This is a genomic window from Bifidobacterium simiarum (assembly GCF_002802905.1).
In the GTDB taxonomy this organism is placed as follows: domain Bacteria; phylum Actinomycetota; class Actinomycetes; order Actinomycetales; family Bifidobacteriaceae; genus Galliscardovia; species Galliscardovia simiarum.
On sequence record NZ_PEBK01000002.1, the window covers coordinates 115,344 to 230,686 of the forward strand.

Genomic DNA, 115,343 nt, shown 5'->3' on the forward strand with positions numbered 1-115,343 from the left:
CGAACCAGCCTTCGCGGATGTAGCGACCGGCGATCTGCACGCGCAGACGCTCGCCCTTATGCCAGACTCGGCTGGAGGGAACGATGGCGATGTCGACCGGAACGATCTCGCCATTCTTGAGCTTCTCCTCGCTTTCGTTGGCCAGCACCGGGATATGGCGCTTGGAAAGCTTCTCGTCGAGCTTGCGTCGGGAGACACGGCACTTGCCCCATGCGCCCGGATGCGGCTCGTCCAGCGTGTACCACGGAATCCATTCGCCATCGGCGGAGGCCTTCTGGATGTTGACGAACATGTCCATGTCGTCGTAGCCATCGCAGGAGACGAACAGGTGCAGGTTGATGTAGCCGGTGATCTCGGTGTCCTCATCGAAGACGTAGTCGAATTCCAGCTGGCCGGAATCCGGATCGTACGAAGCCTTGGAGGCATCGGCGACCGGGGCGTCCTTCAGGGTCACGGAGGCGGGGTCGAAGTAGAGCTTGCGGTACTCGGTGCGCTGCAGCGGGAAGGTCTTCTCCGCGCGGCGGTCCTGATAATCGCAGTCGTAGGCGTCCATCACGTCGAGGCGGACGCGCGGGGTCATCTCCCAGCCGTTGTGAATGTCCTTGAGGTAGCGGTCGTAGAAGCGCTTAAGGTCCTCGAGATTCTCCGGCTGGTAGGTGTCCGGCCATTCGAAGTCGCGATGGGCACGCATCCACTTGAGGCGGGACTTGCAACGACGCCATGCGTTGAATGAGCCGGGAAGGTGGAAGTGGCTCCAGCCCGCGGTCTGGTAGACGGGGATACGCACCTTGGAGAAGTCGGGCATCTTATCGCGCCAGTAGGCGTTCTCGAACGGGTACATACGGGCCATGGCCACCTGATCGTCAGTGCCGTTGGGGCCGGTGACCTGGGCAGCGATGAACTCGTTGAAGCTCAGCGCGGGGATGCCACCCTCGAACAGGCTCTCACGGTACAGGTCGGTGGTGGACTCCCACGGGGCGATGCAGGCCAGATGCGGCGGCTGCTCGGCGGCGATGCCCCACTGGTGCATGGCCACGCCGGAGTTGCCGGACATGCCGACCTTGCCGTTGCACCATTCGCGTGCGGCGAGCCACTCGACGAAATCGTAGCCGTCTTCACGGTCCTGATGGGTGAACATGTGTACGTTGCCTTCGGAATGACCTGCGCCACGCACGTCCACGTTGGCCACGGCGTAGCCCTGATGGCACCAGTACAGCGGATCGGGGGATTCGAACTTGGCGCAGTTGGAGACGGTCTTCGGGGGAACGCCCATGATCTGCCATTCGCTCATACCGTCGCCGGGGCGCTTGCCAAACCAACTCCACGAGACGATCGCGGGGATCTTCTCCTCGGTCACCGGACGGTAGATATCGCAGTAGATCTTGGTGCCGTCACGCATGACGACCTCCTGATCCTGCTCACAGATGATGCCGGGCGCGGCCTCGTAGGTGCGCTGGTTGAACGGCGGACAGAATCCTTGACCCATGCGGGCCATCGGATCCTCGGAATTGGCGAGGTCCACCTCCTCCTGATCGGCGACGGGCTGACGCGAGACGCGGTAGCAGACCTTCATCTTCTCGCCCTGGAATTCCTCCTCCAGCAGGTAGAAGATTCCGCCCTTGGAATCCTTGTAGATCGGGACGTCGTCGTTGACGTTCGCGTTTTCACCGGTCTTGGTGATGAAGTCGGAAAGCTTGCCGTCTACCTTCTCCCAATCCTCGGGAATGATCGGCTCAACCATAATGTGCTCCTTTGCTATGTTGTGAGGTTGCGCGTACTGATGGGGTTTCGTCCGGACTGCGGTCCGTTACATGTCCAGCAGTTCGACGACGTAGTCGGCGGCGTCGCCAAACGTCTCCTTGCGTCGGAAGGTCATGTACGGCACCTCGGCGTCGAATTCATCCTCCAGATACGTGGTCAGCTGTGAGTACTGCACGGACTTGAGCTGCAGGTCCTTGAAGGAGGTGTCCTCGGAGAACTCGGAGGCGTCCTTGCCAGTAAGAGATGCCACACGGGTGCGGATAGCGTCCAGTACCTCATTGCGTTCGTCAGCCATGATGATTCCTTTCCCTATGATGATTAGAGGATTTGCTTGTACAACAGCCCAAGGCAATTTGGTCTTCATCCTTGTGGACTCTTGCTGCCTTGTGGTTTATAGATTAAGGATTTTGCATAGTTTTGTCGCCAAAAATCGATGTGCGTCGGCATGAACTTCATGGGTAAAAACACCGATTAATTGTGCATTTGCACAATACATGATCTAGTCTGATTACAGAACGGAGGCCAGCATCCCCCTCCGTAAACCGACGAGAAAGGCCTCGTACGCCCCATGCACCTGCGAACCATACTGACGGAACTCGATGTCTCCGAACACCTCACCTCGAATGACGCGCTGCTCAGCCGGGATTTCGTCTGTCTGCCGGCCGACGCCGACTCCCCCGAACCCAGCGACGCCGACCACACGGTACTGCTCACCCGGCTCACGGACCTGTCCCATCATGTTGGAGCCCGACACCATTCCGCGATCATCGCCCTGACCGATCAGCCACTGAACCGCGATCAGGACGTTCCTCCGAAAACCACGATCTGCCGTTCCGCACTGCCGTTCAAGGTGGCCCGACAGCGATTCGACCGGCTCGCCCACCTTGCTCCGTCGCTCGACTCCGCCAAGGCACGGCTGTTCGACTCGTTCCAGCGCACCTACAACATCCAGCAATTCGCCCGGGAGGCATATGACGTGATCGGCAATCCGCTGATCGTCACCGATACCGGCAATCGCATCATCGCCACGGCTGGAGATTTCCCCGCCAACCGCCCCGATATCTCCGAACAGCTGAACAAGGGCTACGTGTCTCAATCGGTACATCAGGCGATGCTCGACAACAACATCATCGAAGAGGCCCGCCGCAACCGGTCCGCCACGATTTCGCTGAATACCACGTACGATCAGGAATGGGTGACATCGATCATCTACTACAAGAACCTAGAGATGGGCCGCTTCGACGTGCTGGCCCTCTCACGGAACTTCGGCGCCTACGATCTGGAACTCGTGGAATACGCCGGCGCACTGTCCGGCATCCTGCTCGATCGCATGAACCCCGTATCGTCACAGACCATCTCCAGCGCGGCCATTCTGGAGGATGTGATGAACAACCGATTCATTCACGAATCCGAAGCCATCGAGCGTCTTTCCAACGCCGGATTCGCACCGTCCCCGGCGTACGCCCTCATCATGATCCAGGGCAATCAGAGCTTTGCCACACCTAACTACAACTCCCATATCGGCAGCATTCTTCACACGGTCTTCCCCGAAAGCGTCTGGCTGGTGTACAACGGCTATTTCTTTCTGCTATTGCCGCTCAAACCCAGCGCTTCTGATGGATACGAGTACTACGACATCCTGCATGAGCGTGTGTTGCATGACGGAGTGTTCGCACAGGCACTGCGCAATAATTCACTGCGAGCCTACGTCAGCGATCCGTTCCATCAGATCCTCGAATGCAGGGAACAACTGTATGTGTGCCGCATGCTCAGCCGGGTGATCTTCGACGACGAGCCTATCAGCTTCGCCAAACGTCATCGCGGACATATCATGGCCTACCATTACTCCATTCGGCACGACATCTCCGTGCTGCTCGACAAACGCATCCTGAGGATGTATCAGTACGACAAGCGACGGCACACCTCCTACATCGATACGCTGACCGCTCATCTGCGATTCCCCGGCAATGCCACCAAGGCCGCAGAAAGCCTCAACGTACACCGGAACACATACTTCTACCGTCTGCGCAAATTACAGGAACTCTTCCACATCAATCTCGACGACGGCAAGGATCTGATCGACGTGGCGGTGACGCTTGACATCACCGAACACTTCCCCACAATTTCCAATACCGCACCGAAGATCAATCCTCTGCCGATGGATGATCAACCGCGGAATGGGGGGGGGGGCGAGTAAACCTGCTATCGGAGCCGGAGACAGAGACGCTGTCTGAATGGACAGGATGGAAACCGATCTGACCGGCACCCGATCAGAAGATCGCAAAGACTTGTTTAGCCAAGAAAATCCACGACGGCGGTAGACATCACCAGATCGCCGTCATAGGAAACCGAGACTTCACACGATCTTACGCCGCCCAGTGCGGCAGCCAGATCATCGGCAAGCGAAGCGGTTGGCCAATCGCGCACGAGCTCCACACGAATGTCACGGAACGACAAGGAACGGCCCAGTTGGGCTTCCAACACGACCCTGCGGGTATCATCGATGCGCAGAGTCTTGTACACGGATTCCTTGATCGAAAAGACCTTCGCATAATATCGACGAACGTCATCGGCGCGATCTGCCGCAGCGATCTCATCGATCGTAAACGTTCTACGGATGAACGGATCGGAGTCGTCCAGCGTAATGCCGTCCAAACGGCTCATATTCATAAGGTCGCACCCGATTCGCATGGTTACACCTCTTCTTCCATATCTACCGGCCACCTCATCCGTCCGGCAGAGCCGTACACCTTCCCCTCAAGGGGAAGGCAACGCCATCCGCTCTGTCTGCTTAACTACGGAAGTCTCTACCGTCCGCACACCGGACCGCCGAACCACCGGCATTACGCACGTCGTTTGCCATAGTAGCCCGATACACTGAGGATCATGGTCGATTCTCAGCCCCAACCCGTTCAGCCTTCACAGCCCCAGCCCCGCTCCCGCTCCGACTCACCGCTCGTCTCCGTCATCGTGCCGGTGTACAACGCGCAGCGGTTCCTGCCCTACTGCGTCGACTCGATCCTGCGCCAGTCCTACGCGAATCTGGAGATCATTCTGGTGGACGACGGCGCCACCGACGACTCCCCCGCGATCTGCGACGACTACGCGGCCAGGGACAGCCGCATCGTCGTGATCCATCAGCCCAACGGCGGCATCGCCAAGGCGCAGAACGCCGGGCTCGACGCCGCACACGGCCGCTACCTCGCCTTCGCGGACAACGACGACATCCTCGACTCGCGCAACATCGAGATCCTGCTGCATGCGCTCGAATCCACCGGCGCGAGCATGAGCAAGGGCCGCTGGAGCCAGTTCGGCGTCTCCCGGCTGGACGAGGTGGCCGATCTGGCCCGCCTCGGCGCGGCCGACCCCGAAACCGTGACGGTGTTCCGCAATCCGCTGCGCGCGTATCAGAGCGTGTTCTGCAAGAGCCTGCGATTGCTGCTCGACGCGATGGGCCGGCACGGCGAGGCCCGGTATTTCAACGAGGCGAACTGGTGCCGCCTGTACCGGCGCGAGCTGTGGGACGGCGTGCGGTTCCCCGAGGGCATGTACGCGCAGGACGTGATGGTGGCCGGCGAACTGTATTCGCGCATGGACAAGGTGGCCGACGTGAATGCGGTGCTGTATCACTGGCTGCAGTCCGGCGAATCGGTGACGCATTCGCAGCGCAGTCTCGGCTTCTACCACGACAACGTGCTGGCAGGTCTGACGAATTTCGATCACGCGATGGCGAACGGCGTGACCCCGGCGCGCAGCTACTACACGATGACCGAGCAGCTGCGCGAGGCGGAGCAGGCGTACGGCCGCGGAGACGCAGCCGGATCCGACGCCGACACCCGTCTGCTGGCTGACGACCGCGCTCAGGTTCGCAAGGCCATCAGGCGGCTGACGGTGTGTCAGCGTCTGCGGTGCCGCGTGCTGGCCGCGGCCCGATATGCGGAGAAGCTGGTCTACGACCGGCGGATCAAATCCATGCGGTAGCTGGTCGGTCACCGACGCCCGGCTCGACCCCGCAGAAAGACCGCTCCCGCACCGACCGCCACCAGCAGCAGGCAGGTGCCGAAGGCCCACGCCACGTCGCTGCCCGTGCGGGACAGGGCCGACGCCCCGCCCGACTGGTTCGCGCTGCCGGACGCATCAGTCTCCACTTCCGTCCGGTTCGGGGACGGGGTCGGGGTGATCTCGATGCTCTCGTATCCCCCGTTCGCACCGGACGCCGACGAAGTCTGACCGTTCGACGAGCCGTCCGATCCGGACTGGCCCGACTGACCGATCTGCCCGTTCGCCCCGCCCTGACCGGACTGACCGGACTGCGACTGTCCGTCGGAGGTCCCGCCCTGATTGCCGGAAGAGGTATTGTCCGACGTATTGCCGGACTGACTTCCGTCGCCGAGATCACGGGTCACCGCGGCGATCGCATTGACCAGACCGGCGCCGCGATACTCCTTGCCATCGTCCGGCTTGACCAGATGGTCGTAAAAGTAGCCGGCCTGCTTCTTCAGCAGCGCGGTGATCTGATCGACCGTGTACGTCGGATGCTCGGCGCGCAACAGCGACACCACACCGGTCACCAAGGGGGTAGACAGTGACGTTCCGCTCAGGTAGGCGTAGCCGGACGAATCAGCGTACGGATACCATGAGGGCACGGTCGAGTAGATTCCTGAACCGGGGGCCGTCACAGTGATCGAAGTCTTGCCGTAGTTGGAGTAGGAGGCTCGAGTCAAGGTCTGTACATCGGCCGCGTCTACAGGATCGGAGGCGGAGACGACGATCACTCCGGGCAGCATCGACGGCATCTGGATCTCACCGGACGACGGGGGGTTATCCAGATCGGTGTCGTGGTTGTGCGCGGCGGCCACGATGGTGACGTTGCTGGACTGCGCGTAGGCGACGGCCCGCTTGGTCACCTCGACGGAGGCCGTCTGCGTCGCGTCCCCGGGGTTCCACCACGAGCCCCACGAGGTCATGCCGTAACTGTTGTTGGCCACGGCGAAATGATGGTCGGCGGCCCAGACCAGACCGCAGACCGCATATTCGGGGTAGACCCAGTCGTAGTCGTTGGTCACGCGCACCGAGGCCAGACGAGCCTTCGGGTTCACGCCGTCGATGCCGATGCCGTTATGGGCGGCGGCGATCAGACCGGCCACATGCGTGCCGTGCGCGTACACGGTCTGCCAGTCGTCGTACTGCGTGGCGGGGGCAGTGGAGGTGGGCGCGCCGGCCGACTTCTGGTCGGCGATGCCGTTGACCTGGCAGCTCACCGAAAGGTCGGGGTCCACCTGTCCCTTGAGATCGGCATGGGTGGTGTCGATGCCGCTGTCGAGCACGCCGACCGTGACCTTGAAGCGGTCGGCGTTGGTGTTGCCGACGGTGGTGTTCTCGATGGTTTCGACGGCCTTGTCGGCGCCGATCGCCCGCTGCGCCCAATTCTGGTCGGAGGCTTCCGCTGCCCCCTGGACGGCGGAGGAGCCGCCGGATGACTGGGAAGCAGTGGACTGACTGTTGGTGGATTGGGTGGATTGGGTGGACTGGGCGGACTGGGCGGACTGGACGGCCGATGACTGGCTGGCCGATTCGACCGCGAGACTGTGGCCGGAAACGTCCTGGGTGACGCGATTGCCGTCCTGATTCTGCTTGTTTCCCCGCAGGGAGTAGGCCTGCACCGACACGTTCTCCTCGCCGGTCACCGGGGTGCGGCGGGTCGGTCCCACAGAGTCGAGCGCGATGCCGGCGGCCTTGGCCTTGGCGGCGAAGTGTTTGGCGAACGAGCCGTCCGTGGACTGGACGAACAGGGAGCCGAACTGATCGTAACGGGTCAGCACGGTGGCGCCCAGCGATTCGGCGAGATCGGCGGCCGGCTTGGTGCTGACGGACTGGGACTGCTGGACGGCCCCGGAGTTTGACGCTGACTGGGACTGTGCTGTCGACTGGGACTGTGGCACGGTCAGGTTGATGACGTAGTTGCGGGGGGAATCGTCCTCATACGAGGGAGATACCGTCGGCGACGACTGGGAGGACGACGAAGTAACGTCCGATGCTTTGACGGAGATCGAGGATACGGGCTGGACGCCGGACGCGGCGGATGAGGAACCGGCGGCTAAGGAACCGGCTGCTGCGGAATCCGTGGCGATGCCCGCCGAGGCCGAACCGGTGAGGCCTGCGACTGCGGACTTCCCTGACCCCTCAGATGATGTGGCGACGGATGCGCCGGATCTCTGCGCAGAGGTCGCCGATCGGCGGTTCGGATCGGTGCTCGTCGTTGCCGACCGTGCTGCCTGACTGGGCTGTGCCGACTGACTGGGCTGTGCCGACTGAGCAGATTGTGCCGAACGGTCCGACTGTGTTGAATGGTCAGACGGTGACTGAGACTGCGATGATGCGGTCTGCCGGGAGGACTGCGAATCCCGCGCGGACGAGGAAGCATTCGACGATGCGGAAGAGGCCGTTGCGATCTGCGACGACGAGGCCGGCAGCGCAGTGACGACCGGATTCGCAGTGGCAACCGGCTGCGCGGCTACGGCGAACGAACCCGGTATGGCGATCACGCCGACGCCCATGGCCGTCGCTACGATCGTGGTCACCAGTCTTCGAGCCAAACCTCGCATATGTGCCTTCCCCTTCCCGTCTGTTGCCAGCATACCCGCTGCACTGTTCACACCGAGAAAAACTTTCGCACCTCCACACACCATTTGGATTCCGTCGAAACCGGCGGCGGGCGATGGCTCAATGACATTTGGCCGGAGAGCCGGTTTTTGGCAAATCCAAGCTTGAAGAGACCATATTCGATGCCTTCAAACTTGGTCTTGCCAAAAACCGTAAGGAGGAAGGTCTAAATCCCTCCGCAGCTGATGGACCACAATGAGACGACCCCGCCAAAGCGGGGCCGCAGGTTGCTGGCTTCGGGCCGCCAGTAATGACGGCCTTCCGCAGAAGCCTGATTGAAGGCAGTGCCTTCAATTACAGGCTTCTCCAGGCGACGCCTTCGCCCTTCCAGCCGGCGCGCTGCACGGCCACGTACTCGCCGTAGCTGGTGGTGTACACGTGTTCGCCGCTGTGACGGTTGTACAGACGGTACACCTTGGTGCCGGCGTTCGGATTCACCGTCCACGCGGTGCCTTCGCCCCTCCAGCCGAGGCGCACGAGCATGTCGTGCTCGGCCTTGTTCATCGTCCAGTTGTGGTTGCCGTTGTTGCGGTTGTACTCGCGGTACACCGGGGAGCCGATGCGGGCAGCGTTGAACGAGACGCCCTCGTCACGCCAGCCAAGGCGCACGAGCATGTTCTTCTCGGAGGCGTTCGTGGTGTAGTGGTGCAGACCGGAACGACGGTTGTACACGCGGTACACCGGCACCTTGGTCACCGCCAGATCGGAGACGGTCACGTTGTAGTTCAGCGGCGGGATCGTGCCGTAGATGTCCGAAGCCACCTGCAGGTAGTACGTGCCGGCGCCCAGACTCAGCGTGGCGGACTTGCCGGTCTGGTTGAGGTACCACTGGCAGAGGCCCACCTGCGCGAGGTTCGAGCGGTACAGTCGGGCGGTCCACTTGCTCAGATCCCTGCTGTCGTATCGCTGGGAATGGAACGCCAACTCCACCTTGGTGGTCTTGGTCAGCGTGAACCGGTACCAGTCCTGCTCGCCGTTACCGGTGTTCGCCCACGAGGAGGCGTTCGTGGTACGGCCAAGGGTCAGCACGTCGGCGGCGGCGCGGCTGTTGTTCCATTCGGTCTCCCAGTTGGCGTTGACGCTGTAGCTCACCTTGAACGTGGTGGTGGCGCTGCCCCTCGAGAACGTAGCGAACTTGAGGTAATAGGTGCCGGGGGCGAGGCCCTGCTGACCGAGGGAGGTCTTGCTGCGATCGGCGATCGGATCCTTGGAGATCACCCGGTTGGCGCTGTCGATCAGCTCCGGCGAGCTGAATCGGTCGGTGGAATTCGCCAGCGGCGAGTACGTGACGTTCACCACGCCCTGCTTCGGCACCGAGAACTTGTACCAGTAGTCGGGCGAGTACTGGCCGTCGTTGCGCTTGATCGTGTAGGTCTTGTTCACCGCCACGGCAGCGGCATGGGCCTTGCTGAGGTTGGTCGCCGCGGAGGCACCGCCGGCAACCTGCTCATCCTGCTGGGTCTGGGCGGACTGGGTCTGTGCCTGCTCGGTCTGTGCCTGCTCGGTCTGTGCCGGAGCCGACTCGGACGGCGCGGCCTCGGCGGCCGACGCGAACGACACCGGAATAATCATGCTGGCCGAAGCAAGGGCCGCAATGCCCAGCTTCCCCCATCGACCAAACATATGCTGACGCTTCATCAGAACCTTCTTTCTTCATCTCACCCGATATCCGCTGCGGGCAACGCCCCTATCTTCCCACGTCCTCTCCCCTACCCGACGTCAATCCCGATACTTGGCCAGCCCGATCACGACACGCCGATCGGAGTGGCCGATCGTGAACGGTCAGGCCAAATTACCGTCTTCGTGAACGGTTCGGCCAACTCCCCGCGAACGGTCAGGCCAAGTATCAGATCCCAGACCAGATACGATCGGGGATGACCGAACACGACCAGATACACCCGATATACGAAAAAACGGTGGTCCGACACCGTGTGATGTCGGACCACCGTAATGAGATGACCGGCGAAGGCCCCGGCCCTCAGCCCTCAGCCCTTACCGCTCGGAGCGGTTGATGGCGGAGATGATGGCCTTCAGCGAGCTCGTGGTGATCGAGGAGTCGATGCCGACGCCCCAGATCACGCGGGTCTCCGGCTTGTCGCCGATCTCGCACTCCACGTAGGAGGCGGCCATGGCGTCGGTGCCGGCGGTCATGGCGTGCTCCACGTAGTCCATCACGGACACGTCAATGCCCAGCGCGCTGATCGCGTTGAGGAACGCGGCGATCGGACCGTTGCCGATGCCGGACAGCTGACGCTCCACCGGCTCGGAGTCCTTATCGGTGCCGCGATCCAGCACGGTGGCCTTGAGCACGGTGTCGGAACCGTCCTCACCGGAGGAGACCGAAACCTTGAGGAGCTTGAGGCGACCCCACTGCTCCAGCGTCTCGTCGTTGGTGTCGCCCACGACCTTGCCGGCCTCGGTCACGCCGCCGGACTCCACGGGCAGGTACTCGTCCTTGAACAGGCGCCAGATGTCCTCGTCCTTGACTTCCTTCTTGGTGTCGTCGGCGTACTTCTGCACGATCTTGTCGAACTCGATCTGCAGACGCTTCGGCAGGTCGAGATTATGGTTGGTCTTCAGCAGGTAGGCCATGCCGCCCTTGCCGGACTGCGAGTTCACGCGGATGATCGCCTCGTAGGAGCGGCCGATGTCCTTCGGGTCGATCGGCAGGTACGGCACCAGCCACACGAACTTGCTCAGGTCGGCGCCGGCGCGGTCGGCGGCCATCTGACGGGCCTCGAGACCCTTCTTGATGGCGTCCTGATGCGAACCGGAGAACGCGGTGAACACGAAGTTGCCGGCGTACGGGTGGCGCTCGGAGATCTTGATCTGGTTGCAGTATTCGACCGTCTTGCGGATCTCCGGCACGTTGGAGAAGTCGATCTGCGGGTCCACGCCCTGCGTGAGCAGGTTCAGGCCCAGCGTGACGAGATCGACGTTGCCGGTGCGCTCGCCGTTGCCGAGCAGGCAGCCCTCGACGCGGTCGGCGCCAGCCAGCACGCCCAGCTCGGTGGCGGCCACGCCCATGCCCTCGTCGTTGTGCGGGTGGAGGGAGAGCACGATCGCGTCGCGGTTCTTCAGATGGGTGGAGACGTACTCCACCTCGTCGGCGAACACGTTCGGCGTGGTCATTTCCACGGTGGCCGGCAGGTTGATGATCATCGGGTGGTCGACGGTCGGCTTGATCACGTCGATCACCGCGTTGCACACCTCGACGGCGTACTCCGGCTCGGTGCCGGTGAACGATTCGGGGCTGTACTCGTAGTAGAGGTCGATGCCCTCGGCCTCGCCTTCGAGATCCTTGCACAGTTCGGCGGCGTCGGTGGCGAGCTTCTTGATCTCGGCGCGGTTCTTGCGGAACACGACCTCGCGCTGCAGCACGGAAACCGAGTTGTAGAAGTGGACGATCGCGCGCTTGGCGCCCTTGAGCGCCTCGTAGGTGCGGCGGATCAGGTGCTCGCGGCACTGGGTGAGCACCACGATGGTCACGTCATCGGGGATGAGCTCACGCTCGATGAGCATGCGGATGAAGTCGAAGTCGGTTTCCGAAGCGGACGGGAAGCCCACCTCGATCTCCTTGTAGCCCATGGAGACGAGCAGGTTCCAGAAGCGCAGCTTGCGCTCGGAGTCCATCGGGTTGACCAGCGCCTGGTTGCCGTCTCGAAGATCGACGGAACACCAGCGCGGGGCGCGCTTGAAGGTCTTGTTCGGCCAGGTGCGCTCAGGGAAGCTGAACGGCACCTGAAGGTCGTAGGCCGCGTACTTGTTGTACGGCATCTTGCTCGGCTTCTGCGGGGAGCCGATGAATCGTGCGGGAGGCAGCAGCGGGTCGTTGTTCCCTCCGTTGGATGCCGCAGCCGCAGCTGCAAGATCGAATACCGAATCGACGTCGGGGTTGTGATCCTGGCCCATACTTCCTCCTTTTCCATACAGTCTGCGCACGCGGATTGTCTCGGTTCGCGCAGGTCGGCGCAGTTCGCGCCCATATCGTATTCCTCAGTCCCGGCAGGCCACGGATCGCGGCCATCAGGGGCAACTCCCACAGTTTACAAGCCGGTAACAACAGAAACACCCCGACGGTCAAAACCCGTCGGGGGCTGTATAGTCGTGAGGCTCCGGAGCACAATCAGGGAAGGAATATCATGCCGGAACATCATGATGACAATATCATCAAGGATATTGAACCCATGGCAACAGTCAGTCTGGAGGATCTGATCGCCCGAGCCATGCAAGAGGGCTTTACCGTGGAATCGCTATGCCTGATCGCAGGAATCACCGATCAGGCAACAATTCACCGTTTGGAGACCTTGGATTTCTCAGGTCTCGATCAGGAAACCCTTAATCGAATCAACTATGTACTGTCAGAACTGTACATGCATGACTTCGATAGTGAGCTCTATCTCATCGACATAGTCGAAACACTGCACACCATGTTCCGCATCCCTGTCGAAGCTATCGCAGCATACACGGGATTTACCACGAAACAATTGGAATCACCTTCCGCAATGTCGCATGAAGCTGGTAACAATTCCCATTCTGTAATCAAGTTGCTCAACTTGTTCACCACCGCAGTCCGAGAAAAACTCCACTAGGATTCCTAGCGCTACCTTTTACGTTGGCCTTAGCGGTCACTGCGGCATCAGGTATTTCTACAACTCCTTCAGAAACGCGATCAAGGGGCGAGTAAAGGCCATAAGGGGCAATACCGGATATCTGTCCGGAAAACTCAAGGTAATCGGTTACACCCCTTGTACAGTCAATCAGCATTTTGTCGTATGAGACCATACCGACCAACAACAGAAACACCCCGACGGCCAAAACCCGTTTGATGCGCGACAGTCAATCGCTCGTCCGACGGAAGAGGCCGCGTCTTTGCCTTCCCCTTTGAAGGGGAAGGTGGCCGGCGAAGCCGGACAGATGAGGTGGGATGAGATGCTGCTTCGCCCCTGTCTATCGCTCACACGATGCGGCGGTGGGCGGCCCAGCGGGCGAGTTCGCCGCGGTTGGAAAGCTGGAGCTTGCGTAGCACCTTGGAGACGTGGGTCTCCACGGTCTTGATGGAGATGAACAGTTCGGCGGCCACCTCCTTGTACGAGTAGCCGCGGGCGATGAGTCGCATCACCTCCTGTTCGCGGGGACTGAGCACATCGATGTCGATGTCGTCGTCCAGATCACCGTCGAGATCGGGGGCGGCATCCGGCGCCGCAACGGTCGGGACCGGGGCCGGAGCCGCAGCCGGCCGCGCCGGTCCGAGTGCATTGAGCACGAACCCGGCCAGCTTGGGGCTGAACACCGCGTAACCGTCCGCCACCTGTCGGATCGACGCCACCAGATCGTCGGCGGTGATGGTCTTGGTCACGTAGCCGCGGGCTCCGGCACGAATCACCGCGCCCACATCCACCGGGGCGTCGGAAACCGACAGGGCCAGATACAGCGTGCGCGGCGCCGCGGCCACGCTGCGCAGGATGATCTCCGAGCCGCCGCCGCCTTCGCCGCCCGGCACATGCACGTCGAGCAGCACCACGTCGGGCTGGGTGTCGGCGATCATCGCCACGGCACCCTCGACGTCGCCGGCCTGGCCGACGATCTCAAAATCGGGAGCCACCGCGTTCAACGTACTGATCACGCCCGCCCGAAACAGGTCATGATCGTCCACCACGCCGATGCGCACCGTTTTCTTCGCTGTATCCGCCATCATCACACTTCCCCATTATGCCCGTATCCGGTCAAAACCCGAGTTGTGAGGCTTTGATCCGCGATCCGACCATTCACGCCCACGGAAAATCAACGTTTTCAGCACCTCGAAACGCCGTTTCGCCGAACCCAAGCCTCACAACTCGCCATTTAGTTGCCATGTAGTCGACTTTCAGTCTCCCATCGGCTGGGTCAGGCGCACTTCAGTGCCCCAACCGGGCCGGGAGACGATCTGTGCAGTGCCTCCGGCGCGTTTCATGCGCCCCAGTATCGATTCCCGGACGCCGAGATGCCCTGCCGGCAGCCGGTTCGCGTCGAATCCGCCGCCATGATCGCGGACGAACACCTGCAACCGACCGCCGCTCACCTCCATATAGACGGCGATCGGAGGAGCGCCATGCTTGGCCGCATTGGTCATGGATTCGGCGGCCGCGTCGAGCAGCGAGGCGAAATCCGGACGATACGGGCACTCTCCCACGGTCACCACTTCGATCGGCTGCTCGTAGGAATCCTCCACCTGGGCGGCCACCCGCTTGAGCACGCGGGAGAACGGTTCGGCGGTCTGGCCACCGACCGAGGCGGACGAAGGCGCGGCAGTGCGTGACGCTGCTGATTGCGACGCCGCGGGTCTCGGATCCACCGATTGGGATACCCCCGATTGCGACGCCGCCGGCCGCGACTCAGCGACGTTCACCCCCGCCGATCTTAGACCACCGGATTCCTCCCGGTCCTCCGCCAAACCGGCACCGCCCGGCTGACGCGAATGCGCCACGGCCTCCGGATCGCCATACAGCCACTCGCGCAGATCACGTTCCTGCGAGCGGGCCAGCGCCGCCACCTTCTTCGGATCGTTGGCCTGCAGCTGGATCAGCGCCAGGGTCTGCAGCACCGAATCATGCAATCGGGAGGCGATGTCGGCACGAAGCTCCTCGCGGGCGGTCCGAGCCCGCTGCATGCCCAGATCGGACACCAGACTGATCCACCATGGCGCGACGATCAGCCCCACCGTCACCAGCATGACCAGTCCGGCGAGCGCGCCGATGAGCAGCACGCCGATGCTGGAAAACAGCGAGAACATCACGAGCACGCCGAACAGCGTCAGCCCGATGCTGCAGGCGGTGAGCACAAAGGTCGACCGGCTGGTATGCACTTCGGGATGCAGTCGGTCGTCCATGATGAAGCTCATCAGGGTCCATCCGATCGTCACGCCGACGAAGACCATGGCCATGCCGAGCACCAGTTCCTCGGGCAGTCCCATGATCGACCCCCATATGGCCAGTCCGATGGCCAGCACGCAGACCAATCCGACGACCGTGCCCGCGGCGGCCGGCCTGACGGCTCGTCCCCGCTGGGCCTGTTGGGCGCGGCTGGCGGCGTCGACCAGCGAATCCAAGGTGGTGCGACGCAGCGGGGAGTCGAATGCGGGCGCGCTCCCCGCGCTCCCCCGATCGCCGCCGGTCCCCGCCTTCCCCGCAATCGGCTCGGACGCCGGATCAGACGTCGGCTCACCGTACGGCATATTCGGCGTATGCGGCGTATGCGTCATCATGTCTCCCTTCGTTGCCTCCACCCTAGCAACCGGAACCGGGTCCGACTCGGGGATTAGGGGACACCCAGACACGAATCAGGGTTCTTTCAGGGTGTTCCCCCATAGCGACGAAAGGCCGATTGCGGTGGAATGGAATCATCAGGAAACACACGTCCCGCCGGCCGACCCCGTGATCATGACGATCCGCAACGAGCATCGCGATCACGGCCACGGCATCCCCGCGGCACGTATAGCACGTATAGGAAAGGAAGACGTACGATGACGAGCACTTCAGGCGGCCCGCAGTATCAGGGCCCGCAAAACCCGTATACGCCACAGTCCGGCAACCCCGGCCAGCCCTACCGGCAGCCGTCCCAGCCGCAACGCCCGGCGCTCGGGTCCGAATTCTTTAATTGGATCCGCTCGCTGAACTTCTACCGCAGCACCGACCGCTGGGTGGGCGGTGTCTCCGGCGCGATCGCCAACCGCATCGGCTGGGATCCGCTGATCATCCGCATCATCTGGTTCGCGTTCTTCTGCGCGGCCGGCTTCGGCGCCCTGCTCTATGGTCTGGCCTGGATGCTGCTGCCCGACGAGCGTGACGGCACGATCCTGCTGGAGGAGGCCATCACCCACGGCCGGTTTCCGGCGGCGTTCTGGCTGTCGGCGCTGATGATGCTGATCGGATGCCCGGGCAGCGTGTTCGCCGTGCCGTTCATCTCGATCCCGGTGTTCATCGCACTGATCGTGGCGGCGATCATTCTGTATAACCGCGATCAGAACCGGCGCAACGCCACGAACCCCGGTAACCCCGGTCAGTCGGGGTTCGGCGGCCCCGGCAATCCCGGCGACCCCCGCCAGCCCTACGGCCCGAGTGCCCCGAACGGCCCGCAATCCGCCGCTTCACAACCCAACCAGCCGACCGGAACCGGAACGCAGCCCAACCAGCCCGGCAACGGCCAGCCCGGCCAGCCCTACAACCCGTTCCGCACCCAGACGCCGAACAACGGCCCGACCTTCTACGCCGGTCCGCAGCGCATGCGTCCCGTGCCGCCGGCCGTGGTCTACCGCCGCAAGCCGGCCGGCCCGGTGGTGGTGGGCATCGCCTCCGGTCTGATCCTGCTGTCGCTGGCCGCGCTGATCGCCATGATCGCGTTCGGCTTCATCCCCGGCGAGGTGTCGATCGTCACCCTGATCGCGGTGTGGATCCTCGGCATCACGCTGGCGCTCGGCCTGCTTACGATCGTCCTGGGATTCGTGGGACGCAAAACCGGCGGCCTGATCCCGATCACCATCGTGGCGATCATCGCCTCGCTGTGCGCCTACGCCGTGCTGCCCTCCGTCAACCACGCGGGCGCGACCATCGACTCCGTCACCAACAGCACCTACGTCAACGCACTGCATTCCGAAAGCCGCACGTACCACTCCTCCGACTGGGAGCAGCTGGTCGACGGCGGTCTCAAGGTGGTGAACTCCACGGTCACGATCGACCTGCGCGACTGGGACAGCCGTGACTGGAGCAACGCCAGCCCGGAGACCGGCCTGAACTACTCCTCGAAGGACTACCGCGGCTGCCCGGTCGGCGAGCTCGATCTCGAGGCGGTGAACTCCACGGTCACGCTGCTGACGCCCAAGGGATGCGCGACCGGCTTCGGCGACATCAATCAGGCGTTCAGCCAGCTCAATCTGGAGGATTCGAATGGCACGCGGTACAGCACCAGCGACTCGGTCGTCATCGACCGCAACGGCGATTCGGTGTACAGCTGGGATTCGCGATACGAGAACATCGCCGACAAGTCCGCGTACATCGACGGCGAGCTGGTGTTCTCCACCGTCACCGTGCAGCGCGAGGTCTCCGGGGACTCGAGTTCCAGCTCGAACCCGTACACCAGCTGAGACGGCCGAACCGGCTAGACGGACGCATAACGACGAATACGACAACATGACGATGGAAGCGAGACGATCATGAACCAGAAGAACGACGACAGCATCCGCGCCACCGCGGACGATTTCACCGACACCGTAGCGCTGGAACAGCGAGGTGCGACTACAGCCGCGACCGCGGCCGCGAACCTGACGGACAAAACGGCGGGTGAGCCGACGGGTGGATCCCCGACCGGTTCGGAGGATCTGACGGCCACGCAGCCGCTCAGCACGACGAATGATCAGTCGACCGATACGGTACCGATCAGCACCAACGACGCCGACACCGTGGCGTTCCCGGAGATCGCCGCGTACAAGGCCCTGTCCGAGGCGCCGACCCAGACGCTGTATCCGGAGCGGATCAAGGCGCAGACCGCGCAGACGGTGACCATGCCTCCGTTGGACGATACCGACGATAAGGCCGACGGCGGCAATGAAGACGGCAATGAAGACGGCAACGGCGACGCCACCGTGCCGATGCCACTGACACCGATGCCACTGACGATGGCCGATCTGACGGACGACAAGAAGACGGACGAGGCCGAGCCGCAGCAGCCGATCGCCTATGCCGAACCGGTGACGCCGATCACGTCGGCAACACCGACCCCGCAGCCGGATGATCAGGACGATCAGAAGGCGACTGCCGATGCTGCCGAACACCACGACGCGACCGACGCGGACGCCCGTCAGCGGGAGGCATGGGACCAGCAGCAGAGCGCGGCCCAGGAGTACGCGGACGAGGCGAAGCGCAACAGCTATCCCGGATCCGGCGCCGCGTATCAGCAGACGACCGGCGCCGGCACCCCGTACGCCAACTACCCCGGCTGGAACCAGTACGCGCCGAACATGGCCGGAGCCGGTGCGCATGGCCCGGCCGGCATGGGACCGGGTATGGGCGCCGGCATGCCGATGGGTGCGGGAGCCGCCGCGGCCGGTATGCCTATGCAGCCGCCCGCCCCCGCCATCGAGTACAAGACCGGCCCGAACGCCCCCACCATCGTCTGGGGCGTGATCGTCGCGCTCGTGGCGGTCGCCGGACTCGCCGGGGCGTGGATGTTCGGCACCAGCCCCACGTCATGGTCGGTGATGCTGATTCTGGTGCTGGTGGTACTCGGCATGGTGCTGGTGATCGGCGGCGTGGCCGCGGCCTTCCGCAGGCCGGACCGGCGTGCTGCCGATCGCAAGGTCGACCGCAAGACCTCTGCCGGAAGCAAGCGCAGCGGCAAGTAGGCAACGGTCATAGGCAACGGATAGCCCCAGTAAGCGCAAGGCCTCCGTCGCGACTTCGGATGATCGCGACGGAGGCCTTGTCATGACCGTCAACGGCAACGGCCGTCACCGGTAAGTGGCCGTCACATAAATGGCCGTCACATGTAATGGAACAGGGAGACGCCCCGGCGGGCCATGCAGTAGGCGTTGCCCAGCCAGGTGTGCTTGCTGGTGGGCCATACTGCGCCGAGACGCGGCGCGTTCTGGCTCATCCAGATACTCGGCACGCGGCCGTCCGCGCTGCGGGAGCCGAGCAGATTGAAGCCGTTCTTGCGCACCAGCCAGTCCGGATGCTGGGTGGCGATGGCCAGTCCCTCCTCGAGGGTGAGGGGCAGACGACCGTCGGATTCCACCAGTTTGCGGGCGATGTCCGGTTCGCGATTGGTGTACTTGGTACCGGTATGCGGATCGATCACCACGTAGAACGGTCCCTCGGGCGGCTCGAAACCGTCCTGCGGCAGGAAGCTGGCGATGTCACGCGGCGGCATGGTGGTGAAACCGGCCATGCGGTTGATGCTGGTTCGGGAGATCAGCGACTCCGGGGAGACGAGCTCTCGGGTCGGCACCAGAAGAATGTTCGAGCCCAGATCGGACTGCTCCAAAGCGGTGATGATCGGCGTGGCCAGCGCACGGAAGGCGGCGGCCGAAAGATCGGCGACGTCCGGGTAACCGAGCGCTACGATTCGGTCGAGCTGCTTTTGCGCTTCGCGAGATGCTTCAGACATGCCTACCAGTATTCCCACCGATAGTGACAAAGGAACCGTGGCCAGGAGCCGAGCGGATGGTGGCGAAAACGACAAAGGGGCTTTCCGAATGCCATCGGAAAGCCCCTGAACATGGGGGATTACAGGCCCCTCATCAGTCAGCTACGCTGACAGCTTCCCCCATAATGGGGGAAGCCAAGACGTGCAACCGTTGGGACGTGTTGCTTGCTCCCGCTGGCGGGAGCTGTCAGCGTAGCTGACTGAGGGTGGTCGAACCACGCAATCTCGACCACCCCCAGTCTGCCGGCCGGCAGACAGCCCCGACATCTTATGCGACGTGCGCCCGGCAGGGGCGCACTGCTACGAACAGTCCACTGGACTGTTCGTCCAGCGGGGACGGAGGTACATCAGAGCTGATCGCCGAAATGCTTCTTCGCCACGATCTCGGCGAGCTCGATGGCGTTGAGGGCGGCACCCTTGCGCAGGTTGTCGTTGGTGATGAACATCGACAGGCCCTTCTTGCCGTCGACGGCCTGATCCTGACGGATGCGGCCGACGAAGCTCGGATCCTTGCCGGCGGCGAGCTGCGGGGTGGGGATGTCGTCGAGCACGACGCCCGGAGCCTTGGCGAGCACCGCACGGGCCTCGTCCGGAGTCACGTCCTTCTCGAACTCGGCGTTGATGCTCATGCCGTGGGCGGTGAACACGCCGATGCGCACGCAGGTGCAGCTGGCCTTGAGCTCGGGCAGGTGCAGGATCTTGCGGCTCTCGTTGCGCAGCTTCTGCTCCTCGTCGGTCTCCTCGCTGCCATCGTCCACGATCGCGCCGATGAACGGCACGGCGTTGAAGGCGATGGTGCGCACGACCTTGGTCGGCTCGGGGAAGTCGATGGCGGAACCGTCGAACACGAGCTTGTCGGCGCCCTGCTCGATGGCGGCCTTGGCCTCGTTCATCAGCTGCAGCACGCCGGCGCGGCCCGCACCGGACACGGCCTGGTAGGAGCTGACGATCAGGCGCTTGAGGCCGAACTCGTCGGAAAGGGCCTTCATGGCCGGCATGCAGGCCATGGTGGTGCAGTTCGGGTTGGCGATGATGCGATCCGGAACCTCGTCCAGATCCTCAGGGTTCACCTCGGCGACGACCAGCGGCACGTTGTCGTGCATACGCCACTGGGAGGAGTTGTCGATCACGTAGGCGCCGGCCTCGGCGAACTTCGGAGCCCACACCTTGGAGGTGCCGCCGCCGGCGGAGAAGACGGCGATGTCGATGCCGGAGAGATCGGCCTTGGCCACGTCCTCCACCACGATGTCATGGCCGCGCCAGTTGAGCACGGTGCCCGCGGAGTGCGCGGACGCCATGAAACGCAGGTCCTTCACGGGGAAGTCGCGCTCGTCGAGGATGCGACGCATGACCATGCCGACCTGGCCGGTGGCGCCGAGAACCGCTACGTTGACGCCCTTATCGTTGATTTGCACCATTTCAGTGTCCTTTTGTTGTTCCGAACAGTTCCCAAATGTGATTCAGATGGATTCAGCTGCGATCCGTGCCGAAGGCCGTACGGTCAGCGGCCGGTGCCGCCGTACACCACGGCCTCCACCTGATCGGAATCCAGCTTGAAGGCGGTGTGGATGGCCCGCACGGCGTCGTTGAGATCGTTCAGCGGCACCATGGCGGAAATGCGGATCTCGGAGGTCGAGATCATCAGCACGTTGATGCCCTTCTCACTCAGCGCGTGGAAGAACGTGGCGGCGATGCCGGAGTGGGTCTTCATGCCGACGCCCACAAGCGCGACCTTGCCGACCTCCTTGTTCACGTCCACGGTCTCGTAGCCCAGCTCAGCCTTCTTCTCGGCGAGCACCTGCTCGATCTTGTGCAGCTCGGCCTCGGAGGCGGTGAACGAGATGTCGGCGGTGCCGGTGGAGGCGGCCGCCTGCACGATCATGTCCACGTTCACGCCGGCCTCGGCGAGGCTGGTGAACACGGAGGCGCACACGCCCGGACGGTCGGGGATGCGACGCAGGGTCACCTGCGCCTCGGTGCGGTCGTGCGCGATGCCGGAAACGACCGGATCTTCGGGGCCGAGATCGGGGAAGAGATCACCCATGGACTGCGATTCGTTGCTCATTGTTTCACCTTTGGGATTGGTCTGGTTGGTTGACGTTGACTGACGGTACTGACTTGGACTTGACGGTTGATCGGATTCGCCGACTCGCCTACTGCAGGTTCGGGATGCTGCGCGGATCCACGCCGTCGGGCAGCACCAGCGTGCCGGGACGGTGGGAGAAGGAGCTGCGCACATGCAGCGGCATCTTGAACCGCTCGGCGTACTCCACGCAGCGCAGGGCCAGCACCTTGGAGCCGCAGGCCGCCATCTCCAGAATCGCCTCGTAGCTGATCGCGGGGATGCGACGGGCGGTGGGCACGATACGCGGATCGGCGGTGAAGATGCCGTCGACGTCGGTATAGATCTCGCACACGTCGGCGTCGAGCGCCACAGCCAGCGCCACGGCGGAGGTGTCGGAGCCGCCGCGGCCGAGCGTGGTGGCGTCGCCCTTGGAGTTGATGCCCTGGAAGCCGGCCACGATGGCCACGTCGCCGCGGTCGAGCACGGCCTTCACGCGCGCGGGCTTCACGGCCTTGATGTGCGCGGCGCCGTAGCGGGTGTCGGTGAGGAAGCCGGCCTGCTGGCCGGTGAACGAACTGGCGTGGGAGCCGGCCGCGTGGATGGCCATGGCCAGCAGGCTCATCGAGATGCGCTCGCCTGCGGTCATGAGCATGTCCATCTCGCGCTCGGGCGGATACGGATCGATGTCCTTGGCCTGATCGATCAGATCGTCGGTGGTGTCTCCCATGGCGGAGACGACCACGGCCACATCGTTGCCCTTCTTCTTGGTGTCGATGATGCGACGGGCCACGCGCTTGATGGAATCGGTGTCGGCCACCGACGAACCGCCGAATTTCTGAACGATGAGTGCCACTTCAATCCAATCTCGTGTCGTGCTGCGGCGGACTCTCCCCCGCCGCGCAAGTAGTCCACTACTCTACGCAAACGGCAAGATTATAAGGGCGCGAACATTGCGAAAACCCTTCATCGCCAGCATTTGGACATCCCGTGGACACTGCGGCCGACGGCTGGTCGGGGGCCAACCGCATGTCAATCGATCTACCCGCCATCGGTACGGCTGTCATCGGTACGGCAGCCAATAGGCACGTCAACCATCGGTATCAGCCGGTCCGCGTGATCTCCCCGCACCCGAACGGCCTACGCCTCCCGACGACCGGCGAGGGCCCTGCCGAGGGTGATCTCGTCGGCGTATTCGAGATCGCCGCCGACCGGCAGACCGCTGGCGAGTCGGGTCACCTTCACGCCGCACGGGGCGATCAGCCGGGCCAGATACGTGGTGGTGGCCTCGCCCTCGATGTTCGGGTTCAGTGCGAGGATGACCTCCCGCACGTCCTCGACGCCCTGCGCGGCACCCTGCGCATCCACCGAATCCGCCGAACCGGCCGCATCAGAAACCGACTGCGGGGAAAGCCGTCTGAGCAGCTTGGGAATGTTGAGATCCTGCGGCCCGACGTTGGCCATCGGGTTGATCGCCCCGCCGAGCACATGGTAGACGCCGCGGAACTCGCGGGTGCGTTCGATGCTCATCACGTCCTTGGGCTCCTGCACCACGCAGATGATGGTGTGGTCGCGACGGGGGTCCGCGCAAATCGGGCAGGGACTGGTCTCGCACACGTTGCCGCAGACGTCGCAGAACCGCACGCGGGCCTTCACCTCGGCGATCGCGTCGGCCAGCTCCCGCGCCTCGGCCTCGTCGGCGCCGAGCAGGTAGAACGCGATGCGCTGCGCGCCCTTCGGCCCGATGCCGGGAAGCCGGGCGAACGCATCGATGAGATTCTGGATCGCCCCGTCATACGCCAATGCCATGGCACGTCCTTTCCGTTGCCTTCAGTCGTCTCAGTTCTGGGATTCCTTGTCCTTCTGCCGTTTCGCCGCGATGTTGCGCGGATTGTTCGGATCGTCGGCGGCAAGATCCTCCACGGCCTTGACGTCGAACATCCGCTTGAGCTCCTCCACGTCGAGCGCGGTGTCGGAGCCGAGCGCGGCGTCGTCCATCGAATAGTCGTCGTCCTCCGGATCGACCTGCGGCGTCGGCAGACCGGGGCCGGCGGCGTTTACGCCAAAGCCCGCGTTGACCCCGGCCGGACCGGCACCGTTCGCGGTCTGGCCGTGGGCGAATCGTTCGCGGGCCGTCGGGTCGAAATGCCGTTGAGGATGCGCCGGATGATCAGGCTGGGCGGACGGCTGCGGCTGGGTCTGACCGGGCTGGGTCTGGCCATGCGTCTGACCGGGCCATGACTGACCGGACTGTGACTGACCGGACCATGACTGGTCCGGCTGGTTCATCCTGCCTGCGGCCTCCCACCCGGTCGGTTCGGACTGTGCGGAATGGGCCTGTACAGACTGTGCCTGCGCGTTCTGTGCGGCGACGCGGCCGGCCACCTGCCACGGATCGGTATCGTCGAAACCGGCGTCCGGGAAATCGACCGGAGCACCCGACGGCGATCCGACGGAAGGCCCGGCAGACGATGCGGCAGATGATCGAGTCGGTGCCGGGGCCGTCTGCTGCCACGGATCATCGATCGGATCGGCGGAAGAAGCGCCCGGCGTACCGACGGACGGTGATCCGGAATTCGTCGTCGCGGTAGCGGACGACGAAGCCGCGGAGGGGACGGTCGACGGGACGGGAACCGCCCACGGATCCTCGTCGTCGCTGAGGTCCGGCACGGCCACATGCTTGCCGTGATGCGGCTCGTCCGGTCCGTCATGACGATGCCCCATGTGACGTTCCGACTGCTGGGAAAGATCCTGATACGGCTGGACGTCCGACGTACCGGGCAGGGCCCACGGGTCCTGCTGATCCGACTGATCCTGCAGAGTCAGCCGATCCGACTGGCCCGGACGATAATCCTGCTGAACCTGCGAGCCGCCTCGGTCGGAGTCCGCGTCGGCATCCGAGGATCCTGCGGATCCGTCGGCCGAATCGGAGCCGGAGCCCTCCGTCGAATCCGCGGACTTCGATGCGGTCGCGGGCCTGACCATCGCGGACAGGGAGCCGAAACTCTCCTGCAGCACCTGCGACTTGATCCGCTGCTGCTCATCCGCGGGCAGCTTGCTCAACGGGGGTGCGATCTGTCCGTCGGCCATCTTCTCAGTCGGGGCGAGCGCGACCTCGGGTCCGAACACCTGATGGGTGCGGGCGCGCAGGATGTCGACCACCTTGGTGGTGCCGTCCACGCTTTCGGAAGCCACACCCAGCGCGAAGGCGTACTTGTTCAACGCGTTGGCGAACTTGATCCACAGACGCATACGGCTGGTTTTCGGATCTGGCGACAGGTGTACGCGCGGCACGCGGTCACGGCTCACGTACTGACGTACATCGTCCGGCAGGGAGGTGACCAGCGCATCCCACTTTTCGTCGGGGGTGCGGGAATCGTCGGCGTGGCCGGACTGCGGAGTCTGAGCCGACTGGGAAATCTGTGCGGGCTGGGGAGTCTGTGCGGGCTGAGACTGCGGTGCCGACTGCGTAGCCGGTGCCGACTGCGTAGCCGAGTTCGACTGTGCGGCCGGGGACGCTGATACGGCTGACGATTCGTCATCGACCGGCCATCCGGAGGACTGGACCGGCTGGGACTGATTCGGCTGGGTTTGGGACGATTGGGACTGGCCGGCGGAAGCGGCCGACGGCGTCGACGTCTGCCGGCGTCCCGCGAATCCGCTGGTTTGCTTCTGCCCGACCTCACCGTTCCGACCAGCGTCGCTATGCCGACCGGCATTGCGGCGGGCGCCGGCGAATCCGTGCACACCCGACTGTCCGGCCTGCTGACCACCCTGGGCCTGACCACCCTGGGTGTTGGCGGCCGATGAACCCGACGACGCGGATCCGTCACCCACGGCGGGCATGCCGACACCCTCCGACGGCGCAGCGGCAGCCAGCGCGCTCTGCGGCACCAGCAGTCTGGCGGCCAGCAGCTCCAGTCGCATGCGAGGCGACGTGGCGCCGCTCATCGAACCAAGCGCATCGTTGATGATGTCGGCGATCGACGTCAAACGGGCGAGGCCCAGCTCACCGGCCTGACGCCTGAGATCATCCAGATCCTCGGCCTCGGCGTCGTCGTTCAGCACGGACTCCGCGCGCTCGCCGGCGATATTGAGGACCAGCAGGTCACGCACGCGCGACAGCAGATCCTCCACGAACCTACGGGGGTCAAATCCGCCGACCACCACCTTCTGTACCACGCCATACAGCTTCTCGCCGTCAGCATCGATCACCGCGTCAATGGCGTCTCTGATCAGCGCATCGGGGGTGAAGCCCAGCAGCGCCACGGAGGCGTCATGGGTGATCACGCCGTCCACCGCGCCGACCATCAGCTGGTCGAGCACGGAAAGCGTGTCTCGCATCGAACCGCCGCCCGCGCGCATCGCCAGCTTCAGTACACCCGGCTCGGGCTTGATGCCCTCCTTGTCGCAGATCTTCTCCAGATACGGGCCCATGATCTCCGGCGGCACAAGGCGGAACGGGTAATGGTGGGTGCGCGAGCGGATGGTGCCGATCACCTTCTCCGGCTCGGTGGTGGCGAAGATGAACATCACATGGTCCGGCGGCTCCTCCACGATCTTCAGCAACGCGTTGAAGCCCTGCTGCGTAACCATGTGCGCCTCATCGAGAATGAAGATCTTGTAGCGGTCGCGGGCGGGGGCGAATCCGGCGCGCTCGCGCAGTTCGCGGGCGTCATCCACGCCGTTGTGCGACGCGGCGTCGATCTCCACCACGTCGATGGAACCGGGACCGCCAGTGGCGAGATCCCTACAGCTTTCGCACTCGCCACACGGATGCGAGGTCGGACCCTTCGCGCAGTTGACGCAACGAGCCAGAATGCGCGCGGAGCTGGTCTTGCCGCAGCCGCGCGGACCGGAGAACAGATAGGCGTGCGTGAGCTTGCCCTCGTCGAGGGCGCGGGAAAGCGGAACGGTGACCTGATCCTGCCCGATGACACCGTCGAAGGTGTCGGGGCGGTACCTTCTATAGAGTGCAAGAGCCATAACCCAGTCCTAACCTCAATCCCTTGGAAAACCAACACACCACGACAACCAAACCATCACGCAGCTGTTCAGCCCTCGCGCCCGATGCATCGCGCTCGCATCGCCTAGCGACATTCCACCTTACTATGCGCCGTGGCCGTGGTAGCTACGATACCGGGCACGCTGCGATACCGGGCACGCAAGGCCTCGGCGAACCGCGTCGAGCGGAACCGATGCGCACCGATGCTTGCCACAGGCCACACGCCCATCAGCGCATTCGTGACGAAGCATTCGTCAAACCCGTGCAGCTCATCCGGCATGATATGCGCCTCCTCCACGTCGACGCCAAGCGCCGGAGCACCTTCGGCGATCACCCAGTCGCGCAGCGTTCCCGGCAGCAGACCGCAGTCTTTGGCCGGGGTCATCAGAGAAAAGCCACAAAACTCGGTATCCGGATTTTTGCCGCCATGGCGCACGAAAAATATATTCGCATTCGTGGTTTCGCTGATTTCGCTACGGGAATTCAGCATGACGGCACCGTCGTATCCGTGGATTTTCGCGATTTTCGTCTCCAGTATGTTGTCACCCTGGTTCAGAGTTTTGTGGCTTGTCAGCGGCGAAGTCTCGTTGCGCCGCACGCCGCTCCACGTCAGGCGCATGGCGTCGCTCGGGTCGCGTCGCTCATACGGGTTGGCGCGAGTGGAAAACGATAGGTTTCGCGCGGAAACCATGATCTTGAGCACCGTGTCGGCGGAGTGGCCGGCCCCGATGCGGTTTCCGATTCCCGCACCCTCCCTGTTCCTGCCGTCGGATACATGACGGCGTTCGTCGTCGAGCGTCGATCGCAGCACAAGGTCGGCGAGCCCGGCCATCGACGCATATTCACGCCCTTCGGATTGCACGAGCTGCCGCACCGCCGCCGTGGCCTTCGCGAAGGGGACGGCGGTTCCTCTCGCGAAGAGGCCGCCGGCGATGGCACTTCCGTCGATGCCCAGAAACCGCAGTCCTGCGGCCAGTCGCCGCATATGCCGATCGAACAGCAGCGGTCGCCCGTCATGCACGGCGATGGTCTCGAACATGCCCAGACCGAACTGGTAGCCCTCGTCCAGATGCAACAGACTCTCCGCTCTTTTCGCTTGCACCATGTCAGCCGCTCCTCCTCACTGATCGCCCGCGCCCGACACGGTCGTCGAGTCCGCGTCCGTGCCCAACGTATCCGCGACCGCTGCCGCACCCAGCGCGTCCAGCACGGCCCTGGCCTTGTGCACGGCCTCGTCGTATTCCGCGGCCGGATCGGAATCCAACGTGACCCCGCCGCCCGCACCGACCATGTAGTCGAAGCGGCCGGATCGACCAAAATCACCGCTCTCCTTCACCGTACCCGGTTCGCACACGGCCGCACGGATGATAATGCTCAGGTCGCATACCGGCCGGGCTTCCGCCGAATCGGATCGGGTTATGGGATGCATCACGGAATGCATCACGGTATGGCTCGGTCGGATGTCTGTCTCACGGCCTGATCCATGGCCTGCACAGTCATCCGATCCATCCCCTGCCAGCTGACCTGCCGCCCCGCCTCGCAGCCACTCGTCCGGATCCGTACCCACGTATCCCAGACTGCCGGTGTATACGCCCCGCGGGGATCGCTCGCATTCCGCGATGATCTCCGTGGCCCGGCGCTTCGGCGTGCCGGTGATCGAGCCGCCAGGCGACATGAGCCGCAACGCCTCGCTCACGGCCATGCTGGGCCGCAGTCGGCCTTCCACCACCGATACCGTGTGGAAGACGTGCGGGAACATGCGGATCACCTCGAATTCGGGGACGGTCACGCTGCCCGGTTCGCAGATGCGGTTCATGTCATTGCGTTCCAGATCGGTGACCATGAGCAGTTCGGATCGCTCCTTGTCGGAGGCGTGCAGATCGGCGCGCAGGGCAGCGTCCTCGGCCGGGTTCTTGCCGCGCGGACGGGTGCCCTTGATCGGTTCGGTCGTCACCGTGCCGTCCCAGATCGAGAAGAACCGTTCCGGCGACGAGCTGACGATCACGCGGCGTGCCTTGGTCTCGGGGTCTCCGGAATCCATGGCGGCGGTTCCAAGACGGTCGGTTCTAAGGCAGCCAGTTCCGCGGTCATCCCCAGAGTTATCCCCGTTATCCTCATTGCCTCCGAAGTCCAGATACGCGGCGTAGGGCGAAGGGCTGTCGGCGTACAGCCGTCGGAACACGTCGATCGGCGAGCGCGGACTGCGCACGAAGAAGCGCATCGACATGTTCGCCACGTAGATGTCGCCGTCACGCATATGCCGTTGCATGTGTTCGACGGCCTCGATATAGCCGTCGCGGCTCTGATCGGCGTGGACCTCGATCTCGCAGATCGGATCGGATCGGCTTTCCCGCGGATCATTCCTCATACCACCCACAGGATCTTCCGCCGGTACGTCATAGTCATGCGCCCCCGCTTCCAACGCTTCGGACCATGCGGCGTTCAGCTCTTTGATCTGGGCGTCGGCATCGGTCAGCCGCCCCATCGCCACGGCGTGTACAGTCCGGTCGCGGTGGTCCTCCACCAGCCACAGGTCGAACCACGCCCAGCGAGAGACGCCGTCGTCATAGCCGAGGTATCCGATCGCCGTGGCATGATCGGGCGGGTCGGCGGTCACCCGATACGCCCGCATCCCCATCAATGAGTAGCGGGCCCGCGCGGCACCGGTATCCGAATCCACGCCGTTATCCGGACCGACAGAGTGCAGATACGCGATATCCCCCGTATACCGCCGGGCGAAGAAAGGCAGCGCCTCGATCAACGGCCGGTACGGCAACGAAGCGGAGACCGGGAAGACCAACGAAGCACGGGAGACGGAAGACCCGCACCCGAAACCGTCACAACGAATAGCAGACAAAGCGATATCGACGGAGATATCGGCAGACTGGGCGGCAGCAACGGCAGACACGACGATCCTTTCATTCGGCCGGCGAGCTCACACCGCAAACGCACCGGCATCCCAAGGACAGTCGTTATCCGCCGCATGGCGACGGTCCGTAACTGCAAACCGCCGCCAGTCTACACCAGATCATCTGCCTATTGGCCGGAACCACCCCGCCGCAGAATCCAACAAAGCCCTCAATAACAAGCCCGGCAATGGATCACTGGAACCATTGCCGGGCTTATCGGATGCAGTCAGACGCCATACCATCAGACCCACGTATCAGGTCGATCGAATTACGCCGTCACTGTCATAGACGCCGTCACCATCACCGAACCTATCACAACACGGCGGAGGCGACCAGATCGCGGTAGACTCCGGCGCTAGGCTTCGGGGTACGCTCGAAGTTGCCGGATTCGCGGTTGACCGAACACAGACCGAGCTTCGAATCGTAACCGGAGATCCACTCGAAGTTGTCGAGCAGCGTCCAGTGGAAGTAGCCGAGTACGGGCACGCCGCGGCGCACCATGTCGATCAGAGGCGGCACCGATTCGCGAATGAACCGGCAGCGCAGCTCATCGTCGTCGGTGGAGATGCCGTGCTCGGTTACCACTACGGGCATTCCGGTGAGCTCGTGAATGTACTCTACCGAACCGGCCAATGACAGCGGCTTGACCTCGGTACCCATGCCGTTGACCGGAGCGCCGGGGACAGGCGGGATGATGCCGTCATCGCCGTAGACCAGCTGCTCGTAGTTCTGCACGCCGATGAAATCATCACCCTGCACGGCGTCCACCCATGTGCCGTAGCAGGCGGCGCGCTTCGTCTCGCACAACTCCTTGCCGCGCTCGGTCGCATAGGTGTCGTCGATCACCGACAGCGAGAGTCCCACCGGCAGATCGGATCGCTCGGCGCGCACGGCCGCCACGGCCGCACGATGCGCCTTCTTGAACCCCTCCTCGAGTTCGTCGAATTCCTCGGGAATTGCCACGTTGCCGGTACGGTAGCGTGCAACGCCTGCCTTACGACTGGCAGCATCGAGGCACAGGCGTTGCAGATCGATCGCCTCCTGCGGCAGACCGCCGGCCGCCAGAATATGCGGCAGATTCGGTTCGTTGAACGTCACGGCCAGCGCGATGCGATCGCCCAAACGGGAGATCACACGGGAGCACTGCTCGGTGAACCAGTCGGGAGCCTGCGGATTGAACCATGCGCCTTCCTTGGCGAACCAGTGCGGAGCGGTGAAGTGGCACAAGGTGACGGCCGGGGCAATGCCACGTTCCAAGCACCCGTCGACCACGCGATCGTAATGGTCGAGAGCCGACTCGTCCACATGACCGTGTTCCGGTTCGATGCGCGACCATTCCACCGAGAATCGGTAGGCGTTGAGCCCGAACGACTTGATCAGGTCGAGATCATCCTCCCACTGCTCCCAGCTGTTGCAGGCCGCATCGGCCGGCACCTTGAACACGGACGGGGTCACATGCTCCAGAAAGGTGGTGTCGGCGTTCGTGTCGTTGCCGTCGACCTGATGGCCGGCGGTGGAGGCTCCCCACAGGAAGTGGTCGGGACGGCGGGTGCCCTGGGAAGCGTGGGCGGTAGTGGTCATGATGTTCTCCTTACTTGTTGACGATTGATGATGATTGAAGATGACCGAAGCCGACAGCCGGCCTCCAGACATTACGCAGCCAGTCAGTGGCCGAGCCGTTCGGCGACGAAGGCCCGTGCCACGTCGGCGGCCTTGTCGGCCTGTGGCATGTATCCGCGACCGGAGACGATCTCGATGATCTCCTCCACCGGTTCGTTGAGGCTCGCCGCCGCGCCCTTGGCGATGGCCGAATCCACATTGCCATGCGAGTAGGCGATCAGATCGGCCCGCCGCACCCACTCACACAGTTCGGCGAACAGATCGGCGTCGTCGAGCAGGTCGCGCACGGTATCGATGGATCCACGTCCGGCCGGAACAGTGGCGGTCAACGTATGTCGGCCATGATCAAGATCCTCGGTCCGCCCGTCGGGCAGCACCACCTGCGCGGTTACGCCGACCGGTACAGTGATGTCGATCGTCGCGGACCGCTCGCCTAGGCCAGTGCCCTGGCCGATCCGCCATGAAACCGACAGTTCGCCGTACGGAGTCCGTTGCACGGCCTTCGCATGGTCCATCCCGGCGGCGACGGCATCGGCAATGATCGGGCTGATCCGCACCCGCCGCCATGCCGGGGCCAGCGATTCGATGCCGGCCACACCTTCGAGCAGCCAGTGCGCCACGGCTCCCAGCGCATAATGGTTGAAGCTTGTCATTTCGCCGGGATTGATCGACCCGTCCGGCATCATGGAATCCCATCGCTCCCAGATGGTGGTGGCGCCCATGCTCACCGGGTACAGCCAGCTGGGGCATCCGCGCTGCAGCAGCATGCGCATCGCCAGATCGGCGTGTCCGGCCTTCACCAGCGCCGGGCAGACCAGCGGTGTGCCGAGGAAACCGGTGGAGATATGGAAGGCTCCGATGCGCACCAGATCGGCCAGTCGCGCACCGGCTCCGTCACGCTGGGCGTCGGTGGCAAGCAGATCCCACATGATCGCCTGCGCGTACACGGTCACCGAGTCGGAGAGGATTCGTCCGTTGGCGGTCACGTATTCGGCACGGTAGGCGTCGGCGATGTTGTCGGCGAGCGCGCGGTATCGTCTCGCGGATTCGATGTCACCGACGATCGCATAGGATTCGGCCACGATTCGGGTGGAGTGGGCAAAGTAGGCGGTGGCCACCACGTCGGAGTCGGCCTTGGATTTGCCCGGGTCCTCAGGCGGGGCGTCCGGGTCGAGCCAGTCACCGAACTGGAAGCCGCCTTCCCACCGGTGGGTGCCGTGGGTGAGCGCGTCCACGCCGTCGATGAACCGGCTCATCATGGGCAGGAATCGCTTCAGTACGGTCGCGTCGCCGGTGGCCCGGTAGACGGCCCACGGCACGAGGACGCAGGCGTCGCCCCAACCGCAGGTGAGTTTCGGCCCGTCGAGCACGTCGGGGATGACAACCGGGATACCGCCGTCGGCACCCTGATCGGCGGCCATGTCAACGAGCCAGGAGCTCAGGAAGCCGCCGGCATCGAGCAGTGAGACCGCGGTGGGTGCGAATACGGCGATGTCGCCGGTCCATCCGAGACGTTCGTCACGCTGCGGGCAGTCGGTGGGGACGGTGAGGAAGTTGTCGACGGCGGACCAGCGGGCATTGAGGAACAGCCGGTTGACATCGGGGTCGGAGCATTCGAAGTCGGCGAGCTGATCCATGTCGGCCGAGACCACGCATGCGACGAGGTCCTCGGGACGGATTCCGATGGCCGGTTCACCGTCGAAATCGACCTGCACATACCGGAAACCGTGCTGGGTGAGCTGCGGTTCCACGATCTGCTCGGCCTCTCCGTTGAGGATGAACTCGTCGATGGCCTTGGCGTTGCGCAGCGGACGTACGCCAAGCTCGCCATGTTCCATGACCTCGGCGTGACGCAGGATCAGCCGGTCGCCGGCCTTGGCGCCACGGACGGTCATGCGCACCCAGCCGGAGACGTTCTGGCCGAAGTCGACGACCGTTTTCCCAGATGGCGTGACGATGATCTTCTGACCGGGGATCGTGTCGATGATGCGGGCGGGCGGTATTTCGGCGGGGACGATCGCCGCTTCGGGCATGGGATAGACGGTCACGTCGTTAGCCGGATCGGCATCGTCCCCCAGCAGCGGCAGACGGGTATCGGTGATCTGTCCGTCGTACAGATCGTTGGACAGAATGCCGGAGCTTCGCCAATGCCACTGATCGTCGGTGGCGACGGTATGGCTGCCGGAGCGATCGTGCCAATCGAGATCGGCGAGCAGCCACAGGTCGTCGCCGTACACGTTGGTGCGGCAGCCCCAAGTGAGCTGGCCGCGATACCAGCCGTTGCCGAGGATCACGGCGATTTCGTGCTCGCCAGGAGTAAGCAGATCGGTGATGTCGTAGCTGAACGCGCAGATACGCTTGCCGTATTCGGTCCAGCCGGGGGCGAGTTCGTCATGACCGATACGCCGGCCGTCGAGGTAGACGACATACACTCCGCCGGCGGTGATGTGCAGGCGGGCGTCGTCGGCGTCGGGTCCGACGGTGAATCGGCGGACCATCACCGGGGCGGGATCCGCGCGCTTTACGGTCGGGGTCGGAGAGATCGGCCGACCGGACCAATCGGCCTTGTTGAGCGGCCCGCATTCCACGGTCGCCGGGTCGGACCAGTCGGACCAACGTCCATCGGAGCCGGCCACGCGAACGCGGACGGCGGCGGATGCCTTGGAGATCAACGGGTCGACCGGCCAGTCGACGAAGACGCTGTCGACGCCAGCGAGGTCAGTCACGGTTTCCCTGCCGTCACGGATCACGGCGATCTGTGCCGCGGCCTGTCGCCAGCCATCGGGAGCTTCGGCGACCCGCCAGGAGATCGCCGGGGTCGGGCTCGCGAATCCAATCACGTCGCCAGGCCGGCTGTGGCCGAATCGCACATCGGCGATGCGGAGTCCGGCGGCATCGTGTCGAAGATCACCGTTCATGTTTGCTGCTTCCATGTCTTCCATCCTTGTCCTACGGTCCGTGTCTCGCGGCTCTGATGCCGGCCGCACCCGCGGCGTTCCCGCCTCCGGTGCGGCCGGCATCGATCACGACGTCAGTTCGCCGTCACTTCACGCCCTTGACCAGCGGCATCATGGCGGCGGCGACCAGTGCGGCCACGGCGGCCACGCACCAGAAGAGCAGGTAGTTCGGGCTCGCGCCGATGTTGATGAAGAACGGGGCCAGTGCGGGGGCGAGCATCTGGCCAATGCTTAGGGCCACGCTGAACATGGCCATGTCCTTGCCGGCGTCCTTCTGATCGGGCAGCACCGAAGCGCACAGGGCCAGATCGACGGTGAGGTACATGGCCTGTCCGACGGCGAACAGCTCCCAGGCGATGATGAACTGGATGAAGCTGTGCGAGGTGCCGCCGAGCACGAGCGCCGCAGCCATGCACAGACCGGCGAAGATGACCAGGGGCTTGCGGCGGCCGATCTTGTCGGAGATCACGCCAGACATCGTGAAGAACAGGATGCTCACGGGGGCGGAAAGCAGGGTGAGCAGGCCAGCCTTGGCGCCGACGTCGTCCAGCGGCACGCCGAGACCGTCGATCATGTAGTAGGTGAAGTAGCTGAACATGGCGGCGATGGTGAAGCCGGTGAGGCAGCGGGTGATCCAGACCCACAGGTAGTTCGGGTGCTGGCGCGGGTTGACGATCATGCCGGAGAACGTTTCCTTGAGGTCCAGCGGCGGCACCTCGTCCTTGGTCTTCACCGGATCCTTGTACAGCACGAACAGCGGAATGGAGGTGATGAGGCCGAGCAGCACCGGCATGGTCATGAGGATCAGCGGATGACGGACCAAGGCGCCGGCAAGGTAGGAACCGAATGAGGTGGCAAGGGCGCCGAACATGCCCATGAAGCCCATAACGCGGGCTCGGTATCGATTGGGGACGCCTTCGACGGGGATCACGCTGTAAATGGAAAAGCCGCACTGCATCATCAGCACGCCGATTACGTAGGCGGCGCCCAGCACGACCATGTTGTCGCTGATGCCGGACACGGCGAGCGCGGCCACGGAGATCAGCAGACAGCCGATGATCCACGGCTTGCGGCGACCGAGACGGCTGGTGGTGCGGTCGGATAGCGCACCGATGATCGGCTGGCCGAACAGCATGGTGAAGCTGCCGATGGCCACGATGCGACTGTAGAAGTCGTTCTTCTGGTCGGGTGCGATCGCCGCGATGCGCAGCGACAGACAGGTGGACAGTGACATGCACATGATGTACATGCCGATGGCGGCGATCAGCACCAATGCGATCGTCCTCTTCGGATTGCCGTATTCACTGACGATGCGATCGTAGTCGTCATCAGGATCCTGCACGGTCTGCGCCGTGGTCTGGGACACCGTGGTCTGGGACTCGCTCATCTCGTCTCCTTCGAATGTTGCACCGGTCAGGGCAACTCTGCCCATGCCGGTTTTCCCTGCTTGAACTATCCAACGATGACGCTTCATTCCTATGTTCTGAGGCATAAACATATCGCTGAAGCCGACCGTTTTGCGGCCATCCTTCGTACCGTGCGCCTCTGCATCGGTCGATTGATACTTCGGTTCTACCGGTGGCGGACACCCGGCGAGAACACAATTTCCACTGAACGGAAAAACAGGCCACGTCGGCGAAATCACGACGCGTACAGTGAAGTCATGAGCGATATGGGCAACGAATCGTCTTCCAAGGGCGGCAGAGCCGGCAAAGTCGGCAATCCCGGCGTTATCGACCGTGCGTTCGCCATTCTCGACTGCTTCACGTCGGAGGAACCGCAACTCAATCTCACCCAGATCGCCGCACGAAGCGGACTACCGATCAGTACGACCAGTCGTCTGCTCGGCGATCTGCGCAGACACGGTGCCATCACCCGATACCGGGACGGCAACTATTCGATCGGCAATCACCTTGTGGAACTCGCCCAGACCGCGAAGCCGATGCTGTATATCCGTGAGCTGGCCTCACCCGCACTCGACAATCTGGAGCGGGCGACCGGACTGCACGTCCAACTCGCCATGCTCGAGGACGGCGACGCCAGGATCATCGATCGCCGGATCGGCAAGCAGGATCTGCCGATCTACTATCACATCGGAGACGCCATGCCACCGGTGCCCACGGCGGTCGGCCGGCTGCTGCTGGCGTTCGCCTCACCGACCGTGATCTCTGATGTGCTGGACGACGACGCCTTCATCTGGCCGTCGTTCGACTCACCAAGACCCACTCCACAGGAAATCCGGGATGATCTCGACGCCATCCGGCGGACACGGCTCGCCGTGCTGACCACGCCCGGAGCCCCGGTGCATTCGGTGGCGGCTCCGGTCACCGACCGCACCAAATCCGTGGTGGCCGCGGTGGGCGTCGTGGTACGGACCGGAACCATACCGCTGCAACAGCTTGTTCCTCTGGTCAAGGCCACCGCCAAGGATATCTCCCGACGGCTGGCCGGCCCCAAGCCACGGCGAACGCTTCCGCCTTGGGAGGAGGCCAGCAAGGCCCGCCCCTCCGCCTAGGCACTCTGTCTGGGACTCTGTCGTGACTTCCGGCTGGGCAGTATTTCCCGGTAACCGTCTCAGCGCAACGTCGTGTTCCAGTTTTTCCGCTGAGTGGGAATCGAACGGTTCGTTCATCCGCGCCGCTCATACAGTGAATGCATCCGATCAGCCGATCGGCACCGGACATAACGGCCTTCCACACCGGAAGCCCGGCCACACGCAAAGGAGCGATTCGGCATGCACTACCACAATCCCGTCATCGGCGGCTTTTACCCGGATCCAAGCGTCACCAAGGCGAACGGCGTCTACTATCTGGCATGCAGCTCGTTCAGGTATTTCCCTGCAGTGCCGTTATTTGAAAGCGATGATCTGATCAACTGGCGGCAGATCGGTCACGCACTTACCCGCACCAGCCAAATCGATCTGTCGTACGACTTCAACCGTCCCGGCATCTTCGCACCCACGCTGCGATATCACGACGGCCGGTTCTACCTGGTGACCACCGACGTCGGCGGGCGCTGGAACTTCCTCGTCTGGACCGACGACATCCACGGCGAATGGTCCGACCCGATCCCAATCGATCAGGGCGGCATCGACCCATCGTTGCTGTTCGATGAAGATCACACGTATTTCATGAGCAACGGCGTGGCAGACGACGGCCGCAAGGGCATCGCGCTATGCGAGATCGACATCGAGACCGGCGAAAAGCTCACGCCCAGCCGCACGATCTGGACGGGTACCGGTGGGCGGTTCCTCGAAGGACCGCATCTCTACCGCATCGGAGACCGGTATTATCTGCTGGCCGCGGAAGGAGGCACCGAGTACGGGCACATGATCACCTACGCACGCGGCACGTCACCGTGGGGCCCATTCGAGACATATGACGGCAACCCGGTGCTCACCAACCGCGATCTCGGCAACAGCATGCTGCAGGGCGTAGGACACGGCGACCTCATCGACGACGATCACGGCAACTGGTGGATGCTGCACCTTGGGTTCCGACAGCAGGGAACGATGGCACCCTACCACCACATCGGACGCGAAACCCTGCTCACGCCGGTCACCTTCGATGATGCCGGCTGGTTCACCGCCGGGGATCCGGATCATCCCGGCACCGCCTCGTTGGACGTGGACACCGACCGGATCGATGATGGCGTCACCCAACGTCCACTCGATACGATGACGTTCGACAACACGGAACCGGGCGTCGACTGGTGCACACTGCGCAAGCCTCTGCCGGATCGGATCCGGTTCGGCAGGATCTCCGGGCATGGAGATGAGAACGAACCCGGCGTCACCGTGACCATGACCGGCACCTCGGTCACCTTGGATACGCCGGGCGCACCGACCTTCCTCGCCATGCGGCAGCGTGATCTTTGCGCCGATATCGTCTGCACGGTGGAAGTCACCGACGGCGAAGCCGGGCTGACGGTCTTCATGGACGACGAGCATCACTACGATCTGGCGGTGCAACGCCTGACCGACGGATATCGCCTCATCAAACGCGTCTGCGTAGGCGATCTCAAGGTCATCGATCAGATGGTTAGGCTCACCGACGATGCCGGTCACCTCAACACGGATCACCTCAGCGGAGAAACGGACCCGTACCGCGTGACGCTGCGCATCGAGGCACAGCCCGACGCCTATCGGTTCTCCGCCGAAACGGATGACGGTGCCCGAATCGATCTTGGCCGCAATCGTACGAAGTATCTCTCCTCGGAAGTGACCGGCGGCTGCTTCGGCGTAATGATCGGACCATATGCGCAGACCTGTGGAGATCGGGCCAGTGCCGCAGTCACCGCACCGGCCCGATTCACCGATTTCGCCTGTCGGTATCGGTGATCGCCTACGGATGATCCATGGATGATCCTCCATACCTTCATCGAGGATCATTCATGGATCGAATCCGGTCCGGTCACCACTGGAATACCTTGGCAGGACCGCGCCGTTCCTCACCGTCCGCCTGTTCACCGCCTTCTCCGTAATCGCCGACGACGATATCCGGCATACGATCTACCGGGGCGATGACCAGCAGCCAATCCTCTCCCCTACCTGCGGTGGGCGCCACACCGACTAGGCGAGAATCCTCCTCGATCAGTCTCCCCTCACACCGATCGCCATTCCTTGGCGAATACCAGAGCACGCCCAGTCCTTCCGGACTCTGACAGAACAATTCGGACACCCGTGTCCTATGCAGGATCGCCTCACCACCGCTGGGCAGATAAACTAGCAACGCCTCGCCGTCTGCGCTCATCGCCGCCTGCATGTGGTGTTCCAGATCATCCGGATTCTCGGCCAGCACATCCCGACACGGACGGCATCGGCCCAGACCAAGGCTCTCCATCGCATCGCGCAGGTACCGCATCTGTCCGGCGCCTTCATCGGTCAACGCTTCGAACCATGTTTTGCGGAACATCGCATCGCGCTCCCGTTCGCCGATGGAGCTCCACACCGAACAATGGCCGTAGGTGTGTCCGAATGCACCGGATAGCAGACCCCAATAAGCCCTCCGGCGGACCATCCATGAATCGTGGAACTGCGTGAAATCAGGCCACGACGTCGGCATCATTTCATAGGCGGGTTCGCCGTCCCACACCGGCATGGGCCTCGCACGGTCATACTCCTTGGCGATCAGATCGAAATTGCGGGCATCGACACCGTGCCCGGATTGCAGCATGATGTAGCTGATCCATGCCTCATCGTCCGTCCAGTACGACATCGTCGAGCATTCGCCGGTCTCCAGTTCATGACAGGCATGGTAGGTCAATGGCAGGTCCCTCCATCGAGGGTCGGGGTCGTCGTATCGCAGATCCGCTCCCAGCACACCCTTCGCCAGTCCCTCGGCAAGTCTGCGCCACACATTGCGATAGTCGACGCCCTTGTGGATCGGCTGACGGTCGCCTCCCAGACACCACAGCACGTTCGATCGGTTCCGATATCGCCGGCCGATCCATTCACCGAAGCCTCGGGCGTTTTCTTCGGTGACGGTTTTCTCGAAGGTTTCGCCCATCCAATTGTCGCCCACCACCAGCTGACCCCATACGGGCAGCAGTAGCACATACAGGCCGTGACGCTCCGCCGCCTCGAGAATACGGTCGAGATATGCGAAATACTCCTCATTCGGCTGGTTCAGATCTCCGTCATGCAATGCGGGACAGCCCGATGGAGTGCGCATCAGCACGTCGCGCTCCGGATCCAGCGCCACGATCTGCGCGACGGTGAATCCCTGAGCTCTGCGCAGCCGCATGTAATGCTCCACATCCTGCCACATGATCCGCTGAGGCAGCGTCCACGCCGTATCAGCAAGCCATGCGAATGGCTCACCATCCTCATACTCGAAATATCGGCGGTCTTCCGAAATCTTCAGTCTACGCATCGTCGTCGTCATGGTCATACCTCCATTCACGCACTTCGTCGTGCCTGATGTGCGGCATTCCACCGCACTGTTCCATCTATAGGAATCGCCATGTCTCGCGACAACACCGTTTCCGGTGAATGGAAAGACGACGTCGAACCAGCGTCTCCGCTTACCGATTACGATTACCGGACATCGCAACAGACCGCATTGGACGTATCCGTATGGCATTCATGCGGAGGCGAGGGCCTTGTCGAGGAGGGCGCGGATGGCTTCGGAGCGGGAGACACCGAGTTTGCGGGCGTAGCCGTCCACCAGTTCGAGACGGGCGTTGTCGAGCCGCACCTGCACCTTGTGCCGTGCCGGGGTTCTGCCGATCTTCAGCGGCCGGCCCGGGCGGCACTTGTTCAGGAACTCCAGCGAATACCCGCGTTCGGCTTCCTCGGCCGCCTCGTTGAGCATCTTGTTTTCCTCTTCGGAGAAGTAGTCATCTCCGACGATCACATAGTTGTAATGCGGTTTCTTCATCGTTTGCCTTTCCATCGTGGATACTCCATGGCCCCCTGCAGCAGCAATGGCCAATAGGTTTTTCGCAGTCTCATCGCATGAATGAGACGCCATCGGCCTTTGTTCAGCACTGCAACCACCTCCAAAGCGACGGCATTGCCGCCAAACCCCAGATACAGCACTTTCAGAGGATCTTCGCTCATGATGCGAGTCGCCTGCGGATGGTCCATCACCGCCAGCGCGTCAGCCGGATCCACGCCGTGCTTCAACGCCGACATACGGACGAGAACAGATCGCTCATCAGGGCTATCAGCACCTTCATTATTGTAGTACATAAATCATGGTCCTTTGCAAATCATGGGAACGAGACCGCCCGGGTCAACGGGATGCGCGAATATGGTGTGCGGTTGACGACGAGGCCGTTGATCGACTCCGATCGACATCGAGGTGCGGCACGTCGAAGAGAACCATCACGATCCACCCCAGAGGAAGGGAACCATCATGCCGGAGAACGGCAACGCAACGAGCGTCGGCACCGTGGCCGAGCAGGCACAGACGCCCATGACCCCACAGAAGCAGACCGCCAGCCAGACCCAGCTCGCAGGTCAGAAGACGGAAGAGCCCAAGATCCCCGTCCCCATCTTCAACATCAACGCACTCAACCCGGCGGAGACCGAAGCCGCCGTGGAAAACGCCGGCGTGGCCAAGACCCAGCTCAGCGGCGGCAAGGCCTTCGTCTCCGCCATGTTCGCCGGCGCGTTCATCGGCTTCGGCGCCCTGTTCTTCCTGATCGTCACCTCCGACCCGGCGATGACCTGGGGACCGAAGCGCTTCGTCGGCGGCCTCGCCTTCTGCATGGGCCTCGTGCTCGTGTTGTGCTGCGGCGCCGAACTGTTCACCGGCAACTCGCTGATGGCCTCCGACATCGCCGCCCACAAGATCAGCTGGAGCGCGCTCGCCAAGAACTGGGTGATCGTCTGGTTCGGCAACCTCGCCGGAGCCCTGCTGCTGGTCACGCTGATCGGCTTCGCCGGCACCATGGGACTCAATGACGGCGCCGTGGGAGGCACCGCCGTCGCCACCGCGGCGTCGAAGATCACACCCGACTGGTTCACGCTGTTCTTCCGCGGCATCCTGTGCAACATCCTCGTGTGTCTGGCCGTCCGCATCGGCTTCTCCGCCCGCTCGGTGGGCGACAAGGTGCTCGGCATCCTGCTGCCCATCGCCGGCTTCGTCGCCATGGGCTTCGAGCACTGTGTGGCGAACATGTTCTTCCTGCCCGTCGGCCTGCTGGCGAAGACGCTTGGCTTCGGCGCGGACGCCGCCGGCGCGGACGCGGTCACCGTTCAGGGAATCCTGTACAACCTTTCGGCGGCCACGCTCGGCAACATCGTGGGAGGCGCGGTCTTCGTCGCCCTCGCCTACTGGTTCGTCAACGCCAAGAAGGACGCCCAGAAGGCAGCCTGACAGGAACAGCACTGAATCGCCCGACCGAACGGCATCCGCTCTCAGACTGATCCGCCAAGCCAGCCCCGGAAAGCCGGTCCAGCAAATCAGCCCCGCCAAGCCGGTCCGAAGGATGACGGCCACTGCCTCATGGCAACCGCCGCCTATTCGCAATCCTTCGGGCCGGCTTTCGCGTGAGCCTCCACGTCACCGACCACCGGCACCCGTGAGCGGACGGAAGCCGCGGCGACGACGTCCTCGCCGTGAACCTCGCACGACGTCAGCGTTCCGCCGTTACGAGCCGCCACGTTCGACGCGATCGCGCACGGAGCCCCCGTCGACTCATACAGCGCCGTGGCGCCGGCGAGCGCCGCGTTGTCCGCCGCGGTCTGCGCGCGCGACTTGCTCATCAGCACATTGCCCACGGCGAGGATCACCGACAGCATCACGCCTACGGCGCACACCAGCGCAACACCGGTCACCGTCCCGCTGCCCTGCTCCCATGCGCGGACTCGCGAACCGCAGGCACGTTCCCGATCCGCGCAGTCCCAATCAGCACATTCCCGATCAGCACGTTCCCGATCAACGCAATCCCGATTCACGCAGCCCCTACTCATGCAGTATCGCCACCGCCTTCCCCGTCATCGACGCCGGTAGGATGCCCAGCGGACCGGGCATCACCGGACATCGCGTGGTCACGGTCACCTCGGTACCGCCCCGCGATACGCTGACCGACGCCCCAGACCCGGCGATGCGGGAGACCACGCCGCTGGGATCGCCGCCGGACTCTGCGGACACCACGATCTCCCGCGCCGCGGCACGAGCCGCCTCCTGACAGGTCATGCCGACGGTCACCGCCCGCGCCGAACCGAACAAGAGCAGGGCCAACACCATCACCGCGGGTAGCACCACCGCGAATTCGGCTGTGACCGTACCGCGTTCGATCCCGTACCGCCATGATGGTTTCGGCCCGTCACCGATGTCACCGCCGTCGCTGACGGAACCGACGGAACCGAAACCACCGCGAATGCGCCACCAACCGCGAATGCGCCGCAGCACCTTGCGGGCCAGCATCGCGTCCGCCCGCATCAGACGCTCAGCGCCTGACGGACGATATTGGTGAGCAGTGATTTGACGGCGCCCGATTTCAGGATCGCCACCAGAAGCCCGGCGAATCCGGTGGCCGCGATCATCACCACCGCATACTCCGCCGTGGCCAGTCCCTTCTCGGGTTCGGCGGTCATCGTCCGTAATCGGGCGTCGAGTAGATAGATCCTCTGCCGGAGTCGTCCGACCATGTCGCCCATCCCTTCGGGAGGCGCGGAATCATCGAGTCGAACCATCTGGGTTCCGTGATGCTGTGTCATGATACTGTTCCTTTCGTTGCCTGGCCGACGCTCTCGGAGGATCGGCCGACGTGGTGAATTCGTTGATGCGCTCGGTGAGCGCTGATGCGGGTTGGTATGGATTGCCGTCCCGCGTATTGATGCCATTGGATTGATGATTGATGCATGGCATTGCTGCCATTGGTCGTCTTCCGCTTCGGTTTTGCCTCCTTTCCTGTCTTGGTTGTTCGACGATGATGCTGATGACCGGACCTCTGTCCGGCAACGATCGCACGCCCGCTATCCGCCGGCGAAGGCCGCGATGGACGGCACCACGCCGATCAGGATGAACGCCGGCAGGAAACACAGTCCCATCGGCATGAGCAGCCTCACCGACAAGCCGGCTGCCTCGCGCTCGATATATTGCCGTTCGTCCCGGTCGATCTGCTCCACTTGAGCGGCGATGCGCAGCAGCGGCGAGACCCCGTGCCGCCAGGACGGCTCCAACGTGTTCCGTAGCACCTCGAGGTTCTCGGCCTGCCGGCCACGCGGGGACACCACCGACCATGCGCTGTTCCACTCGACTCCGCGGTTCAGCGCCGAAGCCACATGAACCATGTCGTCGCCCAGCCGGGTGCCGGATACCGCACCGATGATCTGCAGGGCCCGGGGAATGGAGGATCCCTGTCGCACGGCCACGGCGATCAGTTCCAGCATCAGGGTCACCGGCAGTTCCTCGCATGACGTGCGACGATCAAGCAGCGGCATCCACCGCACGGGGCGCAGGCGCAGATACGCGAATACGATGACCGCACAGGCGCAGACCAACGACCAGATGTCAGTCATCGTCACCACCTCCATCGCGATCAACGACGTGAGATTCCGGATCCCGCAGGCGACGCAGCAATCCCTCCACCCACAGCACCCCGATCAGGCAGAACACCAGCCCGCCCGTCAGACACATGCCGCCGATCGCACTGCCAAACAGGAACGACAGCGGATGCGCGCCGAGCAGCTCGCCAAGCATGATGGTGATCGCCGGCAGCGAGGCCAGCAGCCGGATCGTGGCCTGTGGCATGGCCATCGACTTGGCACGCAGCTCATCGACCAGCCGCGTCCTGCGGTGCGAGGCCGTCACCGCCTCCAGACAGCGGGCCGTTTCGCACCCCAGCCGTTCGCTGACCAGACAGGCCACGGTCACGCTACGGGCCACCCGGTCGGCCTGCTCCTCGGTCTCACCCTTCGCCCGCCGGGCCTCCATCACCTCGCGTACGCGATGCTCGTTGATCGTCGCCGTGGGAAACCGGCGGCCTGCCTGCTCCTCGAACGCCTCGACCACGCTGCCGCCGTTGCGCAGGAACGCGATCAGCGAAGCCAAGACGGCGGTGATGCCGATGCGGGAGGCCGGACGGTCGACGGTGCCCTCCAATGCCGATATTCGGCGCAGCCGCAGGGTCGGTGCGCGCAGCAGCAGCCAGATCATCGTCCCGCAGCAGATCCCCGCACACCATGGGTATGAAGACCATGGGTATGAAGACAATCCAACCGCCTCTGTCATCCCAACCGCCCCAGTCATCACGCTCATCGTCGATCACCTCCAACCGATCCAGTTCGATTCCGTCAGACCCATCGAGGTCGCGGTGGCGGCAACCGCCGTCGGGCAATCCGGTCCCAGTCGCCCACGACCGCCGCCGGCCACGCCAGATCCTCCGACCGCACCGGCACCGCCAGTCCACCGACGCACGAACTCAGCCCAGCCGTCATGGCATCGCGGGCGTCCCCCGCCATCCCATTCGCTGAGTATCCGCCCCGTCAGCAGACGATCACGATCGACCTGCAGCACGCCGATCTGCGCGATCCGACGACGCCCGTTGCAACGCTCCAGATGAAGCACCACATCGAACGCACCCTCGGCCAGCATCGACAGTGCCGCCGGATCAAGACCCGCCAGCAGTCCCAGCGTCTGCAATCGCGATGGCACCCGACCCACGCTGTCGGCGTGCAATGTGGTCATGCCGCCGTGGTGCCCGGAATTCAATGCCCGCAGCAGATCGGCGATCTCCTCGCCACGACACTCCCCCAGCACCACACGATCCGGCCTCATACGTAGCGTCGCCTTGACCAGATCGGACAGATCAACCGCACCCTGGCCCTCCACGTTGGCTTCGCGGACCACCATCGACACATGGTCACCATGAGGCAGATCACCCAGTTCACGGGTCTCCTCCACGCTGACGATCCGCTCCCGCTGATCGCATTGGGCGAGCATCGCCTTGAGCAGCGTGGTCTTGCCGGTGCCGGTGCCGCCGGTGATCAGCACCGTGGCCCGACCGTCCACCAGACCCCGCAGCACCGACCCCCAGATGGGTGGGAACATGCCGGAGGCTCCCAACGACGGCAGCGTCGCCAGCGTACGATCCGGGAATCGGATCGAAAGCGCCGCACCCTGAGAGACCAGCGGCGCGATCACCGCATGGATGCGGATGCCGTCGACCGTGGAGGCGTCGGCGATCGGATGCGAATCATCCAACCGCCGTCCCAGCTGCGCGCAGAGCTGCACGGCGTATTCACGCACCACCTGAGGCGAACGAAACCCCATCGGCACCCAGCGTTCTTCCATGCCGTGGCCACGATCCGCCCAGATCCGCCCGTCGCAGGTGACCGCCACGTCGGTGATCGAAGCGTCATGCGCCAGCGTGTCCAACGGCCCGAAGATCAATCGATCCTCCATGATTCACCGCCTTCCCCGCAGCACGCCGAATCGCGATCCGCCGGACGATCCCGACGACCCTCCGGGCGAAGCGGAACCGGCCGGTCTCCCGCCCGTTTCCGTCAAGGAGCAGCATTCCCGTTCGATCCGCTCGCAGACCGCCTCCACGAGCTTGCGGCTGCGACGCGGGATCGCCGGTATCCCCGTTCCCTCCAGCACCGATCGGCCAAGGGAAGAGTCCTTCGGCATCACGCCCATCAGTTCACGACCGAGATAGTCCTGTGCCTCATCGGGGTCCACCGTCCCGGTTTTCGACGTCCATGACGGAGCGACCCCGACCAGCGCGACCGGACCGCCCGACAGCATGGCGAGTTCGGCCTTCGTCCGGGCCAGGCCCAGTACGCTCAGCTCCGTCACCAGCACGGCCAATGCCGGGCGCAGTTCCCGCCGCTGCCGGGAATGTCCCGCATCAAGCACCGTCACGTCATGCGCTTCGTCCAATGCGCGCAGGGCCGCCTGCACCTCCCACCAATCCGGCGTGGATGCGGCCCACGAATCGGCGGCAAGCACGGGGATACCCTCCCATTTCGGCAGTTCGTGCCTGAGCGCATCCGGCTCCATCCTGCCCAACGGGGCATTGATGTCGCCCCACCGCAGTCCGGGTTCGGCCTCCATGCCAAGAGTCACGTCGATGCCACCGGCCTGCAGATCCAGATCAGCCAGAGCGCAGGAGAGTCCGGATCGGGCGCACTGCCACGCGCACATCGCCGCGAATACGCTGACCCCTACCCCGCCGGACGCCGAGAGAAACATCACCGTACCGGGCAGATCGCACGAACGTCCTTCGGGCGTACGCAGGGAAGACGAGTCGGCACCAGTGCGGACGACGGAACCGAGACCGGAGCCGGCAATGGTTCTGCCGTCGGTACGAGCGTCGGACAGAAGACGGCGTTCGCCGGAATCGCGCACATAGAACCGCTGCGGCGAGGGAGGGACGCGCCCACCGACGACCGTCGGTCCGGACACCGCCCCGGACGCCGGCCCGGATACGACGGAAGACGCGGAGGAAGGTACGGAGGATACGGAGGAAACATGTGCTGAGGTCGATACTGTGGTCATGCCCCGATTGTGGCAGGCCGAGCCTGCGGGCGAAGGAAAAATCGGGGTATGTGGTCAAACGTGAATTTGCACGGCGAGTTATCCACAATGAGCGCTCACACGAACAATTCGACACGGTTCAGCTCAGAAACGGCACGGTTTCATCCATAAAAACGCACGCGGCCGATCACTTCGCAACACTTCGGCACAAACCGGTCAAATACGTAGTTTCGGCTTGATTTTCGCGCCGACGTGGAGATAATAGGAACTACAAGCAAAACAGAACAGCGGAGCCCACAAAAGTAAATGATCACCATGATTACATCATGTTGGGCGGATTTGATAAGACTTACCGCCACGACAGAGTTGTTGTGCAGAGATTCCGCATCCGTAGCGCTTGTACACAAAGCCGACCCCCGAACGGGGGCCGGCTTTTGCATTATCTGCCTTGTTTGTCCTGAACCATCGGAGTGATCTGCTCTGCCGAGTTGCCCGGTTCCGTCATCGAACCCGGCTCGCCTGTCTTGACCGTTTCAGCAGCTTTATCGCCCGTCACGCCCTTCTCCCAGGCGAACGTCACCAGATGCTCCTCGCGTCGCTCGCCGCCAAGCCAGCGCTTGATGAAGTAGATCGCGTAGCACAGCACGATGAACACGATCTCGGCCACCAGCGCGAACCGCTGCGAGACATCGAACACCACCAGCACGCACGAGGCCGTACACAGAATGAACGCCGCCCACGGCACCCACGGGAAGCCCGGAGTCCGGTACTTGAGGTCGGCGTCCGTATGGCCCGTCTTCCGCCATTCCTGACGGAAGCGGATCTCGCAGTAGGCGATGGCGATCCACACCACCACGGCCGACAGGCCGGAGATCGCTACGAGCACCAGATACACGGTCGAGGCGGCCACCACCGACGACAGCAGCGCCAGCAGACCGCCGGCGATCGACGCGCACAGGGCCAGCATCGGCACGCCGCGTCGGTTCGTCTTGGCGAACCACACCGGAATCATCCGCTCATGGCCCAGCGACCACACCATGCGCGTGGAGGCGTACAGACCGGAATTCGCCGCGGACAGCACGGCGGTGAGCACCACGAAGTTCATGATGTCACCGGCGAACGGCAGGCCGATCGCGTTGAACACCAGCACGAACGGGCTTTCGTCGACGCCCGCCTGACGCCACGGGATCAGTGAGGCCATCACCACGATCGATCCGATGAAGAACAGCACCAGACGCCACAGCGTGGTATGGATGGCCTTCGGCACGGCCTCCTCGGGGTTGCGCGTCTCGCCGGCGGTCACGCCGATGATCTCGGTGCCGCTGAAGGCGAAGTTGACGGTGAGGATCGTGGTGAACACCGGCATGAATCCGTTCGGGAAGATGCCGTCCTTCACCAGATTGTGGAACATCGGCGCGTGGTCGTAGCCGGAGATGGGGATGAGACCGAAGATCGCCGCGCCGCCGATGAGGATGAACGCGCAGATCGCGATCACCTTGATCGACGCGAACCAGAACTCCGCCTCGCCGAACACACGCACGGACAGCGCGTTGACGGAGAAGATCAGCACAATGCACGCCGCGCTCCACATCCATGTGGGCGTATGCGGGAACCACCGCTGCATCAGCAGACCGGCCGCGGTGAACTCCGAACCCAACGCCACCGTCCAAGTGATCCAGTATTGGATCGCGATCACGAATCCGGTGGCCGGTCCGATGAACTTCTCGGCGTACACATGGAACGAACCGCTCACCGGCATCGCCACCGACAGCTCGCCGACGCACAGCATCACCAGATACACGATCACCGCACCGATGGCGTAGGCCAGGATCGTGCCGATCGGGCCTGCCGTGGCGATCGTGAATCCGGAGCTGAGGAATAGGCCGGTGCCGATCACGCCGCCAAGCGAGATCATGCGCAGATGGCGCGTCTCCATGCCCCTCTTAAGTTCCACATGCGTCTGCTGGCTCACTCGACGCTTGCCGTCCGGGGACGTCTCCCGATCGCCCTCGCCGTGAGCGCCGCTACTGTTGGTTGCGTTGTCGTCGGCCACTGTTGTTCCGTTCCGTCATATCCGTATCGCTGAACGTATGCGGGAACGGCACGACGGCCGTGTTCCACGCACACTAGCCCACCACCATACTCAGAAACGCGGCCGAGCACCAACCGCGGCCACAGGCCCGGTCAACCACCAGCAGATCAACCACAGGCCCGGTCAATCGCCAGTCCGGTCAACCACCAGTCCGATCAGCAACCGATACCGTCAGCCGGCCATGGCCCGGATGTCCACCGGGCAGGAGAACCGGCTCTTCAGCTCGTCCACCGAAGCCATCGGATCGGTCGCGTCGGCAGTCGACCCCGAACCCGCGGACGATCCGGCCCCCGAACCGGATCCTGAACCGCTACCGGAGCCGGCGGAACCTGCGGAGCCGGCCGCCGAGGAGGACTGCGACTGCGCGCTCGACGTCGATCCGCTCGGCGCCGGGGTCGAGGGGTTCGCCTGGCTGGCCGAGCACTTGTCGGTCACCTTGCCGCCGGAACCGGTCTGAATGCCGGTCTCGTTGATGATCGGCGTGGTGACCATGTTCAGCGCGGCCTTGGCGGTCTTCGGCACGCGCACCGTGTACGCGATCGTCATCGACTCGCCGGGGCCGAGATCGGCCATCTTGATGTTCATGAACTGATGGTCCTCCACCTCGCCGTTGGAGATGAAATCGGCCTTCTCATACGCCACGGAGGTGATCTCGCCGCCCTTGGGAGCCATGAGGAAGAGGCGCAGCTGCATCTTGCCGGGCGCCTTCTCGCCGACTACGAAGCTGGGCAGCTTCTTGACCTGATCCTTGGTCAGCGTGTTCTTCATCGTGAACGTGACGGTGTATTCGTCACCCAGATCGTCGCTGGATACCCGGGCCAGCGAGGTCGCGCGCGGCCAGGCGTCCACCTTGTCGGTCAGACGGTTCTGCATCGACTGGTAGTTCTCGTCGCAGGTCTTGATCACCTCGGTCTCGGTCTGCAGATACCAGTCGAGCTTGCTGGGCTGAGCCTCGGTGAGGTACACGCCGGTGACCGGGTTGGTCTCGCTGTCGGGCAGCTTGCCGGCCGCGTTCTCATTGATGATGTTCGTGTCCACCAGGGCGTCGAACTCGCTCTGGTCCTTCATCCACATCTTGAAGTGGCCGGACTGCGAGGTGTCGCGCAGACTCTTGAGCACGCCGGAGACGGTGGAGCTGTTGAGGTTGGAGAAGATGCTGTTCATGATCTTCTTCGAGGCCTCGTCCACGTACTGGTTCTGCTCGTTGAAATCGGGGTGGTCCACGTACAGGTCCTTGAGGAAGAACTTGACGGTGGAGGTGCCGTCCACCACCTTGCCGTCGTCGAGCGTGACGGAACCGGTCGCCCCGACGAGCGACTGGAGGAACACCGGATCGACCGCGATCACACCGGCCACGTTCTTGTTCTTATTGCCTTTCTGCGCCTTCCACAGGTTCTTGAGGTTCACGGCCGCACGCTGGTAGTTCGGATTCACCGTGGTAGTCTGCGGATACCGGTACACCTGATCGCCGAAGATCGCGGCCTCCTGAACGTTCTGACTATCGAACGGCGCGGTGCCGTACGTGAAGTTGATCGTGCTGTTGAAGTCCTCGATCGTCACCTTGCCCTTGTTGGCGGTGATCTCGGCCACCGTGCCGACCATGCCGCCGCCGGAACGCAGCTCGGCCGGGTTGTACACGGCCATCAGATACGTCCGTTCGCCCTTCTCGCCGAGCAGGTCGGGCAGGGCGTTCACCAGATTCGTGTATTCGGTGAGCGTGGAGTCCACGGACTGCAGACCCGCCTTCTCCATCTGCACGGCCTGATTGAGCTTGCCGATCTTGGTCTCGGGCACGGCGTCAAGGGCCTTCACCTGCGCATTGATGTCCTTGTGCGCGCTCTTGAGAATCTTCGGCGCATCCATCAGGGCGCTGACGTCGACGGTCTTGTTCTTCATCGAGAAGCCGTTGAGCCGGTCGGAAAGATTGAGCAGATCGGTGAAGGGGCCGTCGACCAGCGTGCCCATCGAATCGAGCATGGTCCTCACGGCGACGATGTCGTTGCCGTAGGAGGTGTGCTTCTCCACCAGCGTCCATTTCGGACTGTTGAATTCGTCGCGCAGCTTGCGGGTGGAGGTCACCAGCTGCTTCGAGGCGGTGGCGATGTCGGTGTCGCCGCCGCAGCCGAGCGCGGAGTTCGCCAGGCTTTCGGCGGAGTCGATCATCCTGTTGGCTTCATACCACATCGAGATCGCGGAGACGGCGTACACGCCAACCACGGAGAGGAACAGGCCGAGGATCGCGGAGACGACGCCGAATCCCACCTTGGCCGGCAGGGACATCTGTTCCAGGAGCCGATGGCCCTTCGACTTGCAATGCCGTGGGTATGCCTGCATAACAACCGCCCATCATGTTGTCGTTGTCGTCGTACGCCATCATGCGTTACGCCATCATGCTGTCGTACGTCTCGTCCGTTCGCCGCATGCGCCGCGCCCGCCGCCACGCACCGAAACGGCGGCCGACATGGCGATCACAGGGCATGCACAGAGTCAGATGATACATGCCGTACTTTAAAATGCCGCCGATCGGCCCGGTACGCGCACAGTTCTTTGACGCGCACCGGACCGGTCAGCCGCCGACGATGTCGCCGATCCGTCACCGACCCATCACCGGTCAGCCGCACGACGGACGGCACGAGATCAGGCGTCCACGATCTCTTGACCGTACTTCTCCGCCAGCTCCCTGAGGTTCTTCGGCTCGCCGTAGATGCCCACCAGCTCGCGCATGCGGTCCTCGTTCTCCTTGCCGAACTTGGCGCAGCGCTTGATCGCCTTGGCGGCGGTGACGAACTTCGGCGGGAACGACTTGCTGTTGAAGTTGTCCGCGTACATCACCACCTCCTGCTCGAGGTTCTTCGGCGTGTAGTTGGCCGGCGGCAGCGGCAGATGCTGCTCCTCCACCATCTTCTTTGTGATGCCCACGCCGGTGTGGTTGCGGCAGAACTCGGCGATCTCCTCGTCCACGCCCTCGGCCTTGAGCAGGTCGTAGCCGGCCAGGCCGTGCAGGATGTAGCGGTCGCGGTCGAAGCTCACCGGCTCGCCGTTGGAGCCGTCGTTGTCGATCACCGAATACGTGCCGATGTCGTGCAGCAGCGCGCCAACCACGGCCTTGTCGGTGTTGAACAGGCGCGGGGGGATTCGGGTGGTGTACTGGCGGATCATGTCCTCGCCCAGGGTGCAGCGCTGCACGAAGAGGTTGTTCTGCCTGCGGCACAGCTCGCGCACGATGTTCGCCACGATCATGCAGTGCCGGTAGACCAGCTCGTACGCCTCCTGCGAGGGAGCGTACTTGCGGTGGAGTTCGTCGATCTCATCAAAATTCGGAATCATGGTTCCCATCTTAGGGAGGTGAGGGGATTGTGCGCGGACCGGTCGCCCGAAATCCCGGATTCCCCCGGATCCCCGATACGGATTTCCCCCCGGATCTCAATACGGGATTCCCCCGGAATCCCGATCCGGATCTCCAATACGGATTCCTCGGATTCCTAATCTTAGGGAGGTGAGAGACTTAGGCACATGAACGATGTTTCAATTTCCGAGGCGAAAAAGCTGACGGCCAAACTGGCCATCGTGGTGGTGACCTACAAGCGTCAGGAGCTGCTGAAGACGCTGTTCGAATCGATCGAGCAGTCCTCGCTGGCCCCGTGGCGCGTGGTGATCGTGGACAACGAGCATTCCGACGAGACCCGGAGGATGGTCGAGGAGTTCGGCGAGCGCATCACCGCGCAGTGGGGCAAGACCATCGTCGACGCCGACGGCAATCAGGGACGCGTGGTGTATGCGCCGCAGACCGATAACCTCGGCGGCGCCGGCGGCTTCTCGGCGGGCGTGAGGAAGGCGTACGAGCTGGGTGCCGAATGGTTCTGGGTGATGGACGACGACGTGGCCATCGAACCCGACGGCATGCGGATGCTCGCCAAGTGGATGCCCTCCCATGACGTGATTCAGGGCAGCCGCTACGACTACGACGGCGGTCCGTTCTACTGGCAGTACGATTTCATCGTGCCGCTGGGCATTCCCAATCCGATCGCCCCGGCCGCGTTCGGCCACGCCGGCTACCGGGTGATGAACACGCTGTGCTTCGAGGGCGGCCTGTTCCGCCGCGACATCGTCGAGAAGGTCGGCTTCCCCGATCCTCGGTTCTTCATCTACTGGGACGACACGATCTACGGCTATCTGGCCAGCAAGGTCACCAATCCGATCGTCGTGGCGGACCGCGTCATGCGCCGCACCCGCACGATCGGCAACTGGGACATCGCGGGCCTCCGCCAGCTCAATTCCACCTCCGACATGAACCGCTACCACATCATGCGCAACCGCGGCTACATGGCCCGCTATTTCATGGCGAACGGCGACTATCGTCCGTTCCTGTTCGCGATGGGCACGGTCGCCACGTTCGCCAAGGAGGTGATCCGTCTGGTGGCGGTGGACCGCGAGCATGTAGGCAGCGGACTGAAGAAATTGGTCGCTGGCTGGTGGGATTCGCGCGCGCTGATGCACGATCCGGACTGGAAGCCGATTCAGCCGCTGAAGCAGCGCTGAAACAGTCGGCGAAACAGTCGGTGAAAGAGTCGGCAACGGCAGGGCCGGGAGAGCCGTGGATTCACGGGACGATTCGCAACCATCACCCCCGTCTTCAGCGTTCTCCCAGCCTTCTTGCAGAACCGCGGTAGGGTTCGGCAAGAGAAATCTCACGTAGGGCGCCCATAGTGGGTGCCACGGGACGCCTCCGACCTGCCATGCACACGCAGGCCGTGCGTCCCGGCCAATGTAAGTGGAACTGGAGAAGTACATGTTCGTCCTGAAGAATGCATGGTCGGCGATGTGGCGCCGCTGGTGGCGCACGCTGCTGATCATGATCGTCGCGCTGGCGGTGTCGTTCGGATCGATGATCGGCCTTTCGGTGATCAACGCCGAGACCAAGGCGACCGGCAGCGAATACGACAAGCTCACCCCGGCGGTCACGTTCCGCCCCGACCGCGAGACCATCACGCAGGTCAAGGGCAAGGGGGACGCCGGCAAGGTCGACTGGACGAAGTACCGGCTTTCCTGGAACCAGTATTCCGAATACGTGCAGAAAAGCGGCATACAGCTGACCAACGCCTACTACGGCGAGACCACCACGGTGAAGCTGGACAAGGTGAAGAAGACGGCGAACGCCTCCGACGGCACCGGTTCGCTCACCGGCAAGCTCGCCTCCGACACCTTCGCGATCACCGGCTTCTCCGACGAAAGCGCCTCACAGGACGGCCTCAACGGCAAGTACACGATCGTCAGCGGCAAGAACCTCGGCTATGACGAGAACAGCGTCGGCCAGGCGCTCATCTCCGAATCGCTGGCCAAGGCCAACAACCTCAAGGTGGGCAGCACGTTCACCGCCACGAACCCCTCGAAGACCTCCACCAAGCAGAACCTCAAGGTGACGGGCATCTACCGCAACACCGCGGCCGTGACCGAGGCGAAGACCGGTCTCGACCCGGAGAACACGATCTACACGAACTACTACACGATGACCGTGCTCGGGCTCTCCACCACCGATCAGGCCGGCACCTCCACCAATCTCGACGTGGCGATGATCCTGCAGAGCCCCTCCGACTACGACAAGTTCGTCAAGGCCGTGCGCAAGGCCGGCCTGTCCAGCGACTACGTGATCAGCTCCACCACGCTGAGCGACTATGACGCGAAGATCGCCCCGCTGAAGTCCCTGGCCGCCAAGCTCAAGCCCGGGCTGATCGTGTTCGCCGTGGTCGGTGCCGCGCTGATCGTCCTGCTGCTGGCGCTCGGCATGCGCGGGCGGACCGAGGAGATCGGATTCCTCACCGCCGTGGGCATCGGACGCGGCGGCATCGCCAACCAGTTCGCGCTGGAGGCACAGATCCCGCTGCTCGTCGGCTGGGCGATCGGCGTGGCCGCGGCCGCGTTCTCGGTCGGACCGGTATCGAACTGGCTAGCCGCGGGAGCGAACGCCAGCATTGACGCAGGCATGATCTGGCGGATGGTCTGGATCGGCGTCGGCGTGCTCGTGGCGACGGCGGTGATCTGCTTCGTGCGGATGACGGCCATGAAGACGACGACGATTCTCGGTTCCCGAATGGAGGCGTGACGATGAGCGACAAGACGACTGATACCGACAAGATCGACGACAAGACCACCGAAACCAACAAGCCGACCGATACCACCACCGAACCCGACAAGATCGACCGTACCGAGCCCGTATTCGACATCGTCTACGACGACCCGACGAACGCCGAGGAAACGGTCGAGGAGATCCGGGTGACCCCTTCGATGACCGCAGGCGGCGAAGAGGACGATTCTCCGGAGGATCAGGCGGGGCCGGGTCAGGCAGAGCCGGCGGAACCGGAATCCGATGACGAGACGGACGACGAAACTGGCGACAAGACCGACGACGAAACCGACGAACCTTCCGAACCGAAAGTGACGGCGGATGACCCGGAGGCCGAGCAGGTCGAACATGCGGCCAGCGCGGTGGACCGCGAACTCAAGAGCCGCAAGGACACGTTCACGTTCAAGACCTATCCGACGCTGGCCCTGAAGCATGTGTCGGTGGCGGCGGGCCGCGGAGGCGCCGGCGGCGACGTGCTGCACGACGTGAGCCTCGAGTTCTACCAGCGCCGCACCCATGCCGTGCTGGTCTCCTCCGAGGCGGAGCGCATGGCCGTCACCGGCCTGCTCGCCGGCATCGTGCGACCGACCGACGGCAAGGTGCAGTTCAAGAGCCAGGACCTGCACGAGTACACGCCGCAGGAATTCCGCGGCCATTTCATGGGATTCATCCCCCAGCGCGGTGCCGTGCGCACGGACTGGAGCGCCGTACGTAATCTGGTGGCCGCGATGGACGCCTCCAACCGCAACTTCCTGCGCCCCAAGCCGATTCTGGCCGAGCAGCTGCTGCAGCAGGTCGACTTCCCCGAGGAGATGGCGAACAAGCCGCTGACCGCGGTCAAGGAGCTGGATCGCCGCCGCGCGGCCATCGCCCGCGCCCTGTCCTGCGAGCCGTCGGTGATTCTGGCCGACGAACCGACGTCTCAGCTGGGCGAGGAGACCGCGGAAACGGTCTGGGACCTGCTCTCCGGTCTGACCCGTCACGACGACTACTGCGTGATCATCGTCACCGAGGATCGTGATCTGGCCAACCGCGCCGACGTCACCTACGAGATCTGACCGACCGATCCGATCGCACGAAATCCGCGCCGGTCGACCGCAATCCGATCGACCGCAATCCGATCGCCGCGGATACGATCCGGGTCACTCGTGGAAGACGCCGTCGCGGATGTTGACGTAGCCTTCCGGTTCGATCTGGAAGGTGGAGTGCTCCACCGACACGGGGAAATGATCGCGCACGCATTGCTGCAGCGAGGTCAGCACGTCGGCGTAGTCGTCGACATTCTCGGCGTCCACCACCACATGGGCGCTCAGCGTGGGCAGTCCGGTGGCCACGGTGATGGCGTGCAGATCGTGCACGTCCACCACATGCGGCACGTTGCGCAGATGGGTGCGTACGGCGTCGAGATCCAGCCCTTCCGGCGTTTCCTCCAGCAGCACCCGCATGCTGGAATGGAGCAGCTTGCCGGCGCGGGGGATCATCATCAGCGCGATCACCGTGCCGGCGATCGAATCGAAGTTCGACCATCCGGTGGTCATCACCAGCACAGCCGACACCACCACGGCCACCGAGCCGAGTGCGTCGTTGACCACTTCCAGGAACGCGGCCTTCATGTTCATGTTGGACTGCCGGTCGCCCATGAGAATGATCATCGAGGCGATATTCGCCAGCAGGCCGAGCACGCCGAAGAACAATAGCAGCCGCGGCGCCTCCATCTGCTCGCCGCCGCCGAGCAGGCGCTGTACGGCCTCGATCAGCGCGAACAGCCCCACCGCCAGCAGGGCGAGCGCGCCGCCGGCCGCGGTCACCACCTCAAGACGCGCCCATCCCCACGTTCGTGAGGCGCTGGGCTTGCGTCGCATCAGCACCGCGGTCACGGTCGAGGCGGCCAGCACCGAGATGTCAGTGAGCATGTGGCCGGCGTCCACCATCAGCGCCAGAGAGCCGGTGACCGCCGCACCGGCGATCTCCGCCACCAGAATCGTGGCGGAGAGGCACAGCGCGATGATCAGCCGCCGCGCATGGCCCGGATCGCCGATATTGCCCGTGGAATGCGTATGTTCGCTCATACCACCGAACCTACTCCTCCGGGCGAATCCGGTCTACCCAGACGATCCGGCCAAGCGACCTCCCGGCTACTCCTGAAAGACCTCCGGGCGTTCGGGGTCGCCCGGCTCGGTGTCGAGCGTACCCTCGGCGTGCAGGAACTCGCGCCAGAACTCCAGCGACTGCCCGTACGGGCGGGCGTCGGCGCCGTGGGCCTGCAGATCGGCCTTGGCCTCGCGCACGTCCACCGCGCGCAGACCGTCGAAGTAGCTCAGCAGCCCCTCGAACTGGGAGCGGTCGTAGAACAGCGAGGAGACGATCTCGGTGAGCCGCTGGGCACGCGGCAGCGGCAGCGAATCCCAGTGGCGCAGCTCGATGAAGTTCTTGAGTCGCACGTCGTTGAAATGCGTGGAGATCAGATGGTTGATCTCCGCCTGGTTCAGTTCGCGATCCGGGTAGAGATCGGCCGCCGTATCGAACGGCGCCGAGAAGACGGGCCGGTCGCCGGTGTATTCCGGGGTGTGCGAAAGATCGGCGATGAACACGGGGGTGGTGAGCACGTCCGTCGCGTAATGCTCCCAGTCGTAGTTGTCGTCGTACAGGCCCCACAGCTGGTCGGTGCGCTGCGGATCGATGTGATCCCACATCTCCTGACGCAGCAGCGGGAACGGGTTCGTCTCCTTCTCGAAGAACGGGGTGTTACGGAAGAACCATGCGAGGATCGGGCCGACCGCCGTGCCGATGCGAAGCTTGTCGATGGAGTCCTTCTCGCTGAAGTAGTCGATGCTCACCTGGGTGGAGGCGGACGCGCGCATCATGCAGAACCCGTATCGTGCGATGTGCGAGAAGTACTTCTGCATCGCGTGGTAGCGAGACTTCGGGATGATCTCGATCTCCTTGTAGGAGGTGTCGGGCTGGTAGCCGTAGTTGATCAGGCGGATGCCGAACCGGTCGAGGATCGGATCGATGTCCCGGCGGAATTCCGTGTACAGCTGTTCGAGATCGTCGGCGTGGCTAAGCACGCCCAGCGAGCATTCGATCTGCCCGCCCGGTTCCAGCGAGATCGCGATGCCGTCGCGTCCGAGACCGAGCAGATGGCCGTCCTCGTAGTATTCACGGGTGGGATCGTAGAACTGCGCGAGTGCCTGCAGCACGCTGCGGATGCCGTGCGGTTCGGCGTAGGTCACCGCCTTGCCGGTGGATTTGCGGATCGGCAGATGCTCGATCTCCACGCCGAAGCCCCGGTGATCGGGGGTCTTGATGCCGGATTCGAAGAACCGCACCAGACTGGCCACATGCTTGGGATTCGGGACCGTGGTCTGGTGGGCAAAGTCAAAGGCTCGTATCGTCATGCTTCATCAGCCTACGCGAGACGGGCCGGCAACACCCGACCGGGGCTATACGAATAATCGATATGCCGCGCAATCCCCGATTTCCTCGCGCGGGCCGGATCACACGGATCGGCTTACCTCGCGCGGGTCGTTTCACCTCATGCGGGCCACCTTCCCTCGCGCGGCGAGGACCGGCCGCTTACAACGCTTCGATATGGAACTCGCCGGTGCGGTTGGAGGCCACGATCATCCGGTTGTTCTCCAGCGTCTGCCAGCCGTCGCGTTCGCGCTGCTCGAATCCGGAGCTGGCCGCCACCACGCCGCCGCCGGCGAGCGCACGGTACCGGATGCGCCGGTAGTCGCGGGCGTGCTCCTTCTGCCCGTAGCGGGCGTAGAGGTCCTCGATCTCCGGTTCGGGGTCGAGGCTGCCCACGGCGTGTACGCAGATGAATTCGTCACCGGTCTGGATCATGCAGTTGTACGAGGACTTCGGGTAGCCGCCGCGCAGGTCCTTGATGGCCTCGCGCACGGCGTCGGGCAGTTCGAGGCCCTTGTGGAAGTAGGAGAGCACCAGCGCGAAGTACACGGCGGAATCGCTTTTGCCGCCGGTGCGCAGCATGTCGAGTTCGGAGACCGGCTTGCTCGGGGCGCGCACGATGTTGCGCTGATGGGCGTCGGAGATGTCGCCGTTGTGGATGAACGAGACGCCGTCGGCGAAGAAGGGCTGCTGGTTCTCCATGATCAGCGGCAGTCCGGAGGAGGCCAGACGCAGATGGTAGAGCGCGCCTCGAGCGCCCTGACACTCGATGGAGCGGAACACCGGGTCGGCGTAGGCCGAGGAGGTGGATTTGTACACGCTCACGTTGTTCGACGGGGTAGGCGCCCCGCCGTCACGGATGCCGGCCGGCTGATACGGGTCGGTGACCAGCGCCGCGCCCCAACCGTCGTTGTGGATGATGGCCATCTGCTGGAACGTCTCGAGTTGGGAGTTCGTCAGCACGTCATCAAGACTCAGGTTGTCCCCCGGTGTAGCGTATCCCAACAATCTGCACATAGCCACCTACCATAGCGGCAGTGGGATACGACGTGCCACCGGCGTTATAGCGAATGGCTATAACGTCCGATGGCCGGCTAATGGTCGTAAGGGGTGACCGGCCGATGGGACCGGCGGCCATCCAAGGGTCGTAGGGAGGCCGTTCCCGTCGCCGACGCGATCTGACGGCCTGCCCCGAGCCTTGCCTACGCCGCCTTTTCGGCCGGCTCCCCCACGCTTGACGCCGGCCGCAGGTCGAAGTTCGGTTTCGAACGCGGATGGGCCACGGTCTGGCCGTCCACCTCGATCGTACGGGTCAGGTCCGTCTGAACCGACCCCGCCACCGACTCCGTCCGGGCCGCGGCTTCGCTTTCCGCCGCGGCGATGGCCGCCGCACGCTCGTTCTCCGCCTCCTCGCGCTGTTCGGCGCGGATCTCCTGCAGGGTGATCGGCTTCTTCGCCCGTCGCAGAGCCACGCGCTTCAAGGCCGGCACCTTGTTGGTGGAGACGAACAGCGGCTGCACCTCCACCACCGGGTTATATGCGGCAAGGCCGAACCATTTCACCGGGTTGCCGGCCAGATGACGGATCGCGTACTTTACGCGCAGCGAGGTGGCGCCGCGCGAGGTGATCTTGGATTCCGGCATCAGGGCCTTGTGCACCAGCACGTACTGGATCGTGCCGATCTCCGGGTCCTCGTCCACCTTCGGGTAGATCACGGTCTGCCGCGGCAGGGTGCCGTCGTTGATCAGATCGTGCATGATCTGATGCAGGTACGTGGCCACGTTCTGGCTCACCTTGAAGCCGAGGCGGATGCGCACGCGGAACAGGAAGCTGGTGCCGAAGTTCTCCACCGAGTATTCGCGCGTGAACGGGTCGTCGGTCACCTGCACGGAGACCGCCCACCATGCGCGGGCCCGCTTGGGATGGTTCGCGAAGATCGAGTAGAAGATGTCGGTGTCGAGACGCCGCAGCTCGGGGTCGGACGTCAGGTACACGAGGTTGTCGGCGTAGTACGGGATCTTGAAGTCGCGGTGCAGCGCGTCGAGGGCGGGCAGGAACTCCTTGGGCCACATGTGCCGGCGCTGCGAACGCTCGACCTTGGTGCCCTGATCCCAGGTGACCATGATGCCCAGGATCGCGAGGGTGAGCAGCATGGTGAACCAGCCGCCGTGCAGGAACTTCGACATCGAGGCGATGAAGAACAGCGTCTGGATGGCGAGGAACAGGATCGCGAACACGATGGCGAACACCCGCCGCTTCCACGCGCACCAGATGTAGGCGGCCAGCAGGATCGTGGTGGTGATCATCGTGATCGTCAGCGCCAGACCGTAGGCGGCGGTGATGTGCTCGGAATCCTTGAACATGGCCAGCACGCTCAGGGTGGCGGCGCACAGCACGATGTTGACGGCCGGGATGTAGAGCTGGCCGCGGGTTCGGGCCGGGTAGCGCACCTGCAGGTGGGGCATCCAGTTGAGGCCGGTGGCTTCGGAGACCATGGTGAACGCGCCGGTGATCAGGGCCTGCGAGGCGATCACGCCGGCGGCCACCGACAGGACGACGGCCACCGAACGCAGGTTCGGCGTCATCATCTGGAAGAACGGGTTGAGGCTTTTGATCCCGTACAGGGATTCGTTGTGCTGGTTGCGCAGGATCCACGCACCCTGACCGAAGTAGTTGAGGATCAGGGCGATCTTGATGAACGGCCAGGTGGCGTAGATGTTGCCGCGACCCACATGGCCCATGTCGGAGTACAGCGCCTCGGCACCGGTGGTGGCGAGGAACACGGTGCCCATCACGGCGAGACCGGCCTTGTTGCCCGGGTCGAACAGCAGGAAGTCGATGCCGTACCACGGGTTGAGCGCGGCGAAGACCGTCCAGTCGGTGCCGAGATTCGCCACGCCGACCACGGCAAGGAACGAGAACCAGATCATCACGACGATGCCGAACACCTTGCCGATGCTTTCGGTGCCGCGCGACTGGATCGCAAACAGCACGACGATGATGCACACGGTGATCATCAGGGTCAGATTGTCGTTGGCGTCGAAGATCGGTTCCAGCTGCGGGATGGTCTGCAGACCCTCGACGGCCGAGCTGATCGACACGGCCGGGGTGAGCACGGAGTCGGCGAGGAACGCCGCACCGCCGATCATGGCCGGATACGCCAGCCATTTGCCGTACCGGCGGACCATCGAATACAGCGCGAAGATGCCGCCTTCGCCCTTGTTGTCGATGCGCATGGCGATCAGCACGTACTTGACCGTGGTGATCAGCGTGACCGACCAGAACAGCAGTGACAGCAGGCCGAGCACGGACTGCCGGTCGGCGTACTGGATGCCGCCCTGACCGGAGACGAAGGACTGCGCCATGTACAGCGGCGAGGTACCGATGTCGCCGTACACCACGCCCAGCGCCACGATCGCCATGGCCAGCGTGACGCGGTCCGGGCTGTTCTGCACCCGACGCCACCATTTGCCGATCCGGGTCTTCGGCGTCTTTTTTGCCTTTTTCTCGGATTTCTCGGCTTCGCGCTTCGCGCGTTCGGCCTCGGCCTTCTCCTCCGGAGGCACGATGTGATGCGAGATCTTCGGAGCCTTGACGATACCGGTCAGCTGCAGCGATCCGGTGTCGGTCACCGAGATCGGCGGCAGCACCCTCGTCACCGCGGTCGAAGGATCCGACGGGTCGGAGGCCGGCTGGGTCTTCGGGGTCTTCGCCGACGACGGGGTTTTCCCGGCCGACGGGGACTTCCCGGCCGATGAGGTCTTCGCAGTCGTGGTCTTCGCAGTCGGTGCCTTCGCAGCCGATGACTTCGTCACCGCGGCCTTTGCCGTCTCCTGAGATTTCGTCGTGGATTGCGTCGGCTTGTTCTTCTTTGCGGATTTCGCCGGTTTCGCGGGCTTCCCCGGTTTCGCGGGCTTCGCAGGGTTCACCGGCTTCGCGGACGTGTTCTCAGCCGACTGTGCGGACCGTTCGGTCTTATCGGACTGTGTCTGTGTGGTCTTAACGGACTGTGTAGTCTTAACTGACTGTGCGACAGACTCTGCGGTCTTGGCGGTCCGGACTGTCTTGGCGGTCCGGACTGTTTCAGGGGATTCTGCGGTCTTGAGAGACTGTTCGGTCTCGATATGAATGGTCCCGGTCTGGGTATCGGATCCGGCCGGTTGTTCGGTTACCGGCTCGCCGCCGGTACTTTCCGCCTCCGCATCTTCGGCGGTGTTATTGGCGACGTCATTCTGCTTCGCCATGTGCAACCTCCAGCATTCAACACAACGGTTTACTGCACTGCATCGGCTGTCGGGCAGCCGCATTCATGGATTACGAATCCATAACACCTTCACATTTTCTCAATGCGAAGAAAAAGGCTACCACTCTCCGAGCAAAAGCACTAAACACACTCGGGACGCCAGTGTGCGAATAGCGGGGTCGGTTCAACACCGGGCAGTCGGAAGCCGGCTCAATATCAACGATCCCAACGGGTCACGAGATTCTCCCCACTGTTCCCCCGACCGTGAAATTCCCACGACAACTTTCGGCACAGTGTCGGGTCCGATAGGACGGTACCGCGCCGGATATCGTCGGATGGAGGCGGTTGTCGGCTGGTTCCGGATGGTGCCGGTCGGTACCGGATGGCGGCAGTTGTCGGCGGATTCAGCTCGGCGTCAGATGCCGTACACCGCCTGCGTATTGCGACGGGTGATCGCCGCCATCTCGTTGACGTTGATGCCCAGCACATCCGCCATGGCGGTCAGCGTGTAGGGAATCATGTACGGCGCATTGGTCCGGCCGCGATACGGCATCGGCGTGAGATACGGGGCGTCGGTCTCCACCAGAATATGGTCGGGGGCAATCATCGCCAGCGAGGCGCGGATACCATCGTTGCCCTTGTAGCTCACCGTTCCCGAAAAGCTCAGATACCACCCCTGTTCGGCGGCGATGCGTCCCATTTCGGCGTCACCGGAATACGAGTGAAACACAGTGCGTTCCGGGGCGCCGTCCCTGAGCAGAATGTCGATGCAGTCGGCGTGGGCGTCACGATCATGGATCTGCATGGGCAGGTTCAGCTCCTTGGCCAGCGCGATATGCGCGCGGAATGCCTCACGCTGGTATTCGCGAGCCTCGTCGCCGGTACGGAAGTAATCCAGACCGGTTTCGCCAATGGCCACCACCCGTTCCGGATACGCCGTGGCCAGCCGATGGACCTCGGCGAGCGCGGCGTCGAAGTCGAGATCATGCCACGGCTTGTACTTGAGCTCCAGACCGTCCGGCCCCTTGGCTCCGCGGTGCCCATGCAGCACGGATTCGTTGGGGTGGATCGCCAGCGCGGCATGCACCCGGTCGGGAAAATCGTTCGCCAGATCGACCGCGTCCTGAAGATGCGGGTATTCGCAGCCCACGTCGATGATCTGCCTGATGCCGACAGCGGCCGCCTGATCCAGCAGCTCCCCCTCGCTGTACACCGGCACCGGCGGCTGTCCCTTGATCTCGGCCTCATGCGCCATGGCCGCGGAGAACGGCACCACCGACTTCACATGCGTGTGATTGTCATAGGTCCATTCGGTCAGCGGTTCCGGGGCTGGCGCCCAGCTGCGGTTGCGATGATGCTTGCTCATGCGCACCAGTATGGCGGGGTGGCGTGACGATAGCGGGCGGCGGAAAGCGTGGAAAAGAAAAACCCGGCGGGGATTGGCCGCCGGGAAATCAGAGAAAGGAAGAGAGAAGAGAAGGGTTCAGTTATGAGGATTCAGTTATCATCCGCTTACCGAATGATCCGACGTGTCGAACCATCCGTGGGATGTGTTCGGATTGTTCCGGGTTGCACCTCCGGGGTTTCCGTTGACATGTCCCATATAACCCGACGTTACTGAACGCAACGATGCCATAACCTGAAAATAAGCTGAAAATCATGCGCGGGAAATGTGCCGCTCCGCACGCCAATGAGATCTGCCACACAGTATGCGGGCCAATCCGATGATCGTCGCGCCACCAAGCCGGGTAAAACGCTGTACTCACCGGATTGCAGTCGGGAAACACGGTGCTCCGTCCACTACACGCAGCGCTCCGTCCGGAAAAAGAAGAAGCCCGGTGGAGAGAAGGTCACCGGGCTAGAGAGAGAAGAGAGAAGAAGGGTTCAGTTATCAGATTCGATCGGGAATCTCGTCTGCGGTGCTGTCCGCTGACATGTCTTATATAACCAGCCCATACTTGGGGGAATGATATGAGAACCTGAATCTTTCCTGAAAATGTGGGGCGGGAACTGTGAACAGCCGGGCACGAATCTCCCAAAACACAACTTTGCGGTGCCTTCTGGTCGTTTTCAAGACGAATAAACAACCAAAAGACACCGCAAATTGCCAGAAACGGGGATTTCAGCCCTTATGTTGCTGGATCAGCAGCCAGCAGCCAGTTGCCAGCAGCCAGCAGTCAGTTGCCAGCTTCGGCTACTTCTTCAGCTCGGCCTTGGCGGCGGCGAGGCGCTCGGCCTCCTTGGCGCGACGGGCGTCCAGCTCGGCCTGGAAGCGTTCGAGCTCCTCGGCCACGGCCTCCTTCGGGATCTTCGCGAAAATCGGCTTCGGCTTCGGCACCTCGGCGCCGACCTCGATGGGCTCGCTCTTCCACGGATGCACGTTCACGCCGAGCTTGTAGTCGCCGGTGATGATCGGGTAGGTGAATCCGGGCTTGTCGAGATCCTCCACCTCTTCGATGTGCGGCAGCGGGGAGAACGTGCCCTTGCCGCCGAGCGCCTCCCACACCTTCTGGGAGGAGTGGGGCAGGAACGGGGCGAGCAGGTGGTTGGCGTCGGAGACGGCCTGGGCGGCAACGTGCAGCACGGTGCCGAGACGGGCTTCGTCATCCTTGATCTTCCACGGTTCGACGGCGGAGATGTACTTGTTGATCTCGCCGACGATGCGCATGGCCTCGGCCAGCGCGGCCTTCTGGTGGTGCTTCTCGAGGAATCCGCCGACGGTGTCGAACGCGGCGACGGTCTGCTCCAGCAGGGCGCGGTCCTGATCGGTGAGCTTGCTCTCGTCGATGGCGGGGATGGAACCGAAGTTCTTGGCGATGAGGTTGGCCACGCGGTTGACGAGGTTGCCCCATGCGGAGGCGAGCTCCTCGTTGTTGTGGCGCACGAACTCGGCCCAGGTGAAGTCGGAGTCGGAGGACTCGGGGCCGGCCACGGAGATGTAGTAGCGCACGGCGTCCACCGGGTAGCGCGAGAGGATGTCCTTCACGTAGATCACGATGCCGCGGGAGGAGCTGAACTTCTTACCTTCCATGGTCATGAACTCGGAGGCCACGACCTGTTCGGGCATGTTCAGCGGACCGTACTTGCCGGTTTCGCCGCCCTTGGAGCCCTGACCGTTGTAGGCCAGCATCTCGGAGGGCCAGATCTGGGAGTGGAAGGTGATGTTGTCCTTGCCCATGAAGTAGTAGCCGGGGGTCTCCGGATCGTTCCACCAGGCGCGCCATGCCTCGGGATCGCCCTTGCGGCGGGCCCATTCGATGGAGGCCGACAGGTAGCCGATCACGGCGTCGAACCACACGTACAGCTTCTTGTTCGGGTTGTCGATCCAGCCTTCCACCGGCACGGGGATGCCCCAGTCGATGTCGCGGGTGATGGCGCGCGGCTTGACTTCCTTGAACAGGCCCTTGGAGAAGTTGATGACGTTGGTGCGCCATCCCTCACGGGTGTTGAGCCAGGCGAGGTTGGCTTCGGCCAGCGCGGGCAGGTCGAGGAAGTAGTGTTCGGTCTCCTCGAAGCGCGGGGTCTCGCCGTTGATCTTGGAGACGGGGTTGATCAGATCGATCGGATCGAGCTCATTGCCGCAGGCGTCGCACTGATCGCCGCGGGCGCCGTCCGCGTGGCAGATCGGGCATTCGCCCTCGATATAGCGATCGGGCAGGGTACGACCGGTGGAGGGGCTGATGGCCACCTGCTGGACGCCCTTGTAGATGTAGCCGTTGGCGAGGCACTGCTTGAACAGCTCCTGCACCACATGCTCGTGATTGCCGGTGGTGGTGCGGGTGAACAGATCGTAGCTGAGGCCCAGATCGCACAGATCCTTGGCGATCACGCGGTTGTAGCGGTTGGCGAGCTCCTGGGCGGTAAGGCCTTCCTTCTCGGCCTCCACCAGAATCGGGGTGCCGTGCTCGTCGGTGCCGGACACCATCAGCACGTCGTTGCCCTTCATGCGCTCGAAGCGTGCATAGACGTCCGAGGGGACGCCAAAACCGGCGACATGGCCGATGTGGCGGGGGCCGTTCGCATACGGCCAAGCGACATTGACAAGAATATGACTCATAAAAACCGATTATGTGCGCTAGAGGGGACAGCGTCGGCGGGCGGTTATGCACCGTTTGCGATCGGTCTGCGTGGATAACTTCGCGAAGTTATCCACAGCGAACACTCAACTGAGGCATATTCGTCCACTTATCCACATTTTTTCTGCCCGGTTTTCCCGACGGCCGGTTCCCCTCTAACGTCGGTTCCATGACTGCACAATCGATATCGGATCCATCGGACATGCCTAAGTCAGCTGGCATCAAGCCAACGAAGCCAGCTGGCACAACGGTCATGCCGATCTCGCCGACGGCGCTCCCGGGGACGCCGAACATCATGACAGCGCCATCGCCGGGACCGGGCGGTGATGTTGCCACGGCGATCGCGTCCGGATCGGGGATGACCATCCCGCCGTATATCGGCGATATCGCGAATGCATGTCTGGCGTATGACCGTCGATCTCGGCCGAGAACGACGACCGGCGCCGACGACCGTCCCGATGCGCGGACTATCGGTTCCCGCCCCTCCGCACGGCGCTCCCCCGGGCGGAGGTCCGATGGGCGGCATCCTGCGGGCCGAACGTCTGCGAGCCGAACGTCATCGGGACGGTCGATCGGCACCCCGTCACATCGGTCGTCATCGGTCAGGACCTCGTCGGTCAGCGCATCATCGTCCAGTCCCTCGTCGAATGGCACGACGCGACGGTACTCCGGAGCCGTCCCGCAGCCGCTGCCTGCCATCGTGCAGATCGACGACGTCACCGGTGACATGGGGCTCGAACGACTGGTGGAGCGCAAGGTGCTGGTCCGTCTCGACGACACCTGCGCCTACCCGGCGTCCTATGCCGGCACGCTGTACGGCCGCGCGTCGATCGCCGAACAGATGGTGCCGTTCGGCGCCGCCGCGACCGGTCCGCTGGCGCTGTGGGTCTGGCAGGGCGGCCGGTTCCCCGGACGGGTGGACGTGGTCTCGGGATCGCATTTCCGGGCCCGGGTGCATGGCCGGCAGATCGTCGTGCACAATCGGCGCACCCCGCCCGAGCAGCTGATGCGGCTGCGGCAACTGCTGGTCACCTCGCCGATGCGCACCGCCTGCGATCTGGCGTGCATGGATCTGCCCGGGCAGAGACCATCGCACACCGAAGCGCTGATCGCACGGATGCTCGATGCCTATGGGATCAAGGTGTCGCAGTGTCTGAAGACCCTGTGGGAGAATCCGCGGTGGCCGAACCACGGACCGGCCGTGCGGATGCTGATGAACGTGGAGAAGCGAATGCTGATGGACCGACAGCGGCAGGAGCTGAGCGAAGCCGAACATATCGACCGGCTGGACGATACCAACGACGAGATCAACGACGATATCGGTGCCGATATCGGGAAAGGAGACACCATGATCATTGACGCGGCCGACGACGGACCCGACGACACGACCGGCCGCGGAACCGACGTCACGGCCGATGGATCGGGATTCGACGGGATGGGCGACGATGCGGAGCGCATCCGGTGAGGCTGGACCATCCGGCACGACCGAGTCATCCGGCGCTGTGCGGGGGCGACGCCGCCATGCGGCCGAGCGCCGCCGGACCGGTCCGCGCCCATGGTTGGGTCCACGGCTGCGGCCCCGACTGCGACGACGTTCGCGGTCCCGTGGACGTCAGGACTCGGTCGGCGACGACAGGCTCACCGGCATTGCCCGGAGAAAGCCCTCACATCGGCCGGTGCGGAGCAGACCGGCGAGCGGACGAGAGCCGACACCTCCGCCGCCCCCGTTGCGACTGACTGCAGCAGTCGCCTGCGATCCGCACACCGAGCAGGATGTGCTGTGGCATATCGCCAGGGAGGCGCCGCAGCTGCGCATGTGGCTGATCGCCAATCCTTCGGCGACCCCGGCGATGCTGGAGTTCGTGGCCCAGACCGGCGGCCCGGGCGTCAGAAGGGCCTTTGAGGTGCTGTTCGAATCCATGGACGAACAGTGAATGAGCGGTTGCGGGAGTCGCAGGAGCTGGCGGTGCGGAGAGACATCGACGCGGGAGCTGGCGGTACGGGAGCTGGCGGTGTGGGAGCCACCGGAAGCCAACCGTACGGGAGTCCATCTGGCATGGAGACTGTCGGCCCGGAACACGAGAGATCGGGTCACTGGCCGTCGGGTCATTGCCGTCGGGTCACTGCTTGATCTGCAGCACGGCCGCGTAGACCTGCTTGCGGTTGGCCAGCGAGCCGTCAGGCAGCGGATGCTCCTCGATCACCTCGGCGATGGCCTCCTTGATGCGAAGCCCGTCCTCCAGGGCACGGTCGATGGCCAGCACCGCCAGATCCTCCACGCTCAGCGAGGCCGGAGCCATCTCGCGGGCCTCGTCCTCGGAGGCGCCGGCGATCACCAGCACGATCTCGCCGCGGGGCGGGTCGTCGATCACTCCCTGCCGGATCTCGCCGATGCCGCCGCGGCGAATCTCCTCATAGTCCTTGGTCAGCTCCCGGGCCAGGGCCATGCGACGGTCGGGGCCGAATGCGGAAAGCAGGTCGTCCATCGAATCGGCGATGCGATGCGGGGTCTCGTAGAACACGATGGTCCGCCGTTCGGATTGCAGCGATCGCAGGCGCTGCACCCGGTCGGCGTGCTTGCGGGGCAGGAACCCCTCATAGCAGAACCGGTCGGTGGGCAATCCGGAGAGCGCAAGGGCGTCGAGCACCGCGCTCGGGCCGGGGGCGCAGGTGACCGGCAGTCCGCGCTCGATGGCCCGGCGCACGATCGCCAGACCGGGATCGTTGATCGTAGGCATGCCGGCATCCGAAACGACCAGCACGCAGGCGCCGGTCTCCACCTCGTCAAGCAGACCGTCGGCCTTGCCGCGCTCGTTGTGATCGTGATAGGCCACTACGCGGCCGTTGACGTGCACGCCCAGTCGTCGGGCCAGATCGTACAGGCGCCGCGTATCCTCCGCGGCCACGATGTCGGCCTGTTCCAGCAGCGCCACCAGTCGCGACGAGGCGTCGCCTACGTTGCCGATGGGCGTCGCCGCAAGCACCACCGTGCCCCGAGGAACCTCCACGATCCGTTCGTCCTGATCACCATTCACTACCGACTGCATACCTTCCAGTATCCACGATCCTCATACCTAATCGCGCGACCGAAAGGCGGGCAACATGAATAATAGTTAAATTCTCCCGTGATTTACCCTCATTTTTCCTACTGTTCGTCGACGTCGATAATAAAGTGGTACGTATGGCTCAGATATTCAATGCACCCTCGAAGGCGATCCTTAAATCGCAGATCGCCGAGCATATCGCGGAGACCCCGAAGGACACCCGCGAAAACCCCAACGCCGCTCACTACGAGCCCCTGCCCCCCGACAGGTTCTTCGACCGCGAGCTGAGCTGGCTGAAGTTCAACAAGCGCGTTCTGGAGCTTGCCCAGGACGAGACGCTTCCGGTGCTGGAGCGCGCGAACTTCGCCGCCATCTTCGCGTCCAACCTCGATGAGTTCTTCATGGTCCGCGTGGCCGGCCTCAAGCGCCGCATCGACACCGGCATCGCCGTGCCGAGCGCCAGCGGCCTGAGCCCGCGCCAGCAGCTGCGCGCGATCTCCGATCAGGCCCACTGCCTGCAGGACGAGCACGCCAACTACATGATCGAGCACATCCTGCCCGATCTCGCCAAGGAGAACATCGTCCTGCTCAAGTGGAGCCAGCTCACCATCGCCGAGCAGGAGCGCCTGAGCAAGTTCTTCCGTCAGCAGGTCTTCCCCGTGCTGACCCCGCTGGCCGTGGATCCCGCCCATCCGTTCCCCTACATCTCCGGCAACTCGCTGAACCTCGCCGTGATCGTGGAGAACCCGAACTCCGGCAAGTCGCACTTCGCCCGCGTGAAGATCCCCGACAACCTGCCCCGACTGGTGGCCGTGGACGACATGACCGATGACGAGGCGTCCGACGTGCGCTACGGCTTCGTGACGATGGAGAACCTCATCATCGCCCACCTCGAGGCCCTGTTCCCCGGCATGATCATCAAGGAGGCACGCTCCTTCCGCGTCACCCGTAACGAGGACATCGACGTCGAAGAGGATGACGCCGAGAACCTGCTCAACGCCATGGAGAAGGAGCTGCTGCGCCGCCGCTTCGGACCGCCGATCCGTCTGGAGCTTTCGCAGAACACCAGCCCGTTCCTCTCCCAGCTGCTCGCCGACCAGCTCGGCGTGAACGACGAAGAGGTGTACCGTCTGCCCACGCCGCTCGACGCCACGGTGCTGTTCGAGCTCGGCTCGGTGGATCGTCCGGACCTGAAGTTCCCGAAGTTCGTCCCGACCACCAACCGTCAGATCGCCGAGGTGGAATCCAGCCGCGCCCAGGACATCTTCGCCGCCATCCGCGAGCGTGACATCCTGCTGCACCACCCCTACGATTCCTTCTCCACCTCCGTGCAGGCGTTCCTGGCTCAGGCCGCCGCCGATCCGAAGGTGCTGGCCATCAAGCAGACGCTGTACCGCACCAGCTCCAACTCCCCGATCGTGGACGCGCTGATCGACGCCGCCCACGCCGGCAAGCAGGTGCTGGCGCTGGTGGAGATCAAGGCCCGCTTCGACGAGGACGCCAACATCGCCTGGGCCCGCAAGCTCGAGCGCGCCGGCGTGCACGTGGTGTACGGCATCGTGGGCCTCAAGACCCACTGCAAGCTGTCGCTGGTGGTCCGTCAGGAAGCCGATGGCCTGCGTCGTTACTGCCACGTGGGCACCGGTAACTACAACCCGAAGACCGCCCGCATCTACACCGATCTCGGTCTGCTCACCTGCGACCCGGTGGTCGGTCAGGATCTGACCCGCCTGTTCAACCAGCTGTCCGGCTACGCTCCGAAGTCGAGCTTCCACCGTCTGCTGGTCGCCCCGCGCGGCATCCGCACCGGTCTGATCGAGCGCATCCGTCGCGAGGAGACCGCCGCCCTTGCCGGCAAGCCCGCATGGATCAAGATCAAGGTCAACTCCATCGTGGACGAGGCCACCATCGATGCGCTGTACCGCGCCAGCCAGGCCGGCGTGAAGATCGACATCGTGGAGCGTGGCATCTGCTCGCTCAAGCCCGGCGTCCCCGGCATGAGCGACAACATCCGCGTGCACTCGATCCTCGGCCGCTTCCTGGAGCACAGCCGTATCTACGCCTTCGCGAACTCGCAGGGCCCGCAGATCGGCGAAGGCCCGGCTTCCGGCCCCGAGGTGTGGATCGGTTCGGCCGACCTGATGCACCGCAACCTCGACCGTCGTGTCGAGGCGCTGATCCGCGTCACCGCTCCCGAGCAGATCGAGGAGCTCATCAAGTACGTGGATCTGCAGATGGCCGACACCACCAGCAGCTGGCACATGCAGCCCGACGGCACCTACATCCGTCATTCGACGGATGACGACGGCAAGCCGCTGGTCGATTGCCAGGAGGCTCTGATCAAGAAGCACACCCGTCGTCCGCGTCACAACTGACTCCGTCGGACGGTTGCCCGTATGATGTCACGTATCGGTCGGAATCTCATTTCCATCGGCCGATATGTGGCATGGATCATCAGGTTCGGTCATCGTACCGAATAGTGGTCCCGACCGATCGGTCGGCGTCGGCAACCGACGTCTAACTTTTGACGGGTGACGGCCGTAGCGTCATGCACGACCCCGGATATCACCGATCTGATATCCGGGGTCGTTTGTTGCCATCTTGTTGCACTTTCGAATGAATGATATCGGTTTCACCGGCACATAATGGTAGGGAGTTTCCCGGGTGGAAGACCGTTCCTCTCTGGAGACCTAACCATGATCACGATCGTCGGACGCCCGTGCAGTTGCGGCAATCCCGGCAATATGCGATGTGAGGCGAGCCGACGATGACCAAAGAGAAAGATATCGCAATGAGTAGTACGGTCGTCGAAGCAGCCGGCGGCATCGTGTACCGCTGGCGCGATGACATCAGGCTCGAAGGCCCCGCGGCCAAGGACCCGGACGTCATTCTGGACAATCTGGAACTATGCGTCGTACATCGACCGAAATATGACGACTGGAGCTGGCCGAAGGGCAAGCTCGACGTCAACGAATCCCATCGCCACGCCGCCGTGCGCGAGATCGGCGAGGAAACCGGCCTGTCGGTGGCGCTGGGCGCCTATATCGGCGAGGTCGAGTACCCGCTGGAGGATGAAGGCAAGCCGGGCAAGCGCCGTTGCAATCCCCGCAAGCCTCGCAAGCATGTGCTGTATTGGAACGCCCATGTGATCGACGCGCAGGACGCCGAAAAGCGGCGTTACGCCTTCGGGCCGATCAACACCGATCCCAACGAAGTGGACAATGTGTCGTGGATGTCCCCCGCCGACGCACGGCACAAGCTCACCCACGTACTCGACCGCGACATTCTCGACCAGTTCGTGGCCAAGGTCCGCGGCGGCATCCTCAGCTCGCACATGTTCCTGCTGATCCGGCACGGCAAGGCCGAAGGACGCAAGTTCTGGGGCGGCACTGACGCCGACCGTCCGCTCACGCCGCGCGGCGCGGCCTACGCCTACGCACTCACCCGCGAGATCGCCTGCTTCGGCATCGACCGACTCGTCACCTCGCCGTGGCGTCGCTGCACCGGCACCATCGAAACGTTCTCATGGCAGACCGGCCTGCCCGTGCACATGGCCGACGACCTGACCGAGGACGCGTTCGCCGACCGACCGGATTCGGCATGGGCCTGCATTCTCGGCGAGATGCGCCACACGCTGGAATCCGGCGAGACCACCGCCGTGTGCATGCACCGTCCGGTGATCGGCGGAGTGTTCGAACACATGCGGGAACTGTGCGAGTCGAAGGCCCTGGCGAAGAGGCTTCCGGCGAAAACACCGTACATGGCCACCGGACATGCGGTAGCCTTTAATATCGTTGACACGGAACATGGTCCGGCCATCATCGATATTCAGAAGGTAAGCCCGATTGTCTACTAATTCCTCCGCCTATGGTTCCTCCTCGGTCCGTGCCGCCGGCTCTGGTTTCGCCGCGGCACGCTCCGGTTCCGCACGGTTCACCCGTCCCGCGCAGCTCGACGCCGCTCTGGTCGATCAGCTGGCCGGCGGCGTGGACCCGCAGCAGCTCAGCGATATGAGCCACACCACCGCCGCATCCCTGCTTGACCGCGTGCATCACACGCAGGATCCGCAGGTGGTGGATCGCGTGCTCACGCTGGTGGAGCACGAGGGCGTGGATCTGGTGGCCGAGCTGTGGAGTTCGGCCGAGCCCGAATCGCTGCCCGGCGTGCTGTGGCGACTGTACATGCTGCGCACATGGATGCGGCGCAATCGCGAGAACATCTCCCGACTGTGGCGACTGGGGGAACCGGTGGCCACCACGGCGTCGGCCATCGCCGGCGTGGATCAGGCACCGACCGCCGACGACATCGCGCGCACCGCGGATTCGATTCTCTCCGGCGCGTTCACCGGTGATTTCGCGGTGGCGCTGGAACGGGCCAGCGCGTTCTGCTCGGTGATCGCGGCCGGACTCGTGGCCGAAACGAAGCGGCGGCAGGAGGAGGCGCAGCGTCTGGGGCTGACTGCTCTGGAAACGCAGGCGAAGCTGGCGAACTCCGGGGCCTCGCACATGGTGAAGACCGCGAAGTCACTGTCCGGCACCGCCAAGGATTTCCGGGCCGGAGCCGGTCTGTGGCGCGAAGGACGACTGGAGTAGTCCGGAATCCAGTCAGGCGCCGTGACCGGACGGTGAGCGTTCGGCCACGCCTTGCGCGAACATGCGCGTTTGGTGATCGGCGGCCCATGCCGTACACTGGGTGACGCGTCGGGCCGTGCATTGCCCCGGGCTCCATTTTTTGCCGCTGCGAGCGGCCCTTGCGCCGACAGGCGCATTCACGGTCCGGCGTTCTTTTTCTCCTTTCCTTTTCCTTGCTGTTCCGTTGCCGAGCATTCCGGCAGTCGCTGGGTATGCGGTATGCGTTGACGATCGTCTCCGCCATCACCGGTCCCGCCATCACCGGTCCGTCATCACCGACTCCGCCATCACCACTGATGCTTGACGATCTTGTAGGTGTTGCCGTCACCGAACAACCATCCGGAACGACTGTCGATGTAATCTGAAGCCTCTTGCATCGTCACGTCTTCCAGTACGACCTCGTCGCCGGACAGCCATCCGCCCACCTTGACCACATCGTAGGTAGGGTCGCTGAAGAAGAGTCCCATGATCATTCCTTTCCATAGAGGTGCGTTTGCCTTCACCCCTATGAACCGGACAATTGCCGATGGGCCGGAATTCGCGCGACAAACCGCAGAGAAGCAGGATTCCCATGAAATTCCCAGCTAACGCACATGGTGTGTTGAAATTCATGCGGTTATATAAGAACCACGGTCGAACAGCACAGGTCGAATACACAGACAGACCGGCTGTACAGCCGCAATAACTGAATCCCTTCTTCTTCTCTCTTCCTCTCTAGCCCGGCGGTCTTCTCTCCCGCCGGGCTTCTTCCGTTTTCGGCCGGTATGGTCAAACCCGCACGGGCAATGCCCTTCGATTTGGTTTGGTCGGCTGGAGCGTGTATCGTAGAAGAGTTGCCCCTCTAGCTCAACGGTTAGAGCAGCGTCCTTTTAAGTCGTGGGTTGTGGGTTCGAATCCCACGGGGGGCACGGATGATCTCCTGAAACCGCAATGGTTTCAGGAGATTTTTTATGCACGGACATCCGCGAATCCGCAGCGTCGCTTCACAGAACGTGCAGAGAACATAGAGAGCACCGGACAGCCAGCGAGAACGGCGGCAAACCAGAAGGAGAGGACGTGAATCAGCAGGACCAGAAAGGTCAGAGGGACCAGGAAAAGCACCACGTCGAACAGCGGACCACACCTACGAGCATCGCGCTGCCCATGAAAACCATGATCCGTTTTCTCGTCGGATTCCTCCTCTGCGGCGTCATGTGGATGACGGCCTTCAACTGTGCCAGCATGGTGCTGCTGCCCCAGCGTCTCAAGGACGACGGCTTCGCCGACCCGAACGGCATGATCGCGCAGCTCAATGCCGCGGGCGCGGTGGTGGCCCTGTGCGCGAACATCGTATTCGGTTCATTCTCCGACCGCTCCCGTTCACGTTTCGGACGCCGCACGCCGTTCATGGTGCTCGGCGCGATGGCCGCCGGCACATGCCTGCTGCTGGTGTCGCTCGCACACAACACCGTCACCATCATCGCCGCATGGTGTGGCCTGCAGCTGTTTCTCAACGCCCTGCTTGCCCCGTTCCTGGCCACCCTGTCGGACAGGATCCCCGGCCACCTGCGCGTGAGGATGTCCGTGGCCTACGGTCTGGGCACCACCATGGGCAACGCGCTGGGCACCATGACGGGCGCCTTGTTCCATGAGCAGAAATTCATCGGCTTCGTTATCGCCGCAAGCCTGCTCGCCCTGTCCGGACTGGTCGTCGTTACCATCTGGCCCAAGGAGCCTTCCGCCGCGAACCTGCCGGCGCCGGACTCCGGCGGCGTGAAGGCCGTGCTGCGGAGCTTCAAGCCACCGACCCGTGGAGCCGCGGACTTCTACAAGGCCCTGGTCGGACGGTTCTGCCTGATGCTGGCCTACAACATGGTGTACGCCTACCAGCTGTACATCATCGAAAGCTATCTGGGGCAGAACGCCGGTCAGGCCGCTGCCACCATCGCCACACTGTCGGCCTGCACGATGGGCGCCAGTCTGACCGGCATGATCGCGACGGGCGTCATCGCCGAACGCTGGGGCCGAAGGAAGCCGCTGCTCATCCTGGCGGCACTGCTACTCGCCGCAGGATTCCTGACGCCGCGACTGATCCACTCCGTGTACGGCTTCTACGTGTACGGTCTGCTGGCCGGTCTGGGGTACGGCACCTACAACGCCGCCAATCAGGCGTTGAGCATCGACGTGCTGCCGGATAAGAAGGAGGCCGGCAAGGGCCTGGGCATCCTCAACCTGGCCAATACCTCCGGCATGATTCTGGCGGCGGTGTTCACCTCCGGCATCTACGCGATCGCGGGAACCTACCGTCCGGTGTTCATCATCGCGGCACTGATCGCCCTGACCAGCATTCCCTGCATCACCTCGATCCGCTCCGCCCGGTGATGGCCGCACAACCGTCGGTACAATGTTGCCGTGGAGATCAGCCCGGAAACCCGTGAATTCATTCGCCTGCACCGTACCGATGACGTGCGCGACCTCGCGCTGCACGCCGGAAACACCGACGGCATCGATCTGCCGTTCGCGCTCGATCAGATCGACGGATGGCAGCGAGCGCGGATCAAGCTGCCCGAATGGGCCGACTGCAACGACATCATCTACCCGCCGCATCTGTCGATGGAACAGTGCTCGTCCCAGACCACCGCACGATACAAGGCCGATCTGGCGGCCCGGCTGATCGACGCCTCCACCGATACCGTGGCCGACGCCACCGCTCTCGTCGATCTGACCGGCGGATTCGGCGTGGATTTCTCGTATATGGCAAGGTCGTTCGACCGGGCCGTCTATGTGGAGCGGCAGGCGCATCTGTGCGATCTGGCCAAGCACAATACGACCGCGCTGGGATTGCATCACACCGAAATCGTCAACGCCGATTCGGCCGAGTACCTGCACACTCAACTCTCCCCGACCGCTCCGGTCACGATGATCTTCATCGATCCCGCTCGCCGCGATGCGCATGGCGGACGCACGGTGGCGATCGCCGACTGCACGCCCGACGTGATCGCTCTGGAACCGCTGCTGCTCGCCCGTGCCCGGTACGTGATGATCAAGCTCTCCCCGATGCTCGACTGGCGCAAGGCCGTCCACGATCTCGGCGGGGCCGGCGTCGTGCGCGAAGTGCATATCGTCTCGACCGGCAACGAATGCAAGGAACTGCTCATCGTGCTGAGTGGGCACCGACAGACTGACACCATCCGAATGCATTGCGTCAACGACGGGGAGATCATCGACTACGTCATCGACGCAAGCGGCGAGATCGTCGAATCCAGCGAAATCACCGCCCCCGCCGAAATCACATCCCCGGCCGAAATCGCCGCATCCCAGACCGTCTGGCGGTACCTTTACGAGCCGAACGCCTCGATCATGAAGGCCGGCTGCTTCGCCCTGATCGAACGGCGATACGGCATACGGCAGATCAGCCAGAACAGTCATCTGTTCGTCTCGACCGGCCCGGACCCGATCCCAGACTTTCCCGGCCGCACGTTCGCCGTCGACGCCGTGACCGGCATGGGCAAGCGCGAACTCCGTGCGGCGCTGAACGGCATCACCCACGCCAACATCGCCGTGCGCAACTTCCCGATGACCGTGGCCGCGCTGCGCAAGAAACTCAAGCTCAAGGACGGCGGCGAGACGTATCTGTTCGCCACGACCGACGCCGAACGCCGGCACATCCTGCTGGTCACGCGAAAAACCGAGCAGAAAGTCGCCCGCCGGATCGTCTAGCCCCACCTCACCGGGACAACGCGGAAGATCCGGTGAATCGTTCGCCTCGTCATGGTAAAACGGCAATCATCAGCCCGATCAGACGAATCGTGACGCACATACGATAGTCGACGGTAGCCGACGGCAACCGCCAACGGACACCGCCAGCGTCGACACCAACGCCAACGACGATACGGGCATACGGCATAACCGGCAGAAGGAGCATGGAATGATCAACGAGGATTACAAGGCGATGCTTGGTGGCAAGTCCGTCATCCGCGAGCTGAGCGAGTACGCGACCGCCCGCGGCAAGGAGATCGGCTACGAGAACGTGTTCGACTACAGCCTCGGCAATCCGAGTGTGCCCGCGCCCGCCGCGTTCACCGACGCGATGGTCGACCTGTACGAGCACGGCGATCCGGTGGCCATCCACGGCTACTCCCCCTCGCTGGGCATTCCCGAGGTGAAGGACGCCATCGCCGAAAACCTCAACCAGCGGTTCGGCATGGCCTACACCGGCAACCACATCTTCCCCACCACGGGAGCGGCCGGCGCCCTCGCCCACGCCATGCGCGCGGTGACCAAGCCGGGTGACGAGATCATCACGTTCGCGCCGTACTTCCCCGAATACCAGCCGTACGTCAAGGGCACGGGCGCCCATCTGACCATCGTCCCGGCCGACACCGCGAACTTCCAGATCAACTTCGAGGCGTTCGAGGCCGCGCTGAACCCGGGCGTCATGGCCGTGCTGATCAACACGCCGAACAACCCGTCCGGTGCCGTCTACTCCGCCGAAACGCTGGAGAGGCTGGCCGGCATCCTGCGTGCCAAGCAGGTCGAATACGGTCACGATATCTTCCTGATCAGCGACGAACCGTACCGGGAGATCGTATTCGACGGCGGCGAGCAGGCCTACCCGGCGAAGTTCTACGACAACACGCTCACCTGCTACTCGTGGTCGAAGTCACTGAGCCTGCCCGGCGAGCGCATCGGCTACGTGGCGGTGAACCCCGCGGCCACCGACGCCGACCTGCTCGTGCCGATGATGGGCCAGATCTCGCGCGGCACCGGCCACAACTGCCCGCCGAGCTCGATCCAGCTGGGCGTCTCCAAGGTGCTCGACAAGACCGCCGACCTGAGCGTCTACGAGACGAACATGAACCTGCTGTACGACGCGCTCACCGGCATTGGCTTCGACGTGGTGCGTCCCGGCGGCACGTTCTACATCTTCCCGAAGGCCCTCGAGGACGACGCGACCGCGTTCTGCCTCAAGGCCAAGGAGCATGACCTGATCCTCGTGCCGTCCGACAGCTTCGGCGTGCCCGGATACTTCCGCATGGCGTACTGCATCGACACCGAGAAGGTGAAGCGTTCGATTCCGGCGCTGGAGAAGTTCGCCCACGAGGAGTACGGGCTGTAATCGCGTCCAGCAATCGTTTCGCGGCCGGCAGACGTTGCGCATCCAGCAGGCGTTCAGGAATCTTCCACGGAGCCTGTCGCAAAGTCGCAGGCAATGTTGCCGTCGACTTCAGGACCTCTTTCGCTGAGCATCGTTGAATAAGCATCAGCAGCAAGTTCAACGACCAAGCGAAAGAGGTTCATCATGCAGCCGCAGAGCATTCCGCCTCGGTACGGCAGGACAACCCCGGCAGACACCACGACTTTCACCGCAACGGCACGCAATAATCCGGCCCCCAACGGCGCAACATCCAACGACACAACATCCAACGGCACAACCCCCAACACCCGCACCCCCAACACCCGCACACCCAACACCCGCACGGTCGTCGCCACCCGAAAGCTGATCGCCATCGCCGCCGCAATCTCGCTGGCGGGCGGTCTCGCGGCGGGCGCGGGCACCACTTTCGCCATTCGGCATTTCGCCGCGGCATCGTCCTCCGCACCGGGAGCGCCCGGCAACGGCCAGAGCGGTCCGGGAGGCCAGAACGGACAGGGTGGCGCGAACACGATGAGCTACGACTACGCCGGTTCGTACTCGGCCGCGCTCACCGCCGACGGCACCGACAAGACCTCGAAGAACGCGACCACCGCCGCCACGAAAGCCGATCAGAACGCGGCCCTCGTGCAGAACGGCGGTTCGCTCACCCTCACCGACGCCACGCTGAAGAAGTCCGGCGACGGCAGCAGCGACGACAACGACAATTTCTACGGCACCAATTCGGTGCTGCTCGCAGTGGGCGAGGACTCCAAGGCCACAATCTCCGGCTCGAAGCTGACGGCCACCGGATCGGGCTCGAACGGCATCTTCGCCACCGATTCGGCCACCGTGCTCGCCAATAACACCACGATCAGCACCACGTCGGCGAACTCCCGCGGCCTCGACGCCACATACGGCGGCACGATCCTCGCCGGATCGATCACCGCCACCACGAAGGGCGACCACAGCGCCACGCTCGCCACCGATCGCGGCGGCGGCAGCGTCTCGCTCGTCAAGGGCACGCTGAACACGGCCGGCTCCGGATCGCCACTGCTCTACTCCACCGGCGACGTGCAGGTGAACGACGTCACCGGCACCGCCACCGGCAGCCAGATCGCCGGCATGGAGGGACTGAACACCATCCTGATCAGCAACTCCACGCTGACCAGCACCAACACCGGCAAGACGGGCAGCGATCCGGTGGCCAACGGCGTGATCATCTACCAGTCCACTTCGGGCGACGCTGAGGCCAGCACCGGCGAGCACGCCACGTTCCAGGCCAAGGATTCCACGCTGAAATCGGCGATCGAATCCGGGTCGATGTTCTACTTCACCAACACCACCGCGGACGTGGTCCTGAGCAACACCACGCTGGACTTCGACACCGACGCGGCCAACCTGATCCAAGCCGAAGGCAACGACTCCAACAACTGGGGTCAGGCCGGCTCGAACGGCGCGACGGTGAACTTCACCGGACGCAACCAGCAGTTGCGCGGCAAGGTCACGGCCGACACGATCTCCACGGTGAACCTCTACCTGCTGGAAGGCACCACATGGACGGGGTCGGCGTCGATCAGCAAGAACACGTCGGCCAGTGACGGCAGCGACTCGGTCAGCGATGCACCGATCACCGTGAACGTGGACGGCAAGTCCACCTGGGTGGTGACGGCGGACACCACGATCAGCGCGCTGAACGTGGCCAGCGGCGGCAAGGTGGTCGACTCCTCCGGCCGCACGGTGACGATCAAGTCCGACGGTAAGACCGTGGTGAGCGGCGACAGTGATCTGACCGTGACGGTCGACAGCTACTCCACCACCGTGAAAACGACCAACGACACCAAGCTGGCCAGCGACACCATCGACCGGTCCGACTTCGACAGCGCATTCGGCACCAGCACGGAGTGGACGATGTAACGACTAACAGCAGGCACGGCCAACAACGACTATCAACGACCAACATCAAGGAGCAATCATGACCAACGGCAATCCCACCACCAACGACAACACCACTCCCATCCGTACGGCCGGCAACAACGGTTACGCACAGAACCCCGGATATCAGCAGACCGGCGAATATCAGAATCCCGATCCCGCCCAGAACGCCGGATACGCACAGACCCCGTACCAGTACCCGTCTCAGACGAACGCCGAGAACCCGGCCGGCGGCACCGATCAGCTGCTGCACCCCCAGCAGAGCCAGCAACCGCGTAACCAGCAGCCTCAGGGTCAGCAGCCGGAAAACGCCAAGAAGAAGTCCGGCAAACCGAAGTTCGGCGGACTCAGGGGCAAGACGATGGCCGCCGTGGTCGGCATCTCGCTGGTATGCGGTCTGTTCGGCGGCGTCGGCGGCGCCTTCGCAGTCACCGCGGTGACCGGCGGACATGGAGGCGGTCAGCAGCAGATGATGCAGGGGCCTGGCGGCAAGAGCGGCGGCTCGTCCAACGGCAACGGCATGGGGCAGCCGCCGAGCGGCGGTCAGGGTGGCCCTGGTTCGAATGGCAGCTCGAATGGCAGCTCTAATGGTTCCGGCAGCGATTCCGGCTCGTCCAGCGACGGTGACTCCAGCTCGTCCGGCAACAACTCCGGCTCCAGCAGCAGTTTCCTGACCGGATCGGATGACACCACCATCCAGTCCTGACCGCCGTTTACACGACACGACATACCTCACATGGGCCGGGTTGAATCGTTACAAAACATGAAAAACCCGGCCCACGTGAGGGTCACATCCCCCGCGAGCCGATCCACGCCACCGCACAGTAGCGCCCAACGCCCCGTGCCCGCGCTACTTACGAACCGTCGCGAGATCCTCCACGGTGCCGCCCCACGCCTTACTCAGCTTCTGCGCCGGCTGCTTCTTGCCGACGACCACCCACGTCGTGCCGGTGAGCGTGGCCCAATCGGAGCCGGCCGCCTCTCCGGAATGGGTCTCCAGCAGCTCCAGCGCCTTGCTCTGCAACGGCGCGCGATACACCGACACCGCCGACTTGTTCTCGAACGTGGCATATGCCGTTCGCGTGTTCACGCACAGTTCGATCGACTTCACGCCCGGGTAGCTGCTCGCGTCGGCCGGCTTCCATCCTCCCGGGCAGGCGCCGTATGCCGACTCCACGCCCTTGCGCATGGCGGCGGCGTTGGTCACCGGCGCTTCGTCGCGCACCGGCTTGGTCACCAGTCCATCGGAGAACATGGTGTTCACGGCCAGTCCGCACCCCGAGAACAGCAACGACAGCACCACGGCGAACACGCCCCACACCGTGGATCGGGTGCGACCGCCGGACGCCTTGGCCCGCAACCGCGCCCCGACGATCAGCACGATCGTCACCACGATCAGCACACCCGAAGCGATCAGCAGCGAATCCAGTGGCAGGTCCTTGATCACCGGAATCGTCTCCGGCGCGATCCCCTTGGCCGCCACCGCCACGGCGACCGCCACCGAGATCAGTCCGAACAGCGCACACAGCTTGCCCCATGCACCGGACGCGGATCCCCGCCGTTCCCCACGTCCGCCGCTTTTGCCGCGTTTGCCCAGAGACGACTTGCGATACTCCCCCACGCGATACGTACTGGTATGTGCCATATCCATCTCCCTCGCAGCGTTGACGGCATCATCGCCCGCACCACTCACTACCAGCCGACGACGATGCCCGCATCGGATTCCAGTGTAGGACGCCCGCCACGCCCGCGCCATCACCCTTCAGGATGACCGACCGTGAAATTCCGCACGCCCCGCAGCAGTCCCCGCAGCACACCCCACAGCAGTCCCCGCACCGACTCCGCCGGTCACACACCTACTTCGGCACATCCACGCACCGGCTCCCACGCACCCCGTAACACTACGGTTCCTGTAGCGCTACGGTAATCGTAGTGCTACTATGGGCGTTGCGCCGAGACCGGGCTGCCTGACGATATCGTCCCAGCACCACGACGATGGACCACGAAGATGGACCACACCAGTGGACCACACCAGTGGCACCAACGCCACGACGATCCCAGACGACATCGCCACGCTCCCGTCCGGCCTTCCGCACCGACGCCGACGCCTCCAGCCGGCGATCGGCAACCAGCACCGAGGGGAATGCCATGAGAAACGTTCTGCGCGTGGTCAAGCGCGATCTGCTGCGCCTGCTTCGCGTACCCGCCGCGTGGGTGATCTGCGCCGGCCTGATCGTCATCCCCTCGCTCTATGCATGGTTCAACATCGTGGGCTTCTGGGATCCGTACGGCAACACCTCGAAGATCCAGGTGGCCGTGACGAACGAGGACGCCGGCACCAGCAACGAGACGCTCGGCGATCTCAACCTCGGCAACCAGATCGAGGCCAGCATCAGGAAGAACCACGATCTCGGCTGGCATTTCGTCACCAAGGACGAGGCACTCGACGAGGTGAAGGCCGGCAAAAGCTACGCCGCCTTCATCATCCCGAAGGATTTCAGCTCGGATCTGGCCACGCTGCTCACCGGCGACTTCCAGCAACCGAAGATCACCTACTACGTGAACGAGAAGGCCAACGCGATCGCCCCGAAGATCACCGACGTGGGTTCCAGCACGCTCGACCGGCAGATCAACAGCACCTTCGTCTCCACGGTGAGCAAGGTGGCCGCCGGCGTGCTTAACGACAAGATCGACGACGTCGAAGGCAAGATCACCGACAACAAGAACACGGCCTCCGCCGAACTCAACGGCACGATCGGCAAGATCAGGAACGCCCGCCAGTCGATCGGCGAGCTCAACGACACCGTCTCCGCGGCCAAGCGGAAGACCGCCGACGCGAAGACCTCCCTCGATCAGGTGCGCGCACAGACCGATCTGCTCGCGGCGAGCCTGAAGACCACGTCCGGTCTGCTGAACTCCACGCAGACCACCGTAACCAAGTTTTCGACGTCGATGTCCGGCACGCTCGACACCGGCACCGGCCTGCTCTCCCAGGCCACCGCCAAGGCCAACACCTCGGTCGGCAAGGCCTCCGGCGCCATCGCGAGCGCTCAGGGCAAGGTGGGCGCGGCGATCAGCACCGGCGAGGCGGTCACCTCGCGCAACGCCGAGATCATCGCCGAACTGGAACGGACGGTCAAGGCCCTGCCCGCGGACACCGAAGCCGGTCATGCGATCAAGCATCAGCTGCAATCCATACTGGACGGCGACCAGTCCACCGGGCAGATCGGCCTCAAGGCCCGTAACCAGACCGCCCAGCAGACGCTGAAGAACCTCAATACGCTGAACACCGACACCGGCAAAACGGCCGACGCGGTGGCGAACGCGACCACTGCGATCACCTCCGCCACGCAGAGCACGATCGACACGGCGAACGGCTACCGCAATACGCTCGGCACCACCACCCTGCCGCAGATCAACTCGGGACTGGCCGGTCTGAGCTCCACGGCGAGCACGCTGAGCGGCACGATCAGCGACCAGCGGCATCTGATCGATCAGACCGCCGTCATGCTCGACCAGCTCGACTCCACGCTGTCCACCACCGCCAAGGCACTGAAATCCACCGACGGCACGCTGGCGAACATGCAGAAGGACCTCGAAACCGCCCGCACCGACATCGCCGCGCTCACCAGTGCCGACGTGATCGGCGATCTGCTCGGCACCGACGGCAAACTCGACGCCGACAAGATCTCGGATTTCATGCTCTCCCCCACCACCCTGCGGACGGAGACGCTGTACCCGGTGAACTCGTACGGTTCGGGCATGGCCCCGCTGTTCACCGATCTGTCGCTGTGGGTGGGCGCGTTCGTGCTCATGGTGATCGTGCGGCTGGAGACCGACGACGAGGGCATCGACAATCTCACCGTCACCCAGCGGTACATGAGCCGTTGGCTGCTGCTCGCCATGCTGGCCGTCGCGCAGGCGGTGGTGTGCTGCGTAGGCGATTTCATCATCGGCGTGCAGGCGGCAAACCCCTGGGCCTTCGTGGGCACGGCGGTGATCACCTCGCTCACCTATCTGAGCATCACCTACGCATTGTCGGTGACGTTCCAGCATGTGGGCAAGGGCCTGTGCGTGGTGCTGGTGATCGTGCAGATCCCGGGCGCTTCGGGCGTCTACCCGATCGAGATGATGCCGGGCTTCTTCCGCCATCTCTACCCGTTCTTCCCGTTCACCTATTCGATCGATGCGCTGCGCGAGACGATCGGCGGTTTCTACGACGGCCACTGGTTCCAGTATGTGGGCAAGCTGATGCTGTTCGTGGTGGCGAGCTTCGCGCTCGGTCTGATCGCCCGGCCGTATCTGACAAACCTCAACCGTCTGTTCGCCAAGGAGATCGCCGAAAGCGACATCATCGTGGGCGAGCAGGCAGAGATCCCGTACCGCGAATACCGCTTCTCGCAGGCGATCCGCATGCTCGCCAACCGTGACGAATACCGTGCGCACATCCGCCGCCGAGCCATCCGGTTCGCCCAGCGGTACCCCCGTCTGCGGCTCGGCGCGCTGATCGCCGGATTCGCGGTGCCGGCCATTCTGGCGATCGTGTTCTCGGTCAGCCCGGTCTTCCGCGACGCGAGCCGCAAGGTGATCATCCTCGGCGCATGGACCCTGTGGATTCTGATCATCATCGGCTTCCTGATCGCCATCGAATACATCCGCGACAACATCGAACGCCAAATGCTGCTCAGCTCCATGAAGGACGACGAGGTGCGGTCGATGTTCTCGTTCTCGGTGCGCGACAAGCTGCTCAAGGTGCGCATCCCCTCGCTGGGCACGCTCGGGGTCCGCAAACCGGGTCGGCCGGGCAAGCCGGAAGGCAGGCATTCGGCATGAGCGATATGACCGACGGCAAGAACGGCGAGAATGACGGCAGGAATGGAATCGATGCCATGACCACGACGCAACACGATCAGACCGGCAAGGACCGGACCGGACAGAGTCAGACCAAGCAGGGCCAGACCAAGCACGATCAGGCCAAACATGATCAACCACGGCATAACCACAGCCATCCGATCTGGCGGCTGTTCCTCGGCGACATGCGCCGCATCAACGGCAACGTGGTCTCGATCATCATCGTGATCGGCCTGATCGCCATCCCCTCGCTGTTCACCTGGTTCAACGTGGCGGCCAGCTGGAATCCGCTGAACAACACCAAGAACCTCACGTTCGCGGTGGCCAGCGTGGACGAGGGCTACAAAAGCGATCTCGTGCCGCTGAAGGTCAACGTGGGCGATCAGGTGGTCTCCGCGCTGCGCGCCAACGGCCAGCTGGCGTGGACGTTCACCAGCCGCGATGACGCCATCGACGGAACGAAATCCGGCAAATACTATGCGGCCGTGGTGATCCCGAAGTCGTTCAGCAAGGACATGATGACGTTCTTCGACGACGACGTGACCCACGCGAAGCTCACCTACTACACGAACGAGAAGAAGAACGCGCTGGCCCCGCACGTCACCGGCGAGGGCGCGGACGAGGTGGCCGCGGAGATCAACCAGATCTTCGCCAAGACCCTCTCCGACGTGGCGCTGAACATCGCCTCCTCGATGTCGGAGTATCTTGACGACGCCGACACGAAGAGCCGCATCGCCAGCCTCAACGGGCACATCGAGGATCTTTCCGGCCAGCTGGCCGACGCGGCGGACACGCTCGGCACCTACTCGGAGCTGGTGGATTCGGCGGATTCGCTGCTGTCCGGCTCCTCGAAGCTGCTCGCACAGGCGTCGGGCGCGGCCAAGGAGGTGGGCGACGACGCTTCGGGCGCGAAACAGTCGGTCGGCACGATCACCGACGCGATGAAGGCCTCCTCGAAGTCGCTCGCCGCCGCGTTGACGTCCAGCGCGAACAGCTACCGGGCCGTGGGCGACGAGATCGACACGGTGTACGACGCAGTGGGCACGCAGAGCGCGGACAGCGCGAAGGCGCTGCGCGATCAGGCCAGTGCGGTGAACCAGCAGGTGCAGGCGTATACGACGATCCGGAAGAACCTCGCCACGCTTGCCGGGCAGATCGCCGGACTGAGCGGAGACACGGCGACCAGCCTCGGCAGCACCGTGGCCTCGGACAGTGCGGCGGCGCTGAACACCGCGGTTTCTGGATTGGATTCGACGATCACGCTGCAGACCAAGCTGCGCGATCAGCTCAACACGGCGGCCGCGAAGATCGAGTCCGGCAACGCCACGGCGCAGCAGGACCGGGCGAAGATCAGCCAGCTCGCCGAGCAGGCGAAGAACAGCGTGAACGGGCTGAGCTCCGATTTCACCAACGACGTCAAGCCGAAGATCGACGAGCTTTCCGCCAACGTGAGCACGTTGGCCACGTCGCTTGACGCCAACAGCGGCAAGCTGGACGAGGTGACGAACGACCTGACCGACGGCGCCGCTTCGGCGAGCGGCAAGATGGCGAGTGTGAAGCGGACGCTGAACGATACGGCCACCAAGCTCAACGATTCGGCGAACCGGATCAAGGCCACCAGCAGGAACATCGCGTCGGCGCTGAACAGCGGGGATGCGAACGCGCTGAAGAAGGCACTGGGATCCGACCCGGAGGCACTGTCGACGTCGCTGGCCTCGCCGGTCGGCATCACACGCAAGGCGCTGTTCCCGGTCGCCGATTTCGGCTCGTCGCTCGCGCCCTTCTACACGTTCCTGCCGCTGTGGGTCGGCTCGCTGCTCATGGCGGTGACGCTGAAGACGTCCGTCTCGCATCGCATCCGCAAGGAGCTCGGAGACCCCCGTCCGCATCAGATGTATCTGGGCCGCTTCGGGGTGTTCGCGGTGCTCTCGCTCGCGCAGACCACCTGCGTGTGCCTCGGCAACCTGCTGTTCCTGCATGTGCAGGCGGTGCATCCGTGGCTGTACATGCTGTCGGGCTGGCTCGGCGGACTCGTGTTCAACTTCATGATCTACACGCTGGTCGTCTCGTTCGGCAACGTGGGCAAGGCCATCGGCGTGCTGTTCCTCGTCGTGCAGATCTCCGGTTCGGGCGGCGCCTATCCGCTGGCCGTCATGCCGAAGTTCTTCTCGGACATCAGCCCGTTCCTGCCCGTCACGCACGCCATCAACGCAATGCGCGCGGCCACGGCCGGCATCTATCACAACGACTATTGGAAGGAGATCGGCATGCTGCTGCTGTTCGTCCTGCCGACGCTGCTGCTCGGTCTGGTGCTACGCAAACCGCTGGTGCGGTTCAACACCTGGTATGTGGCCAAGGTGGAAAGCACGAAGCTGATTAGCTAAGGGATTTGACTGAATGAGTGGTTCGACCACCCCCAGTCTCGCGTCCGCTCGACAGCCCCCGACGTTATTGTGCGACGTGCGCGGAGCGCACTGCTACGAACAGTTCACCGAACTGTTCGTCCAGCGGGGGCAACAGGTTTCCCGCCCCCGCTGGCGGGGGCTGTCGGCGAAAGCCGACTGGGGGTGGTCAAACTTGCTTCCCTCAGCGGAAGACCCACAACAGAACATTCAGACCATTCAGAGAAAAGAGCTGCCATGAATTCCGCACGGGCAGAACGCACGCGCAAGGAGACCGATCGCAAGATCATGCAGGCCACGCTGCAGATCGCCGTGTCCAAGGGGCTCGGCCGCGTTTCGATCGAAGAGGTGGCCCGCCGCAGCGGCGTGGCCAAGACCACGATCTACCGCCGGTATCAGAACGCCGACGATCTGCTGAACAAGATCACGTCGCTGGAGATCTCCTCGTCGCCGGAGCTGGCCGAACTGGAGCCCACGCAGGGCAATCTGGAACTGCTGCTGCATCGCATGGCCGACCGGTTCGCCACCAGCATCGGAGTGAAGGCCGTCGGCATCGTACTCAGTTCGGAGGAGGATTTCTTCCGCAACATCGTGCAGCAGGTGATCGATCCGGAGGAGCGGACGCTGGGCGATTTCTTCCGTCGCGGCATCGACGCCGGCGTCTTCCGCGACGGATTGAATACGAAGATGCTGTTCGGCACGGTACTCGGTTCGATGATCGCCTGCGAGGCGCTGCGCGGAGCGGTCAGCGACGACTGGCCCCACGAGATGACCGCCCTGATCTGGCCCGCCATCGCACGCGCGTAGGTCTTCTCGGCTTCCCCCTGGAGCCAAGTTCGACCACCCCCAGTCTCGCTACGCTCGACAGCCCCCGACGTTATTGTGCGACGTGCGCGGAGCGCACTGCTACGAACAGTTCACCGAACTGTTCGTCCAGCGGGGGCACAAGATTCCTCGCCCCCGCTGGCGGGGGCTGTCGGCGGGAGCCGACTGGGGGTGGTCAAGCCAGAGAACACCATCACCTCATCCGACCGGCATCCGCCGGCCACCTTCCCCTCAAGGGGAAGGCAAAAAATGCTTCGGGCCTTCGCTCGCCTGTCGGCTCGCATTTCGCCTACAAACGGCTCTGCCGTTTGCTTGACGGCGAAATCCTACGCCGGATGATTCCGTAGGTCGCGTTCGATCCATGCCATGACCAGCGCGGCGAGCCGGTCGATCTCCTCGTCGGTCAGCGCCCGCCCTTTGGGGATGTGATGCCACTTCTCGATGCACCCGCGGCAGCAGGTGGCTGTCGCATGCTGGGCGGTGAACACCGGATGCCCGTGCCATGGCGTCTGCTTGCCGTCCTTGTACGGTTCGGCCGGTCCGACCCGCTTGGCGAGCATTTCGTGCGCATGCCGGTCGATGGTTTCCTTGCCCTTGGCCCGCGCGTACGCCCGATCCTTGTCGCTGAGCACGAACTTCGCCCGGAACCGACTCGTCGTCAACCGGGACAACGTCCGCCCGATCCACGCGGTACGCCGGTCACCGTCTGTGCTCTGCGTATTTGTTACGTCTGCCACGTCCATCACCCGCAGCAATCGTAATCAGTCGTATCGTGATTTACTAAATCACGATTTACTAAATCGTAATCTACTAAATCGTGATTTAGTAAATTGCAGGAATCCTAACATGTTAACGGCGAATTCTAACATGTTAGGATTCTGCAAGGTTAGTGAAAGGATAGGGAGGACAGGTACGAAAAGCTGAAGCAGTAGTGCCTAGGAAGTATTGACATCCGACAATCGTATGCGCGACCGTATGCTCTTGGGTATGCTTGATAGTGTGCGTATCATCATCCATCCACATGCCCGGACGCACGGGTTGTCGGACGAGCAGATCAGATCGGCCTACGAAACCGGTTCCGGAGGCGCAGTCATCCGCTATCGCGACCGAGACACCGAACCGCCCCGCTGGGCCACGATCGGCTTCGACGCCGAAGGCCGGGGCATCGAGCTTGTGTTCGTTCGGTTGGATGACTACACACCGTTGATCATCCACGCGAACTACCTGACGAAAGGATTCCGCGACGAAGTAAGGAGGAGCCGATGACCGGACGCACTTATATTGCCGAGAACGGCACCGAAATCACCGATGAACTGGTGGACAAGTGGGCGGAGGAGGCCGAGAACGGTTTCCCCGACGCCGAGGTCACGCCATTCGAGGGACGCGCATGGGAAACCGACACCGAACCGCTCAAACCGCGTACGATTCGTCTGAGCGACACCATGTGGCATCTGATCGAGGCGGATGCCAAACGTCATCACATGACTGTAAGCGCGTGGGCGCGTGCCGCCATGACTGACCGTCTCTCACGCCACATCGACGCATAAGCCATACCATTGCATAACCCACCATCGACAAGGCGCCCAGCAAGCCACAATGCCCCCAGATATCTACTCGATGTCATAGAACCTACCGAACATTGCAATCTGACCGGAGCACACTCCGGCCAGATTGCATTCCACCCCGTAGAGCTCACTCGCTTTGACCGGAGATGTGACGGTAGAGCTCCGGATCAAGCGGACGGGCCAGCCGCAGCGTCGCCAACGTCACCTTCACCTCCTGCTCACCGGAAGCGTTTGGCTTGCGAGTGAGCTCGGCACGCTTCAACGCAGCAACCCGACCGACGTAGTAATACTTCTTGTCGTCCGCCTCCTCCCGGCGCATGACGAACAAGGGGATGAAATGTGTGTCATCCCAATCCGGGCCGATCCCCTCGCGCATCCACCGGAATTCCGGCGACTGCGGAGTGCGACCGTTCTTGCTGTACCACGACATTTCCTGCGCGTTGATGAACCGATCCTCGTACTGGCTGTTCGCATACTTGACGAAGATCGGCATGGTCCCGGTCTCCTGATGACGGAAATAGCCACCGACGTTCTGCCCGTTAAGCTCCTTATGCCAGCCGCACAACCGCATCACATCGGCGAGCGCATACTTCTGCTCATACAGGAATCCGCGATCCAACGGACGGCGAAGTTCCCGGGACCGTTTGAACAGATCACGGCAATTACGCAGACCGGTCCGCAGGGTATCCGCAAAGAAAATACGGAAAGTCCGGTTTTCGGCCAGCATGTCAGCGAACTCGTCAGTCAGTCGGCAGACGCCATCGGCATCGCATTCGATCAGCGGGGTGCCACCGAACCGAGAACGGCTGGAACCGTCCCGGCTGTCATCAAAATACGAGTAATCAAGTACGTGGATGGCGGATTCCATCTGCTCGTCCGTCACGTAGGCTTCCGGGAATCGGCTGCGGATACGGTCGGTGAGATCGGCGACGGTCAGATCGAATGCCGAAGATGACTTACTCCAGACCGGCCGGTCAGTGCCATCGGAATCATCGGTCTTCCGGATATCGTCCAGCCGCTCTTCCGGGAATCGGCACAGCTCATCAAGAATCACCAGCTCGTGCGGTCGAAGACCGGGCAGCAGCGCGGCCGTGGCCATCTTCAGAATGCCGGTTTCCACCTTGGAGACCGGTTCCAGCAGATCAATGAACCGTTCATCGTCGCTGTCACCGTTCCGACCGCGACCAATACTCTTTTCTCGCGAGAGCACAAATTCCAGATAATCGCTTTTCTTGGTGGCAAGCGTCAACGGCAGCGAAGGATCGTAATCGTAGACGTCGGTAAGCATGGGAATACGGCCGTACTCATATCGGATCTGCCGGTACTGCTCGGCCAGCTTCTTCATCTCGGACCAATCGGCCGTGTCCAGCGACTTCAGCACGCGTTCCTTGGCGATCGGATCGAAACTGATGGACGACAGGCCGATCGACGTGCGCTGCAGATTCTTGCGCGCGATGTCACGGTCACCGGTGTTGCCGTACAGGGCGACGGGGATGAGATAGTTGTTCGCATAGTTGCCGATGAAGTCGATGACGACGACCCGGTCCTTATGCGGGAACTTGCGCAGACCGCGGCCGAGCTGCTGGGTGAAGATGATGCTGGACTGCGTATTGCGCAGCATGACGATCTGGTTCAGCGAGGGGATGTCCACGCCTTCGTTGAACAGATCGACGGTGAACAGGTAATCGAGGTCGCCGTTCTCCAGCTGCTTGATCAGTGGTTCGCGATCCTCCTGTTTCGGGTAGCGGTTACTGGTTACGGCAGCCGTGCGATAGTTGCGCTCCATCTGCTGGTTGTACTGCTGGTTGAACAGATCGGACAGCGCCTCGGCCTCTTCCTGACGACTGCAGAACACCAGTCCGGTGATCTGCTGGTGGTACTGACCGTACTGCTGTAGCTTGTCGATGATGTACCGCACGCGCTCCGGCGTGGCCAGCTGACTGATCTCGTAGTTCAACTTATCGGAATCATTTGCACTCATACCGTCCTGGACGCTGATGGTCTCACCATCAGAGCCAAGGTATTCAGCCACTCCGTGATATTCGAATGGGCAGAGCATGTCCTCGTCCAAGGCCTTCTGCAGTCGGATCTCATAGGCGATGTTGTAGCCGAACAGTTTGAAGATGTTGATGCCGTCGGTACGTTCCGGCGTGGCCGTCATGCCGAGGATAAATCCGGCGTCCTTGAAATGCTCGATCACCCGTTGATAGCTGGCGGCACCGGCGTGGTGGACCTCATCGACCAGCACATAGTCGAACTCGTCGGATGCGAAGCGCTCCAACACCTCCGGACGGCTCAGCGTCTGGACGGTGGCGAACACGTACTTGCGGTCGTAGTCCTTGCTGGTGCCGGTGAACAGGCCCAATTCCTCCTTCGGGCAGCCGAGCACCTTCTGGAACGATTCCATCGCCTTGACGAGGATCTGATGCTGCTGAGCGATGTACAGCATTCGCTTGGGCCGATATTGCCGGACGTCAAAGGCGGAAAGATAGGTTTTGCCGGTACCGGTGGCGGAGACGATAATCGCACGGTGCTCACCCTCATCACGGAGCCTCTGCAAGTTTTCAAGGGCTTCGCGCTGCATGGCATTCGGCTCGATCTTCCGGTTTTCCACTTCCCGGATGATCTCCCGACGTGGAGGAGCGTACTTCTTGAAATCCTCCTCGTACTGTTTGATCCACTCATCGGTGAGCGGGAAGGACTCCTCAATCTGGGTATCAAGCTCCTCACGAACCTGCCGGACCAGTTCGCCTTCCGGCAGGGACGAGACCTTGAGATTCCATTCGCGCTGTCTTGTGGTCAGCGCGGTCTCCGTGAGGTTGGAACTGCCGATGTACAAATTGACGTAGGAGCTGTCGTCACTGGTTTTCCGAACGAAGACATAACCCTTGGGATGGAAATTCGGAGCCTTGGCTTTTTCCGCACCGGATGAAGATTCTCCATCACCGTTCCAGATACGAACATCAATTCCCGTCTTTTTCTGTATAAGGGACAGGTCCCAGAACGTCTTCGGATCGTTGAAGTAATTCTTCGTGGAAGTGATGATTCGCCCTGAACCTTCGTCAGTACGTTTCTCTGCCCAATCGGAGAACGCTTGCCGCAATGAGCCAATGGCAAATGAGTTCACGAACGCCACCGATATATCGAACGAGTCGCTGGATTCGAGCTCTCCCCTAAGCTCATCAAGCATGGTGGCGCCGGGACGGTTGGCGATCAGTTTCGGCGTATAGGCGCCCGGCGCATCGTCATTCTCCTGAATCAGGCCGGAGCGGATATCGGCTTCCACCAGCGCCTGCGTAGCTACTTCAACGGAAGATCGGCTGCCTTCCCGGTCTTCCGGGGCTTCCCGAGCAGGCTCGGTTCCTACCGTCTCACCGAATTCGTCCTGATCGACGATCTGTTCCGATCCCAGCGCGCTCGACATCGCAACCCCCTTACCGTGATTACGGCCAGGGTATCCGACGCACCAAACAACGAAAGTCAGAACCGCATAGCGGAAATAAGCTTGACGGCTTTGTGGTCGGCGGGGGCCCAGTCTAGGGTGGGCATGTCGGCGGGGGTGAGCCAGCGGAATTCCTGATGCTCGGTGCGGCGGGGCTCGCCGGCGAGCAGGTGGCAGACGAACACGGTGAGGGTCACCGTGCCGAAGTCGTAGTCATAGGAGTCGGTGCACACTTCGTCGCCGATCTCGACCTCGCACAGCAGCTCCTCCTCGATCTCGCGGTGCAGGGCCTCGCGCGGGGTCTCATGCGGTTCGATCTTGCCGCCGGGGAACTCCCATTTGCCGCTCAGCTGCTTGCCGCCGCCGCGCTGCGCGCACATCACCTTGCCGTCGCGCACGATCGCCGCGCCCACCACGCGGATCTGCTTGTGGCTGCGCTCATCCTGCTCGCTCTTACCTTCGATCTTGCTGTCGCTCATCGTTACCCTCCTCAGGCCTTCCTGCGCTCTCCTGCACGATCAACGCTCATCCAACGCTCATCAGAGCGCTCAAAATACCCAGGATATCCGTGCCGACGAACGAATAATCGCGCACAATACCGAGTTGTGAGGCTTCTGTCTGGGAGCCCGTCATCGAGCGCCGCGAGGATCCGCGGAAAATCAACGTTTTCGTATGCCCGTTACAACGGAAATATGCCGTTTACCGCAAACAAAGCCTCACAACTCGAGTTTTCGGCCCAGAACCGGACCGGAATCGGCCCAGAATCGACCGAAAACCGCCTCGGACGCCCAACCGACTACTCCGAGGCCTGCTCGCGGGCCAGCTCCAGAGCCTTGTTGAAGGCGTCGGAGGTCCAGCTCGCGCCGGCCACCTTGCCCACCTTCATGCCCTTGAGCGGCTTGCCTTCCACCACGCCGGGAATGGCCTTGATGAAGTCCTGCTGATGGGTCTTCGAGATCGACGTGAACGGGTGACCCACCACCTGCACGTCGGCCACCTTGCCGTCGGCGATCTTCAGCGTCACATCGATGCTGTCCTCGCCAACCGGGCCGTACTGGCCCTTGATCGCGTAGGTGCCGTCCTTGTACTTGCCGGTGTCCTTGCCCGTCGAAGCCGAGGAGCTGGCGGAAGCCGAAGAACCAGCCGACGAACCGGACGAAGCCGAGCTGGAGTCCGACGGAGCCGCCGAGGATTCTCCGGAATTGCCGGCGTATTCGTCGTCCATCGGCACGGCCTTGGATTTCGGGTCGCCGCAGCCGGCCAGCAGCGAGCCCGCCACGACGAGCCCGGCGAAGGCAACGGCGGCGGTCTTCACGGAAGTCTTATGGGTCAATGTGGTCTCCTTCCGGGAAAGAAGTGTAGTCGATTGTGGGGTGAGGCTGGTGGCTTCGTTTGACCACCCCCACCCGGCTCACGCCGGGAGCCCCCGCCAGCGGGGGCCCAGAGTAGGTCCTCACCTGGGGGCTTTGCCGGGAGCTCCCGACGTATTGTGCGACGCATGGCCTTTGGCGGCCATGCTGCTATGGACAGTCCACTGGACTGTCCATCCAGCGGGGGCCCAGAGTAGGTTCTCCGGCGTTAGCAACGCAGCCTACTCGCTGAGGGGCTGGGCGCCGGTTTTGGCGGCCTTGGTCGGGTCTTCGAAGCCGATCGGGGTGTCGCCGGACTGCGCGCCCTCCGCGGTGGAGCCAGTGGACGCGGGCTTACCGCCGGCCGCCTCATACGCGGCGCGGGCCGCATCGTCGTTCCACTTCTCGCCCACGAGCACGCCGTGGTTGAGCATGATCTCGCGTTCGGCGCAGCTGGCCACGAGCGCGTCATGCGTCACCACGATGATCGTGGTGCCCTGCTGGTGCAGCTCACGGAACAGGTCGAGCACGATCTTCTCGTTCTTCTCGTCGAGGTTGCCGGTCGGCTCGTCGGCGAGGATCAGCTTCGGCTCGTTGATCAGCGCGCGGGCGATGCACACGCGCTGCTGCTCGCCGCCGGAGAGCTGCCCGGGCAGGTGGTGGGCGCGGTCGGCGAGACCCACCTTGTCCAGCGCCTCCATGGCCTGCTTTTCATCGACCACCGAATGGTAGTACTGCGCCACCATCACGTTTTCCACGGCGGTCAGATGCGGGACGAGGTAGAACTTCTGGAACACCAGGCCGATGAGGTTCTTGCGCACGTCGGCGAGCTGGGTGGCGTTGAGGTCCTCCAGCTTGCGGCCTTCCAGCGCGACGGAACCCTTGGACGGGGTGTCCATGCAGCCGATCATGTTCATCAGCGTGGTTTTGCCGGAGCCGGACGAGCCGACGATGGCCAGCCATTCACCTTCCGGCACGGTGAGCGACAGATCGTCGACGGCGTGCAGCGATCCGTAGATCTTCGAAATGTGATCGAGTTCGAGAAGCATGGGAGATTCCTTCTTCCGGTTGGTGGGTATTCGATGTAAGCGATGGGTAAGGACTGGCCTTCCCCTCGAGGGGAAGGTGTCGGCTCTGCCGACGGATGAGGTGAGGGACGAAGCATTCTCCGCTGTCCACCTCATCAGTCAGCCTCCGGCTGCCAGCTTCCCCTCAAGGGGGAAGCCAATGAGGAGCGCAGGTGTTCAGCCACCCCCAGTCTGCCTCCGGCAGCCAGCCCCCCCGCCAGCGGGGGCATGAAGTTATATTGGTCGGCCACCTCATCAGTCAGCCTTTGGCTGCCAGCTTCCCCTCAAGGGGAAGCCAATGAAGGGCGGGGACATGAAGTTAGCTATTCCTCGCGCAGCACGACGGCGGGGTCGATGTGGTTGGCTCGGTGGACCGGCGGAATGGAGGCGAGCACGGCGATCAGCGCGGCGAGGATCACCGAGCCGATGGCCAGCGGCCAGTTGACCGGCAGCATACGGGAGAACACGACGGTGGTGAGGGCCCGGGCCAGCGCGTAGCCGATGGCCGTGCCGATCAGACCGCCGATCAGACCGTAGAACGCGGATTCCACGTAGAACTCCATGCTGATGCTGCGACCGGAGGCGCCGAGCGCCTTGCGCAGGCCAATCTCGTAGCTGCGCTGGGAGACGATCGACGAGATCGTGGTCGAGACGCCGACCAGCGTGAGCACAAGCACCACCAGCGAGACGATCCAGAATAGGGTCTGCAGCATGGTGATGATGCGGGTGTCGGAGGAGGTGATCTTGGTGACCTGCTGGGCCTTGACATGCATTGACGTCATGTCGTTGATGGAGGTGACCGTCTTGGTCAGATCATCGCCGGACGCAGAAGCCGAGTATTCGATGACGTCGGCGCCGCGAGTGGTGCCGGTCAGCTTCTGCACGTCACCCAGCGTGGCGTAGATGATCGAATCCTCGTTGCCGCCGGTGTCGACGATGCCCGCGACGCGGAAATCGGTGCCCTTGGTGTCCATGATGTCGCTGGAGACGCGGCCGTTCTCGGTCGGCGAGGACGGGGCCGCAATACCGGACTGATCAGACTGATCAGAACCGGACTGATCGCTGGTCGTACCGGAACCGTCAGTAGAACTGCCGGACGCACTGGCCGAGCTGTCCGCGCTGGACGAGCTGTCCGCACTGCTCCCGGTGTTGTCCGACGACCGATAGCCGATCGTAATGGTCGAACCGATGTCGGCGCCGGTCGAATCGGCCACGTCGCGACCGATGAGCACGGAGCCGCTCGACGGCCAGCTGCCGTCGACGCTCCAATGATGGTTGAGGTCTCGCACCTGCGCGGCGTCGACCCCGGCCATCACGTACGGCGCCGCGTTGACGCGCACGTTCTCGTAGCGGTACGTCGCGTATCGCGCGTCGCCGTGGGCGCGCACCATTTCGGTGGTGTGCTCCACCATCGCCTCGTCGATGCCGGTCTTGCGGCCGTCGGTTTCGATCGGTGTGACGATCAGGTTCGCGCCGTACGAACGCATTTCGTCATTCATCTGCTGCGGCACGGCGATGCAGATCGCCGCCAGACAGAACAGCGTGGCGGCACCCACCATGGACGCCACCACCGCCATCACGGCCCGGGAGCGGCGGCGGAACACCGCACCCCAAAGCATCGTGAAGAACATTCGGGTATTGGAAGTCATCGGTTTACCGGCCATGCAGCACCTCCGCGGGACGCAAGCTCAGAATGGAACGGATCGAGGACGCGGACGCCACCAGCACGGTGATCGCCAGCAGCACGAACACGAGCACGAACACCATCGGACGCATGGTGATGCCCGACGAGAACACCACATGCCCCACGATCTGCGCAACACCCGAACCGAGCAGCGCACCGACGATCGCACCGACCAGCGAGATCGCGGCCGTTTCGGCGAGCATCAGGCGCGACACCGAACCATCGGTGGCGCCGATCGCCTTGAGCAGCGCGAGCTCGTTGGAGCGCTCCGAAATCGAGGCGGCCATCAGGTTGGCCACGGCCACGGCGGCGGCGATCAGGCTCAGTGCGGTCATCAGGATCATCACGGCCTGCGTCTTCTGCAGCACGTTGCCCTGCAGCGCGGCCACCTGACGCACCTGCTTGGCCACGGCGCCGGGGATCACCTCCTCGATCTGGTAGGCGATGGAGCTCGGATACGCGGTGCAGTACCACGTCTCCCACTCCTCCTGGCTCAGAGCGGCCGGGTTCTTCGCGGCCTTGCGCGCCAGATCGTTCTCCGGGGTGGTCAGCGCCTTGACCTCGATCTTGTTGACCTGATCGGGCAGGTTCGCCAGCACCTGGGCGACCGACGACGGCAGGTACAGCGAACCGTTGTCGTCATCGCCGGAGTCGAATGTGCCGACGATCTTGATCTGCTGGGACCGGCCGTCCTTGGTGAGGGTGATCGTGTCGCCGGGGTTCACGCCCAGCTTGGCCGCCAGATCCTTGCCGGCCATGCCTTCGGCGGCGTCGTCCTTCGGCCAGTTGCCGTTGACCTGCCACCACGAGCGCATGCCCTCGACGCCGGCCACGGTCGACTCGCCGGTCGGCAGGTGCAGCGTCTTGTTGAACCAGGTGCCCACCAGCGGCACGTCCGTATGACCGGACTGCGCCTGCACGGTCAGCTCGGGCGCGAAGTTGGTGATGTTGAAGGCCCAGAAGATCGTCTTGATCTTCACCGCGTCCGACTCCTTGAGGAACGCAGTCGGGTCCTGGCCGGCCGAAGCCCCGCCGCCGTCACTGTTCTCGGTCGAATACAGATCGGAGACCACCGCGTCGGCCTTGGGCTGCACGGTGATGTTCGAACCGTAGGTGGACAGTTCGGCGTTGAGCTTGTCGCCGACGTCGAATACGACGCCCAGCATCGCGACCGACACCGTGGCCGACAGGCACACGGTCAGCGCGATGAGCAACCGTCGACGCAGCTGGCGGCTGAACGAGCGATAGATCATTCGCAGAAAGAACATTTCGCTCCTTCCCTGTTACTTGAAATGAACGCTTACTTGAAATGAACACTGAGCGCGTCAAGATCGGCGGTCTGGATGGTGATCTTGCCGTTGGCGACCTTGTAGGGGAACGGCACGGGGTTGCATCCGCCCTTGAAGCCGATGGTCGCCAGATTGATGGCCACCTCGCACTTCTTGCAGATGATCTTGCCGTCCTTCTCGTAGTAGCCAGCGTCGCCGCAGTTGTCGCAGGCATCGAGGCCGATGCCGTAGGCGCCGCCGTTCTTCTTGATGATGATGAACCGCATCACGGTGCCGTCCTTGGCCTTGTATTCGAAGCGGTGCAGATGACCGTCCTCGACCTGGCTGAACGGGATCGTGGCGGTGGTCTTGGTCAGCGAATAGCTTTCCGGCGGCGAAAGGGTCGGGGCCTTGTTGATCTCGGCCACGCCGAGCGTAAGGGTGACGGTCACGCCGATCATCGCGACCAGACTCCACACGGAGGCGGCGATCGCGCGACGGCGGAAGGCCTTGTGCTTGCGGGCGATCGCCTCGTTGGCGCCGGTCATCGGCAGGCGGAATCCAGCCACGACGGAGGCGATGGCGGGCACGAGGAACACCCAGGCCTGCGCCTGGATCATCCACGGATTGTGGTTGAGCGACCATGCGAGGAACACGAACAGCGAATGCGGGAAGATCAGGACCTTGACCTGAATGATCTGGAGCAGGGCGGTGGCGTGCTGCCACAGCAGGATCACCAACACGGCGAGCACGGCGAACATGAACGCGGGACGAACCGCGGTGGAGCGCATGGTGCGGAAGATCGCGGCGATGATGATCGAGGCGCCGACGCCGAGCGCGAAGCCGAGGGCCCGCAGCAGCATCGCCGACGTGAAGATGGGGTCGCCCGGCTCCACCCAGATCGTCAGCTGGAGGATCACGTCGGGCAGGGCGTAGAAGACGGTGAGTGCGATGCACAGTGCGGCCACACCGTTGGCGATGTGCATCCAGATGGCGTGGTTCTTCCAGTTCGCGACGATGCGGGGTGAGGCGGCGATGAGCGCGATGGTGAGCACGTCGACGATCACGCAGGCGATGAGCAGCGGGAAGTTGACGAAGGTTCGCTGGTTGATGACGGCGGAGGCTCGCAGGCCGGCGAACACGATCGACGCCACCAGACCGATGGCGAAGCCCCAGCGGCGCCAGTGCGCGCTGATCGGCTTGTCTCGTCCTTCGCCGACGGTGAGCATGACGCTCAGACACATGATCAGCAATGCGGGGGCGAGCGTTCCCGGCATCACCGCAACGAATTGTTTCAGCATTCGCTTCGCTTCTTTCCTAGGTGGTCCTTAGGATTCGGTGTTTCTTAGGATTCCTTGAGTTCTGGTGGTTTCGCGCAAAAACACGAAAACCCTTCTGCCGGGTCCGGCCTGATTCCAAGCCGATCCCGACAGAAGGTTTGGTGTAAGTTCTCCGGGCCTCGCGGCCCTGTGGCTTCCGTTCACTGGCCCCTCATCAGTCTGCCTGCGGCAGCCAGCTTCCCCCGGCGGGGGAAGCCCAGCAAAGGACCTGCCTTCCCCTCGAGGGGAAGGTGGCCGGCTTGGCCGGTCGGATGAGGTGACCGATTGCCGAAGGCAGACTGATGAGGGGCATTGACGCGAGGCCCGCTACGGGCAGTCTCGCTGAAGATCAGCGAGACCCAACCGACCAACGGGCCGAAAGCCTACTTCAGTGGCTCACCACTGACGCGGGGTGTAATCCCAGTTGTCGAAGGTGACCTCGATCGGCTCGGTCCAGAACTTGTGGTTCTTCACACCGGTCTCGGGATCGACGTGCAGCATCCAGCCCTTCTTCTCCGGGGACTGGATCGACAGCTTCAGCTGGTAGGTGCCGGCCTTGTCGAGCTTGACGTTGGCGCCGTAGTGCGGGCCGTCGGAGGCGTTCATCTGCATGAAGGTGCCGGAGGTGGCGGTGCCTTCGACCTGCTTGCCGGTGGACTTGTCGATGATCTGGTAGTTCACGGTCAGGTCGGGGACGAAGTCGCCCTTGCCGTAGCCGTAGTCGGTGCCCTCCTGGCTGGCGTGGATGTCGGCCTCGAGGTGGAAGCTCGCGTCGGCGGCCTTCAGGCCCATGCCGGCGGGCTCCATGTCGATGGGCTGGAAGTAGACGGCGCCGACGGTCAGCGGGCCGGCGGCCTTGTCCTGCTCCTCAGCGGTGCCGGACGGGCCGACCGGGACCTCTTCGAAGCCGGAGGCCTCGCTCGGGGCGGCGGCGGAAGAGGAGGAATCGGACTTGGCGGAGCTGCTGGAGCTGGAGCTCGAGGAGCTGGCGTTGCCGCAGCCGGTCAGGGCGAGCGCACCGGAAAGGACGATGGCGGCGAGGGCCATCAGCTTGCTTTTCTTCATTTCTCTATTCCTTTACTGTAGTGAATTGGGGGATTCACGTTGATCAGTTATTGGGGCGGCCGGTCGGAATCGCTTCCGGATCCGGTCGCAAGTCTTCGTTGGTTAGTTGGTTAGTTGGTTAGTCGGTTATTTGGATTCGCTGGTTTCGCTGGATTCGAGCTTGGCCTTGGCCTTGTGCTTCTTGGCGAAACCGACCGCGAACAGGACGATCACGGCGATGGCCGCGAGAACCTGGGCCACGATGGATTCGACGTACGGGTAGAGGCCGATCCAATCGTTCGTAGGCACGCCGGGCAGGTACATGGCGGGCAGCAGGTCGCCCTCGATCAGGGCGTGCACGCCACCGCCGGCAAACACGACGACCAGCACGGACATCAGGATCGACGTGACCATGAAGAACGGGCCGATCGGGATCTTCACCGACGTGAAGCGGATGATCAGGAAGATGATCACCAGCACGATCGCCGCCGCAATGCCACCGATCCACATGCCCTTCGTATCCTGACTCATCGTGTAGATGGACTGGTAGAAGATCACGGTTTCGGCACCCTCGCGGAACACGGCGAGGAAGCTCAGCATGGCGAGCGACACCACCGTGCCGAACGCCACCTTGTCGCCGGACTCGACCTGCGAGGTGACGGAAGCCACGGCCGACTCGGTCTTGTTACGGATGTAACGGTTCCACGCTTCGACCGAGGACTTGTTGAGCATCCAGTTGCTGGTCCACAGCAGCATGCACATGGCGATCAGGGCGCAGATGCCCTCCATGATCTCCTGCTCCTCGCCTGCGCCGCCGAACATCAGCGTGAAGATCACGGCGATGACGCCCGAGCCGGCCAGACCGGCGAGCACGCCCACGTAGATCCACTTGGTGAAGCGGCGGTTGCCGGACTTGACGAGGTAGGCGATCACGGCGGCCACGACGAGCAGGGCCTCGAGACCCTCGCGGATCAGGATCAGGAACGCCTGACCGACCGCGCTGGTGAGGAACTTGAGGGCACCGCCCTCCTGATCGGCGGCACCGCCGTCGAGCTTGGCCGCGTCGGTGGTGAGCATGGTCTTGAGCTGTTCGACGTACTGCTTGACCTCGGAGACCGGCTTGCCCTGGTTCATCGAGGAACGGCTCAGCTTGAACTGGTATTCGACCTCGGAGACGCGGTTGCCGCTGATGGCGCTGAGCACGGTCTTCTCGAAGCCGAGCTTCTCGTAATGCTGGTAGTAGGCGTCGTTGACGAGCGTGGCGCCCTTCGCGGCGTCACCGTTCTCGTAGGCCTTCACGGCATTGTCGAGGATCGGCAGCATCGCGTTGGCGACGTCCTTCCACGTCTTCGCGGTGTTGGTGGTCTTCTTCTTTTTGGCGTCGAGGGCCTTGCGCTCCTTGGCGGTCTGCGCGGCGCGGTCCTTGGCGTACTGCGCGGGATTGGCGAGCTTGGTGTTGGCGTCAAGCGTGGCGGCCGTGGAGTTCAGGTCGTTGATCAGCGCCTGGGCCTTCGAGGCGATGGTGGAGGCGTTGCCGGTGGTGTAGGCGGCGGTTTGCAGATCCTGGAACTGCTGGGTCTGGCTCTGGTACTTCGCCGAGCCGATGGTGTCGTTCACCACCTTGCCGAAGTTATCGGCCTCGTAGGTCGACCACTGGGCGGACTGGAACGCGGAGGCCGCGCCGGCGTTGTCGCCGGACTGGTAGGTCTTCTGGCCGGTGGCGATCTCATCGGTGATGGCCTTGGCCACCTCGGCCCACTTGGTGTATGAGATGTCGGTGCCGTCGTCGCTGGAGCTGGACGTGCTCGAATCACTCGACGAGGCGGCGGATGCCACCGGGGCGAACGGCGCAGCGAAGAACGACGTGACCACGATCAGCATGACGGCGGCTGCCGCGCACACGCGGGCGATCACATCGAACTGTGAAGAACGAGACCTCATAAACTTCCTCTCAACGACCTCGAAATCTCAGTACCCGCGAAATTCCGCAAAATTTCTTGGATTTTTTGTGTCGGGCCAAGGAGAAAGCCGTGTCGCAGAAGAAATTCAATGAATATTCGAATGCCGACCGACGTGCGGCAACCATTCGAAAACCCTCGAATTTCTAGGGTTCGCGGCTTTTTCCAAAGCCACACGTAAAGCTAAAGCAGTTTTTTCCAAAAAGAAAGTCTTGATTTTTTCGGTGATCGGTGGTATTTGATTCCGCTCTTTTCGGCGCGCCGAAACATACCCCTTACGCATCGTCCCACTATGCGGTCGGCTGTGCGGTCAGTCGGCTGTGCGGTCAGCCGTCTGCGCGGTCAGCCTCGCCGCGCCCGACCATCACTCGGCTTCCCCTCGAGGGGAAGCTGGCAGCCGCAAGGCTGACTGATGAGGTGACGGTTCCCTCACACGGGCCGCCCGCCCCACGTGAGGGCCAACTACAAACCGCTGCAATCCCAACGATCTCCAAGATCTCCTCACACGGGACGGGCGGCCCGCGTGAGGAATTCAACGACACACTCCGTTACCATGACTCGCCGGACCTCGCTCCCACCGGCAGGGGCTGTCACGCTTGGCGTGACTGGGGGTGGTTGAATATCAAATCATATGAAATCATCTTGCACTTCATGCAACCACCCTCAGTCTGCCTCCGGCAGCCAGCTCCCGCCAGCGGGAGCCTGATGGTGTGTCGCTCTCGCTACCATGGCGAGGCTACCATGGCCGGTATGAGCTCTACCGCGAACCGTCTGACCCATATCGCCGCATTCCCCCACGCATTGGGCACCGGCATCATCGTCAGCGGTTCGCAGCCGATCCCGCCCGATCTGCACGATCGAATGGTCCAGTCCATCGAACGGTTCGAAGCCGTGTTCTCCCGCTTCCGATCCGATTCGCTGATCGGTCGGATCGCGAACGGCAACGTCGGCAACTGCAACGTCGGCGGCAGTTTCGGCTTCCCTGATCCGCAGACCGCCGAGGCCCTGTTCACGCTGTACGATCGTCTGTTCGCCGCGACCGGCGGGGCGATGGACCCCACCGTCGGCGAGGAGCTCACCCGGCTGGGCTACGGCGCCGATCTCACGTTCAGCATGGACGGCCCGGACCAAATCGTCACGCTGCATGACCGGATCATCCCACCTGACCAGTCCGATCAGTCCGACCTGTCCGCACCGTCCAGCCAGACCGCACCGTCCGGCCGACTCACGTGGGCCGCGATCACCCACCATTCGGGGGCACTGACCGTGCCGGGACCGGTCCGGCTGGATTTCGGAGCAGCCGGCAAGGGCATGATGATCGATCTGCTGGCGCACATGATCGAGCGGGAACTGCCCGGCTGCGAATACGTCGTGGACGCCGGCGGCGATCTGCGAGCGCGGATCGACTCACCGATTCAGGTGGCGTTGGAGGATCCGGATGATCAGACCCGGGCGATCGGCGTGGCCGAAATCACCTCAGGGTCGTTCTGCGCGTCCGCGCCGAGCCGACGGCATTGGCGGGTGCGGTCGGCGGAGGGGGCGATCACGCGGGCCCATCACCTGCTCAATGCGCTCGATGGGCAGCCGGTCGACGATGTCAAGGCCACATGGGTGTATGTGCCGACGGTGATGAACAACAGCGAAGCACCCGACTGCGATGCGGGAGCCGATGCTGAAATGCTCGATAATCGGGTTTACGCTGATGCGGAACCCGGCAACGCCAGTCCCGGCAACGCGAAACCTGACAACGCTAGTACCGGCGCCAGTATTGACAACGCGAAACCTGACAACGCGAAGCGCGGCAACGATGATCCTATTGCCGCTAACAGTGCCATTGACATTGCCTCTCGCTTCCCCACCGCGCTGGCGGACGGTCTGGCCACGTCCCTGTTCGTCGCCGACCCGAGTGCGCTGGCCGAAGCGTTCAGTTCAGACGATGGTGCGCCCATGTTCCAATGCGCCCTGATGCTCCCCGACCGCACCGCCGGCGCCTCGGCCGCCTTCCCCGCGCGATTCTTCACCACCTAGGCGCATGCTTCACGGTGGCCCAGTTGGCTCCTAGGTGTCCGACAGGTCGCTGAATACGGCAAATCGGACCTATCTTCATTCTGCGGGCACTTTTCGGGTACTTGTAGACACCCATCTTCATTCTGCGGGCACTTGGCGAGGTATCAGCGGCGAGGAATTGTTGAAATCCCAATGACATTTCGGCGGATTACCCGGCGATACCGGGCTCGAGGTGCCCCAGGAATGAAGATAGGTGTCTGCAAGGCACCAAAATCTGCCCCAAGAATGGAGATAGGCCCGAATATACCGGAATCTAAGTCCGAATGAGCCGGAAGCCAAGCCCGAATACACCACTTGCCAGACGAATGGCCTGAAATTTCCTACGCCGGCGAACAGCGCACCTACACTGGAAGATGAGAGGCTCGAAGATCGGAGGCCGATATGACACCGTGGTCTATAACAACGTGGTCTGCAAACAAACACGGAACCATCAACAAACAGGGAACCATTAATCTACCCCGCGCATTCAACATAACAATGGCAATCATCGCCGCAATAGCCATGATGCTGACGACCGCGATCGTGGCGCTGGCCGGTCCGATCGACGGCATGGCCGCAGCGGATACGGGCGGCTCGCGGAATATGTACCGCCTGTACAACCGCAATTCCGGCGAACATTTCTACACGGCGAATGCCGCGGAGCGCAACATGCTGATCCACGCCGGCTGGCGATACGAGGGCATCGGATGGGTGGCGCCGGCGAGGTCGAGCCGCCCGGTGTACCGACTGTATAACCGTCACGCCGGCGACCATCATTACACGATGAACGGCGCGGAGAAGAACATGCTGGTTCGCGTGGGCTGGAAGTACGAAGGCATCGGCTGGTACTCAAGCGACACGAATCGAAGCTACCCGCTGTATCGCCAATACAATCCGCATGCTCGCCGTGGCACGCACAACTACACGCTGAACGGCAACGAACGCAATATGCTCGTCCGCGCCGGATGGCGTGACGAAGGTCTGGCATGGTACGCGGTCGGGCCCGGACGGGCGGATGACATGTATACGGCACTCGGATTGCCGACCTGCAACAGCGCACGAGTCTGGAAGAAGTACCGGGATGACGCCGGCTACATCTGGATGTGCATGGCTTCGCTACCTTCGGATTGGTACCCAAGCTCGTATTACTGGGGGTGGGGCGGCACCAAGACCGATCCGTTCCCCAACATAGGCCCGGTATACCGTTACTGACCCCTGCCCACCAAACAATAACCCAACGATACTTGGCCAACACGTTCAGGAAGACCCCATTTTCGGCCCGTACGTGAACGTCTTGGCCAAGTAAGGGGTCTCGTGAACGATTTGGCCAGCGAATAATGAACGACTTGGCCAACGAACAAGCCCAGCCACTCTCAGTCGGCTACCACCGACAGCCCCATGGCCAACTGCGGCCCCATGGCAAACCGCGACCCCATGGCAAACCGCGGCCCCACCCCTTACTGATCAAGGGACGGGGCCGCAGTTGGCCGGTTTCGGGCCGCGCCTTGCTGGCTTCGGGTGGCCGGCAAGCCCGTCACCACATCAGTCAGTCTTACCTGTGGGCTTCCCCTTGAGGGGAAGCCCCGGCAATTACAAGAGGAGAGCCCAGCAATCACAGGCTGTTCCTGCAATTGAGGACTTGCCTTACGGCAAGCGCTTTGCTGGCTCCGGACCGCCGGTAACAGCGACCCTCCGCAAAAGCCTGATTGAAGGCAGTGCCTTCAATTACAGGCTTTTCCAGGCAATGCCCTCGCCACGCCAGCCGGCGTTCTGGACGGCCACGTATTCGCCGTAGCTCATCGTGTATACGTGCTCGCCGCCGCCGTTGCCGCGACCGTTCTTCGGCTTGTAGTAGCGCGTCGGATTGTACAGGCGGTACACCGGCTTGCCGCTCGAAGGCGCATACCATGCGATGCCCTCGTTACGCCAGCCGAGCTTCACGAGCGTGTTGTGCTCGCCCAGGCTCATCGTCCAGTTGTGGTTGCCACTGTTCGGGTTGTACTCGCGGTACACCGGCTTGGCCCCGGCGGTGCCCTTCGGCACGGTGATGAACGAGGAGCTTCCGCGGTTCTCGTCGCGCCATCCGAGCTTCACGAGCATGTTCTTCTCGGCGGCCGACGTGGTGTAGTGATGCAGACCCGAGTTCCTGTTGTACACGCGGTACACCGGCACCTGCTTCACGGTCGGCTGCGTCGGCTTCGACGGCTGCGACGGCTCACTCGGCTTGGCCTTCACGGTCACCGTCGCACGCGCCTTCACGCTGGTCCCCGCCACGGTGCCATTCACCGTGAACGATCCGGCCTTCGCATACTGGCCCGAGTAGATGTACGGCCACGTCACCGCCACGGTCTTGCGCGCGCCGTTGGTGTAGGTGGCGGTCACCGTGCTCGGCAGCTTCGGCGCGGTTCCTGCGGTCGTGGTCACCGACACCGGGTCGATCGAACGGATCGTCGGGGCCGCCGGGTTCTTCTTCCACTGCGCGTACAGCGTCGTGTTGGTCAGCGGCAGCACGATCGAGGCGCCGGGCTGGTAGGAGAGACCCTTGCCGTCGGCGCGGGTGTTCCACGCGGTGAACGTGTAGCCGCTGCGGGCGAATCCGTTCGCCGCCACGGTCACCTTCTGCCCGCTCTTGCCGGACGTCGTCTTCACCGAACCGGAGGTCGCGCCGTTGCCGGAGTAAGTCAGAGTCACGGTCTTCGGCACGGCCTTCACGATCACCGGGAAGCTGTACGTCCGTCCCTGATCGGTCACGCGGATGCTGGCGGTACCGGCACGCAGCGCGGTCACCTTACCGCCCGCCGTCACGCTGGCGACCGACGGGTTGGACGACGACCACGTACCGCGGAACTCGTACCGGCCGGACATGTACCGCAGCTTGGCCACGGCCTGCACGGAGGTGCCTTCGTTCATCGTGCCAAGATTCGACTTCACGCCCTGGTTCAGCAGGGCCTGGGCCACGTTGACCTCAACGGTCTTGGCACCCTGCCAGTTGGTGGCGCCCTGCGTGTAGTTGTACCGCAGACTCGAGGAGGTCTCGCCGGCGAAGGTGGTCCCCCAGTCGGGGCTGGTGCCCTGACCGAATCCGTACCACCGCACGTCCGGCTGGATCAGCTGCACGTAATGACCGACCTGTCCGGCCGGCTTGCCGTTGAGCAGATTGATGTAGTCGGACTTTTCGGAAGCCCACTGATTGTCGATCGCGTAGGCCATGTCGCGGCCGCCCCACGCGAGGATTTCGCCGAACGCCTGATACCCGTTGTAGGTGGCGGTGAAGCAGCTCGTCCCGTTCGGACGATTGTGGCCCAGCTCGTAATCGGCGGCCTCCACGGCACGCTGGGTGGCGATGCGCTCCAGCTCGTTCGACCACTTCGGGGAGAGATACTCCTGCTCGGACATGCCGATCTGCTTCAGATAGTCACGCACCGAGTACTGGTAGGTGACGCCGTTGATGCCCAGACGGATCTTGATGCGACTGTCGTTGAGCGCGTCCTTGCGCCACTTGATCACATGGTTCAGTGCGACGGACCGGACGGTCTTCTGGTTCAGCGTCTCGTTGACGTAGACGGTGACGCCGTCGCCGAGCGTGACGCCCAGACTGGAGACACCGGCCTTGCTGGCCGAGGCGGAGCCTGAAACATCAGCAGCGGAGCCGGAGGCGTTGGCGGATCGGGCCGCGGCCTCGGATTCGGTCTGGGTGGCCGCCTCGCTGTCGGTAGTGGTATCGGGGGTGACATCGGTGGTGGTGTCCGACGCGGTGATGGTGACCGGCTGGGTCTGGGCGGCCGTTGCGGATGAGCCGTCGGTGTCGTCCGCCCACGCGGTGCTCATCGTGATCGCGGATCCGCCCAGCATGGCTGCTGAAACGGCGACGGCGACAACACGACGCAGTGTTTGCCTCTTCATGATGGTGATTACTCCCGTCCCGGCAGACGCCGGTGAACCTCTTGTACTCACCGATAGTTTATCCCGTCCGCATTGCCGAAGACGGAAGCGGTGTCGAGGAGGGAGATTGCTTCGCTTGGCGGAGGGTGGCATGTGTTGTCCGACGCGCTCCGGGCCGCTCAGGCCAAGTCCTTACGGTCGGACAACACATGCCGCCCTCCGTTGTGGGCAAACCAATAAGCGAGCGAAGGCCCGAAGCGCCCAGGCTTCCCCTTGAGGGGAAGCTGGCAGCCGCAGGCTGACTGATGAGGTGACAAGCAGCGTTTCAACCCACAGCCCGTGCCCCCGCTGGCGGGGGCTGGCCGCCGTAAGGCGGACTGGGGGTGGTCGAACCGCCATGCGACGGGACTTGACCACCCCCAGTCGGCTCCGCCGACAGCCCCCGCTAGCGGGGGCATGACGAAAGCACCTTGGCTTCCCCCAGAGGGGGAAGCTCAGAAGACCGTCGTCACAGGCTCGTCCCGCAATTGAGGACTTGCCTTACGGCAAGCGCTTTGCTGGCTTCGGGCCGCTGGTGGCGACGGCCCTTCGCAAAAGCCTGATTGAAGTCAGTGCCTTCAATTACAGGCTTTTCCACGCGACGCCTTCGCCCTTCCAGCCGGCACGCTGGACGGCGACGTATTCGCCGTAGCTCATCGTGTACACATGCTCGCCGGAGTGACGGTTGTACAGGCGGTACACGTTCTTGCCGGAGCTGGGCGCATACCAGGAGACGCCCTCGTTCTTCCAGCCGAGGCGCACGAGCATGTCGTGCTCCTTCTTGTTCATCGTCCAGTTGTGATTACCGGTACGACGGTTGTACTCGCGGTACACCGGCTTGGCTCCGGACGTGTTGCCCGGCACGGTGATGAACGACGTGCCCTCGTTGCGCCAGCCGAGACTCACCAGCATATTGCGCTCGGAGGCGTTCCTCGTGTAGTGGTGCAGACCCGAACGACGGTTGTACACGCGGTACACCGGCACCTTCGTCACCGTCCATGGACGCACCGACACCGTATAGGCCATCGGGTTGAGGGCACCACTATCATCGATTAAATTCTTGTACCATTTACTGTAGGTTACGCGGATGTAGTAGGTGCCGTGGGCCAGCGTCAGCACACCATCACGCCCGTTCTTATTGCCCGTCCACGTATATGTTGCGATCTGAGAGAGATTGGGAGCATACACTCGGGCGGTCCAAGATGAAATATTGGCATTACTATCAGGTACGCTACGCAGCGCGATCTGCACCTTGGTGGCCTTGGACAGGGTGAACCGGTACCAGTCCTGTTCTCCATCGTCCTCATTACCCCAGATCGACCCGTTCAGCGTGCGGCCGAGAGTCAGGACATCGGCGCTGGCACGATCGTTGTTCCACTCGGTCTCCCAATTCGACGTTGCGGAATACCCGACCTTCAGACTGTATCCGCCGGTCTCTCCGCGCCAATCACTGGTCCTGATCTTCAAGTAATAGGTTCCGGCTGCGACGCCGATGTAACCATAGGAGGTTATACCAGGCCCCCAATAGTAATCGTATTTGAACAGTACACGGCCGGAAGAATCCAACAGCGACGGGTACGCATACCTATCGTTCAAGCCCTGCACCTTGACCACACCAGGACGTTTGATGGTGAACCTGTACCACACATCGTTACCAGCGTCTTTGCTACTATCCATGAGATCGTACATGCGATTGACCTGAATCGCGATGGCACGGCTCATGCTCGTATTGTTCCTAGCCGAAGCGTTACCCGCGATCGGCGTGGCAGCGGCCTCGCCAGACTGCGCAGGCTGAGTGGACTGTGCGGACGGCGTAGTCTGCGCGGGCTGCGCGGATGCGGTCGGAGCCGACTGAGCCGACTGCTCCGCTGCCGGGGTCTCGGCCTCCGCCGCATTGGCGACCGAGATCGGCGCGAACATGCCGACCGCAACGACGGCGGCCACCGCAAGACGGCCCCATGCACCCCAACGACCGGGGGTATGTTGGTTTCTCATCGAAAACCTCTTTTCCTCATCTTCCTCGCCCGCAAATCACATGCGGGTTTCGGCTTCATGCTTTCACCCCCCCCCCCGACTAAAAAAGCCCAATCCGACTCAACCGTGGTCATCGGCACCGATCCCAGAACCTGACCAGACAGCGGGCGAACTCCTCGGGCTGATCGTCCTGCGCCAGATGCGCGGCGTCGGGCATCACCATCGGCGTGATGTCGAGCTTCTCGGCCTCCCGCTCGTACACCTCGTGCGGCCACACGTCGTCATGCTCGCCATACAGCATGGCCATCGGCATGCCGGACTCGCGCAACCGCGCCAGATCCGGCGTCACGTCGTCGAAATCGGTCATGAACCGCGCCACCGACGCGAGATGATACTTCGACGAGGCGTGCATGCACTGACGGAACAGTTCGGCCAGCCGGTCCTTCTGCGGCAGGTCGCGCATTCCCCACCGGAACACGGGGAACAACGCCTTCGTGCCGATCGCCCGGATGATCGCCGGCCCCACCTTGATGATCGGCGTGCTCTTCACCGGCTGCGCGCCCGAATCGAAGAACGTGAGCGACCGGACCATCTCCGGGCAGCGGATCGCCACACGCCGGGCCACCACCCCGCCGAAACTGTGACCGACCAGATCGATCGGCCGCTCCCGTCCGCCGAGCCGCTCCAGCACCTCGCATCCGTCGGCCACGAAATCCTCGAGTTCGTAAGCTCCCGGCTCATGCGGGGCCGCGGAATCACCCTGACCGCGCTGCGAGTAGGCGACGATCGCACGGGACGGCTCGACCCCATCCCGCCGCAGCACTTCACTCCGCCGCGTTACCTCACTCCACAATGTCGGGAAGAACGGGATGAAATCCTCCTTGGATCCGGTGAATCCCGGGATGAACAGGGAGACGCGATCGGCGGTCTCCAGATTGTGCGTGCCGAACGCGGTGAGATCGCCGACGGTGACGGGGATCGCGAACGTCCGCAGAAAATCCGGGGTGTCGAACGGCCCGAACGCCGGCGTCCGGCGGAACGGTCCGCAGAAGGTCCGGGCGTTGCCAATCCCATCGTCTACCGCTTTGCCGCCGCGATCATCGCCACCGCGATCATTACGTCGTACTGCCATCCCCTATGCCCCTTTGCGTTCGCCGTTCTTCGACGCTGTTCCATCGATATCGCCCGTCGGTATCGTCCGACCAGTTCCACAACCTCACCGTCAGCCGAATCCGCCCGGAACCACCGCCACATCCCGGCCTTGTCCGGCTGGCACCTGACTTTATCCGGCCGATACTCGGCCTTGTCCGGTTGATGACAGTGCGGTCAGGTTCCGTTATACCGCAATTTCGACAGTCGGAACCGTGAAACAGCCGTCGATGTTTCACGTGAAACATCATGCTGAATCGTTACCGGCATCGTTTAGGATGGACGGCAGAGAGCCACCGGCGGCGCAGGTCCGTGCCAACGGCGGCATGCAGCGGGCCATGCCGTGCGGAAGACCGCATTGCGTGGGCTGCGCGAGGAACAAGAGCGCGGAAGAGTGCGTGCAAGGCGCAGGAGATCATGCGCGGAGAAGGAGACGATATGCGTTGTCCGCGATGCGGCTATGAGCTTCAGCAGGAGGACCGGTTCTGCTCGGAATGCGGGTGGGATCGTTCGACCGCCGATCAGCCGACCGACGATTCGATCGGACTGCTGAATCTGTACGGCGACACCTACGAGAGCCCGCACCTGTCCCGATTGGTGAACGCCACGGAGCGGTCCGCCGGACAGGCCGGGCGGCAGGACTCGCAGACGCCGCAGGCGCCGCAGCAGCACAATCCGCAGGCGCCGCAGACGTCCCATCCGCAGACCGCGCAGCCGGCGACACCGCAGCAGGATGCATCGCAGCCATCGCAGCAGGACGCGACCGTCGAGCCGGCAGCAGCCAGAACGGCGGGATCCTCAGCTGAGGCCGATCCCGCGGCGACCGTAGTCACGCATTACGACTTCAATCAGTCCGTTCGGACCGTTCAGCACGATCCGGCCGATCAGTCTGAACAGACCGTACCAATCACACATGCCGCACCGATCACCCAGTCCCCCGACTCCGACCGGACTGATCAGTCCGGTCAGCCTGATCAGTCCGAATCGAACGGCCAGCCCCTCCAGTCCCCCAACTCTGGTCAGTCAGACCAAACCGATCAGTCGATTGCCGATCAGCCGGCCCAGACCGAACTGCTCGGCAATCAGCCAGCCGGTCGATCCGACGAAACGGGCGATGATCACCGCGATGCCGACGTCGACGCCGACAACCCTGGCGACGGAGATCCCACCGACACCGCCAGCTCCCCTTCGCCGATGTTCAACGATCTCGTCAATACCGCGGTATTCGATCCGGTCAGCATGAAGGAGGCCGGGTTCAATCCGATCGTCCCCAATTCCAGCGTGACCGATCGGATCCGTAAAACCAACCGATTTTCAGGCAAATCGGCCGGGCTCGCGACCAATGCCGCCGCCGGAGCCGCCGGAGCTTCCGGCAATGGCTCTTCCGGGCTGGGCCATGGTCTCGCTGCGCTGGGCCAGCGATTCGTCCGCTCCGGCAAGGCGGGCTCACGCGGTCCGGCCTCCGGCAATGGTCCGGAGGGCCCGAGCAATCCGATCGGCACCGGCGCTTACGGTCAGACCACCGACAACCACGCCAACGGTTCCGACGCCTTTGATTTCGGCGATTTCAGCACCGGCACTTCGAACGAATTCGTCATCCGCCCTGACTCGTCCGGCGCTTCCAATGCGTTCGGTACGTCCGGCACGTCCGGTTCGTTCGGCGCCTCGGGTTCCGCCGGCTCGGGCGCTGCGGCCGTCGACGCCGTCTCGGCCTCCC

General features: G+C 63.3%; 81 protein-coding genes, 1 tRNA gene and 2 pseudogenes (2 of these 84 cut by a window edge). 30 read left to right on the plus strand and 54 right to left on the minus strand.

The genetic code is table 11. From position 1 onward, the window contains the following. Together CSQ87_RS02615 and CSQ87_RS02620 are read right to left on the minus strand one after the other, a co-directional pair. Positions 1–1,741, minus strand: the 5' portion of a protein-coding gene (locus CSQ87_RS02615; protein WP_207761075.1) for a CocE/NonD family hydrolase. 128 nt of this gene lie to the left of the window's left edge; only the first 1,741 of its 1,869 coding nucleotides appear in the window; its start codon is at positions 1,739–1,741; its stop codon lies off the left edge, out of view. Positions 1,742–1,807: 66 nt separating this feature from the next. After that, positions 1,808–2,056 (minus strand): acyl carrier protein, encoded by a 249-nt coding sequence (locus CSQ87_RS02620; protein WP_100512320.1) that lies wholly within the window; start codon positions 2,054–2,056, stop codon positions 1,808–1,810. 273 nt (positions 2,057–2,329) lie between these two features. Here CSQ87_RS02620 and CSQ87_RS02625 point away from each other — a divergent pair, with 273 nt between their 5' ends. After that, positions 2,330–3,958 carry a PucR family transcriptional regulator gene (locus CSQ87_RS02625; RefSeq protein WP_100512321.1) on the plus strand — a complete coding sequence of 543 codons (1,629 nt, stop codon included), beginning with the start codon at positions 2,330–2,332 and terminating at the stop codon, positions 3,956–3,958. A gap of 95 nt (positions 3,959–4,053) precedes the next feature. On the opposite strand, the gene CSQ87_RS02630 is transcribed toward CSQ87_RS02625, so the two are convergent. Continuing rightward, positions 4,054–4,452, minus strand: coding sequence for a 4'-phosphopantetheinyl transferase superfamily protein (locus CSQ87_RS02630; protein ID WP_100512322.1), 399 nt, complete (start codon positions 4,450–4,452; stop codon positions 4,054–4,056). A 195-nt stretch (positions 4,453–4,647) separates the two neighbouring features. On the opposite strand from CSQ87_RS02630, the gene CSQ87_RS02635 reads away from it, so the two are divergent. Next, entirely contained in the window at positions 4,648–5,742 is a 1,095-nt protein-coding gene (locus CSQ87_RS02635) for a glycosyltransferase family 2 protein (protein ID WP_100512323.1), read from the plus strand. An 8-nt stretch (positions 5,743–5,750) separates the two neighbouring features. On the opposite strand, the gene CSQ87_RS02640 is transcribed toward CSQ87_RS02635, so the two are convergent. From CSQ87_RS02640 to leuA, 3 genes are all read right to left on the minus strand, one after another. After that, complete coding sequence (locus tag CSQ87_RS02640) at positions 5,751–8,357, minus strand: S8 family peptidase (RefSeq protein ID WP_165776707.1); 2,607 nt, start codon at positions 8,355–8,357, stop codon at positions 5,751–5,753. A 361-nt stretch (positions 8,358–8,718) separates the two neighbouring features. Next, on the minus strand, positions 8,719–10,062 hold the full coding sequence (locus CSQ87_RS02645; protein ID WP_100512325.1) for a hypothetical protein: 1,344 nt from the start codon (positions 10,060–10,062) through the stop codon (positions 8,719–8,721). A 354-nt stretch (positions 10,063–10,416) separates the two neighbouring features. Next, complete coding sequence (gene leuA / locus CSQ87_RS02650; protein WP_100512326.1) at positions 10,417–12,336, minus strand: 2-isopropylmalate synthase; 1,920 nt, start codon at positions 12,334–12,336, stop codon at positions 10,417–10,419. 230 nt (positions 12,337–12,566) lie between these two features. Between leuA and CSQ87_RS02655 the strand changes: the two genes are divergently transcribed. After that, a complete protein-coding gene (locus tag CSQ87_RS02655; protein ID WP_100512327.1) occupies positions 12,567–13,016 on the plus strand; it encodes an HTH domain-containing protein in 450 nt (149 codons plus the stop codon). Positions 13,017–13,381: 365 nt separating this feature from the next. On the opposite strand, the gene CSQ87_RS02660 is transcribed toward CSQ87_RS02655, so the two are convergent. Together CSQ87_RS02660 and CSQ87_RS02665 are read right to left on the minus strand one after the other, a co-directional pair. After that, on the minus strand, positions 13,382–14,119 hold the full coding sequence (locus CSQ87_RS02660; RefSeq protein WP_100512482.1) for a LuxR C-terminal-related transcriptional regulator: 738 nt from the start codon (positions 14,117–14,119) through the stop codon (positions 13,382–13,384). Between the two features lie 171 nt (positions 14,120–14,290). Then, positions 14,291–15,667, minus strand: coding sequence for a sensor histidine kinase (locus CSQ87_RS02665; RefSeq protein ID WP_100512328.1), 1,377 nt, complete (start codon positions 15,665–15,667; stop codon positions 14,291–14,293). A 258-nt stretch (positions 15,668–15,925) separates the two neighbouring features. Here CSQ87_RS02665 and CSQ87_RS02670 point away from each other — a divergent pair, with 258 nt between their 5' ends. Further along, positions 15,926–17,542 (plus strand): PspC domain-containing protein, encoded by a 1,617-nt coding sequence (locus tag CSQ87_RS02670; protein ID WP_165776708.1) that lies wholly within the window; start codon positions 15,926–15,928, stop codon positions 17,540–17,542. A 69-nt stretch (positions 17,543–17,611) separates the two neighbouring features. Beyond that, on the plus strand, positions 17,612–18,799 hold the full coding sequence (locus tag CSQ87_RS02675) for a hypothetical protein (protein WP_100512330.1): 1,188 nt from the start codon (positions 17,612–17,614) through the stop codon (positions 18,797–18,799). A gap of 137 nt (positions 18,800–18,936) precedes the next feature. Here the strand turns inward: CSQ87_RS02675 and CSQ87_RS02680 are convergent, their stop codons facing one another. The 11 genes from CSQ87_RS02680 to CSQ87_RS02730 all read right to left on the minus strand — a co-directional run bounded on the left by CSQ87_RS02680 (position 18,937) and on the right by CSQ87_RS02730 (position 35,542). Then, positions 18,937–19,563, minus strand: coding sequence for a DUF5701 family protein (locus CSQ87_RS02680; protein WP_100512331.1), 627 nt, complete (start codon positions 19,561–19,563; stop codon positions 18,937–18,939). Between the two features lie 386 nt (positions 19,564–19,949). Further along, a complete protein-coding gene (locus CSQ87_RS02685; RefSeq protein WP_100512332.1) occupies positions 19,950–21,020 on the minus strand; it encodes an aspartate-semialdehyde dehydrogenase in 1,071 nt (356 codons plus the stop codon). Between the two features lie 83 nt (positions 21,021–21,103). Then, positions 21,104–21,667: an ACT domain-containing protein gene (locus CSQ87_RS02690; RefSeq protein WP_165776709.1), complete on the minus strand. Its 564-nt coding sequence runs from the start codon at positions 21,665–21,667 to the stop codon at positions 21,104–21,106. An 88-nt stretch (positions 21,668–21,755) separates the two neighbouring features. Then, positions 21,756–22,520, minus strand: coding sequence for an aspartate kinase (locus CSQ87_RS02695; protein WP_100512333.1), 765 nt, complete (start codon positions 22,518–22,520; stop codon positions 21,756–21,758). Positions 22,521–22,804: 284 nt separating this feature from the next. Further along, a complete protein-coding gene (gene recR, locus CSQ87_RS02700) occupies positions 22,805–23,473 on the minus strand; it encodes a recombination mediator RecR (protein WP_100512334.1) in 669 nt (222 codons plus the stop codon). Positions 23,474–23,503: 30 nt separating this feature from the next. Further along, positions 23,504–26,650 (minus strand): DNA polymerase III subunit gamma and tau, encoded by a 3,147-nt coding sequence (locus tag CSQ87_RS02705; RefSeq protein ID WP_100512335.1) that lies wholly within the window; start codon positions 26,648–26,650, stop codon positions 23,504–23,506. A 104-nt stretch (positions 26,651–26,754) separates the two neighbouring features. Continuing rightward, positions 26,755–27,774: an aminotransferase class IV gene (locus tag CSQ87_RS02710; protein ID WP_100512336.1), complete on the minus strand. Its 1,020-nt coding sequence runs from the start codon at positions 27,772–27,774 to the stop codon at positions 26,755–26,757. A 15-nt stretch (positions 27,775–27,789) separates the two neighbouring features. Further along, the gene (locus tag CSQ87_RS11100) at positions 27,790–29,349 is read right to left on the minus strand and encodes an anthranilate synthase component I family protein (protein WP_243388803.1); all 1,560 of its coding nucleotides are present in this window, start codon (positions 29,347–29,349) and stop codon (positions 27,790–27,792) included. 541 nt (positions 29,350–29,890) lie between these two features. Beyond that, positions 29,891–31,159 (minus strand): family 1 glycosylhydrolase, encoded by a 1,269-nt coding sequence (locus tag CSQ87_RS02720; protein ID WP_100512338.1) that lies wholly within the window; start codon positions 31,157–31,159, stop codon positions 29,891–29,893. 83 nt (positions 31,160–31,242) lie between these two features. After that, the gene (locus CSQ87_RS02725; RefSeq protein ID WP_207761076.1) at positions 31,243–34,131 is read right to left on the minus strand and encodes an alpha-L-rhamnosidase; all 2,889 of its coding nucleotides are present in this window, start codon (positions 34,129–34,131) and stop codon (positions 31,243–31,245) included. 109 nt (positions 34,132–34,240) lie between these two features. Beyond that, positions 34,241–35,542, minus strand: a complete 1,302-nt coding sequence (locus tag CSQ87_RS02730; RefSeq protein ID WP_165776710.1) for an MFS transporter — start codon at positions 35,540–35,542, stop codon at positions 34,241–34,243. A 276-nt stretch (positions 35,543–35,818) separates the two neighbouring features. Here CSQ87_RS02730 and CSQ87_RS10765 point away from each other — a divergent pair, with 276 nt between their 5' ends. Beyond that, positions 35,819–36,670 carry an IclR family transcriptional regulator gene (locus CSQ87_RS10765; RefSeq protein WP_165776711.1) on the plus strand — a complete coding sequence of 284 codons (852 nt, stop codon included), beginning with the start codon at positions 35,819–35,821 and terminating at the stop codon, positions 36,668–36,670. 219 nt (positions 36,671–36,889) lie between these two features. Then, a complete protein-coding gene (locus tag CSQ87_RS02745) occupies positions 36,890–38,494 on the plus strand; it encodes a glycoside hydrolase family 43 protein (protein ID WP_100512341.1) in 1,605 nt (534 codons plus the stop codon). A 73-nt stretch (positions 38,495–38,567) separates the two neighbouring features. Here CSQ87_RS02745 and CSQ87_RS02750 read toward each other — a convergent pair whose 3' ends face one another. The 3 genes from CSQ87_RS02750 to CSQ87_RS02760 are packed head-to-tail and all read right to left on the minus strand — an operon-like array spanning position 38,568 to position 40,849. After that, positions 38,568–40,238: a glycoside hydrolase family 140 protein gene (locus CSQ87_RS02750; protein WP_207761077.1), complete on the minus strand. Its 1,671-nt coding sequence runs from the start codon at positions 40,236–40,238 to the stop codon at positions 38,568–38,570. Further along, the gene (locus CSQ87_RS02755) at positions 40,239–40,535 is read right to left on the minus strand and encodes a ribbon-helix-helix protein, CopG family (protein WP_165776712.1); all 297 of its coding nucleotides are present in this window, start codon (positions 40,533–40,535) and stop codon (positions 40,239–40,241) included. Next, on the minus strand, positions 40,532–40,849 hold the full coding sequence (locus CSQ87_RS02760; RefSeq protein WP_207761078.1) for a toxin: 318 nt from the start codon (positions 40,847–40,849) through the stop codon (positions 40,532–40,534). The genes CSQ87_RS02755 and CSQ87_RS02760 overlap by 4 nt, the downstream gene beginning before the upstream one ends. A 166-nt stretch (positions 40,850–41,015) precedes the next feature. Between CSQ87_RS02760 and CSQ87_RS02765 the strand changes: the two genes are divergently transcribed. Beyond that, entirely contained in the window at positions 41,016–41,981 is a 966-nt protein-coding gene (locus tag CSQ87_RS02765) for a formate/nitrite transporter family protein (RefSeq protein WP_207761079.1), read from the plus strand. Between the two features lie 143 nt (positions 41,982–42,124). Here the strand turns inward: CSQ87_RS02765 and CSQ87_RS02770 are convergent, their stop codons facing one another. The 10 genes and pseudogenes from CSQ87_RS02770 to CSQ87_RS02815 form a co-directional block, all read right to left on the minus strand. After that, positions 42,125–42,577, minus strand: coding sequence for an Rv3654c family TadE-like protein (locus tag CSQ87_RS02770; RefSeq protein ID WP_100512343.1), 453 nt, complete (start codon positions 42,575–42,577; stop codon positions 42,125–42,127). Next, entirely contained in the window at positions 42,570–43,049 is a 480-nt protein-coding gene (locus CSQ87_RS02775) for a TadE family type IV pilus minor pilin (RefSeq protein ID WP_243388804.1), read from the minus strand. The genes CSQ87_RS02770 and CSQ87_RS02775 overlap by 8 nt, the downstream gene beginning before the upstream one ends. Next, complete coding sequence (locus CSQ87_RS02780; protein ID WP_243388820.1) at positions 43,049–43,267, minus strand: DUF4244 domain-containing protein; 219 nt, start codon at positions 43,265–43,267, stop codon at positions 43,049–43,051. The genes CSQ87_RS02775 and CSQ87_RS02780 overlap by 1 nt, the downstream gene beginning before the upstream one ends. A 318-nt stretch (positions 43,268–43,585) precedes the next feature. Beyond that, positions 43,586–44,131: a pilus assembly protein gene (locus CSQ87_RS02785; RefSeq protein WP_243388805.1), complete on the minus strand. Its 546-nt coding sequence runs from the start codon at positions 44,129–44,131 to the stop codon at positions 43,586–43,588. After that, a complete protein-coding gene (locus CSQ87_RS02790) occupies positions 44,124–44,768 on the minus strand; it encodes a type II secretion system F family protein (RefSeq protein WP_100512345.1) in 645 nt (214 codons plus the stop codon). Before CSQ87_RS02790 ends, CSQ87_RS02785 begins: the two co-directional genes overlap by 8 nt. A gap of 108 nt (positions 44,769–44,876) precedes the next feature. Beyond that, entirely contained in the window at positions 44,877–46,016 is a 1,140-nt protein-coding gene (locus tag CSQ87_RS02795; protein ID WP_100512346.1) for a TadA family conjugal transfer-associated ATPase, read from the minus strand. 3 nt (positions 46,017–46,019) lie between these two features. Next, on the minus strand, positions 46,020–46,964 hold the full coding sequence (locus CSQ87_RS02800; protein WP_100512347.1) for a CpaE/TadZ family protein: 945 nt from the start codon (positions 46,962–46,964) through the stop codon (positions 46,020–46,022). 736 nt (positions 46,965–47,700) lie between these two features. Next, positions 47,701–49,146: pseudogene (locus CSQ87_RS02805) on the minus strand (amino acid permease); the annotation flags it as partial. A 210-nt stretch (positions 49,147–49,356) separates the two neighbouring features. Next, positions 49,357–51,465 carry a DUF4012 domain-containing protein gene (locus CSQ87_RS02810; protein ID WP_243388806.1) on the minus strand — a complete coding sequence of 703 codons (2,109 nt, stop codon included), beginning with the start codon at positions 51,463–51,465 and terminating at the stop codon, positions 49,357–49,359. Between the two features lie 357 nt (positions 51,466–51,822). Continuing rightward, positions 51,823–52,521, minus strand: coding sequence for an HD domain-containing protein (locus tag CSQ87_RS02815; RefSeq protein ID WP_100512350.1), 699 nt, complete (start codon positions 52,519–52,521; stop codon positions 51,823–51,825). A gap of 177 nt (positions 52,522–52,698) precedes the next feature. Here CSQ87_RS02815 and CSQ87_RS02820 point away from each other — a divergent pair, with 177 nt between their 5' ends. The 3 genes from CSQ87_RS02820 to CSQ87_RS02830 all read left to right on the plus strand — a co-directional run bounded on the left by CSQ87_RS02820 (position 52,699) and on the right by CSQ87_RS02830 (position 56,364). Then, positions 52,699–53,724 (plus strand): glycosyltransferase family 2 protein, encoded by a 1,026-nt coding sequence (locus tag CSQ87_RS02820; RefSeq protein WP_100512351.1) that lies wholly within the window; start codon positions 52,699–52,701, stop codon positions 53,722–53,724. 232 nt (positions 53,725–53,956) lie between these two features. Beyond that, positions 53,957–55,285, plus strand: a complete 1,329-nt coding sequence (locus CSQ87_RS02825; protein WP_100512352.1) for an FtsX-like permease family protein — start codon at positions 53,957–53,959, stop codon at positions 55,283–55,285. A 2-nt stretch (positions 55,286–55,287) separates the two neighbouring features. Next, on the plus strand, positions 55,288–56,364 hold the full coding sequence (locus CSQ87_RS02830; RefSeq protein WP_100512353.1) for an ATP-binding cassette domain-containing protein: 1,077 nt from the start codon (positions 55,288–55,290) through the stop codon (positions 56,362–56,364). Between the two features lie 84 nt (positions 56,365–56,448). On the opposite strand, the gene CSQ87_RS02835 is transcribed toward CSQ87_RS02830, so the two are convergent. From CSQ87_RS02835 to metG, 6 genes are all read right to left on the minus strand, one after another. After that, positions 56,449–57,375: a cation diffusion facilitator family transporter gene (locus tag CSQ87_RS02835; protein ID WP_100512354.1), complete on the minus strand. Its 927-nt coding sequence runs from the start codon at positions 57,373–57,375 to the stop codon at positions 56,449–56,451. A gap of 66 nt (positions 57,376–57,441) precedes the next feature. Further along, positions 57,442–58,704 carry a glutamate-cysteine ligase family protein gene (locus CSQ87_RS02840; RefSeq protein ID WP_100512355.1) on the minus strand — a complete coding sequence of 421 codons (1,263 nt, stop codon included), beginning with the start codon at positions 58,702–58,704 and terminating at the stop codon, positions 57,442–57,444. A gap of 178 nt (positions 58,705–58,882) precedes the next feature. Then, positions 58,883–59,737: a class II glutamine amidotransferase gene (locus CSQ87_RS02845; protein ID WP_100512356.1), complete on the minus strand. Its 855-nt coding sequence runs from the start codon at positions 59,735–59,737 to the stop codon at positions 58,883–58,885. 185 nt (positions 59,738–59,922) lie between these two features. Continuing rightward, positions 59,923–62,964, minus strand: coding sequence for a KUP/HAK/KT family potassium transporter (locus tag CSQ87_RS02850; protein ID WP_207761080.1), 3,042 nt, complete (start codon positions 62,962–62,964; stop codon positions 59,923–59,925). Positions 62,965–63,378: 414 nt separating this feature from the next. Beyond that, complete coding sequence (locus tag CSQ87_RS02860) at positions 63,379–64,329, minus strand: TatD family hydrolase (protein WP_100512358.1); 951 nt, start codon at positions 64,327–64,329, stop codon at positions 63,379–63,381. Between the two features lie 828 nt (positions 64,330–65,157). After that, entirely contained in the window at positions 65,158–67,020 is a 1,863-nt protein-coding gene (metG, locus tag CSQ87_RS02865; protein WP_100512359.1) for a methionine--tRNA ligase, read from the minus strand. Positions 67,021–67,739: 719 nt separating this feature from the next. Between metG and CSQ87_RS02875 the strand changes: the two genes are divergently transcribed. Both CSQ87_RS02875 and CSQ87_RS02880 read left to right on the plus strand, forming a co-directional pair. Further along, positions 67,740–68,504, plus strand: coding sequence for a hypothetical protein (locus CSQ87_RS02875; protein WP_100512361.1), 765 nt, complete (start codon positions 67,740–67,742; stop codon positions 68,502–68,504). A 262-nt stretch (positions 68,505–68,766) separates the two neighbouring features. Beyond that, a complete protein-coding gene (locus CSQ87_RS02880; RefSeq protein WP_243388807.1) occupies positions 68,767–68,973 on the plus strand; it encodes a variant leucine-rich repeat-containing protein in 207 nt (68 codons plus the stop codon). Between the two features lie 186 nt (positions 68,974–69,159). Here CSQ87_RS02880 and rsmI read toward each other — a convergent pair. Next, a pseudogene (gene rsmI, locus CSQ87_RS02885) lies at positions 69,160–70,041 on the minus strand (16S rRNA (cytidine(1402)-2'-O)-methyltransferase); the annotation flags it as partial. A gap of 179 nt (positions 70,042–70,220) precedes the next feature. On the opposite strand from rsmI, the gene CSQ87_RS02890 reads away from it, so the two are divergent. The 3 genes from CSQ87_RS02890 to CSQ87_RS02900 all read left to right on the plus strand — a co-directional run bounded on the left by CSQ87_RS02890 (position 70,221) and on the right by CSQ87_RS02900 (position 74,675). Next, positions 70,221–72,458 (plus strand): RNA degradosome polyphosphate kinase, encoded by a 2,238-nt coding sequence (locus tag CSQ87_RS02890; RefSeq protein ID WP_100512364.1) that lies wholly within the window; start codon positions 70,221–70,223, stop codon positions 72,456–72,458. A gap of 416 nt (positions 72,459–72,874) precedes the next feature. Continuing rightward, the gene (locus tag CSQ87_RS02895; protein ID WP_100512365.1) at positions 72,875–73,939 is read left to right on the plus strand and encodes an NUDIX hydrolase; all 1,065 of its coding nucleotides are present in this window, start codon (positions 72,875–72,877) and stop codon (positions 73,937–73,939) included. Then, entirely contained in the window at positions 73,929–74,675 is a 747-nt protein-coding gene (locus CSQ87_RS02900) for a hypothetical protein (RefSeq protein WP_100512366.1), read from the plus strand. The genes CSQ87_RS02895 and CSQ87_RS02900 overlap by 11 nt, the downstream gene beginning before the upstream one ends. A 326-nt stretch (positions 74,676–75,001) precedes the next feature. Here the strand turns inward: CSQ87_RS02900 and CSQ87_RS02905 are convergent, their stop codons facing one another. After that, positions 75,002–75,181 carry a hypothetical protein gene (locus CSQ87_RS02905; RefSeq protein ID WP_133122326.1) on the minus strand — a complete coding sequence of 60 codons (180 nt, stop codon included), beginning with the start codon at positions 75,179–75,181 and terminating at the stop codon, positions 75,002–75,004. Positions 75,182–75,549: 368 nt separating this feature from the next. Here CSQ87_RS02905 and CSQ87_RS02910 point away from each other — a divergent pair. The 6 genes from CSQ87_RS02910 to CSQ87_RS02935 all read left to right on the plus strand — a co-directional run bounded on the left by CSQ87_RS02910 (position 75,550) and on the right by CSQ87_RS02935 (position 82,468). Continuing rightward, positions 75,550–75,622 (plus strand) — tRNA-Lys (locus CSQ87_RS02910). 148 nt (positions 75,623–75,770) lie between these two features. After that, positions 75,771–77,075 (plus strand): MFS transporter, encoded by a 1,305-nt coding sequence (locus CSQ87_RS02915; protein WP_165776714.1) that lies wholly within the window; start codon positions 75,771–75,773, stop codon positions 77,073–77,075. A 30-nt stretch (positions 77,076–77,105) separates the two neighbouring features. Next, positions 77,106–78,413 carry a THUMP-like domain-containing protein gene (locus tag CSQ87_RS02920; protein WP_100512369.1) on the plus strand — a complete coding sequence of 436 codons (1,308 nt, stop codon included), beginning with the start codon at positions 77,106–77,108 and terminating at the stop codon, positions 78,411–78,413. A gap of 208 nt (positions 78,414–78,621) precedes the next feature. Next, positions 78,622–79,812: a pyridoxal phosphate-dependent aminotransferase gene (locus CSQ87_RS02925; RefSeq protein WP_100512370.1), complete on the plus strand. Its 1,191-nt coding sequence runs from the start codon at positions 78,622–78,624 to the stop codon at positions 79,810–79,812. Between the two features lie 183 nt (positions 79,813–79,995). Beyond that, positions 79,996–81,744 carry an adhesin gene (locus CSQ87_RS02930; protein ID WP_243388808.1) on the plus strand — a complete coding sequence of 583 codons (1,749 nt, stop codon included), beginning with the start codon at positions 79,996–79,998 and terminating at the stop codon, positions 81,742–81,744. 58 nt (positions 81,745–81,802) lie between these two features. Then, the gene (locus tag CSQ87_RS02935) at positions 81,803–82,468 is read left to right on the plus strand and encodes a hypothetical protein (RefSeq protein ID WP_100512371.1); all 666 of its coding nucleotides are present in this window, start codon (positions 81,803–81,805) and stop codon (positions 82,466–82,468) included. Positions 82,469–82,612: 144 nt separating this feature from the next. Here CSQ87_RS02935 and CSQ87_RS02940 read toward each other — a convergent pair whose 3' ends face one another. Beyond that, the gene (locus CSQ87_RS02940) at positions 82,613–83,407 is read right to left on the minus strand and encodes a hypothetical protein (RefSeq protein ID WP_133122327.1); all 795 of its coding nucleotides are present in this window, start codon (positions 83,405–83,407) and stop codon (positions 82,613–82,615) included. A gap of 503 nt (positions 83,408–83,910) precedes the next feature. Here CSQ87_RS02940 and CSQ87_RS02945 point away from each other — a divergent pair. The 3 genes from CSQ87_RS02945 to CSQ87_RS02955 all read left to right on the plus strand — a co-directional run bounded on the left by CSQ87_RS02945 (position 83,911) and on the right by CSQ87_RS02955 (position 89,822). Beyond that, entirely contained in the window at positions 83,911–86,595 is a 2,685-nt protein-coding gene (locus CSQ87_RS02945) for a YhgE/Pip domain-containing protein (RefSeq protein ID WP_165776715.1), read from the plus strand. Continuing rightward, positions 86,592–88,997 (plus strand): YhgE/Pip family protein, encoded by a 2,406-nt coding sequence (locus tag CSQ87_RS02950; RefSeq protein ID WP_479856249.1) that lies wholly within the window; start codon positions 86,592–86,594, stop codon positions 88,995–88,997. Before CSQ87_RS02945 ends, CSQ87_RS02950 begins: the two co-directional genes overlap by 4 nt. 255 nt (positions 88,998–89,252) lie before the next feature. Further along, positions 89,253–89,822 carry a TetR/AcrR family transcriptional regulator gene (locus CSQ87_RS02955; protein WP_100512374.1) on the plus strand — a complete coding sequence of 190 codons (570 nt, stop codon included), beginning with the start codon at positions 89,253–89,255 and terminating at the stop codon, positions 89,820–89,822. 344 nt (positions 89,823–90,166) lie between these two features. Here CSQ87_RS02955 and CSQ87_RS02960 read toward each other — a convergent pair whose 3' ends face one another. Further along, complete coding sequence (locus tag CSQ87_RS02960) at positions 90,167–90,583, minus strand: DUF4186 domain-containing protein (protein ID WP_100512375.1); 417 nt, start codon at positions 90,581–90,583, stop codon at positions 90,167–90,169. 202 nt (positions 90,584–90,785) lie between these two features. On the opposite strand from CSQ87_RS02960, the gene CSQ87_RS10995 reads away from it, so the two are divergent. Continuing rightward, positions 90,786–91,106, plus strand: coding sequence for a hypothetical protein (locus CSQ87_RS10995; protein WP_207761081.1), 321 nt, complete (start codon positions 90,786–90,788; stop codon positions 91,104–91,106). Beyond that, complete coding sequence (locus CSQ87_RS02970; protein ID WP_100512376.1) at positions 91,103–91,387, plus strand: hypothetical protein; 285 nt, start codon at positions 91,103–91,105, stop codon at positions 91,385–91,387. The genes CSQ87_RS10995 and CSQ87_RS02970 overlap by 4 nt, the downstream gene beginning before the upstream one ends. 145 nt (positions 91,388–91,532) lie before the next feature. Here CSQ87_RS02970 and CSQ87_RS02975 read toward each other — a convergent pair whose 3' ends face one another. The 9 genes from CSQ87_RS02975 to CSQ87_RS03015 all read right to left on the minus strand — a co-directional run bounded on the left by CSQ87_RS02975 (position 91,533) and on the right by CSQ87_RS03015 (position 104,519). Next, complete coding sequence (locus tag CSQ87_RS02975; RefSeq protein ID WP_100512377.1) at positions 91,533–94,829, minus strand: DUF3427 domain-containing protein; 3,297 nt, start codon at positions 94,827–94,829, stop codon at positions 91,533–91,535. 56 nt (positions 94,830–94,885) lie between these two features. Next, positions 94,886–95,326 (minus strand): (deoxy)nucleoside triphosphate pyrophosphohydrolase, encoded by a 441-nt coding sequence (locus tag CSQ87_RS02980; protein ID WP_100512378.1) that lies wholly within the window; start codon positions 95,324–95,326, stop codon positions 94,886–94,888. A 317-nt stretch (positions 95,327–95,643) separates the two neighbouring features. After that, complete coding sequence (locus CSQ87_RS02985; RefSeq protein ID WP_100512379.1) at positions 95,644–96,180, minus strand: FMN-binding protein; 537 nt, start codon at positions 96,178–96,180, stop codon at positions 95,644–95,646. Between the two features lie 258 nt (positions 96,181–96,438). Beyond that, positions 96,439–97,245 (minus strand): ABC transporter ATP-binding protein, encoded by an 807-nt coding sequence (locus CSQ87_RS02990; protein ID WP_100512380.1) that lies wholly within the window; start codon positions 97,243–97,245, stop codon positions 96,439–96,441. Positions 97,246–97,586: 341 nt separating this feature from the next. Continuing rightward, entirely contained in the window at positions 97,587–98,912 is a 1,326-nt protein-coding gene (locus CSQ87_RS02995) for an ABC transporter permease (protein WP_243388809.1), read from the minus strand. 4 nt (positions 98,913–98,916) lie between these two features. After that, a complete protein-coding gene (locus CSQ87_RS03000; protein ID WP_100512381.1) occupies positions 98,917–100,215 on the minus strand; it encodes an ABC transporter permease in 1,299 nt (432 codons plus the stop codon). A gap of 32 nt (positions 100,216–100,247) precedes the next feature. Then, positions 100,248–101,516 carry a DUF2318 domain-containing protein gene (locus tag CSQ87_RS03005; protein ID WP_100512382.1) on the minus strand — a complete coding sequence of 423 codons (1,269 nt, stop codon included), beginning with the start codon at positions 101,514–101,516 and terminating at the stop codon, positions 100,248–100,250. A gap of 414 nt (positions 101,517–101,930) precedes the next feature. Beyond that, positions 101,931–102,599, minus strand: coding sequence for an iron transporter (locus CSQ87_RS03010; protein WP_100512383.1), 669 nt, complete (start codon positions 102,597–102,599; stop codon positions 101,931–101,933). 126 nt (positions 102,600–102,725) lie between these two features. Then, the gene (locus CSQ87_RS03015; protein ID WP_165776716.1) at positions 102,726–104,519 is read right to left on the minus strand and encodes an FTR1 family iron permease; all 1,794 of its coding nucleotides are present in this window, start codon (positions 104,517–104,519) and stop codon (positions 102,726–102,728) included. A gap of 767 nt (positions 104,520–105,286) precedes the next feature. Here CSQ87_RS03015 and CSQ87_RS03020 point away from each other — a divergent pair. Together CSQ87_RS03020 and CSQ87_RS11105 are read left to right on the plus strand one after the other, a co-directional pair. After that, positions 105,287–106,564 carry an FAD:protein FMN transferase gene (locus CSQ87_RS03020; protein WP_165776717.1) on the plus strand — a complete coding sequence of 426 codons (1,278 nt, stop codon included), beginning with the start codon at positions 105,287–105,289 and terminating at the stop codon, positions 106,562–106,564. 516 nt (positions 106,565–107,080) lie between these two features. After that, positions 107,081–107,794: a hypothetical protein gene (locus tag CSQ87_RS11105; protein WP_240541928.1), complete on the plus strand. Its 714-nt coding sequence runs from the start codon at positions 107,081–107,083 to the stop codon at positions 107,792–107,794. Positions 107,795–108,307: 513 nt separating this feature from the next. Here CSQ87_RS11105 and CSQ87_RS03030 read toward each other — a convergent pair. The 3 genes from CSQ87_RS03030 to CSQ87_RS03040 form a co-directional block, all read right to left on the minus strand. Next, positions 108,308–110,485: an Ig-like domain-containing protein gene (locus tag CSQ87_RS03030; RefSeq protein WP_133122329.1), complete on the minus strand. Its 2,178-nt coding sequence runs from the start codon at positions 110,483–110,485 to the stop codon at positions 108,308–108,310. A 600-nt stretch (positions 110,486–111,085) separates the two neighbouring features. Further along, on the minus strand, positions 111,086–112,498 hold the full coding sequence (locus CSQ87_RS03035; RefSeq protein WP_133122330.1) for a pre-peptidase C-terminal domain-containing protein: 1,413 nt from the start codon (positions 112,496–112,498) through the stop codon (positions 111,086–111,088). Between the two features lie 109 nt (positions 112,499–112,607). Continuing rightward, complete coding sequence (locus tag CSQ87_RS03040; protein ID WP_100512387.1) at positions 112,608–113,609, minus strand: alpha/beta fold hydrolase; 1,002 nt, start codon at positions 113,607–113,609, stop codon at positions 112,608–112,610. Positions 113,610–114,064: 455 nt separating this feature from the next. On the opposite strand from CSQ87_RS03040, the gene CSQ87_RS03045 reads away from it, so the two are divergent. Next, on the plus strand, positions 114,065–115,343 hold the 5' portion of the coding sequence (locus CSQ87_RS03045) for a zinc ribbon domain-containing protein (protein ID WP_100512388.1). 968 nt of this gene lie beyond the right edge of the window; 1,279 of the gene's 2,247 nt are visible here — the first part of the coding sequence; the start codon lies at positions 114,065–114,067; its stop codon lies off the right edge, out of view.

Coding starts and splice junctions, on each gene's coding strand:
- CSQ87_RS02620 (WP_100512320.1), bottom strand. CDS start 2,056: ATGGCTGACGAACGCAATGAGGTACTGGACGCTATCCGCACCCGTGTG.
- CSQ87_RS02625 (WP_100512321.1), top strand. CDS start 2,330: ATGCACCTGCGAACCATACTGACGGAACTCGATGTCTCCGAACACCTC.
- CSQ87_RS02630 (WP_100512322.1), bottom strand. CDS start 4,452: ATGCGAATCGGGTGCGACCTTATGAATATGAGCCGTTTGGACGGCATT.
- CSQ87_RS02635 (WP_100512323.1), top strand. CDS start 4,648: ATGGTCGATTCTCAGCCCCAACCCGTTCAGCCTTCACAGCCCCAGCCC.
- CSQ87_RS02645 (WP_100512325.1), bottom strand. CDS start 10,062: ATGAAGCGTCAGCATATGTTTGGTCGATGGGGGAAGCTGGGCATTGCG.
- leuA (WP_100512326.1), bottom strand. CDS start 12,336: ATGGGCCAGGATCACAACCCCGACGTCGATTCGGTATTCGATCTTGCA.
- CSQ87_RS02655 (WP_100512327.1), top strand. CDS start 12,567: ATGCCGGAACATCATGATGACAATATCATCAAGGATATTGAACCCATG.
- CSQ87_RS02660 (WP_100512482.1), bottom strand. CDS start 14,119: ATGGCGGATACAGCGAAGAAAACGGTGCGCATCGGCGTGGTGGACGAT.
- CSQ87_RS02665 (WP_100512328.1), bottom strand. CDS start 15,667: ATGATGACGCATACGCCGCATACGCCGAATATGCCGTACGGTGAGCCG.
- CSQ87_RS02670 (WP_165776708.1), top strand. CDS start 15,926: ATGACGAGCACTTCAGGCGGCCCGCAGTATCAGGGCCCGCAAAACCCG.
- CSQ87_RS02675 (WP_100512330.1), top strand. CDS start 17,612: ATGAACCAGAAGAACGACGACAGCATCCGCGCCACCGCGGACGATTTC.
- CSQ87_RS02680 (WP_100512331.1), bottom strand. CDS start 19,563: ATGTCTGAAGCATCTCGCGAAGCGCAAAAGCAGCTCGACCGAATCGTA.
- CSQ87_RS02685 (WP_100512332.1), bottom strand. CDS start 21,020: ATGGTGCAAATCAACGATAAGGGCGTCAACGTAGCGGTTCTCGGCGCC.
- CSQ87_RS02690 (WP_165776709.1), bottom strand. CDS start 21,667: ATGAGCAACGAATCGCAGTCCATGGGTGATCTCTTCCCCGATCTCGGC.
- recR (WP_100512334.1), bottom strand. CDS start 23,473: ATGGCATTGGCGTATGACGGGGCGATCCAGAATCTCATCGATGCGTTC.
- CSQ87_RS02705 (WP_100512335.1), bottom strand. CDS start 26,650: ATGGCTCTTGCACTCTATAGAAGGTACCGCCCCGACACCTTCGACGGT.
- CSQ87_RS02710 (WP_100512336.1), bottom strand. CDS start 27,774: ATGGTGCAAGCGAAAAGAGCGGAGAGTCTGTTGCATCTGGACGAGGGC.
- CSQ87_RS02720 (WP_100512338.1), bottom strand. CDS start 31,159: ATGACCACTACCGCCCACGCTTCCCAGGGCACCCGCCGTCCCGACCAC.
- CSQ87_RS02725 (WP_207761076.1), bottom strand. CDS start 34,131: ATGGAAGCAGCAAACATGAACGGTGATCTTCGACACGATGCCGCCGGA.
- CSQ87_RS02730 (WP_165776710.1), bottom strand. CDS start 35,542: ATGAGCGAGTCCCAGACCACGGTGTCCCAGACCACGGCGCAGACCGTG.
- CSQ87_RS10765 (WP_165776711.1), top strand. CDS start 35,819: ATGAGCGATATGGGCAACGAATCGTCTTCCAAGGGCGGCAGAGCCGGC.
- CSQ87_RS02745 (WP_100512341.1), top strand. CDS start 36,890: ATGCACTACCACAATCCCGTCATCGGCGGCTTTTACCCGGATCCAAGC.
- CSQ87_RS02750 (WP_207761077.1), bottom strand. CDS start 40,238: ATGCCATACGGATACGTCCAATGCGGTCTGTTGCGATGTCCGGTAATC.
- CSQ87_RS02755 (WP_165776712.1), bottom strand. CDS start 40,535: ATGAAGAAACCGCATTACAACTATGTGATCGTCGGAGATGACTACTTC.
- CSQ87_RS02760 (WP_207761078.1), bottom strand. CDS start 40,849: ATGTACTACAATAATGAAGGTGCTGATAGCCCTGATGAGCGATCTGTT.
- CSQ87_RS02765 (WP_207761079.1), top strand. CDS start 41,016: ATGCCGGAGAACGGCAACGCAACGAGCGTCGGCACCGTGGCCGAGCAG.
- CSQ87_RS02770 (WP_100512343.1), bottom strand. CDS start 42,577: ATGAGTAGGGGCTGCGTGAATCGGGATTGCGTTGATCGGGAACGTGCT.
- CSQ87_RS02775 (WP_243388804.1), bottom strand. CDS start 43,049: ATGCGGGCGGACGCGATGCTGGCCCGCAAGGTGCTGCGGCGCATTCGC.
- CSQ87_RS02780 (WP_243388820.1), bottom strand. CDS start 43,267: ATGGGCGACATGGTCGGACGACTCCGGCAGAGGATCTATCTACTCGAC.
- CSQ87_RS02785 (WP_243388805.1), bottom strand. CDS start 44,131: ATGACTGACATCTGGTCGTTGGTCTGCGCCTGTGCGGTCATCGTATTC.
- CSQ87_RS02790 (WP_100512345.1), bottom strand. CDS start 44,768: ATGATCTGGCTGCTGCTGCGCGCACCGACCCTGCGGCTGCGCCGAATA.
- CSQ87_RS02795 (WP_100512346.1), bottom strand. CDS start 46,016: ATGGAGGATCGATTGATCTTCGGGCCGTTGGACACGCTGGCGCATGAC.
- CSQ87_RS02810 (WP_243388806.1), bottom strand. CDS start 51,465: ATGTCCCTGCCGGCCAAGGTGGGATTCGGCGTCGTCTCCGCGATCCTC.
- CSQ87_RS02815 (WP_100512350.1), bottom strand. CDS start 52,521: ATGGGAACCATGATTCCGAATTTTGATGAGATCGACGAACTCCACCGC.
- CSQ87_RS02820 (WP_100512351.1), top strand. CDS start 52,699: ATGAACGATGTTTCAATTTCCGAGGCGAAAAAGCTGACGGCCAAACTG.
- CSQ87_RS02830 (WP_100512353.1), top strand. CDS start 55,288: ATGAGCGACAAGACGACTGATACCGACAAGATCGACGACAAGACCACC.
- CSQ87_RS02835 (WP_100512354.1), bottom strand. CDS start 57,375: ATGAGCGAACATACGCATTCCACGGGCAATATCGGCGATCCGGGCCAT.
- CSQ87_RS02840 (WP_100512355.1), bottom strand. CDS start 58,704: ATGACGATACGAGCCTTTGACTTTGCCCACCAGACCACGGTCCCGAAT.
- CSQ87_RS02845 (WP_100512356.1), bottom strand. CDS start 59,737: ATGTGCAGATTGTTGGGATACGCTACACCGGGGGACAACCTGAGTCTT.
- CSQ87_RS02850 (WP_207761080.1), bottom strand. CDS start 62,964: ATGGCGAAGCAGAATGACGTCGCCAATAACACCGCCGAAGATGCGGAG.
- CSQ87_RS02860 (WP_100512358.1), bottom strand. CDS start 64,329: ATGAGCAAGCATCATCGCAACCGCAGCTGGGCGCCAGCCCCGGAACCG.
- metG (WP_100512359.1), bottom strand. CDS start 67,020: ATGAGTCATATTCTTGTCAATGTCGCTTGGCCGTATGCGAACGGCCCC.
- CSQ87_RS02890 (WP_100512364.1), top strand. CDS start 70,221: ATGGCTCAGATATTCAATGCACCCTCGAAGGCGATCCTTAAATCGCAG.
- CSQ87_RS02895 (WP_100512365.1), top strand. CDS start 72,875: ATGAGTAGTACGGTCGTCGAAGCAGCCGGCGGCATCGTGTACCGCTGG.
- CSQ87_RS02905 (WP_133122326.1), bottom strand. CDS start 75,181: ATGGGACTCTTCTTCAGCGACCCTACCTACGATGTGGTCAAGGTGGGC.
- CSQ87_RS02925 (WP_100512370.1), top strand. CDS start 78,622: ATGATCAACGAGGATTACAAGGCGATGCTTGGTGGCAAGTCCGTCATC.
- CSQ87_RS02930 (WP_243388808.1), top strand. CDS start 79,996: ATGCAGCCGCAGAGCATTCCGCCTCGGTACGGCAGGACAACCCCGGCA.
- CSQ87_RS02935 (WP_100512371.1), top strand. CDS start 81,803: ATGACCAACGGCAATCCCACCACCAACGACAACACCACTCCCATCCGT.
- CSQ87_RS02940 (WP_133122327.1), bottom strand. CDS start 83,407: ATGGCACATACCAGTACGTATCGCGTGGGGGAGTATCGCAAGTCGTCT.
- CSQ87_RS02945 (WP_165776715.1), top strand. CDS start 83,911: ATGAGAAACGTTCTGCGCGTGGTCAAGCGCGATCTGCTGCGCCTGCTT.
- CSQ87_RS02950 (WP_479856249.1), top strand. CDS start 86,592: ATGAGCGATATGACCGACGGCAAGAACGGCGAGAATGACGGCAGGAAT.
- CSQ87_RS02955 (WP_100512374.1), top strand. CDS start 89,253: ATGAATTCCGCACGGGCAGAACGCACGCGCAAGGAGACCGATCGCAAG.
- CSQ87_RS02960 (WP_100512375.1), bottom strand. CDS start 90,583: ATGGACGTGGCAGACGTAACAAATACGCAGAGCACAGACGGTGACCGG.
- CSQ87_RS02970 (WP_100512376.1), top strand. CDS start 91,103: ATGACCGGACGCACTTATATTGCCGAGAACGGCACCGAAATCACCGAT.
- CSQ87_RS02975 (WP_100512377.1), bottom strand. CDS start 94,829: ATGTCGAGCGCGCTGGGATCGGAACAGATCGTCGATCAGGACGAATTC.
- CSQ87_RS02980 (WP_100512378.1), bottom strand. CDS start 95,326: ATGAGCGACAGCAAGATCGAAGGTAAGAGCGAGCAGGATGAGCGCAGC.
- CSQ87_RS02990 (WP_100512380.1), bottom strand. CDS start 97,245: ATGCTTCTCGAACTCGATCACATTTCGAAGATCTACGGATCGCTGCAC.
- CSQ87_RS02995 (WP_243388809.1), bottom strand. CDS start 98,912: ATGACTTCCAATACCCGAATGTTCTTCACGATGCTTTGGGGTGCGGTG.
- CSQ87_RS03000 (WP_100512381.1), bottom strand. CDS start 100,215: ATGTTCTTTCTGCGAATGATCTATCGCTCGTTCAGCCGCCAGCTGCGT.
- CSQ87_RS03005 (WP_100512382.1), bottom strand. CDS start 101,516: ATGCTGAAACAATTCGTTGCGGTGATGCCGGGAACGCTCGCCCCCGCA.
- CSQ87_RS03010 (WP_100512383.1), bottom strand. CDS start 102,599: ATGAAGAAAAGCAAGCTGATGGCCCTCGCCGCCATCGTCCTTTCCGGT.
- CSQ87_RS03015 (WP_165776716.1), bottom strand. CDS start 104,519: ATGAGGTCTCGTTCTTCACAGTTCGATGTGATCGCCCGCGTGTGCGCG.
- CSQ87_RS03020 (WP_165776717.1), top strand. CDS start 105,287: ATGAGCTCTACCGCGAACCGTCTGACCCATATCGCCGCATTCCCCCAC.
- CSQ87_RS11105 (WP_240541928.1), top strand. CDS start 107,081: ATGGCAATCATCGCCGCAATAGCCATGATGCTGACGACCGCGATCGTG.
- CSQ87_RS03030 (WP_133122329.1), bottom strand. CDS start 110,485: ATGAAGAGGCAAACACTGCGTCGTGTTGTCGCCGTCGCCGTTTCAGCA.
- CSQ87_RS03035 (WP_133122330.1), bottom strand. CDS start 112,498: ATGAGAAACCAACATACCCCCGGTCGTTGGGGTGCATGGGGCCGTCTT.
- CSQ87_RS03040 (WP_100512387.1), bottom strand. CDS start 113,609: ATGGCAGTACGACGTAATGATCGCGGTGGCGATGATCGCGGCGGCAAA.